This is a genomic window from Pseudoalteromonas sp. 1181_04, assembly GCF_052850545.1.
In genome coordinates, this window is sequence record NZ_VXCS01000015.1 from 1 (window position 1) to 115,343 (window position 115,343).

The 115,343-nt window shown below is 39.9% G+C and carries 91 protein-coding genes (1 of these 91 running past the window's edge); 36 read left to right on the plus strand and 55 right to left on the minus strand.

From position 1 onward, the window contains the following. Positions 1 to 90: 90 nt before the first annotated feature. The 3 genes from FW757_RS13580 to FW757_RS13590 form a co-directional block, all read right to left on the minus strand. Complete coding sequence (locus tag FW757_RS13580) at positions 91 to 366, minus strand: hypothetical protein (protein WP_446441331.1); 276 nt, start codon at positions 364 to 366, stop codon at positions 91 to 93. Positions 367 to 623: 257 nt separating this feature from the next. Next, positions 624 to 1,667 carry a hypothetical protein gene (locus tag FW757_RS13585; RefSeq protein ID WP_446441332.1) on the minus strand — a complete coding sequence of 348 codons (1,044 nt, stop codon included), beginning with the start codon at positions 1,665 to 1,667 and terminating at the stop codon, positions 624 to 626. Between the two features lie 3 nt (positions 1,668 to 1,670). Beyond that, a complete protein-coding gene (locus FW757_RS13590; RefSeq protein ID WP_446441333.1) occupies positions 1,671 to 2,303 on the minus strand; it encodes a transcriptional regulator in 633 nt (210 codons plus the stop codon). 263 nt (positions 2,304 to 2,566) lie between these two features. Here FW757_RS13590 and FW757_RS13595 point away from each other — a divergent pair, with 263 nt between their 5' ends. Beyond that, the gene (locus FW757_RS13595) at positions 2,567 to 3,544 is read left to right on the plus strand and encodes an integron integrase (protein ID WP_446441334.1); all 978 of its coding nucleotides are present in this window, start codon (positions 2,567 to 2,569) and stop codon (positions 3,542 to 3,544) included. 20 nt (positions 3,545 to 3,564) lie between these two features. On the opposite strand, the gene FW757_RS13600 is transcribed toward FW757_RS13595, so the two are convergent. The 8 genes from FW757_RS13600 to FW757_RS13635 form a co-directional block, all read right to left on the minus strand. Continuing rightward, positions 3,565 to 5,277, minus strand: coding sequence for an alpha-amylase family glycosyl hydrolase (locus FW757_RS13600; protein WP_446441335.1), 1,713 nt, complete (start codon positions 5,275 to 5,277; stop codon positions 3,565 to 3,567). Between the two features lie 86 nt (positions 5,278 to 5,363). Beyond that, the gene (locus FW757_RS13605; protein WP_446441336.1) at positions 5,364 to 7,769 is read right to left on the minus strand and encodes a glycoside hydrolase family 15 protein; all 2,406 of its coding nucleotides are present in this window, start codon (positions 7,767 to 7,769) and stop codon (positions 5,364 to 5,366) included. A gap of 14 nt (positions 7,770 to 7,783) precedes the next feature. After that, on the minus strand, positions 7,784 to 9,268 hold the full coding sequence (locus FW757_RS13610; protein ID WP_182719538.1) for an MFS transporter: 1,485 nt from the start codon (positions 9,266 to 9,268) through the stop codon (positions 7,784 to 7,786). Then, on the minus strand, positions 9,258 to 11,150 hold the full coding sequence (locus FW757_RS13615) for an alpha-amylase family protein (protein ID WP_182768238.1): 1,893 nt from the start codon (positions 11,148 to 11,150) through the stop codon (positions 9,258 to 9,260). Before FW757_RS13615 ends, FW757_RS13610 begins: the two co-directional genes overlap by 11 nt. 123 nt (positions 11,151 to 11,273) lie before the next feature. Then, complete coding sequence (locus tag FW757_RS13620) at positions 11,274 to 13,079, minus strand: glycoside hydrolase family 13 protein (RefSeq protein ID WP_259398579.1); 1,806 nt, start codon at positions 13,077 to 13,079, stop codon at positions 11,274 to 11,276. 52 nt (positions 13,080 to 13,131) lie between these two features. Then, the gene (locus FW757_RS13625; RefSeq protein WP_446441337.1) at positions 13,132 to 14,619 is read right to left on the minus strand and encodes a tryptophan halogenase family protein; all 1,488 of its coding nucleotides are present in this window, start codon (positions 14,617 to 14,619) and stop codon (positions 13,132 to 13,134) included. 1 nt (position 14,620) lies between these two features. Next, on the minus strand, positions 14,621 to 16,132 hold the full coding sequence (locus FW757_RS13630) for a tryptophan halogenase family protein (RefSeq protein ID WP_182740718.1): 1,512 nt from the start codon (positions 16,130 to 16,132) through the stop codon (positions 14,621 to 14,623). 104 nt (positions 16,133 to 16,236) lie between these two features. Further along, on the minus strand, positions 16,237 to 18,987 hold the full coding sequence (locus tag FW757_RS13635) for a TonB-dependent receptor (protein ID WP_446441338.1): 2,751 nt from the start codon (positions 18,985 to 18,987) through the stop codon (positions 16,237 to 16,239). Between the two features lie 722 nt (positions 18,988 to 19,709). Here FW757_RS13635 and FW757_RS13640 point away from each other — a divergent pair. Further along, positions 19,710 to 21,335, plus strand: a complete 1,626-nt coding sequence (locus FW757_RS13640; protein WP_182785287.1) for an alpha-glucosidase family protein — start codon at positions 19,710 to 19,712, stop codon at positions 21,333 to 21,335. Between the two features lie 644 nt (positions 21,336 to 21,979). On the opposite strand, the gene FW757_RS13645 is transcribed toward FW757_RS13640, so the two are convergent. The 3 genes from FW757_RS13645 to FW757_RS13655 form a co-directional block, all read right to left on the minus strand. Beyond that, a complete protein-coding gene (locus FW757_RS13645) occupies positions 21,980 to 24,802 on the minus strand; it encodes a TonB-dependent receptor domain-containing protein (protein ID WP_404699334.1) in 2,823 nt (940 codons plus the stop codon). Positions 24,803 to 25,301: 499 nt separating this feature from the next. Then, positions 25,302 to 28,175, minus strand: a complete 2,874-nt coding sequence (locus FW757_RS13650; protein ID WP_182718403.1) for a TonB-dependent receptor domain-containing protein — start codon at positions 28,173 to 28,175, stop codon at positions 25,302 to 25,304. Between the two features lie 276 nt (positions 28,176 to 28,451). After that, the gene (locus FW757_RS13655) at positions 28,452 to 30,842 is read right to left on the minus strand and encodes a DNA polymerase II (RefSeq protein WP_182767870.1); all 2,391 of its coding nucleotides are present in this window, start codon (positions 30,840 to 30,842) and stop codon (positions 28,452 to 28,454) included. 60 nt (positions 30,843 to 30,902) lie between these two features. Between FW757_RS13655 and dinG the strand changes: the two genes are divergently transcribed. From dinG to FW757_RS13685, 6 genes are read left to right on the plus strand one after another with little or no spacing between them, the layout of a single operon-like run. Then, positions 30,903 to 32,978 carry an ATP-dependent DNA helicase DinG gene (gene dinG, locus FW757_RS13660; RefSeq protein WP_182739955.1) on the plus strand — a complete coding sequence of 692 codons (2,076 nt, stop codon included), beginning with the start codon at positions 30,903 to 30,905 and terminating at the stop codon, positions 32,976 to 32,978. Continuing rightward, a complete protein-coding gene (locus tag FW757_RS13665) occupies positions 32,978 to 33,754 on the plus strand; it encodes a sulfite exporter TauE/SafE family protein (protein WP_182718406.1) in 777 nt (258 codons plus the stop codon). Before dinG ends, FW757_RS13665 begins: the two co-directional genes overlap by 1 nt. Position 33,755: 1 nt before the next feature. After that, on the plus strand, positions 33,756 to 34,376 hold the full coding sequence (locus tag FW757_RS13670; protein ID WP_446441339.1) for a primosomal replication protein: 621 nt from the start codon (positions 33,756 to 33,758) through the stop codon (positions 34,374 to 34,376). Between the two features lie 2 nt (positions 34,377 to 34,378). Further along, the gene (locus tag FW757_RS13675) at positions 34,379 to 35,281 is read left to right on the plus strand and encodes a histone deacetylase family protein (protein WP_446441340.1); all 903 of its coding nucleotides are present in this window, start codon (positions 34,379 to 34,381) and stop codon (positions 35,279 to 35,281) included. Between the two features lie 38 nt (positions 35,282 to 35,319). Further along, the gene (locus FW757_RS13680) at positions 35,320 to 35,592 is read left to right on the plus strand and encodes a late competence development ComFB family protein (RefSeq protein ID WP_182739954.1); all 273 of its coding nucleotides are present in this window, start codon (positions 35,320 to 35,322) and stop codon (positions 35,590 to 35,592) included. After that, positions 35,585 to 35,752 carry a DUF2496 domain-containing protein gene (locus FW757_RS13685; protein ID WP_182718410.1) on the plus strand — a complete coding sequence of 56 codons (168 nt, stop codon included), beginning with the start codon at positions 35,585 to 35,587 and terminating at the stop codon, positions 35,750 to 35,752. The genes FW757_RS13680 and FW757_RS13685 overlap by 8 nt, the downstream gene beginning before the upstream one ends. A 32-nt stretch (positions 35,753 to 35,784) precedes the next feature. Here FW757_RS13685 and FW757_RS13690 read toward each other — a convergent pair whose 3' ends face one another. Continuing rightward, the gene (locus tag FW757_RS13690) at positions 35,785 to 36,819 is read right to left on the minus strand and encodes an isoaspartyl peptidase/L-asparaginase family protein (RefSeq protein WP_182739953.1); all 1,035 of its coding nucleotides are present in this window, start codon (positions 36,817 to 36,819) and stop codon (positions 35,785 to 35,787) included. Between the two features lie 123 nt (positions 36,820 to 36,942). After that, positions 36,943 to 37,647, minus strand: coding sequence for a SapC family protein (locus FW757_RS13695; RefSeq protein ID WP_145240973.1), 705 nt, complete (start codon positions 37,645 to 37,647; stop codon positions 36,943 to 36,945). Positions 37,648 to 38,009: 362 nt separating this feature from the next. On the opposite strand from FW757_RS13695, the gene FW757_RS13700 reads away from it, so the two are divergent. Beyond that, positions 38,010 to 38,690 (plus strand): DUF6445 family protein, encoded by a 681-nt coding sequence (locus tag FW757_RS13700; protein WP_182739952.1) that lies wholly within the window; start codon positions 38,010 to 38,012, stop codon positions 38,688 to 38,690. Positions 38,691 to 38,692: 2 nt separating this feature from the next. Here the strand turns inward: FW757_RS13700 and FW757_RS13705 are convergent, their stop codons facing one another. The 5 genes from FW757_RS13705 to pgi form a co-directional block, all read right to left on the minus strand. After that, complete coding sequence (locus FW757_RS13705) at positions 38,693 to 40,249, minus strand: tryptophan halogenase family protein (RefSeq protein WP_182718413.1); 1,557 nt, start codon at positions 40,247 to 40,249, stop codon at positions 38,693 to 38,695. Between the two features lie 57 nt (positions 40,250 to 40,306). Next, a complete protein-coding gene (locus FW757_RS13710) occupies positions 40,307 to 42,928 on the minus strand; it encodes a TonB-dependent receptor (protein ID WP_182761277.1) in 2,622 nt (873 codons plus the stop codon). Between the two features lie 1,014 nt (positions 42,929 to 43,942). Beyond that, complete coding sequence (gene pgl / locus FW757_RS13715; RefSeq protein ID WP_149982816.1) at positions 43,943 to 44,653, minus strand: 6-phosphogluconolactonase; 711 nt, start codon at positions 44,651 to 44,653, stop codon at positions 43,943 to 43,945. Between the two features lie 2 nt (positions 44,654 to 44,655). Continuing rightward, a complete protein-coding gene (gene zwf, locus FW757_RS13720; protein WP_145240983.1) occupies positions 44,656 to 46,128 on the minus strand; it encodes a glucose-6-phosphate dehydrogenase in 1,473 nt (490 codons plus the stop codon). A gap of 302 nt (positions 46,129 to 46,430) precedes the next feature. Beyond that, positions 46,431 to 48,077: a glucose-6-phosphate isomerase gene (gene pgi, locus FW757_RS13725; protein ID WP_182718415.1), complete on the minus strand. Its 1,647-nt coding sequence runs from the start codon at positions 48,075 to 48,077 to the stop codon at positions 46,431 to 46,433. A gap of 349 nt (positions 48,078 to 48,426) precedes the next feature. Here pgi and FW757_RS13730 point away from each other — a divergent pair, with 349 nt between their 5' ends. Then, the gene (locus FW757_RS13730; RefSeq protein ID WP_182718416.1) at positions 48,427 to 49,455 is read left to right on the plus strand and encodes a LacI family DNA-binding transcriptional regulator; all 1,029 of its coding nucleotides are present in this window, start codon (positions 48,427 to 48,429) and stop codon (positions 49,453 to 49,455) included. Between the two features lie 81 nt (positions 49,456 to 49,536). Here FW757_RS13730 and FW757_RS13735 read toward each other — a convergent pair whose 3' ends face one another. The 3 genes from FW757_RS13735 to FW757_RS13745 all read right to left on the minus strand — a co-directional run bounded on the left by FW757_RS13735 (position 49,537) and on the right by FW757_RS13745 (position 53,249). Next, positions 49,537 to 51,786: an aminotransferase class V-fold PLP-dependent enzyme gene (locus FW757_RS13735; protein ID WP_182718417.1), complete on the minus strand. Its 2,250-nt coding sequence runs from the start codon at positions 51,784 to 51,786 to the stop codon at positions 49,537 to 49,539. A gap of 178 nt (positions 51,787 to 51,964) precedes the next feature. Then, the gene (locus tag FW757_RS13740) at positions 51,965 to 53,038 is read right to left on the minus strand and encodes an AI-2E family transporter (protein WP_182718418.1); all 1,074 of its coding nucleotides are present in this window, start codon (positions 53,036 to 53,038) and stop codon (positions 51,965 to 51,967) included. Beyond that, positions 53,031 to 53,249: a sulfurtransferase TusA family protein gene (locus tag FW757_RS13745; protein WP_149982821.1), complete on the minus strand. Its 219-nt coding sequence runs from the start codon at positions 53,247 to 53,249 to the stop codon at positions 53,031 to 53,033. Before FW757_RS13745 ends, FW757_RS13740 begins: the two co-directional genes overlap by 8 nt. Positions 53,250 to 53,382: 133 nt before the next feature. Between FW757_RS13745 and FW757_RS13750 the strand changes: the two genes are divergently transcribed. Genes FW757_RS13750 through FW757_RS13770 form a run of 5 tightly spaced genes read left to right on the plus strand, consistent with a single transcriptional unit; the run spans position 53,383 to position 56,927 of the window. Then, positions 53,383 to 54,048, plus strand: coding sequence for a hypothetical protein (locus tag FW757_RS13750; protein ID WP_149982822.1), 666 nt, complete (start codon positions 53,383 to 53,385; stop codon positions 54,046 to 54,048). Between the two features lies 1 nt (position 54,049). Continuing rightward, positions 54,050 to 55,510, plus strand: coding sequence for a beta-barrel assembly-enhancing protease (gene bepA, locus FW757_RS13755; RefSeq protein ID WP_182718419.1), 1,461 nt, complete (start codon positions 54,050 to 54,052; stop codon positions 55,508 to 55,510). Positions 55,511 to 55,564: 54 nt separating this feature from the next. Continuing rightward, entirely contained in the window at positions 55,565 to 55,912 is a 348-nt protein-coding gene (gene arsC / locus FW757_RS13760) for an arsenate reductase (glutaredoxin) (RefSeq protein ID WP_182739949.1), read from the plus strand. Beyond that, complete coding sequence (gene wrbA / locus FW757_RS13765; RefSeq protein ID WP_145241001.1) at positions 55,912 to 56,466, plus strand: NAD(P)H:quinone oxidoreductase; 555 nt, start codon at positions 55,912 to 55,914, stop codon at positions 56,464 to 56,466. The genes arsC and wrbA overlap by 1 nt, the downstream gene beginning before the upstream one ends. Next, entirely contained in the window at positions 56,463 to 56,927 is a 465-nt protein-coding gene (locus tag FW757_RS13770) for a DUF2069 domain-containing protein (RefSeq protein WP_145241003.1), read from the plus strand. The genes wrbA and FW757_RS13770 overlap by 4 nt, the downstream gene beginning before the upstream one ends. 131 nt (positions 56,928 to 57,058) lie before the next feature. On the opposite strand, the gene FW757_RS13775 is transcribed toward FW757_RS13770, so the two are convergent. After that, complete coding sequence (locus FW757_RS13775) at positions 57,059 to 58,396, minus strand: ankyrin repeat domain-containing protein (RefSeq protein WP_182718421.1); 1,338 nt, start codon at positions 58,394 to 58,396, stop codon at positions 57,059 to 57,061. Between the two features lie 260 nt (positions 58,397 to 58,656). Then, a complete protein-coding gene (locus tag FW757_RS13780; RefSeq protein ID WP_149982826.1) occupies positions 58,657 to 59,253 on the minus strand; it encodes an MlaC/ttg2D family ABC transporter substrate-binding protein in 597 nt (198 codons plus the stop codon). Positions 59,254 to 59,491: 238 nt separating this feature from the next. Between FW757_RS13780 and FW757_RS13785 the strand changes: the two genes are divergently transcribed. Continuing rightward, positions 59,492 to 60,034, plus strand: coding sequence for an acyloxyacyl hydrolase (locus FW757_RS13785; protein WP_182778740.1), 543 nt, complete (start codon positions 59,492 to 59,494; stop codon positions 60,032 to 60,034). A gap of 54 nt (positions 60,035 to 60,088) precedes the next feature. Beyond that, positions 60,089 to 60,235, plus strand: coding sequence for a DUF2897 family protein (locus tag FW757_RS13790; protein ID WP_145241011.1), 147 nt, complete (start codon positions 60,089 to 60,091; stop codon positions 60,233 to 60,235). A gap of 38 nt (positions 60,236 to 60,273) precedes the next feature. On the opposite strand, the gene metE is transcribed toward FW757_RS13790, so the two are convergent. Beyond that, the gene (metE, locus tag FW757_RS13795; RefSeq protein WP_446441341.1) at positions 60,274 to 62,547 is read right to left on the minus strand and encodes a 5-methyltetrahydropteroyltriglutamate--homocysteine S-methyltransferase; all 2,274 of its coding nucleotides are present in this window, start codon (positions 62,545 to 62,547) and stop codon (positions 60,274 to 60,276) included. A gap of 289 nt (positions 62,548 to 62,836) precedes the next feature. On the opposite strand from metE, the gene FW757_RS13800 reads away from it, so the two are divergent. Then, positions 62,837 to 63,724, plus strand: coding sequence for a LysR family transcriptional regulator (locus FW757_RS13800; protein ID WP_182718425.1), 888 nt, complete (start codon positions 62,837 to 62,839; stop codon positions 63,722 to 63,724). A 52-nt stretch (positions 63,725 to 63,776) separates the two neighbouring features. Continuing rightward, positions 63,777 to 64,541, plus strand: coding sequence for an ElyC/SanA/YdcF family protein (locus tag FW757_RS13805; RefSeq protein WP_182718426.1), 765 nt, complete (start codon positions 63,777 to 63,779; stop codon positions 64,539 to 64,541). Positions 64,542 to 64,575: 34 nt separating this feature from the next. Here FW757_RS13805 and FW757_RS13810 read toward each other — a convergent pair whose 3' ends face one another. Next, positions 64,576 to 65,328 (minus strand): Nif3-like dinuclear metal center hexameric protein, encoded by a 753-nt coding sequence (locus FW757_RS13810; protein ID WP_182718427.1) that lies wholly within the window; start codon positions 65,326 to 65,328, stop codon positions 64,576 to 64,578. Positions 65,329 to 65,478: 150 nt separating this feature from the next. On the opposite strand from FW757_RS13810, the gene FW757_RS13815 reads away from it, so the two are divergent. Beyond that, positions 65,479 to 65,844, plus strand: coding sequence for a hypothetical protein (locus FW757_RS13815; RefSeq protein WP_182739946.1), 366 nt, complete (start codon positions 65,479 to 65,481; stop codon positions 65,842 to 65,844). 33 nt (positions 65,845 to 65,877) lie between these two features. Here the strand turns inward: FW757_RS13815 and FW757_RS13820 are convergent, their stop codons facing one another. Then, on the minus strand, positions 65,878 to 66,351 hold the full coding sequence (locus FW757_RS13820; RefSeq protein WP_182739945.1) for an HPP family protein: 474 nt from the start codon (positions 66,349 to 66,351) through the stop codon (positions 65,878 to 65,880). A gap of 99 nt (positions 66,352 to 66,450) precedes the next feature. Here FW757_RS13820 and FW757_RS13825 point away from each other — a divergent pair, with 99 nt between their 5' ends. After that, complete coding sequence (locus tag FW757_RS13825) at positions 66,451 to 67,032, plus strand: TetR/AcrR family transcriptional regulator (protein ID WP_182739944.1); 582 nt, start codon at positions 66,451 to 66,453, stop codon at positions 67,030 to 67,032. A 46-nt stretch (positions 67,033 to 67,078) separates the two neighbouring features. On the opposite strand, the gene FW757_RS13830 is transcribed toward FW757_RS13825, so the two are convergent. The 9 genes from FW757_RS13830 to FW757_RS13870 form a co-directional block, all read right to left on the minus strand. Continuing rightward, a complete protein-coding gene (locus FW757_RS13830; protein WP_446441342.1) occupies positions 67,079 to 70,261 on the minus strand; it encodes an amidohydrolase family protein in 3,183 nt (1,060 codons plus the stop codon). Positions 70,262 to 70,367: 106 nt separating this feature from the next. Continuing rightward, positions 70,368 to 71,192, minus strand: a complete 825-nt coding sequence (locus FW757_RS13835; protein WP_149982835.1) for a M90 family metallopeptidase — start codon at positions 71,190 to 71,192, stop codon at positions 70,368 to 70,370. Between the two features lie 141 nt (positions 71,193 to 71,333). Continuing rightward, the gene (locus FW757_RS13840; protein WP_446441343.1) at positions 71,334 to 72,086 is read right to left on the minus strand and encodes a M23 family metallopeptidase; all 753 of its coding nucleotides are present in this window, start codon (positions 72,084 to 72,086) and stop codon (positions 71,334 to 71,336) included. Continuing rightward, the gene (locus tag FW757_RS13845; RefSeq protein WP_446441344.1) at positions 72,010 to 72,564 is read right to left on the minus strand and encodes a hypothetical protein; all 555 of its coding nucleotides are present in this window, start codon (positions 72,562 to 72,564) and stop codon (positions 72,010 to 72,012) included. The genes FW757_RS13840 and FW757_RS13845 overlap by 77 nt, the downstream gene beginning before the upstream one ends. A gap of 436 nt (positions 72,565 to 73,000) precedes the next feature. Further along, entirely contained in the window at positions 73,001 to 74,938 is a 1,938-nt protein-coding gene (locus FW757_RS13850) for a hypothetical protein (protein WP_446441345.1), read from the minus strand. Between the two features lie 324 nt (positions 74,939 to 75,262). Continuing rightward, positions 75,263 to 78,157, minus strand: a complete 2,895-nt coding sequence (locus FW757_RS13855; protein ID WP_446441346.1) for a two-component regulator propeller domain-containing protein — start codon at positions 78,155 to 78,157, stop codon at positions 75,263 to 75,265. Positions 78,158 to 78,331: 174 nt separating this feature from the next. Further along, on the minus strand, positions 78,332 to 78,967 hold the full coding sequence (locus tag FW757_RS13860) for a CatA-like O-acetyltransferase (protein ID WP_182739940.1): 636 nt from the start codon (positions 78,965 to 78,967) through the stop codon (positions 78,332 to 78,334). Between the two features lie 93 nt (positions 78,968 to 79,060). Continuing rightward, a complete protein-coding gene (locus FW757_RS13865; protein ID WP_182718436.1) occupies positions 79,061 to 80,101 on the minus strand; it encodes a Leu/Phe/Val dehydrogenase in 1,041 nt (346 codons plus the stop codon). A 401-nt stretch (positions 80,102 to 80,502) separates the two neighbouring features. Beyond that, a complete protein-coding gene (locus FW757_RS13870; RefSeq protein ID WP_145241038.1) occupies positions 80,503 to 82,029 on the minus strand; it encodes a fumarate hydratase in 1,527 nt (508 codons plus the stop codon). Between the two features lie 165 nt (positions 82,030 to 82,194). On the opposite strand from FW757_RS13870, the gene pabB reads away from it, so the two are divergent. The 3 genes from pabB to FW757_RS13885 all read left to right on the plus strand — a co-directional run bounded on the left by pabB (position 82,195) and on the right by FW757_RS13885 (position 85,616). Next, positions 82,195 to 83,541, plus strand: a complete 1,347-nt coding sequence (gene pabB / locus FW757_RS13875; protein ID WP_446441347.1) for an aminodeoxychorismate synthase component I — start codon at positions 82,195 to 82,197, stop codon at positions 83,539 to 83,541. Between the two features lie 5 nt (positions 83,542 to 83,546). Beyond that, on the plus strand, positions 83,547 to 84,140 hold the full coding sequence (locus FW757_RS13880; protein ID WP_246175607.1) for an NUDIX hydrolase: 594 nt from the start codon (positions 83,547 to 83,549) through the stop codon (positions 84,138 to 84,140). 99 nt (positions 84,141 to 84,239) lie between these two features. After that, positions 84,240 to 85,616 (plus strand): L-serine ammonia-lyase, encoded by a 1,377-nt coding sequence (locus FW757_RS13885; protein ID WP_145241045.1) that lies wholly within the window; start codon positions 84,240 to 84,242, stop codon positions 85,614 to 85,616. Positions 85,617 to 85,675: 59 nt separating this feature from the next. Here the strand turns inward: FW757_RS13885 and cysB are convergent, their stop codons facing one another. After that, a complete protein-coding gene (gene cysB, locus FW757_RS13890) occupies positions 85,676 to 86,653 on the minus strand; it encodes an HTH-type transcriptional regulator CysB (protein ID WP_145241047.1) in 978 nt (325 codons plus the stop codon). Positions 86,654 to 86,970: 317 nt separating this feature from the next. Between cysB and FW757_RS13895 the strand changes: the two genes are divergently transcribed. Further along, entirely contained in the window at positions 86,971 to 87,729 is a 759-nt protein-coding gene (locus FW757_RS13895; protein ID WP_149982843.1) for a hypothetical protein, read from the plus strand. A 22-nt stretch (positions 87,730 to 87,751) separates the two neighbouring features. On the opposite strand, the gene FW757_RS13900 is transcribed toward FW757_RS13895, so the two are convergent. Continuing rightward, positions 87,752 to 89,044, minus strand: a complete 1,293-nt coding sequence (locus FW757_RS13900; protein ID WP_182718438.1) for an NCS2 family permease — start codon at positions 89,042 to 89,044, stop codon at positions 87,752 to 87,754. A gap of 127 nt (positions 89,045 to 89,171) precedes the next feature. Between FW757_RS13900 and FW757_RS13905 the strand changes: the two genes are divergently transcribed. The 4 genes from FW757_RS13905 to FW757_RS13920 all read left to right on the plus strand — a co-directional run bounded on the left by FW757_RS13905 (position 89,172) and on the right by FW757_RS13920 (position 93,652). Further along, positions 89,172 to 89,627, plus strand: coding sequence for a sel1 repeat family protein (locus FW757_RS13905; protein ID WP_149982845.1), 456 nt, complete (start codon positions 89,172 to 89,174; stop codon positions 89,625 to 89,627). Between the two features lie 224 nt (positions 89,628 to 89,851). Further along, positions 89,852 to 90,286 (plus strand): SulA-like leucine-rich domain-containing protein, encoded by a 435-nt coding sequence (locus FW757_RS13910; RefSeq protein ID WP_149982846.1) that lies wholly within the window; start codon positions 89,852 to 89,854, stop codon positions 90,284 to 90,286. A 40-nt stretch (positions 90,287 to 90,326) separates the two neighbouring features. Beyond that, positions 90,327 to 90,806, plus strand: a complete 480-nt coding sequence (locus FW757_RS13915; RefSeq protein ID WP_149982847.1) for a YchJ family protein — start codon at positions 90,327 to 90,329, stop codon at positions 90,804 to 90,806. 875 nt (positions 90,807 to 91,681) lie between these two features. Beyond that, positions 91,682 to 93,652, plus strand: a complete 1,971-nt coding sequence (locus FW757_RS13920) for a pectate lyase family protein (protein WP_446441348.1) — start codon at positions 91,682 to 91,684, stop codon at positions 93,650 to 93,652. A gap of 40 nt (positions 93,653 to 93,692) precedes the next feature. Here the strand turns inward: FW757_RS13920 and FW757_RS13925 are convergent, their stop codons facing one another. The 6 genes from FW757_RS13925 to FW757_RS13950 all read right to left on the minus strand — a co-directional run bounded on the left by FW757_RS13925 (position 93,693) and on the right by FW757_RS13950 (position 96,560). Next, positions 93,693 to 94,214, minus strand: a complete 522-nt coding sequence (locus FW757_RS13925; RefSeq protein ID WP_446441349.1) for a YgjV family protein — start codon at positions 94,212 to 94,214, stop codon at positions 93,693 to 93,695. A 74-nt stretch (positions 94,215 to 94,288) separates the two neighbouring features. Next, on the minus strand, positions 94,289 to 94,507 hold the full coding sequence (locus FW757_RS13930) for a DUF6500 family protein (protein ID WP_182718441.1): 219 nt from the start codon (positions 94,505 to 94,507) through the stop codon (positions 94,289 to 94,291). A gap of 7 nt (positions 94,508 to 94,514) precedes the next feature. Then, complete coding sequence (locus tag FW757_RS13935) at positions 94,515 to 94,955, minus strand: GNAT family N-acetyltransferase (RefSeq protein WP_182740807.1); 441 nt, start codon at positions 94,953 to 94,955, stop codon at positions 94,515 to 94,517. Between the two features lie 37 nt (positions 94,956 to 94,992). Further along, positions 94,993 to 95,409 (minus strand): tetratricopeptide repeat protein, encoded by a 417-nt coding sequence (locus FW757_RS13940; protein WP_182734977.1) that lies wholly within the window; start codon positions 95,407 to 95,409, stop codon positions 94,993 to 94,995. Positions 95,410 to 95,654: 245 nt separating this feature from the next. Beyond that, positions 95,655 to 96,116 (minus strand): DMT family transporter, encoded by a 462-nt coding sequence (locus tag FW757_RS13945; RefSeq protein ID WP_145241067.1) that lies wholly within the window; start codon positions 96,114 to 96,116, stop codon positions 95,655 to 95,657. A 9-nt stretch (positions 96,117 to 96,125) separates the two neighbouring features. Beyond that, positions 96,126 to 96,560 carry a DMT family transporter gene (locus FW757_RS13950; RefSeq protein ID WP_145241069.1) on the minus strand — a complete coding sequence of 145 codons (435 nt, stop codon included), beginning with the start codon at positions 96,558 to 96,560 and terminating at the stop codon, positions 96,126 to 96,128. A gap of 94 nt (positions 96,561 to 96,654) precedes the next feature. On the opposite strand from FW757_RS13950, the gene FW757_RS13955 reads away from it, so the two are divergent. Both FW757_RS13955 and FW757_RS13960 read left to right on the plus strand, forming a co-directional pair. Then, a complete protein-coding gene (locus FW757_RS13955; RefSeq protein WP_182732202.1) occupies positions 96,655 to 97,590 on the plus strand; it encodes a LysR family transcriptional regulator in 936 nt (311 codons plus the stop codon). Positions 97,591 to 97,790: 200 nt separating this feature from the next. Then, the gene (locus FW757_RS13960) at positions 97,791 to 98,627 is read left to right on the plus strand and encodes an AraC family transcriptional regulator (RefSeq protein WP_182761290.1); all 837 of its coding nucleotides are present in this window, start codon (positions 97,791 to 97,793) and stop codon (positions 98,625 to 98,627) included. 10 nt (positions 98,628 to 98,637) lie between these two features. Here the strand turns inward: FW757_RS13960 and FW757_RS13965 are convergent, their stop codons facing one another. Then, positions 98,638 to 99,228 carry a LysE family translocator gene (locus FW757_RS13965; protein ID WP_145241075.1) on the minus strand — a complete coding sequence of 197 codons (591 nt, stop codon included), beginning with the start codon at positions 99,226 to 99,228 and terminating at the stop codon, positions 98,638 to 98,640. Between the two features lie 183 nt (positions 99,229 to 99,411). Between FW757_RS13965 and FW757_RS13970 the strand changes: the two genes are divergently transcribed. Beyond that, complete coding sequence (locus FW757_RS13970; RefSeq protein WP_145241077.1) at positions 99,412 to 99,816, plus strand: YkgJ family cysteine cluster protein; 405 nt, start codon at positions 99,412 to 99,414, stop codon at positions 99,814 to 99,816. Positions 99,817 to 100,146: 330 nt separating this feature from the next. Further along, a complete protein-coding gene (locus tag FW757_RS13975; RefSeq protein WP_145241079.1) occupies positions 100,147 to 101,664 on the plus strand; it encodes a DUF3360 family protein in 1,518 nt (505 codons plus the stop codon). A 62-nt stretch (positions 101,665 to 101,726) separates the two neighbouring features. On the opposite strand, the gene FW757_RS13980 is transcribed toward FW757_RS13975, so the two are convergent. Continuing rightward, positions 101,727 to 102,599 carry an MYG1 family protein gene (locus FW757_RS13980; protein WP_145241081.1) on the minus strand — a complete coding sequence of 291 codons (873 nt, stop codon included), beginning with the start codon at positions 102,597 to 102,599 and terminating at the stop codon, positions 101,727 to 101,729. 334 nt (positions 102,600 to 102,933) lie between these two features. Further along, positions 102,934 to 104,022, minus strand: coding sequence for a mechanosensitive ion channel family protein (locus tag FW757_RS13985; protein ID WP_182794592.1), 1,089 nt, complete (start codon positions 104,020 to 104,022; stop codon positions 102,934 to 102,936). A 136-nt stretch (positions 104,023 to 104,158) separates the two neighbouring features. On the opposite strand from FW757_RS13985, the gene FW757_RS13990 reads away from it, so the two are divergent. From FW757_RS13990 to FW757_RS14000, 3 genes are all read left to right on the plus strand, one after another. Further along, positions 104,159 to 105,139 carry a YihY/virulence factor BrkB family protein gene (locus FW757_RS13990; RefSeq protein WP_182718961.1) on the plus strand — a complete coding sequence of 327 codons (981 nt, stop codon included), beginning with the start codon at positions 104,159 to 104,161 and terminating at the stop codon, positions 105,137 to 105,139. Positions 105,140 to 105,210: 71 nt separating this feature from the next. After that, positions 105,211 to 106,053, plus strand: a complete 843-nt coding sequence (locus FW757_RS13995) for a pirin family protein (protein ID WP_182761291.1) — start codon at positions 105,211 to 105,213, stop codon at positions 106,051 to 106,053. A 21-nt stretch (positions 106,054 to 106,074) separates the two neighbouring features. Next, entirely contained in the window at positions 106,075 to 107,046 is a 972-nt protein-coding gene (locus FW757_RS14000; protein ID WP_149982858.1) for a glutathione S-transferase family protein, read from the plus strand. A 90-nt stretch (positions 107,047 to 107,136) separates the two neighbouring features. Here the strand turns inward: FW757_RS14000 and FW757_RS14005 are convergent, their stop codons facing one another. The 6 genes from FW757_RS14005 to FW757_RS14030 form a co-directional block, all read right to left on the minus strand. Further along, on the minus strand, positions 107,137 to 107,712 hold the full coding sequence (locus tag FW757_RS14005; protein WP_182718958.1) for a hypothetical protein: 576 nt from the start codon (positions 107,710 to 107,712) through the stop codon (positions 107,137 to 107,139). A gap of 97 nt (positions 107,713 to 107,809) precedes the next feature. After that, complete coding sequence (locus FW757_RS14010; RefSeq protein WP_182740493.1) at positions 107,810 to 108,601, minus strand: LytR/AlgR family response regulator transcription factor; 792 nt, start codon at positions 108,599 to 108,601, stop codon at positions 107,810 to 107,812. Further along, a complete protein-coding gene (locus FW757_RS14015) occupies positions 108,598 to 109,653 on the minus strand; it encodes a sensor histidine kinase (RefSeq protein WP_310736248.1) in 1,056 nt (351 codons plus the stop codon). Before FW757_RS14015 ends, FW757_RS14010 begins: the two co-directional genes overlap by 4 nt. Before the next feature lie 61 nt (positions 109,654 to 109,714). Beyond that, positions 109,715 to 112,237 (minus strand): glycoside hydrolase family 3 N-terminal domain-containing protein, encoded by a 2,523-nt coding sequence (locus tag FW757_RS14020; protein WP_446441350.1) that lies wholly within the window; start codon positions 112,235 to 112,237, stop codon positions 109,715 to 109,717. Between the two features lie 49 nt (positions 112,238 to 112,286). Further along, positions 112,287 to 113,063, minus strand: a complete 777-nt coding sequence (locus FW757_RS14025; RefSeq protein WP_446441351.1) for a family 16 glycosylhydrolase — start codon at positions 113,061 to 113,063, stop codon at positions 112,287 to 112,289. Positions 113,064 to 113,136: 73 nt separating this feature from the next. Continuing rightward, positions 113,137 to 115,343 carry the 3' portion of a TonB-dependent receptor gene (locus FW757_RS14030; protein WP_446441352.1) on the minus strand. It continues 496 nt past the right edge of the window, so only the last 2,207 of its 2,703 coding nucleotides appear in the window; the start codon falls outside the window, past its right edge; it ends in the stop codon at positions 113,137 to 113,139.

Consider the following 115,343-nt stretch of genomic DNA (forward strand, 5'->3'; position numbering starts at 1 on the left):
AATACCCACACTCAACTACAACATAGCCATATAAAAACAGTAGTTGATACTATGGATTTTGCAAAAAATTTGCAAAAAAATGCGCCTGTCCTATTTTTTTAGTTTAAAACGCATTAACCACCACTGTTGCGTATCCACGTCCCTTCTGGAGAAGTAGAACTCGGTTAAATCTGGCGTGAACGAGCCGCTAAAGTCGCGATGCCGGGTTGAAACATAACCCGGGGCAAATTTCTTCGGTGTTAAACCTGGCGGTACCTGGCCAAGATAAGGTCCTACTAACAAGGGTAAGCCTTGCTGAGCGTTATTATCTACTGCCAGAGCCGACGCAGACAGCAAAAGCGCCACAGATAGCCACACATACTTCATCCGATATTCCTTAAAAATTATCCAGTACCACCTTGTTTATTTTCGCTCTTTAGTTTGGGTGTGCTTCAAATTGCTGAGCGTTATAACCAATTTTCAACCAGGCTGGTTTATCCGCAACAAACTCGTGAAATTGGTTTTCAATGTCGATTTCACCGTCAATGCAATGGGCATTGATAGGAAAAAGAAATGTGCCTGTCCTATTTTTCCTGTGGACCCGCATGATGAGTGTGTGGGGGCTGGAGGTTAGAGACCTCCGGCTACCCGATTAGGCTTTGTTTACATTTTGGTAAATTTATAGCGAATACATTTCTTTGAAATTTAAATCCCAATGTTTCTTCTAAAGTTTTTGGATATGGGGTTACTGTAATAGAGCCTGAATTTAGCTCAATAATATTTTTGGCTCTATACATGCCGATACCTTCTCCTGCTTTTCCTATTTTAGAAGGAAGATCACCCGATACCCCCTCCAAAAATATTTTTTCTACTTCACTTTCTTTTATTTCTGTACTCATCATATCCATTGAAATTTGAGAGAAGTTACCATTACTGCATATATCAATATTTAAAGTAGAGTTTGGCTTAATATACTTAGCTGCATTTTCAATTATATGATACAAGGCAACATGGACCGATTCGTAATCAAAATAAGCCATATGCGTACTCTCGTCACCTACAATAACCTTGACATTCTTATCTGTAAAATCAGGAAAAAACAGATAAAACATATTCATTAATACTTTGTGAATATTATGCTTTCTTCTTTGAAGTTCCGGGTTACTATCAAATAGTTTTTTAAATACTGAAAACTCTACCTTCATCGATGCATTATTTTTAGCAATCCTTAGTAAGGTTACAGCAGTTTCTTTAGGGTCATCCTTTACAATATTTTCAGCAAATGATATTTGCTTTCTCATATTTCTACTAACTCCATCCTGAGGAATTAACGAGTATATTTCTTGTATATTATGGGCATTAAGAGTAGTTAGATTATGAATTAGCCTACTAGTGCTTTTATTCATTGATTTCTTGGCACTATCAATTATTTCATCGATTGAATCCGCAGTATTTAAAATTACATTTAACTGTGTTTTAAACTTTTGTGAACTCTTTAAAAAGTCCTTACCTGAAGTGAATCCATAAACTGTAAATGAGTTGTTTTTTAAAACACCAGCTCTTATAGTTCCACCATCAATTTTCTGAGATTGAGAGTTTATATATTTTATTAAAGTAACTTCATAAGGTAATAATCCACAAAAAATCACATTTCCTAGAGAGTTTTGAATTTGATAGCGAACAGTCATAAGTTAAGACACCCCACCAATAGTAAACTCTTCAACAAGTCGCTGAAATTCATAAGGATCTGCATTTTTTGCTAAGAAAGAGTCAGCTTCCCTTAAGGCTTTGTGAAATCTATCACCTTGAGTTTCAGCAGAATATATAACTACTTTTTTCTGAGGGTATTTTTGTTTTATTGCAAGAGCTAGGCCTAAGCCTTCATCATTAAAGCCCATCGCTAACCCAACGCCTTGAACATCAATAAATAATATTGAAGCATTAATAACATCCTGCTCATCTAACGTTTCGCAGTCCTTAATTAATTTTGTGTGCACCCACCCACTTCGAATTAATATTTTTGAAACCTTGAAGCGCATATCGTCATCGATAAATAGGATCCTAGTTTCATTTTTAAAATCATCTAATGTTTTTTTTATTACAGGCTCTACATTGACCTTCTCTTCATTAGCTTTTGATGGTTTATCCTTAGCAGAAGATTCATTTGTATTATCAATTTTTATATCAATATTATTATTAGTTGACTGTAATGGTGGGTTGTCATCGTTCTTAGTTCCTGAAAATAATTTAGTTAATATAAAACTTACAATAGCTAAACCGACTCCACTAAATAACCACTCTTTATTTGTTGCGATCCAATCCATATATCTTCCCCTTTGTAAAAACAGCCCCATTTAAGAAGCCTAACAATTTAGTCTACGACATTTGTCTTTTTACAAAGCGACAAATATCCGCATATTACAATGGGTTTATCTTATCTCTCAAATAAACACCTGTAAACAATTAGTTAACTTTGCTCATGTTTTATAAATGGAGAAATACACCAAAATGGTGGAGATCAGTAATATTAGACAAAAAGCAAAGCACTGTCTATATGCACAGCATCTTGCTTTTGGAGATTCACACTATGAAATCACCTTTTTTAACTATGATTTCTGAACAAATGTATTTAAAACGCTACGCTAAAAGTACCATTAAAGCTTACTTATACTGGATAGCTGCATTTATTCGCTTTAACTCTATGCGGCACCCAACAACAATGGGAAATAATGAAGTTGAGCTATTTTTAAACCATCTAGTTAACCAGCTAAATGTTGCACCCAATACGCAAACACAAGCCTTAAATGCGTTAAGCTTTTTATTTAAAGAGGTCATTAACAAGCCACTCTCATTATCATTAGATTGTGTTAAGAGCAAACGAGCAACTAAACTACCGGTAGTTTTAACACAGCAAGAAATAAATCATTTTTTTAAAGTGTGCTCTGCAAAGCACTATTTAGCTTGTGCGCTACTTTATGGCAGCGGTATGCGGCTAATGGAAGCACTACGTTTACGGGTACAAGATATTGACTTTGATTATAGCTGTGTTCGAATTTGGGATGGAAAAGGAGGCAAAAACCGTATTGTAACACTCGCGATAGAGCTAATTCCTCAATTGCGCGCACAAGTACAATTAGTAAATAGTTATTTACAGCTTGATCTTAAAAATCCTCTATACAGTGGCGTTTACATGCCCCACTTATTACGTAAAAAATACCCCAATCATAACAAGCAGCTGGGATGGCAATATTTATTTCCATCTTATAAGCTCAGTGTTGATCCTGAAAGTAAACAGTTGAGAAGGCATCATATAGATGAAAAGCAAGTACAGCGCGCGGTTAAAAAAGCAGCTAAGGATGCCAACATTAATAAACACGTTACCCCACATACTTTACGCCATTCTTTCGCTACGCACTTACTCCAAAGTGGCGCTGATATTCGAACGGTTCAGGTACAATTAGGTCACACTGATGTGAGAACAACCCAAATTTACACGCATGTTTTGCAGCAAGGCGCCAATGGCGTAATTAGCCCATTTTCACGAATTGGGGCTAACATATGTTAGCCCCAACGGATGAATTTTATTTAAAGTGTGTTATTCAATAACAACAAACCATAGCCAGCGAGTTGTTCGTCATTGAGGTCGTGTTGCCAGCTAGGCGTTAACCCCTGACATTTTATACCGCTGATGCTTTGCGGGTTAGCGGTTAAATTAAGAATAAACATACTTTTACTGCCGTTTAACTCGCGGGTTATTTCAACTAGGCCGTTGTCGTGTTGCGTTAATTCATAACTGCCTTTAATACCCAGCTCTGGGCGCTGTTTTTTCTGCGAAATTAAGTGCTGATATAAACGCCAAAGTGAATCAGAGTCTGCTTGTTGCGTTTTTACATTGCGATCGCCTGCGCTAAGCTGCTCGGCTAAAAATTCAGGCCACCAGCTGGTAAAGTCTTTACCAAATAATTCACTTTGTTCAACCCAACTGGTTTTAGCTTTGGTAAAACCGGCTTGACTGCTGTTGTCCCATTGCATTGGCGCGCGTTTATAAACGTCGTGACCTGTGCCACCTTGTGTTAAGCCAATTTCTTCGCCGTAATAAATATACGGTGTGCCAGGGGAGCTAAATAACATGGCGGCGGCAAGTTTTGCTTTATCGTCTTGCTCTGCTAGCTGATAAGCCACTCGCTCTTGGTCGTGATTGGTTAAAAACGGCGCAAAAAAGTCAAGTGGTGCGCTCGAGTCAATACGTTGCTGTATATTTTGTTTGAGCACATTGGCATCAACCGTATTTTTTTGCTGGTTAGACTGCATGGTGCCAAATTGCGCTTCGCCACTGGCGCCTGGCTTTAATAAGCCAAGGATTTTATAGCCCACTTCAAAATCAAAGCCCTGATCAAGCCCTTTACCTTCGCCGTAGTATTTTGCCGCCACAGGAATATCTGCCCAGGCTTCACCCACCAAATATGCCTCAGGGTTTACACTTTTTACATACTGATTAAAGTGCTGCCAGTAAGCTATGGTTTCGTCTGTGTCGGCCTGTGTATTGCCGCCGCTTTCCATGGCAAAGCGTACAGCGTCTAACCTAAAGCCAGCAACCCCTTTATCAAGCCAAAACTTGGCCATTTTTTCCATTTCGGCAATAACATCAGGGTGGCGTAAATTTAAATCAGGTTGGCTTGCTCCAAACGCACCATAGTAATACTGCTGACGTGTTTCATTCCAATGCCATACTGCGTCGGGTTGGTCGTTATTACTCCATGCGTGGCCCCAACCGCTACCGGCTTTTGGCATATCGTCGCGCCAAATAAAGTAATCAGCATAAGGGGCTTGTTGTTTTGCTGAACGCTGAAACCATTCATGGTTACTTGATATATGGTTTATAACTAAATCAAGTATGACTTTCATGCCTTTATCATCAGCGGCTTTTATAAAGGCTTCAAACTCGGCCATGCTGCCGTAGTCGTTTTCTACTTGGTAAAATTCAGTAAAATCATAGCCATGATACGACGGTGCTTCAAACATGGGGGTTAACCACAGTGCATTTACGCCGAGCTCTTGTAAATACGGGAGCTTTTGGGTCATACCGTTAAAGTCGCCATGGCCATCAGCATCGCTGTCGTAAAAACTGCGGGGCCAAATTTGGTAAAATACCGCATTTTGCCACCAAGGCGTTGCGTGTTGTTTAGTATTTAATTGCGATCTGGCGATATTGTTAGTGTTGGTATTTAATGATGGTGCGCTTTGGCAGCCTGTTAACATGATTGCTAATGCTAATGCGCTCAAGGTAAATGTTTTCATTTCAGCCTCGTTATTATTGTAATAATTAACATAGCCGTATTTTACTACGGCTATGTTAATTAACCTGAACTGCGGATAGTTTGCGGTTATCTTAGTGCTTTAGTTACCACTGGGTAATGATCCCATAGTTGCTTGTCACTTAATGAGCGCACTAGCTTCACGTATTCAGCATGCGTCCACGCCAGTGGTGTGGCCGAGTTTGTACCCTCGCCTAACGTGTATCCTGCTTTATTTACGCCTACGCCATCCCATACTTGTTCTGGTAGCATCATGCCTTCGTTAGCAAATTGCTCTAGCCCTTTTACATAGCTATTTTTAATAGCCTGCTGTTTTGTTGCATCTAAGGTATTATTAGCATTTGCGGCGGCAATTTCATAATGGCCCCGTTCACCGGTAAAAAATGGCCAAACTCGCCCACGTTGCCCTGGGCTATTTTTTCCGCCTTGCGCATAATTAGCGCCCGTTACTTCATCTTCACCGTATCCGTCGTTACCATAACGGCGGTAGCCTGCAAATGTGCCGCTGCCATCAGTAAACTCAAAGCTGTATTTAACTTGTAGATTATCTGTTAGGGTTTCGTCATCATATTCTGGGAGTGTTTTTACTATGCTCGGTGCTAGCGCATCACGTACACCATAGCGAACCAACTCTAAAAATCCACCATCAAGTATTTGTTTTTTGTTAAACCCGTCACGGCCATTATTAGCGTTAATTTTGGTATTTGAGTTGGCGTCTTTGTCTTGGCCAATACGTATAAAATACTCGCCGTCTGAAACGTTTGATTCTAAATTACCTGCGGTGGTAAACATCATACTTTCTATATCGGCGTTGTAACTTTTTGCTGTTGCAAGGTAGCGTTTAGCATTCACCTCATCTCCTGCCATTTTTGCAATATCAGCAGCGGTAATTAAACCGGCAACAACAGCAGCGGTGGTTGATGGTGAATACCCTGCTTGCTCTTCCCAACGCTCTTGTTGAGTCGCAGGTGGGGTTATTTGCATGTCGTTCCATAGGATTTTAGCGCGCCCACCGTCTACCAAAAAGTCAGCGGCCGGTTTTAACATGCGGGTATACCAATCAGTTAGCTCAGCATCACTTAACACATCTGCCTGATGAAGCTTCCACGCTAGCATAATAGGCATAGCGGTTTGGTCTAGCTGTACGCCTACCCATTCAAGTTCGCCATCTACGTGTGTTTTTTGTAAAAACCACCCTGTGTCGCCGTTGTTGCCCTGGGTTTTGCTGTTTACTTGTACTTTTTCAAGGTATTCAAATGCGGTTTTGGCTGTTGCGGTATCGCCTAGTGCCATAAATGCCATGGCAACTTGATAAAAGTCGCGCACCCATACCGCTTTGTAACCGGTAGAGCCGGTTTTAGCAGATACGGTTTCGCCCCATGGGTTAGATAAAGAGGCAATAAGTGCCCCTGCATGAGTTTTGTCTTCTTGGGCTTTTAACACCATAGCACTGGTATAAAGTAATTTGCCGTTATCAGCGGTTTGTTCGCTCATGTTATTTAGCGGTGCAAGGCTTTGCAGGTAGTCTTGCCAACCAAGGGCTTCGCCTTTACCGTTGTAATTATCAAGCACAGCTTGGTAACCTTTGGCTAGCGTAGCTTGCCCTTGTTTAAAGCTTGATTGCTGGTTGTTACCAAAGCTTAGGCTTAAATCGAACTGGCTGTTTTCACCAATTTCACCCAGCTCTGCTAATAAACTAACATTCCCCGATTGTTCACCGGTAGTTTTATAAACACGGGTAAGCTGCTGAGTTGTTTTAAGCTGGCTTAAACCATCACTCACGCCCGTAAAACCGACACTTGTTTGTTTAAATGGCTTTGCACCTTGCAATGACAAGTAATTTTCGCCCTGCCACGCTACCAACCCTTGCTCGGTGGTTTTTGCAAAGTCATCTAAGCCGTTGTTGTTTATATACGGGTTAACTGTTACAAATGCTTTTACACCGTCAAGCTGGGTATTAAAAATACTGCGTACAAATAAGCTTTGACCGTCTGGATCGGTAAATATATGTTTTTCGAGGCTAAAGCGACCTTGCTTATCTTTGCTTACTACTTTGTATGCTAATGATAACGGGCGGCCTTTATCGTCTTTGTATAAGTAATCAATGGTAACGTCTAAATCGTCAGCTTCGGTGACTGTAAAATCTTTCCCGACTACAACAAATTGCATGTCTTTAATTTGCGCTTGATGAATAAGCCCAAACATAGTTTCGGTGATCATCCCTTTAGCAATCGAAAACCATACTTTTGACACTTTAGCTGTTGGCGCGTCGTCACTGTAATGGCCATTTTGATATTGCTCAAAAGACGTGCCTATCCCAGTTTTGCCTGCGTATGCCCAAAATGGGGCTTCGCCTGGTGCGCCTGGGGCACTCACTGATGTTTGCGCTACTGCACTAGTTTGCGTATTTTGCACGCCACAACCGACAAGGCCTGCGGCCAATATTGTCGCGGTAATTAGGTTATATTTTTTCATTTTAGCCCCTTAAATTAAGACTGTTTAACACGCAGTACGGCAACCGCTGCAAGTACAAAAGACACAGCACCTAGCATCAATGCGTAAATAGGTTGATTTTGGAAAAAGTGACGAAGTATCAGGCCAAGGACACTGGCGGCTAATAATTGTGGGATCACAATAAAAAAGTTAAATATTCCCATATACACACCCATTTTATGACTCGGTACTGAGGTACTTAACATGGCGTAAGGCAACGACAAAATAGACGCCCACGCAAAACCAATACCTATCATTGGCCAAATAAGTAAGCTCGGTTCTTGTATAAACATAAAGCTCGCCAAACCTAACGCACCTAAAATAAGGTTAAGTGCATGCGCTAGTTTTAAACCAACACGCTTAACGATGATCGGGATACATAAAGCCGCCAATGCAGCAAAACCGTTGTAAGCCGCAAATAAAATACCCACCCAGTCTGCACCATTGTTATACGCCGCTGAACTTGTGTCGCTGCTACCATAATGAAAACTGGTTACCGCTGAGGTGGTGTAAATCCACATGGCAAATAATGCAAACCAGCTAAAAAACTGCACCCAAGCAAGTTGTTTCATCGCCTCTGGCATGGTGAATACATCGTTAACGACTTGGTAAAAGCCACCGCTGGTGTGGTTTTTTGCCTGTAGTGCGGCTGCAATAAATTGAATAACGCCAAAACTCACTAAGCCAGCTGCTAATAGGTACAGCTCTTTTTCTAGGTTTAATCCCATGACTAAACCAAGTACGGCAAGCCCTAAAACAGTAAATACACTGCCGCCTTTACTAAAGTTAATTTGTGCACAAACCGTCTGTTCAACTTGAGCTTGCTCTTGTTGATTAAATGCGGCCAATTCTTCAGGTGAATATTCTTTGGTGGTTATAATTGTCCAGCCTACTGCGACCAGCAATACAACTGCACCAAAGTAAAATGAGTACTTTACTGAATCAGGAATTTGCCCTGCTGCGGCAGTGTTGGCAATATCAAACCAGTTCGTCATCATCCAAGGGAGTGCAGAAGCAACCACGGCGCCTACGCCTATAAAAAAGCTTTGCATTGCATAGCCAGTAGCACGCTGTTTGTTTGGTAGATTATCGCCTACAAGGGCGCGAAATGGTTCCATGGTGACGTTAATCGATGCATCCATGATCCATAACATGCCCGCTGCAATCCAAAGTGTTGGTGAGTTTGGCATAATAAATAACGATAATGTGGTTAAAATAGCGCCGTATAAAAAAAACGGACGACGGCGGCCTAATTTGCCCCAGGTTTTATCGCTCCAGTAACCAATAATTGGCTGTACAATTAACCCTGTGAGTGGTGCTGCTACCCACAAAATAGGAATGTCATCTACATTAGCCCCAAGGGTTTGAAATATTCGGCTTACATTACCGTTTTGCAGTGCAAAGCCAAATTGAATGCCTAAAAAGCCAAAGCACATGTTCCATATTTGCCAAAAACTTAAATCTGGTTTGTTATTTTTCATTATGAGCTCCAGTGGTTAATACTGCACTGCTAAGCGCATTTAAAGTTAAACTAATGTGTGCCTGCTCAGCTGTAATAGTTAGCTCGGCGTTTTGATTCGCCTCTAGCAAATCAAGCAATTGTAATTTTTCGCTGGTATTTTGCGTCAGTGTGTTAAGTGGAATATCAATACTGATCTGACTGACTTGCTCAGCAAAATTACTCACCACCCAAATTTGTTGATTACCGATACTGCGGCTAAACGCAGCAACTTTTTCGCTGCCAGTAACCATCAGTGGTTGCATGTCACCAGCTACAACTGCTGGATGTTTACTCAACGCCATAACGGCTTTGTAATATTCACGTAATTGACCTTGTGCCGGTGTTAATAAAGCACCATCAAACTTGCCGTTGTTCATCCACGCTTGATGCGCTGGCACGCCAATGTAGTCAAAAATACTGGTGCGAGTTGGTTTGCCAAAGCCGGCATATTCAGAGCCATCTTCTCCCACATCTTGAGCAAAATATAATAGTGTTGGCGCACGGCTAATAAGGTTTGATACTACTAATGCGGGTTTGCCCTTTTCACTACTACCTGCGAAGTCAGGGCTGGCGATACGTTGTTCGTCATGGTTTTCTAAAAAGTGCAGCATATGCTGCTCTATGTCAGCCACTTTTTGCTGAGCATTAAAAATAGTGTCTGCCGGTTGCGTGCCTTGCATAACAGCTTTTAAGGTGTCGTAAAAGCCGACTTTATCGTACAAGTAATCCATTTTTCCTTGCTGGATATACGGGCGATATAGTGCGGGATTGTATACCTCGGCTAGTAAAAATGCCTCTGGGTTGTGCATCTTGATTGATGAGTTTAGAAAGCTCCAAAACTCTACTGGTACCATTTCGGCCATATCATAGCGAAAGCCATCTACGCCTTTATCGAGCCAATATAGCGCGATATCACGAAACTTATACCAGCTGTTTGGCAACTCTTTATCCTGCCAAAACTCAAAGTGCGCGCGTAAATCTTTAGTAGCATACTCATCGGGCAGAGTTGGAAAGTCATAACTACCGTCAGGTTTTACGCCATAATTTACTTTAACTGTTTCGTACCAGTCGTTTATATCAGGCTTAGCAGCACGGGCACCATTACCAGTCCATTTTGCAGGCGTTTCAGCAAATAAGTTATCAGCAAGTGGGTGGGCATTACCGCCTAGCACTTGGTAGTTTTCACTGGTTGGTACTTGAAATGACTGCCCAGTAACGTAATAAAAGTTATTATCGCGGGCATACTCTACGCTGGTGTCATCTTGCTCACCAAAATCTTTAACTCCAGCGGGTTTAGCGGTTGATTGATAATGACGCGCCACATGATTTGGCACAATATCAATGACCACTTTCATACCGTGTCGATGGGTGCGCTCAATTAATGCAGCAAACTCTTCGAGGCGGCGCTCTGGATTAATGGCTAAATCTGGGTTTACATCGTAATAATCTTTAATTGCATACGGCGAGCCGGCACGGCCTTTCACTACATCCGGGTCATCTTGGCTAATTCCATATTGGCTGTAATCGCCGACCAAAGCATGGTGTAACACGCCGGTATACCAAATATGGGTGGTACCAAGTTCTTTAATGCCACTTAAAGCAGTATCATTAAAGTCACTAAATGTGCCTACGCCATTTTGCTCTTTGGTTCCCCACGGAATATTGGCTGTTTGCGTATTACCAAATAAGCGCGTGAATACCTGATACACAACCGGCTTTGAATGCTCGTTAACTTGTTCAGCTACCTTTTTGTCAGTACTGGGGGTTGTGGGCTCATCTGAGCAGCTCGACAATAACAAGCTACTAGCTAATACCCATGAGCCATATTTGAATGTACTAATTGTGGTTTTATTTGTTGTCATAATGTTCTTACTTAGATCTGACGTTTTAATGGGTTGTCATTTAAACGTCATTTTTATTATAAATTTAATACTAAAGTGAACTGCCACTGACTGACAGCGGCTGCATACGTATTCACACAGGCTTTATTCAATTATTAATACCGTTGCACTCATAGGCGCTAAGGTCACTGTATCTGTTATATTTATTTGCTGTTCAGTAAAAAGACTCACAGCCTTTTTGTATTGCCCAATAACCTCTTGCAGATACGCTAATGACCAGTTTTTTGCTGCGGTATTTTTATTTAAAAACACCAACAAAGTTTGCTGTTCACTTATCCGCGCGTAACTGTATATACCTGATTTAGGACTAAAATGAACCAGTTTACCTTGCGCTATTGCTGGGCTTTGCTTTCTAAAATTAAGTAAGGTGGTGATGGTTTGCTGCATATCACGCTGCTCATCTGATAACCCTTGTCCTGTAAAAGCATTACTTGGCTGACCTTTAAAACCACCGGGGAAATCAATACGGATATCACCGTGATCATTACTGCCCGTATTATCAAGCAATACTTCGGTGCCATAATACATTTGTGCAATACCACGAGTGGTAAGCAACATAGTCATCGCCATTTTCGTTTTAGCAAGATCTTGCTTAAGCTGAGTGTAAACTCGGCTCATGTCGTGGTTATCGGCAAACACGAGCAAGTTGTCTGGATTTGGGTATAAAAAGTCATTGGCGATTGATTGATACACTTTTACCCAGCCAGTGTTCCAACTCTCCTCTTCATTAAGTGCTTGAATAAGTGACTCTTGTAATGAAAAATCCATCACGCTTGGTAAGCTTGAGGTATAGCCGTCGTTATTTACCTTTCCTGCTTGCCAATATGAAGCAATCGCAGGATTGGTGGTCCACTCTTCGCCAACAATATTAAAAGCGGGATACTCAGTCATTATGGCTTTAGTCCAGTCAGCTAAAAAGGCTTTGTCTGAATATGAATAGGTATCAACGCGAATACCGCTTAAGTCGGCGTATTCAATCCACCAAATAGCATTTTGGATAAGGTAGTTTGCTAATAACGGTTGCCGCTGGTTTAGATCCGGCATTGTGGCTACAAACCAGCCATCGCTAAACTGGCGTTTATCAAACTCACTTGCATGTGGGTCTTGAATGGTTTGACGAGCATGGCTGGTAGCATGTTTACCGTTTGCAAACTCGCCATTAAAATTGATCCAATCTGATGTGGGTTTATCTGTCATCCATTCATGCTCAGAGCCAAAGTGATTAAGCACTAGGTCCATCACTATACCAATACCGTGTTGTTTCGCTTTGGCTGATAACTCGCGATATAACTCATTTGAGCCCATGCGTGGGTCGATAGTGTAAAAATCGGTAATTGCATAACCGTGATAAGAGTAGCTGGGCATATCATTTTCAAGCGGTGGTGTTAACCAAAGCTGGGTTACGCCCAGTTTTTGCAAATACGGCAGTGCGTTAATTACACCTTGAATGTCGCCACCGTGACGCCCACCTCGCTCAATTGGATTTGCACCCTCAAGCACTCCTTTTACTGTGTCGTTGCTGCTATCGCCATTAGCAAAGCGATCCGGATTAATTAAGTAAATGGTATCACTGCTATCAAAACCGTTACGTTTACTGCTATTAGCTTTACGTGCATGCAATTGATACTCAAAACGCTCCCCTGATTTACTGCTAAACACTAAAACACCTGGCTTTGCTATTGGATTTATTTCAATATTTAAAAAAGCGTAATTTGGGTTATCTGTTTTAGTTACACTTTTTAAACTCACCCCTGAGTAAGATGCTAATTGCCATTGTTGCTTAGCAATACCTTGATCATGCAGCATAATTTGCAAGGTATTATTTTGCATACCAACCCACCAGTTTTGTGGCTCAACGCGCATTTTTGCGTGCAGCTGAAAACTCAGCATTACTGTTACTAACAGTAATGCGCTTTTTGATAGTCTCATATTAATATCCTGATTATTTTTGCTGCGGGATGATGGGCGTAAGCGCTCTAAAATGGCTTGCACACTGATGGTTAAAATTATAAAGCTCTTTAATTTGCTGTTGTTGCGTATAACTTGGCTTAGCAACGCTAGGAGGGAAGACGCCATAACCGCTCAATAAGGTATGCCACGACAGACTTGAATAGTAGTTTTCAATCCCTTGATGGGCAATTTCGCCGGTTAAATCATTACGCGATAGCCAGCACTGAAGAATATTTTTTAACGAGGCTGATAGCATTTCATTTTGACCATTTGCTTGCCAATACTCGGTATCTCGACGATTAGATGCGCGATAATGACACACAATATAATCGCGAATACCTTCTATACGGTTATTAATTTGCATATTGAACGGATCACGTTTTACTTCACTCGGTCGGTTATGCTCAAAACATGCGATAAACGATTCGATTGTTTGCTGCACTAAATGTAAAGCAGTTGCTTCAAGAAGTTCAATAAAGCCTTGCGATAAACCTACAGCTAAACAGTTTTTATACCAATGTTGCTTAACTCGTCCTACTTTCATTGTTAGCTTACGTGCAGGTACATCGCAATTGAGTAAGCCGAGTTTGGTTCTAAGTTCTGTTTCTGCTTCATCAGCACTGCAAAAGTCTTGGCTGTAAACATAACCATTGCCAATACGATTGGTAAGCGGAATAGCCCATTGCCATCCATATTTTAATGCGGTTGAAGTTGTTTGCGGGGCTTGTAATTGATTACTCATTGTCGGCAGTACAATAGCACTGTCGTTAAATAGATTTTCTTTAAAACTAAGCCAAGGTACGGCTAATGCTTGCTGAATAAGCAATCCTTTAAAACCACTACAATCGATAAAAAAATCAGCTGCAATACACTGCTGTCCATCACTGTTTTCATCAAGAACAAGCTGCTTGATGTTGCCTGCAGAATCAAGCTCAACCTGCGCTATGGTGCTTTTTAGGTGCTTAACACCTTTGCTTGTTGCTCTATTAGCTAAAAATAGCCCAAGCAGTCCCGAGTCAAAATGATAACCATAACTTTGCTGAAATGGAAAGTCCGCTTGAGTATGTGGCCCACGCCGTTGCTTAGCTAAGTAGGCTGCTAAAAAATAGCTGTCGGGATGTGCATCAATCGCTACACCTTGACGTTTTAACAAACAACTTTTTATAAATTGCTGCTGTGTATGTAAATCCGTCTGCCCATAAAATGAGTGAAAATACTGCTCATGACCTGGATGGGTAGACCAATTTTTAAATTCAATCCCCAGTTTGTAGGTTGCATTGCATTGAGGCATCCACTCACTTTCGCTAATATTTAATGTATCGAAGAATTGTTTTAACTGCGCAGTCGACCCTTCACCAACACCAATAGGCGCAATTGTTGGTGATTCAATTAAAGTGACATGGGTATCAGTGAGAGAATGATTTAATAAATTAGCAGCCATCCACCCTGCTGTACCGCCACCAACAATAATAATATTCATACTAAAGGTGACCTTTTGCTAACTCTGAGCCACTGCAAAATTGCTGTAAATATTGCTCATGTGTTGGTAAGTGAGTCACGTATTGTTGTTGGATTGTGGTTATATTTGATAAGAACTCATCCAGCTCAGAATCTGAAATTGCACGTGCGAGCGGATGATAACTTTGTGGTCTGATCCCTTGTCCAATTAAAACTTGTAGCCAAGCAACCTCTGAAAAAAGTTCATCTGCTTGTATTGATAGCGTACCTGTTCGTTTAAAGAGTGCAATACGTTGCTGTAATGAGTCAGGTAATGTCATAGCGCCACACCGTTGCCAAAATGGAGACTGCTTTTGATTAACAGCGTAATGCAAAATAATAAAATCACGAATTTTTTCAAATTCATTTTTGGCTTGTAAATTATAAGCATGCGCCGATAACTCACAATCAGGGTGCGCCGGAAATAACTTAATAAACCGAGCTATACTGGTTTGTATTAAATGTAAGCTGGTAGATTCCAAAGGTTCTAAAAAGCCACTAGATAAACCAATACTTAAACAGTTTTTAAACCACTGCTGTTCGCGTCTTCCTGGCGTGAACTTAATATGTTTTGGGGCCGTTATGGTCTCAGTTTCTAAACTATTAAATAACTGTTGTTCAGCTTGTTCAGCACTCATAAATTGGCTGCTATATACCAGCCCATTCCCCACTCTATTTTGCAGCGGAATTTGCCATTGCCACCCGGCATCTTTTGCAATCGAACGAGTAAATGGCGGCGTATTTTTCAGCGGTTTAGTTTGCACTGCAATTGCACGATCACAGAAAAGCCAATGCTGATAACTTTGGTATTTAACCCCCAACGCCTGTTCAATCAAGCGTGCACTGGAGCCGCTGCAATCAATAAAAAAATCACCTTTTATGGTTTGTTCATCACTGAGTTCAAGTGTTTTAATCAAGCCATTATCGTCTAATTTTACAGACTCCATCGTACCACTGAGATATTCTACACCTTGCGCAATTGCAAACTCTTGTAATAACTTTGCGTATTTGCCCGCATCAAAGTGATAAGCATAAGTAAGCCCAGCTAAAGGCGTTTTACCAATCTGTGGATTTGGGTGGAATTTATTATGGTTTGCCGCAATCGCATTAACACTGAAGTCCCATAAGGTTTGCGTTGTTTTGCTTTGGTTGCTTTTGAGCCAAAAGTGATGAAATGGGGTGATCCCAAGCCCTCTGCCAATATCACCAAATGCATGCTGGTAACTATCGCCTTGTTGGCCCCAATTTTCAAATTGAATACCAAGTTTATAAGTGCCTTGAGTGCGCTTTAAAAAAACGTGTTCATCAAGCCCCAAGACATTGTTGAAAGTCTGTATCGCAGGGATAGTTGCCTCCCCTACACCAACAGTTGGAATATCGGGTGATTCTATTAAAGTGATTGATAGCTGCTTAGAAAACACTTTTGCTAACATCGCAGCGGTCATCCAACCTGCACTGCCGCCGCCTAAGATAACAATTTTTTCTATCGCTTTCATTTATCACTCCTCACAAATAAAAAAGGGATCTCTATTGAGATCCCTAGTATCTTGTCTCAATCGCGTTTAATACAACTGAATCATACTGACTTGGGTATATTTAATTAAAATTTATAAGCAAAGCCTAATAAATAATTAGCCCCATAGCTTTGATAATCACGTACCGTTGCTTTATTGCCGTCATGATAAGTTACAAACGGCTCATCAGTTAAGTTTTGTGCTTGTAGCGATACAGTAAGACCTTGTAATGCTTCAATGCTAGACTCAGAGAAATCGTAACCAATTTGGGCATCCCAGATAGTCTCTTCTGCAACAACGACCGTTGTTCTTGCTAATGATAGACCATTTACTTCACCTAAGAAGTCAGAGCGGTAACGCATACTCACACGTGCTTGAAAACCGTAGTTTTCATAATAAAGTGTCCAGTTATAAACTTTATCTGATAGACCTGGAATTTCTTCTTTCTCACCATTGAGGTTATCAAGCGAAGAATCTAAAAAGGTAGCGCTAATAACTGTACCAAAGCCTTCAAGGCTATCGCTGAGTATATTACCTGGTAATGTCGCTGTTAACTCAAGGCCTGATACTTTTGCATCGCCTACGTTATCCCATGCGCTCACTAGACCTTGGTTAGTGATCGGCACTTCACCATTAGGTGTATCAACATCAGCAAAATCACCCACTATTTGCGTGTTGAACTGCCAATCTTCTATGTCTTTATGAAATAAAGCAGCTGCAAAATAACCTTCCGCACTAAAGTAATACTCATACGATAAGTCGATTTGATTAGCAATAACAGGACGCAAACTTGGGTTACCGCCACTTGCACTCCACGGTGAATTTTCTAGATTAGTCGGTGGTGTTGTAACGTTGTTTTTTGCCGCATCAAAGCTGTAGCTGTTACTTGCATTCATACGATCCATACGTGAACGCGACATTGTACGAGCTAAACCAAAGCGTAGCATTTGATCTTCAGTCAACGATAAGTTCAAGTTCAAGCTTGGTAAAAATTCAGTATACTTGTCGCCTGCTCTATTCGATTGTACACGGACAAGGCCTGTATCCGGATCTGAATCAACCGCATAACCGTCAGAGCTTTGATCTGTATTTACAATTTGCAAGCCCACGTTGCCGCGTGCAGGTAAACCAAACAATTCAGTATCTAAATCAGCTTTAACATAGGCAGTTAAAATATCCTCTTGTACAGTCCAAATATTTGCCCAACGGCCTGTATCAGTATCAGCTTGATTAAATGAATCGTACGCGCCGCTGTTGTATAGGGCTAACGAATCATACGCAATCATGTCACCCATACCAATAAAATCAAGTGATACTGAGCCTAGGTAGTATTCATCTGGGATACGCACCATTTCAGGATACTGCTTGAGGCGCAGGTACTCACCGGTATCTTGTTTATCTTTTTCACGGCTGCTGTAGTTAACACCAAATTCAACTTGGCTTATCGGGCTGTTTTCAATGTAAGTTTTTGCACTTAACTTTAATGATGCTAATTCATCTTCAACATGTGGTCTATTTAAAAAGCCATCTTGACCATCGCCACCAACAACACTATTTCCCCAAGTACGTGCTGCGCCCAGTTGAAATAAATCACGGTCTGAATAATCAAGTGTAGGGGTAAAAATGGCGCCAGCCATACCACTGTCAAGGCTGTATTGTAGGTTATCACCAAGGCCTTCGTTGTCACCACGTCCTGTCGCTGCATAGCTTTCAAGACCCCAGACATCACGTTCAACCTTTGAATAACTCACATCAGCAGCCACTTGCCAGCTGTCATTTATATCGTATTCAACGTTAAAACCAAGCGCGAGTAAATCAGCAGTCCTAAAGTTTACGTCATTACGAACTAAGGTTTTAATATTATTAACTTGGCCTTGAGTAACAACGCCACCATTGGTAGCTAACGTTTCATAATTTGTATCTGCACGACCTGAATTTAATGGCAGCTCTATGCCTCGTAATATTTGCTTATCTTCAAAATCAACATACATCGCATCGGCGGTAATATGCAGTTTATCTGATGGTGCAAACTCAAGCACACCTAAAAAGCTATCTCTTGTTAGCTCTGATGAACGTGCATAAGGCTTAGCGCCCGTCAAACGTAAATCGCCATCAGCACCACTTGGATCATAACCCCATGCATTCCAGCGTTGTTCTTGATTTGGTGATTCCATGTGGGCATAAGCAAATGCAACACCAATGGTATCGTCAGCAAATTGATCTACATAACCAAACGAACCACGATAACCTTTATTATCCATTTCTGGATTAACTGCATCCATTTCGTTTTGTTCAAAACGCACATTTGCAGTAATTGATTGTTCACCGGCTGATAGAGGACGCGTAGAGCGTAAATCAACGGTACCGCCAATCCCTTGGGTCGTTAAAGATGCGTCTGGCGTTTTGTATACAACAACTTCGCTGATCACTTCTGACGGGTATAAGTCGTATTCAACACCACGGTTATCACCAATCGATACTTGCTCACGACCATTAAATGTTGTGGTACTAAAGTCTTCGCCCATACCACGAATAGTAATTGAACTTGCACGGCCATCTAATCGTTGCGCGGCAAGACCAGGTAGACGCGCAATTGATTCTGCAATAGACGAATCTGGTAACTTACCAATATCTTCTGCTGAGATTGCCTCTACTACTGAGCTGCTGAAACGTTTAGTGTCGATAGCTTGAATTAAACTACGACGAAAACCTTTCACTTCAATGACTTCTAAATCTTCATTCGCAGTTGTTTGTTGCTCAGCTGCAAAACCTGACATGCTAGTTAAGCCTGCGGTTGCAAGTGCAATTGTTAATATACTTGGTTTGAACATAGACATGATGTGTTTCCCGTTACCCAATTTTATATTACTAACTTTTAGCGAGTTGCTTGTGATAGAAGCAAACCATTTGTTAGCTATTTTGTTGTCAGGATGAATATTAACGCCCGCCTTATTTTTTTAACAACTTTATGCATACGTATTCAGGCTAGTACAAAACCAACAAAGTTAACAAAAAATTCACACAAATAATGGCAACACCTTGTTTTTATAGGTATAAAGAGGGGATAATTGATCATTCTATTTTATAAAAGAAATATGTACTGCATCGAGCTCCTTCAGCGCGGCGATTTACAGTTTAATACCTTAATTATTAGTGCATTCACACTTTGCATTCGAGTCCCGATCGCCCCCCTCACAAAATGCCAATTGGTAAGACCATTAATGGCGCTGCACCATAACGCTACAGAACCCATATAATATGCACCAAGTTGGATTTGCTACTTTGTTAATGATACGAAAACGAGAATTGGTAAACATCTATTTGCCGCTCACATACCTTTGTTAATAGGTTTTTCAGAAGCTGTTTTCCTTATCAAAGCGATCTATTTAGCATGCATACGTATGCATCCTTTTTACAGTATCAAGCCCTTCACGTATGCTTTTTAAAAAATAACGTAGTTTGCTTTAATCGAACTGCTAACAAGATTACGAACACACCATTTCTAAACAGTAATAATTGCTAGGGTAAAATGGGGAGTGTTGTCACGATGGAGAAAAAAATGGCTCAACAGCAGTGGTATAAGGGTGCCGTGATTTATCAGGTTTATCCGCGCAGTTTTCAAGATACCAACGGTGACGGCATTGGTGATTTAAAAGGGATCATCAGCCGGATAGACTATATTAAAAGTCTGGGTGTTGATGCTATTTGGATCTCACCATTTTTTAAATCACCAATGAAAGACTTTGGCTATGATATCAGCGATTATCGTGACGTAGACCCTCTTTTTGGCGATCTTAATGACTTTGACGAGCTCATTGCACAAGCTCATCAACGCGATATTAAAATTATTATTGATCAAGTATTGAGCCACACATCAGACCAACATCAATGGTTTTTAGATAGCCGAGAAGACAAAACTAACGCCAGATCTGATTGGTATGTATGGGCTGATGCAAAACCAGATGGCACCCAGCCAAACAACTGGCTTTCAATTTTTGGTGGCCCTGCTTGGCAATGGGAGCCGCGTCGTGGCCAGTATTATTTACACAACTTTTTTACTGAACAACCGGATCTTAATTTTCATAATCCAGATGTACGTCAAGCAGTATTAGATAATGTTGAGTTTTGGCTTAAAAAAGGGGTAGATGGTTTTCGCCTAGATGCAATTAACTTTTGTTATCACGATGCACAGCTACGTGATAACCCAGCTAAACCGCCAGAAAAACGCCAAGGCCGTGGTTTTAGCGAAGATAATCCGTATGCTTTTCAGTATCACCATTATAATAATACCCAACCTGAAAATATTAGCTTTATGCAAGATATTCGTACCCTGTTAGACAAATATCCTGGTACCGTGTCTTTGGGTGAAATATCATCCGAGGATTCACTTGCTACTATGGCTGAATACACCGCCGGTGGCGATAAACTGCATATGGGTTACAGTTTTGAGCTACTAACCAATGATTATAGCAGTGAGTATATTCGTACAACGGTTAAGACATTGGAAGAACGAATGACAGAAGGCTGGCCTTGCTGGGCCTTTAGTAACCATGATGTAGAACGTGTTGCTAGTCGTTGGAGTAACAATGGTGAAGTAAACCCTGCGCAGTGTAAAATGCTTACCGCCCTACTCGCTTCATTGCGCGGTAGTGTATGTATGTACCAAGGTGAAGAGCTAGGTCTTGGTGAAGCAAGTGTGGCGTTTGAAGACTTACAAGACCCATATGGGATAACTTTTTGGCCAAACTTTAAAGGCCGAGATGGCTGTCGTACGCCTATGCCATGGCATAATGATGACGGTGAACAGGCCGGATTTTCTGCAACGAAACCTTGGTTACCTGTTGACGAAAACCACAAACACCAGACTGTAAGCAAACAAGATAGCGATAGTGATTCGATTCTAAATGCGTTCCGCCATTTTATGACATGGCGTAAGCAACAAGCTATCTTACTCGAAGGCGATATTGAATTTATTAATACCCCTGAGCCATTGTTAGCTTTTTACCGTCGTTTTGCAGGCCAGACTATGTTGTGCGTATTTAACCTAGCGCAAGAGCCTGCAAGCCTCAACATTGAACACACTGACATTGTGCAACATACAGAACTGAATCATCACAATGGCAGCTTAGATAAACAAACCCTTACCCTACCCGGTTTTGGTTGTTTTTACGCAGCAGTTAGTTAATCCTTTAGCTATAAATATTAGTAAGGGCTATAAAAGTCTTATTATACCAGTAGCGTTAAGTTAATTACCACTTATAGAAACAGACAAATAGAGTGTTAACAAGGCGGAATTTTTTATGTAGTTGTTCTACATAAAAAATCAATACCGTAGTTAACACTTTATTTAACCCGCTAGAATAGTTAAAATTTGGGCCAGCTGGAATTAATACAGGTCAAATTATTTCAAATTGTAATTCCACAATTGGAAAATATAATATTTTAATTATCGAAAAATATATTTACCTCAGTGAATAACTCAGGTCACTTACACAAATAAAACCTCTCTTTCTAGTGCGTAAAATCATTTTTCAGGCTTTTATTATTTAACCTTTACTTACCTAAAGCTGAGATAGTAAACACGCTCACACTCACGAAATAACGAATTTAATAACTTTATTCACGCTGGGTAAACCAAATAAACTAATTTCACTTACTCTAAAAAAAATTTAAAAATTATTTGATAATATTTAATCGCAACCAGCTTACTAAGTAATCCCGTATAAAAAAATATAAACTTCAATATAAAAATATATTTTATTTTAACCATAAATAAAAAACCCACCGAAAATCAGTGGGTTTTATTCTTTTTAATTTTATTAATTTAAATTAAAAGCTTTGTGAATAACGGAAGTACCATTGACGACCAATATCAAAACCACCGTAGTAAGAGTAGGTTGAGCTAGGGCCAGAATACATAATTGGGCCTTGCTTATCAAAAACGTTATTAGCGCCAATTGATAATTTTGATTCCCAAGGCGTATTGTAAGTTAACTGTAAATCATTAAACGTTGTAGAACCTACTTTGTTTTTCGGTGTTATGGCGCCATTAGTCCATTCACGTTTGAACTCTGGATCACTACATCTATCGTCAAAGTAACAATCTTCGCGCATTGATGAGAAATAACGGATGCCCCAGTTTGCACTAAAGTCACCATATGACCAATTAAGTCCCAAGCTTGAACGAACTCTGAAAGTGTCTTCATGACCAACATCAGACTCTACTTTAGTTTCTGGCTCATTTGTTGATTTTGAATCATATTTAAGTAAATAAGTACTATCCATAGTAGCTCTAAAATCACCAAACTCAGTTTCGAATGCATAAGCTAACGCAAGATCAATACCTGATGTTTCAGTAAAGCCTGCATTACGAGTACCATAAGTTAGGTCATTAACGATAGAGTTACTTGGATCACGCGAGAACATAGCACAACGTGATTCATCACCACCAATATAACAATCTTTTAATATTTCATTTGGTGAATCAGATACAACAGTATCAGTGATTTTAATACTCCACCAGTCAAGAATAATATCTAAATTTTCAACATAGCTTGGATTGTATACAAAACCAATTGTTTTGCTAGTTGATTCTTCAGGCTGTAAAAACTCATTTGAACCACTGTTAAATGGTACAGGTGTTTGCGCAGCAGGTCCGGTTGTTGGAACGAAACCTTGTTGCAACTGACGATAATTTGCAGGTACATCTTGTAAACAGCGCGCTGAACCAGCTGCAGAACCATATACAGAATCACAAGGATCTATAAATCCTGTTGTAAATGTTTGAGAACTACCGCCATACAAATCACTTATTGTAGGAGCTCTGAAGCCTTCAGACCAAGTACCACGAACTAATAAATCATCAATTGGTCGCCATTCAATACCCACTTTACTATTAGTTGTATCACCAAAAGTACTGTAATCAGAATAGCGTGTTGCCAGGTTAACACTTAATGACTTTGCACCAGCTACATCAGATAAAATAGGGATATTTAATTCACCATACACTTCTGTTACATCGTATTTACCACCAGTTGCACCAGACGCAAGAGTTGTACTTTCACCTAATTGAGCAAGTGCATCAGGGTTATACTGCCCTGTTTCTTTACGGTATTCACTACCAAGAGCGAAGGTTAAACCACCCGCAGGTAACTCAGCAATTAAACCACTGATATTTGCAAAATACATGGTTGTTTGTGTTTCACCACGATAATGAAGAGTCGGGTATAGAAAATCTTGTACATTTGGATCAGCTAAAGAATTTGTTACAGGGCCTGCACCAAAGCCAGCTAATGGATTCCATGCTGTACATTCAGCAGAAGAAATCGGGTCAGCTTCTGTCCCACATTGTACTTGGCCAGATGCATTTAAAAATGAAGGTCCTGTTGCAGCTGCAATTGCAGGCTTATAAAAATTACCATTATCAATTTGAAGTGTTGAACTTTTACTATAAACACCACCTACATCCCAATCGAAATAACGATCGGCTAATTCAAAAGAGCCTTCGAGTGCGGCCGTAAAGCGTAATGTATCTTGATTACTCTCAGTTGTACGGGGAACTTCCCAGCCACGACGGGTAAATGATACATCTTCACCAACAGGGTTAAAGTAGCTATCTGCACTTAGTACAATACCATCCGAAGCAGATTGATATGGGTAACCTGCAACTTGACGATTTGCTTTACGTTCACTGTAACCAATATCACTGGTAAAGTTAATGTCATCAGTTAGCGCATAATTTGAACTAATATAAAGTGAACGTGCACTAAGAGGTGTTTCTAAGTGCATTTGTTGTTGTGATATACTTGAACCATTTTCATAAGTTTGTGGTTCAAAATCATCAAATGAACTTGCATTGCCTGGACGCTTTGCAACGTACCATTGGTCATTATAGTTAAAACGACCATATTGACCAACTAAAGTACGGTTATTTGGGATATCGTACCCAGGGTATGAGACTTCCGAGAATGAACGGTCTTTAGCCCAAACATCACCTTCATCACGCCACTCAGCGCCTAAAGTTATAGAGCCACGATCACCTGAGATACCAGTAACCATACTAACATTTTTTTTCTCGCCATCGCCTTCATCGTATTCAGCACCATAAACAGTAAATTCAAGGCCTTCAAAGTTCTTGCGAGTTATAATATTTACAACACCAGCCATTGCATCTGAGCCATACATTGCTGACGCACCATCTTTTAATACATCAATACGTTCAACCATTCCCATTGGAATAGCTGATAAATCTTGGTATCCAGAGGTCGTAATACCTAAACGCTTACCATTAATGAGTACTAAAGTTCTGCCTGTTCCTAGATTACGAAGGTTAACATAGTTACCACCAACATTCTCACCAGAAACTAACGGCTCAGAACGGCTGATAGGTGGCGAACCTGCTGCTGACATATTTTCAAGAAGATCAATAACTGAAGTAAAACCTTGATTCGCGATATCTTCACGGCTGATCGTTTGAATTGGCTGCGCAGTTTCAAGATCTGTAGAACGAATACGTGAGCCAGTAACCTGAATACGCTCAACTTTTTCTACGCCTTCCTCAGCAGCAATCGAGCTTGCTGAAAACGCAGCGGTTGAAGCCGCACCAAAAGCGATCGCTAAGCGAACAGCCTTTGAAACTTTATTATTTAACATTTGATTCTCCCTGGGTCATATTTATATATGATTTTATTAGTTTTAATTGCTAGAAATTGAGTACTTAAGTGCCAATATATGACACTAAGTACCTAAATGAGCAATGTGATACTAATATTAGAGATGACCAAAGGTCAACAGTTATTTAACCTGAAAATCAATAGTTTTACAGATAAAGAACAAATAAATTCAAGAAAGTTACATTATAACCAATTGTTTTATCTAGAAATAAAGCTTTTATTTATGCTTATAAGGTGATTTCCTTTAAAAAAATAACCATGTAAAAAACCAGTTCTAACTCAATAATTTATAACAAAATCAATAAAAAGTTATGCAATAGGTTGCTTAGTAATGATATCAAAAGCGTTTATGGTGCCTCTAATACTTTCTGAGTTAGTGTTTTGTATCGCGAAAAATTAAATCTATCCTCTACATTACGTAAAAAAAGCCCTAATAGATCGGGCTTTTGTTAACTTTAATTTAATGATTTATAAACCCATTAAAACTTCAAATTTACACTCATGTGGATAAAGCGACCCAATGTATCGTAAAATCCAGCAACTGTGTTTGCATTTGAAGCAATAGTATTACCCACCATTGGAGGTTCTTTATCGAAGATATTATTCATACCACCAGTAAACGTTACATGTTCGTTAATAGAGTAACTACCAGATAAGTCGATAAAACTATAAGAACCTATACCACCGTTTTCAATTAATGAGGCATCTGCTGTTCCATCGTAGTCAATACCACCATAGTAACGCCATTTAGCTCCTACACGCCAGTCATCACGGATGTAATTAACGTTAGCAGTATGACGCCATTTAGGCGAAGCAAAACAGTCTGTATTAATATTACCGGCACAGTCATAAGCTAAGGTTGAATCACCTAAGATAGGTTCAACTTCTTTCTTCATGCTGTAGTAACCGTTAATGTCAAACTTCAAGCTTGCATTTTCTAGATCCATTGAGTAGGCAGCTGTAGCATCAATCCCTTCCCACGTTCTACCACCAATATTATCACTTAGGTTTGTTACAAAACCTGCTTGACCTAACCAAAGGCTACCAGATGGACTACGAGTAATGTTATTACAGAAAAATTCATCACCAGTTTCAGCACAGTTGTTTAATATACGCTCTGCGCCTACTGTACCAATAACCTTTTCGATTTCAATTTTGAAGTAATCAACAGAGAAGTTAAAGTTTTCAAAAGGAGAAGCAACTAAACCAATTGTAAGCGTTTCACCTTCTTCTGGTTGAAGTGCTGGGTTACCACCAGATAGCTGGTTATATTGTCCTGCAGGTGACTCACCAATACTTCCGTATTGTGAATCATTCACGCCAGCATTAGCACATTGGCTTGCTGAGTACGCTGGTCTGTCAGCTGCATCGGCTGCTGTAGGATCACCAGCACAACCGTCTGCACCACTCCAAAGGCCAATACTTTGAGCAGCAAATAACTCACCTACGTTAGGAGCACGTACAACTTTCGCAAAGCTAGTTCTAAATTTGTATGTGTCTGCAAGAGTATAGTCAACACCAATTGAGTAAGTAGTATCTGAACCAGTTGTTGAATAATCAGACCAACGAGCTGCTGCTGAAACATTTAATTCATCTAAGACTGGGATTTGTAACTCACCGTAAACTTCGTTCACGTCAATTGCACCGTATAGGCTTGGTGAAGGTCCACCTTGACCTAATAATTGACCTTCTTCGTAAACTGTGTCTGATACACGTTCGTAATCTTGTTCACGACGCTCAACACCGAATACAGCGCCTATAGGAAGAGATGCCGTAGGAAGAGTCCAATCAAACTCACCACTAATATAACCACTGTAAATAACTTGAGTTACTAGACCCGTTTGAGTACCTACACCTGCAAGTTGAGCTGCTTGCTCTGGTGTTACACCACCAAGTTCAAATACGTTGTAGTATAAACAACCATCTGCCTCATCACATTCAGTCCCTACAGCACCAACGCGAGGAGCTATTTTCGGTGAAAGCAAGTCATTTTTGTAAACAGAGCTTGAAGTCGTTGCAGAGTAGTTGTAGCTAACATCGTATGACCAGTTATCACTCAGTTCACCTTCCATACCCGTTAGTATTCTGTATGACGAATGCTCTAAGTTATCTGAACGAGGGCCACCTTCTACATTACGTTTACCAATGTATGCAACAAATTGATCAGTTCCATCTTGACTGAATAAGCCTTGAAGCTGCTGCTTTTGAGCATCAGATAATAAAGGGTTATTGTAATCAAATAAAATCTCTTCATTATAGAACGTACCTGATTCAGCAATCTGACCTGCTGTTCTATTATGCATGAAAGAGAACTCTAAATATGGACGGAAAGTTTCATTGATTTCATAATCAATGAAAGTACCTAGAGTAAAACGCTCATTTGGTCTTAAAAAGTGATTAACTGGAGCATAGTTGTAACGATAACCATCGTCCTCTCTAAAACCTGTACCATTTGGATCTAGGTAACCGTAAAAATTTTGTTTGTAATCAACTTCACCATCAACCACGGGGTAGATATCAAAAAATGGGTTTGGAGTTGTACCAGAACCACCACAAGATTGACCCGCGCCATTTAGTGCACAAGATGAATAATCTCGAGAGCCCTGTAACAGTTCAGTTTGACGGTTGTAAGTTACATAACCTACAGCGTGACCTTTGCTGCCATCGAATCCACCACCAACAGTAAAATCTATGCTGTAAGACTTACCATCGATACCTGTACTACCTGTATCGTATTCAAAGCCTTTCTCATCCATCAAACCTTGAATGTATTTGTTATCATTATTGTGTTGATAACCAGAAGTACCTACGTTAAGAGAAATACCTTCGAACTGATCATCCATTACAAAGTTAACAACACCAGCAACAGCATCAGCACCGTAAACAGCAGCTGCACCACCAGTTAAAACATCTACTCGCTTAATCAGTGATGAAGGAATTTGATTTATATCAGCAACTTGAGATGTGATACTACCAGCTTGCATTCTTCGGCCGTTAATCAAAACTAAAGTTCTGTTTGAACCTAGACCACGTAAATCTACTGTTGCAGTACCTGTTGCGCCATTCGCTAAAAATGAACTTTCTGCAGCTTCAATTTGTGGCAACTGATTCAAGATATCTTCAACACGAGTGAAACCGCTTAGTTTAATCTCTTCTGCAGTCATTACAGTAACTGGGCTAGATGTCTCTAAATCTGTCCGCTTAATGCGAGAACCTGTTACTTGAATACGTTCAACTTTTTCAACGCCATCTTTTTCTTCTGCAGCAAATGAGCTGGCAGAAAACGCAGCTGTTGACACTGCACCAAAAGCGATCGCTAAGCGAACTGCCTTTGAAACTTTATTATTTAACATTTGATTCTCCCTGGACCACTATATTGTGGATTATTTTTATTTAGCTTTTGTAAACTATCGCAACAATTATGTTGCAAACGCATCACGATACTAAACAAAAAAAACCAATATGCCAACATTTGTTCACATTAATTTAATTTAACCGGCATAAAAACCCAGACAATGCAATAAAACGGTACAAAAACGATTAAAATAGCAACAATATATTTTAATAACACTTTCAAAAGTACACTTTTTAGCAACAAAAAAATTAACAATACCGATATTTGGAACTATTTAAATAAGTTGTAATTGTGCTTTATTGGGCGAATTGAAATCTTTATTCAAGGGAAGAAGGATCATTTGTGCGATTGGTTTGAGTTGTTTTTCGACATAAATTGCATAGTCATATTTTTGACTTGTCTGGGTTTGCTGCACGTTTGCATAGAGCTCTGCACCAACATGAGTGTATACATATTCAACAATTTGGCCTTTATTAATAACAAATTCAGGGTGAGTTGCTTGGTGTTTTTTGACAGCTTGGACTTGAGGTGGGATATTTTTTTGATAATCAGCCAAGTGTTGGCCGAGTTTTTTTCTGTATACGAGTTTGTCGTCAAATTCCCCAGCATACAAACGGGTAATGTAACTTTCAATAATAGGGGTTAACATTTCAACAGTAAAACTGTCGCTGAATAAAGTTTCAAATAGTTCGGTTTGAAATTCATGCGCTAATTCTGTCCAGTCACTTCGCACGGTTTCCATACCTTTAAAAATTAATTCTTTTTTATCATCTCCTTGTACCTGGCCAACATAACGTTTTTTTGAACCAGTGGTTTTGCCACGGATAGTCGGCATAAAAAATGGGCTATAAAGTGTTTCGAATTCTATTTCTAAATAACTTTGTGTCGCAAAGCGCTGTTTTATTGTTTGCTGCCATTTTTCATTAATAGTATTAGCTAATTGCTTGCCAATTTCTTTGCAGTTATCTGAATCAAGTTCATCTGGTAGGCTCACAAATGTTGAATCGGTATCACCATAAATAACAGTATAGCCAAGCTCTTCGATCCACAGTCTGCTGGTTTGCATTATTTCATGACCACGCAAAGTAATAGAGCTTGATAAGCGTGGATCGTAAAAACGACACCCCTTTGAGCCTAACACGCCGTATAAACTGTTCATGATGATTTTTATAGCTTGCGACAGCATGGGCTGAGCAGTATTTTTTGCGTGTTGCCTTGATGAGGCTAACTTTTTTATTAAATTAGGAAGGTGATGCTCAGTGCGAGAAAAAAAAGCGTCTTTAAAACCTGCAATCGCGTTATCAGGCTCCTCTAAGCCGCGAATTAACCCAAGCGGATCAATACAAAACGTTTGCATAATCGATGGATACAAGCTTTTAAAATCCAACACGATAACATTTTTATAAAGCCCAGGAATTGACTCCATCACAAAACCGCCTGGGCTTTCAAACGATAAGCCATGATCGCCTAGATTCGGTGCAACATAACCGCTTCGATGCAATAACGGTAAATATAAGTTAGTAAAAGCAGCCACTGAGCCACCCATTCGTTCTAACTCTAATCCTGTTAACTGCGTGCGAACAATAGCAAATTCAATGAGTTTTAACTTTGCAAAGATACGATTAACTAACACACAATCTTGACGATTATACGCCGCTAGCGAGAGCTTATCTTCATTATATTGACGAATAATTTCACTCAAGCGGTTATCGCTTTGGATTAACTTTTTCTCGCCTAGTATTTTATGGCTCACATTAGCCAGTGAGAAACTATCAAAATGATAAGTAGCATTTTTTAGCGTATCTATGCCATCGATAACACAGCGCCCAGGCAGAGTTAAACGGGTAAAATGTCCTTCTCTGATCTGTAATTGACCATTACCTCGACCCAATAATAATTTAACGCCAAGGGCATCCGCGCGTCGATTAAGTACATTAAAATCAAATTCAATGACGTTCCAACCAATAATAATGTCAGGATCTGCTTGTTGTACCAGCTGTTGTAATTGAGTCAGCAAATCAATTTCATCATGGCACCAATGAATAGTCTGTTCACTCTGTTGTGGCTCGCCAACCATAATAACGCAATCAATCCCCTCACCTACTAAACCAACTGAAAACAACACGCCTTCACCACTGCACTCAATATCCAATGACAGCGTTTTAAAACGTGGTTTATACGAATCAGCTGCTTTTAGCTGGGCATTGTCGATTTGGATAAAGCCAGCTTGTTGAGTAACGTCGCCTGTCACCCACACCCCACCTCGAATAAAACGCTCCATTAAAAAGCGATCGCTGTGGCGTACATCACCTTCATATACTGTGATCTGGTTTTCTAGGGGTTGGTTTTCTAAAAGCTGCCTTGCTTGATATAACGCTTGTGAGCTTGAAAAATAGCAAGCGATGCATTGTTCGCCACTAAAGTGTTTAATCGCAACGTCTTTAAATTCGACATTGATATTGTGCTTTGATAACAACTGAGCAGCTAAAGCACGTTGTTTTATTAAAATAAAAAATATCGCTTGTTGATTTGGCACTAACACTTTTATCGGACCGTGATCAGAGCTTAGCCAATAGCACAGTGTGATCCCGCTATGGCGGCTATACTTATCAGCAGAATATTGTTGCCTAGAAAGTATAAAGCCTTGATAGATTGCTTGTGTCAATGTTCGATCCCAATTAATATACAGCACTGTGATTATATACATACTTTAGGTTATTAACCCATGCTTTCTGATGCATTAAAAACGACGATAAGAAAAATTCACAAGCATGTGGCCGATAACCTCAGTGATTATCGCCCTCGCAGTAGCCAAAATTACTTAGTAGCCGAAATTGCAAAAACACTGGCGGGCGAGTACCACAAAAAACAGCGGATCTGCGTTATTGAAGCAGGTACAGGTACGGGTAAATCGCTGGCTTATTGTTTAGGCGCATTACCGCTGGCGCTTGCACAAAAAAAGAAGTTAATTATTTCTACTGCAACGGTAGCCCTTCAAGAGCAATTAATAAGTAAAGAACTCCCCTTTTTTAAAAAACATTCAGGCCTTGATTTCAAGTTTGATTTAGTCAAAGGCCGCCAGCGCTACCTATGTGCTCACAAACTACATAACGCGGTCAACGGTGATAATCAAACGCAAATGGACTTTATGCCCACCCTTACTTCGCCACTGAGTGCGATGGAAACTAAATGTTTGCAGCAACTCTATGATACTTACACCAATAAAAAGTGGCAAGGCGATCGAGACAGCTGGGCAGATACTATCCCTGATCGCGTTTGGGGATTAATTGCTTGCGATAAACATGCTTGTCAACGACAAATGAAAGCACATCAAACCTGCCCTTTTCAACTTGCTCGTCAACGCTTGATGCAAATGGATGTATTAGTGATTAACCATTCATTATTATTAGCTGATCTTGATTTAGGTGGCGGGAAAATTTTGCCCGAGCCAGATAATAGTATTTACGTTATTGATGAAGCTCATCATCTTGCTCATATTACGCGTGACTTTTCATCTGCCGCAGCGACGATTAAAGGCACCATTGATTGGCTTGATAAACTCACTAAATTTAGTGGCAAAATGGCCAAAGTATTAGTAGGTCAAAAAGCCATTGGGCAAAATTTTAAGCTCTGTGACAGTATTAATGATGCCAATAAAGACTTAAAAGTTGTTCGCGATATTTTGGATAATGCCGATTTTAACTATTCAAAAGACGATACATACCGATTTGAACATGGTGAAATACCTGAATCGTTACACGCTAAAGCCAAAGATATCAGCGAGGCGACCCTCGATGCTCTGCGCTGCTTAAATAAAATGCACGATACCTTAGTACAAGATGTCAGTGATGGTGATATCAAACCCTATGTTGCCGATCCTATTTTAGGCGAAAGCGGTCATTACATTAATCGTTTAGAGCAACTAAACAAACTTTGGTATAGCTACGCCACCAAGGGTGAAGGCACACCACATGCGCGTTGGATAAAGCGTTTAGAATACAAAAACCATCACGACCATCTACTCAGCGATTGCCCTATTGAAGTTGGCTACTATTTAAAAGATAAACTGTGGCGACAATGTGCCGGTGCTGTTTTATGCTCAGCGACCCTGACTGCACTTGGTTCATTCGATCATTTTGCTTACGAAAGCGGTCTTACAAAAGAAGAAGGTGTAAAATACTTAAAAGTACCTTCTCCGTTTGATTATCCTAATCAGGCCACTTTGCACATACCAACATCACACATCGAGCCGACCGATAAAGAATTTAGTGATCATCTGGCCAAAGTATTGCCGGATCACTTAAATGCACAACATGCTAATTTAGTGTTGTTTGCGTCTTACTGGCAAATGGATCATGTAGTAAAAGCCTTGCGCGCTAAAAACCTCGACATTTTAGTACAAGGTGAAATGTCCCGTGAAGCACTATTAAAACAACACACAAAAAATATAGATGCAGGCAAAGGCAGTATTTTATTTGGCACCCAGAGTTTGTCGGAAGGGCTAGATTTACCCGGTAAATACCTTGAGAACTTAGTGATCACTAAAATTCCATTCGCGGTACCCACCTCCCCTATTGAAGAGGCACAAGCAGAGTTTGTACAAAGTAAAGGGGGTAATCCGTTTTTATCTATCACGGTGCCTGATGCGGCTAAGAAATTAGTGCAAAGCTGTGGTAGACTGCTGCGTAAAGAGAACGATCAAGGGCGCATTACAATCCTAGATCGCCGTTTAGTGACCAAGCGATATGGCAAAGCCATGCTTGACACATTACCACCCTTTAAAAGACAAATAGATTATTAATGTTTGAACTTGCACTAGACCCAACAACCTGGGCACTTCTTTGCGCAGTGGCACTTGCCGCAGGCTTTATAGACGCAATAGCCGGTGGTGGTGGCATGTTAACCGTGCCAGCACTTTTAACAGCAGGATTGCCGCCCCATTTAACACTTGGCACTAACAAATTAGCTGCTAGCTTTGGCTCACTCACCGCAAGTGTTACTTACTTCCGTAAGCAATTATTTAATCCTCAATTTTGGGCAGCGTCAATTATAGCAACCGCCATTGGCGCTTTACTTGGTACCCTTATTGTTGACTACCTGAGTATTGAATTTTTAAACAAACTACTGCCTATTGTTATCATTATGGTAGCCTGCTACAGCTTATTTGGCAGTTTAAGTACGGTAGAACATGATCAATTACCACCATTGAACAAAACAACAAAAATAAAACAATGGTTGCAAGGCTTAAGCTTAGGCTTTTTTGATGGCTTGGCAGGCCCTGGTACCGGCACTTTTTGGACTGCGTCAAATAGCTTACTGTATAAAATGAGTTTACTGCTAAACTGTGGTTTAGCCCGTTCAATGAATTTTGTGTCAAATTTTGTATCACTGATCACTTTTGTAGCGCTTGGTCATGTTAACTTTTTACTCGGCATCACAATGGGCTTCTTTTTGATGTTTGGAGCCTGGCTTGGAGCTCATTCAGCAATTCGGTTTGGCAGTAAGTTTATTCGTCCTGTTTTTAATACTGTGGTGATAATTTTAGCGTTAAAACTAATTTACGAGGCTTATTTATAAAATGCGAACAGCTTCTTTTGATAAGCTTTGCCAACAAGTTGCAACCTTAAAGCAGCATGCTGAGCAATTTGATAAAGCCAAGTTATTTGCTAAAAACCGCTATATGCAGGCACAACCCAGTTTATTTGACCGAGGTGTGTTTACTACTAAAAGCATGAAATTAGTTGATTATGTGTTAGAAATTGAAGATGAAGTTAATAGCCTTCCACCACTGGAGCGTCGCCATGCTCATAATTATGCTTTAGAGCGTATCGGTAATCAGGTGCAAGCCGTATTTAACGTCATTAAATCAACCCCTATTTGGGAAAAAGAAAACAAAAGCACTTACAAACCCCGTAGTAAAACCTATAATAAATCGGCACCTTACCAACCAGCTGTAAAACAAATTATGCAACCCGCCCATGAGCTATATGACGAACTCAAACAAAATCATGAGTTCGAGCGTCGCTTAGTGCTAATGGTTGAAGAATGTAAGCTAAGAATGCAAAATGTGGGTCCTGTAAAAGCAAAAGCCATTAATTTAGAGATCCTTGCTCTTCATGGCCGCCTTGGTCGCTGCCGTAAGGCAATATCTGCCACCGAAGAAAAAATTCAAATAGTTGAAAAACAACAATTACGCTAGCTATGACTGTTTTTTATCATCCACTATACTCTGCGCTTGAACTGCCTGTACGCCATCGTTTTCCAATCGCTAAATATAAATTGCTAAAACAAGAAATTGCAGAGCTTGGTTTTACTGACTTTATTAGCCCAAATAAAGCGACTAATGAACAGCTCCAGCTTTGCCACAGCCATGAGTATGTTGAACGCTTTATTAGCGGGCAGTTAACTGACAAAGAAATAAAGAAAATGGGTTTCCCATGGTCAAATCAACTGGTAGAGCGCACTTTATTTTCTGTTGGTGCAAGTATTCAAGCCGCTGAATACGCTTTAACAACGCAGCTGGCGGTAAATCTCAGCGGCGGATATCATCATGCTTATAATGCTTACGGCAGTGGTTTTTGTATTTTCAACGACCTCGTGGTTGCCGCCGCTCACCTCATTAACACTGAGCAAGCATCAACGGTGCTGATTTTTGATTGTGATGTACACCAAGGTGATGGCACAGCCGAAATTTGTGGCTCTCTTGATGGAGTGATTAGCTGTTCGATTCATTGTCAGCAAAACTTTCCACGTTTAAAGCAGCATTCTGATTATGATTTCTCACTCAACACTGGCTGCAGCGATAATGAATATTTAAAAACAGTCGCTAATGCCTTGGCTTTTTGTATCCGTCTTCATCAGCCTGATATTATTTTATATAACGCCGGAGCTGATATTTGTAGCCAAGACGAATTAGGCTATTTTGATGTTAGTTTAGTGGGTGTATATCAACGCGATTCGCTGGTTTTAGCAACCTGCAAACAGCACTCAATTCCTTTAATGTGCGCGCTCGGTGGCGGTTATCAGCGAGATACACAAAAGTTAGTTGAGGTTCATAAGCTGCTTTTTCAAGCGATTGTCGATTTATACCCGCACTTGGTATAAACTAAAAACAGCTTAATACTACTAAGGTAGATAACACAGTGCGATTACATGACGACATACACAATTACTATGAAAAAATTATGATTGAAGAAATCATTAAACGACAACTTGAAAAGCAATATAGTGAAGACGTAATGGCTGATTTTTGCTGTACTGTACTAAACCAACTACCTGCCCGATACATTCGCTATGATGTAGATATGGAGTTTTACTTACCACACGTTGAACGCTCTCATATGGAGGAACGAGTAAATATTGCCATTGATGTTGCAATCAGCCAAATAGCGAAAAAAAAGGCCGGACATGAGTAAAGAGTTAACCCAAGCACCTACACACGTAAAATTAGCCGTAGACTTAATAATGCTGCTTGAACAACATGACGTTGCCGCTGATGATGTGCTCAAAGCACTTGAAATAATCAAAAGCGATTATGAAAAAAAACGCCTCAATACTAACATACAGCCAGCATAGTTTACTGGCTGTAGTACATTTACATAATCGTATTATTCGTCTTTAAAAATTGCCACATAGGTCGCTTGCGTATTTGATTTGCTGGCCCGATACATACCACTGGTATTAAACGGTAAGCTGATATTACCTTTGCTATCAACTATGATCACTCCTCCAGTACCACCAATCGGCTTTAGCACACTATTAATCACTTCATCACCCGCTTGTGTAATAGTCTTACTTTGATATTTAACTCGTGCGCAAATATCAGCCGCGACATTATAACGAATGAAATACTCGCCGTGGCCAGTGGCAGATACCGCACATGACGCATTTTCAGCAAATGTACCAGCACCAATTACAGGGGCATCACCAATGCGACCAAAACGCTTTGCAGTCATCCCGCCCGTTGAAGTACCTGCCGCCAAGTTACCGTTTTTATCAAGTGCGACAGCACCCACAGTGCCCATTTTATAATTGAGGGGTAACGCCTGATGCGCAGCTTGATAATCTTTACTGGTAGCTTTGGCTTTATCTAGTTTTTCTTTTGCTTTTAATAACGCTTTATAACGGTTATCCGTATCGAATAAGTTATTTTCGACCAATGGAACGCCCTGCTCTTTGGCAAACTCTTCAGCACCTTGACCACTGAGCATCACATGAACCGATTCTTCCATCACCAAGCGCGCTAAATTAATCGGATTTTCAATATGTTTAACACCCGCAACAGCGCCCGCTTGACGATCACGACCATCCATAATTGACGCATCTAATTCATGGCCGCCGTCATAGGTATATACCGCACCTCGACCGGCATTAAAGTATGGCGAGTTTTCTAATACATTGATTGCAGCGGTTACTGCATCTAGGCTTTCGCCACCTTGCTCAAGTACTTTATAGCCAGTTTCTACCGCCTCTTTGAGTTTAGAGCGATAAGCTTGTTGTTGCTCTGGAGTAAAACGGCTTTTTTCAATCGTGCCCGCCCCACCGTGAATAGCGATAGCGAAAGGTGCACTAGCGCTTATGGCTAATGGGCTAAACGTTATAAAGCACGCACTAACTAAAGCGCTAAAAAGTGACTTGTTCATACAGGTAGCTTGTGTTGGAAATAAGTATAACCAATGTGAATAAATTGGCGCTAAATTACAACCCTAACCAGATAAAAGACATAAAAAAAGCGCCCAAAGGCGCTTTTTAATATTTCGTTTAAATTACGCTTGTTGCGCTTTCAAACGAGCTAAACGTGCTACTTGATGCGTAGACGTTAAGAAAGAGAAAATAGGCGCTAAATAACCACGCTTACGAAGCTCTAAAAAGTCTTCGTCGCTTAACTCGTTAAGTTTTTTCTCATCAATAAGGTAAATACCATTGATGTCTTTTTTCTCGCCTTTAATATCAACTGTTAGTGTTTGCGCTACTAAAAGCTCTTTATCAGCAAGATATTTTGTGAATGCTTCAGTTACATGAGAAAACTCAATAAATGATACAAGTGCTTCTTTACGACGTTTTAAGTAATCTGTCTCTTCACCGTTTTCAAATAATGCATTTCCTTCAGTTTCACCCACTAATGGGCTTGCTTCGTCAATCACAATACCGTATTGATCTTCTTGTGGGTGTTTAACTAGACCCAGTGGGTAGCGTGTTGTTGCCATAGGAGCAAACGCTGCAGTCCACTTACCGTCTTTTACAAAAAGGTTTTCGCCAGGCTCTAAACCAAACATAGCTACAGCTTGAAATTGACCAGTCTCGTTATTTTTTACGAAAGACATTGGAAACTCATTTGCTACACGCGCGAACTCATGTGCAACGACAGGCACTAAGTGTTGAGTTTTTAAAAATTCTACATTGATGCCGTTTTGAATTTTAGTGTTGGCATGCTTTTCATTGTGTAAAGGCTGTACTTGTTGCTCCGCCATGTTACTGCTCCGTTATTAATAAGTTTATATTTTTGCTGTTAGTACCCTAAGGCTAAAGGTTTTGCTACAAAAATGGAAGTGAAATGTTTGTTGCAATTTGCAGTTATCATATGATTTTAAACATAAGAAGCTTAATGTAGCTATCTTTAGGAAGCTGTCAGACAAGTTACTTTAAACTACAAGAAAAAAAATATAGAATTAGACGGCATCCAAATACTAATGCATATACCGAATTAAGTTTTTCTTAACTTATGGGTAGTAATTTGTAATCGAAGAAAAGTGCCTTTTAGTGGCCTAATCAAACTGAATCATATTTAACTTAAATATGGTGTGTTTCCATCAATTAATCGAGGCTTTACTTTTTGAATATCCGGCTTGAAAAGACTAAAGTAGGAAACAATCCATATGCTATTATTGACCTACCTGATGAAGACTGTGAACTCTGGAAAAAGAGTGCAAGCTTTTATAAAGGTGACTGGATCAAAGCACTAAATTATTATCCAGGAATTTGGTCAAGAGTAACACCTCAATATTTCACCTTCATTGAAAGTATATTACCAAAAATAGTCAATCACTTTAATTTAGAAGGTTCTAAAATTGAATCTTTAAATTCAAATTATGCGATTGCTCAAACACCCAGTGAAGAATTATCGCAATTACAAAAAATCCCTCATTATGATGGAACCAAGAACAACCAACTAGCTATAGTGCACTACTTATGTGGTGAAGAGTTTGGTGGCACAGGTTTGTTTTCACACAGAAAAACAAACCTTGAAAGAATTAATCTTGAAACAGAGGAAAGCTTTAATCAAACAGCAAAAGAAGAAGCTCTTCAAGCTAAGTTAAATGGCTATATTGATAAAGATAATGAGTATTATGAGCTAATAGCATATTGTAAAGCTAAGCCTTCTAGACTATTCATATACCCAGGTAATGTACTACACTCAGCGATTATTCCATCGCAATGTAAACTAAATAATGAAATAGCAAAAGGCCGCCTAACAATTACTTCCTTTATCTCGTTTGATAATAATATTACTTAGATTTATATTTTCCCTAAACCATGCAGTTTAATCTTAATGAGTAAATCTCTTTGCCCCTGTAAGCTCTTCATTGCTAATATACTTGCCTGTTGTATTTTACTGATATGAGCTGTCGCTGAGCTTAAACTTGGATACCTCTGCGAGATTGCATTTCTATCAATCTCAAAATCCATACCATACATTACGTATAAGTAATTCTCGAGCTTAAAAAGGTCTGTCGTACGTTCAAAATCAAACTGACTAGGAATATGGGTATGCCAATACTTTAGTTTTTGTAAAAGGCCATCAGGAATATTTGCTTCATCACGATTATCAAGCCAAAATTGCGTATCATCACGTTTTGAAATGCAATAATGTAGTTTTATAAAATCAATAATATTTTCCCAAATTGCACCTACTTGCTGGTTATAATCTTTGGCAATATTTTGCATCTCATTAAAATTAATTGGTAGCTTCGTTGCTAATATTTTTGCTGTCATATCAAAAACAAGTAGCCCGGTTGCCTCAAGCGGTTCAACAAACCCTTGAGATAAGCCAATTGAAACACAATTCTTCAACCACGGCTCTTTTTGATACCCAGTTTGCATAGGTATTTTGCGCGCATTAACAGGCTCTTTACCTAGGTACTTTGCTAGTTCTTTATAAGCGCTTTCTTCATTTATATGATTACTAGAATAAACTAAACCAACCCCTCTTCTTGTAGTTAAACCTATATCCCAAATCCACCCAGCCTTTTTCGCATGTGCGACAGTATAAGGTTTAATAATTTTTTCGTGTTCTCCATAAGGAACTTGTATTGCAAGTGCGGTATCGCATAATAAAACATCTGATTTATCTACAAATGAGCCATTAAGTGTTTTCTTTATTAACTTTCCTTCAAAGCCACTACAATCAACAAATAAGTCACCACTAACCACGCCCTCATTTAACAGCTCTAACTCACAAATATAACCATCAGATGAGAGCTTTACGTTAGACACATGGGCATGAGTATGTTTAACAGCTAAATTATTAATCGCATTTTCTTTTAGTAGCTCTGTAAATTTACTTGCATCTAAGTGATATGCATAATTAACAATACCACCATATTCTGGAATTTGAATATTTTTAGGGGCTAAATTTGCTTCACATATGTCATGCTGTATTGATACGCAGGAAGCATAATGATCAGGACATATATCTTTATTCTGCAGCCAAAATGCATTTATTGAATCATTCCCTAAATGTGGGTATTCAAATAGATGATGGTAGAAATTATTGGGTTTTTCTGAGGGATTATAAGTCCAATCGACAAACTTGATACTTTGTTTAAATGTTGCATCGCATTGCACTAATAGTTGAGTTTCTGAAATCCCAAAACTTTTGAGTGTTTCTCTTATTACTGGCACTGTACCTTCACCCACACCAATTGTCGCTACATCCGGTGAGTCAATTAATTTTACTGAAAGGTTACCTGCTGCTATGCTTTCTTTATAGTGAGATGCAATATGGTTTGCAGTAAGCCAACCTGCTGTCCCCCCACCTAAAATGACGATATCCCTTATGTTTTTTTTATTCATAGTATTCTCACAAAAAAGCCCCGAAAACGGGGCTTAATTATATATCTTAATCTTAATTTAGAAGCGGAAATCTACACCAATTGCATAAGTAGCTTCACCTTGGTAAGACCAAGCTGGATAGCCATCTTTAAGTGAAATTTTAGTTGCTTCGTTATCTGCATCTGCTGCAGCGTATTGAATGCTATCTTCTTCAAGTAAGTTTGTAGCAGCAAAACGCAATGTGAAGTTTTCAGTTAAATTATAACTTGCTGTTAAATCAAGTGTACCAAAATCATCGTGCCAGCGGTTTCCATAAAAGCCTGTTTCACGGATCATATACTCTGAACGCCAATTGTAAGCTAGACGTACAGAAACGTCATCATTCTCATAATAGCCGACTGCGTTAACTGTATGCTCTGAACTATCAGTGAAAACATCTATGCCATCAGAGAAATTATCCGGATCGGCAGAACTGTCAGCGAAGGTATAGTTAAACATGGTTCCGAAGCCACCTGCTAACGCATGTTGAATTTGGAACTCAACCCCTGCAATTTCGCCACCATCACCGTCTACTTGTGTGTTCACGGTCCAATCATCACATTTACAAACGGGGTCTGTAATGCCAATTTTTTGGTTACGTAATGTCTCAGACGTAGTGAAGTTACTAACATCTTTATAAAAAGCAGTAACTGCAACTAAGTTAGAGTCACCATAGTAATATTCAAAACCAATATCAGCCTGAGTTGCCTTAAACGGGCTAAGTGAAGGGCTTCCTTTTGTAACCGACTGATTACCTAACTGTGTATCGCCATAACCTGCTAACGATTGCGATGCAAACATATCTGAATAGTTTGGACGAGAGATAACTTGCGCAATAGAGAAACGTAAAATAGTATCTTGATTTATATCATATGCTAAGTTAAAACTTGGTAAAAGTTCACTATAATGACCTTGGTCTGTGTCGATTGTTGAGCTTAGGCCGTTATTTTGCGCAATCCCATTTGGGTCAACAAAAGTTGGATCTGGTGCATAAAAATCTGACTCCGCATATGTTGATACATAGCGCACACCAAAGTTACCGCGATAGGCTTCACCGGAAAAATTTGCCATTACATATACTGAAAGGTTTTCCTCTTCAACAGTACCAAAGCCAGAACGGTCTTCATACCAGTTTTGAACAGCCGCTAAGCCATTCGCTTTCATCGCGTTAATATTTGGTAGTGGAATTGTTAAATCTTGCATACCAGCAGTATCTGTACCACTCCAGTATTGCAAAGGATCAACGCTAACGTGTGCACCTTGTGCTGCTCGCAAAGATTCTCTTGTTACTTCATGGTTAGACCAACGAACACCTGTTTTAACGCTGGTAATGAAATCACTATCCAGCATCAAAGTTAAATCAGTTTGAAAGTATGTCTCTTTATCCTCATTTGGCGCAATTTGTGTTGCCCACTCTTGAAGACCTCTATCCGCCCATACTGTATCAATGTCATTTTCATTCCAACCATTCACAGCAATATCAATATCTGTATATTCACCAGTTGCATCAATTGTACCGTAAACATCTTCTGGAGAGCCGATAAAAGCAGCATGATTAAGAGTTAAATCAGTACCACCTTCAGCTTTAGTTGTGCCTATTTGTGTTTCAAGTTTAAAATTATCGCTAACGTAATCAAACGATAAATCGATTGTTTCTGAATTCATTGATGCAAAACGAGCGAATGTTTGCAAGAACGTTTGTCCAGCTGGATTAGCTGCATTTGTTTCACGGACTAAACATGCACCGGCATCGTTAAATTGTGAGCAACTATCAGTATTAGAGAAGACAAAAAGACTGTTGTTATTATTATCTGCACTTAAGTCTAAATTCATATAATGTAGAGCGAAGCTCATATTATCTGTAGGTGAATATTGAGCTGTAAAATCTACTGCAGTACGCTCACGATTTTGCTCAAAATAGTTAGCAGACTCTGCACCTGCCCATGCGTAAGATGCTTCATTACCACGGCGCACATATGTTGTATCTTCCCATGCAACAGCGGCAAGAACACCAAATGTTTCTTCATCATTTTTCCAGCTGTAGAGGCCTGAAATTGCAGGATCTGTTTCGCTAGAAGCCGTTGAATATGTGCCCTCAGCTGAAATAAATGCAGTGCCAGAATCTAGATCCAGTGGTTTACGAGTAATAACATCAACCGAACCACCAACACCACCTTCAAGTAAATCTGCTTGAGAAGATTTATATACTTTAATTTCAGAAATCATCTGTGGTGGTAAAAGTGTGTAATTAAAGCTACGGTCAATTGCTTGTTGGTCATACCAACCTGTAGAAGCAACATTTTGACCATTTAATGTAGTCAACGTTAGTTGATTAGATGCGCCACGGATAGAAACTTGCTGCCCTTGACCAAACTGGCGATTAACTGCAACACCAGGAATACGACCTAAAGCTTCACCTACATCACTATCTGGAAACTTGCCAATATCCTCTGCTGATACAGCATCTACAACGCCATCAGCAAACCGTTTAGTATTGATTGATGCCTCTAAAGAGCGACGAATACCACGTACTTCAATGACTTCTACGTCTTCTTGAACTTTTACTTCGTCAGCTGCATAAACAGCACCAGTGAATCCGGCACTCATTACAAGACCGATATTTACTGCTAATAAGCTTTTTTTAAAATTTTTAGCTAACACAGGATTCCCCTTGAATCATTTTGTTGGTTTTATTTATCACTTCTGCCCAGTGATGATGACAGCGTTGTCATCTAGTAACAAACCATACACTCTAAATTACATTTGTGCTACATCTTTTTAGCCGTTTTGTGCAAAAAAATAGCTATAAAAATAATAACCAATTGAATATTAATACATTAAAAAAATAGAGTTTATAAATTGTTACAGTTTTACGGCGGGAATATAGCATGGTTAAGTTCAAAAAGAGAAAACCAAATGGACTGTTTTAGGTAATTTTATGATTTTAGATAAGTCTTAGTGTAAAAAAAACGTTCCACTTTAACTATACAGAAATTACATTTCGCTTTTTTGCTGATAAGGATATAACTTTAGCTGGATGAACAAAAACACATCTTTTCACATTAATATTGCAGATAAATTAGGGCAAATAATTTATCAAGGGGAATTCATTAATAGTTATCAACATCAATGACAGCGTTGTCATTTTGTATTCTAAAGAGTTACGCTATTAATGTCTACCTTTATTTCCCCCCATAGCCTACCCTTTTCATTGAAAATTTTAGAGAGCTATAGGAACCGTGAAAATTACTCATATAATTGTTCTATATGGATAATTTTTAATGTAGTTAGTGAAGTTTTTTAAACCACTAAGATACTCATGTTTTTAATAAAGTAGGCATAAGTAGCCACATTTCAACAAACAACTAGTTAACTCACACTATTTGTGAGGCTTGTTATTTAGTGAAGATAAGTCACTGGCAGATAGATCACATTACGCTCCAAACTTAATAATTGCCGGGCGTTATATAATACCAATCGACTTAAATATTTAACTATTCTAGCGAAGCTATAAATGGTCAGTAACTTAACACGATTGTATAACTGTTGTTTTCGATAAAAATAAATAAGCGAAAATAATAAAGATCTTGCAAGTGCGATACAGATAAATTTAGAAGAGAAACAAAAATGCAGGCTTTATAGCCTGCATTTTAAAGTTTGGGTCGATTGGGGTCGTTACGGAGCCCAATAAACTTCAATATTTATTGTTGGGTGATTTAAAACTGCACGTAGTGGCATGTCGTTTTCATCTCCACCGGCTTTTGCTGCTTTATATACAGCAAGCTTTTCTTCTCCACTGATCAGTAACTTAACCACTTTAGACTGCGCAATCGCTGCTAAAGTTAACGTCATACGTTCGGTAATATTCCCTGTTACTTCACTTTCTATAGCATTAATTGCACATACCAATTGTGATGTTTCAAGCCCTTGCTGTAAACCGCCCGCATGTGGAAATAATGAAGCGGTATGACCATCCGGTCCCATGCCTAATATAGTTACATCAAATGGACGTTTCAGTTGTTGGTACGCAGCTTCACATTCTGCACTACCCTGTTGGGCAGTCTCGGCATTGTTTTTCATAGTAATGAAGTTAGCTGCCGCCCCATGATTTTGTAATAACGTGCTCTTAATAAACGCTTCATTACTTTTTTCATGTGCTGCATCAACCCAACGTTCATCAACCATAGCAACATCTATCTTTGCCCAATCTAATGCTAGATTAGATAAGTGCTTATAAGCGGGTGCAGGTGATGAACCACCTGATACCATCAGTACGGCACGGCCATCAGCTTCAATACCGTTGACTAAACTTTGTTCAAGTGTTGTAGATAACTCAGCGGTTAATGCATCTTTTGAATCAAAAAATTTCTCTACGATGGTTGCCATTGTTATGCCTTATCGCCAGTGTTAAACCAAACATGGTTATTTTCAGCTAATAGTTCATCAGCATCATCAGGCCCCCAGCTACCAGCACGGTATAAAGCAGGCTTACCTTTTTCTTGCCAGCGCTCGATAATTGGGTCAATCCATTTCCAAGCTTGACGTACTTCATCACGATGAATAAACAGGGATGGATTATTTGCAGCTGCATCTAACATCAAGCGCTTGTACGCATCTGAATGGAAACCATTGCTATAAGCTTGCGATAGCTCAATGTTCATGGTTACCGGCTCTAATTGCATCTCTAAATTATCAAGACGCTTTGACATCAAGGTTAATTGAATTGTCTCTTCAGGCTGAAGGCGTATAACCAAACGGTTTGGTTCAATATTGCCAACATTATCACCGTAAACATTGTGTGATACTTTTTTGTATTCAACGACAATTTCGGCACAACGTTTTGCCATACGTTTACCTGTACGAAGGTAAAATGGCACGCCCGCCCAACGCCAGTTATCAATATGAGCACGAATAGCAACAAATGTTTCTGTTTTACTTGAACCTTCATTTAACTCTTCTAAGTAACCAGGGACAATTTTGCCATCCAAATCACCGGGTACATATTGACCACGAATGATGTTGTCATCTACATCCGTTGCAACAAGTGGGCGCAATGATTCTAATACTTTCAGCTTTTCGGTGCGGATGCTGTTTGCATTAAGTTTATTTGGTGATTCCATCGCGACTAAACATAACAATTGTAATAAATGGTTTTGCACCATGTCACGTAAAGCACCGGCTTTATCATAAAAACCAGCACGGCTTTCAAGGCCAACAGTTTCAGATAAGCTGATTTGAATATTATCGATTGATTTAGCATCCCACATATTTTCAAATAATGAATTTGAAAAACGCAGTGCCATTAAGTTTTGTACCGTTTCTTTACCTAAGTAATGATCAATACGGAAGATTTGCTCTTCGCTAAAGTATTCAGCAATTTTTGCATTGATCTCTTCTGCTGAATTACCGCAATAACCAATTGGTTTTTCAACAACGACACGTGATGTAGCAGTGATCAGACCTTTGCTAGACAGTATTTCACAGCAGCTACCATATACCGCAGGTGGAAGTGATAAATAGAACACCCGAGATTTGTCTGCATCGTGCTCATCTAGTATTGTTTTTAGTTTATCCCAATCATCGTCTGCTTCGGTTACATTCGTGACTACTGGCACCAAACACGCTGAAAAAGCTTTCCAATCTTTGGCATTAAACTCACCTTTACCTAAAAATTCTTTTAGCGCTTGATGAGCTGTTTCTATGTATTCCGCACGTTTACTTTCTTCACGAACCGTCGGTAAAATACGCGAACCTTGTGGAAGGTTGCCTTCTTGATATGCGCGATACATTGCAGGTAATAATTTGCGTAATGCAAGATCACCACCGCCCCCAAAAATTACAATATCAAAAGGATTTAACATAATTTACTCTCTACGTTTGCTATGCCCAGTTGTCAACTATCCACTATTGATAGTGCGGGCATACATTCTTGTTGTTTAGTTGATGTCAGCTTTTTGGCATCGTACTCGAGAAAAAGCCTGTTGAATTCGCTTGTTTTTATCGCTGAATATTGATTCAGCTGTATTCATTTCAAACTGGTAATTAAATGAGTCTTAGGGGCTCTGTATATCCTCTCACAAATATACAGGCCCTAAGAACTCCAGCGCTACCCGTTCAAAGGTATTTGGTTACACAGTACAATTGATTGTGCTGTGCGAATTTTTTACTGCGCTCGACGTTGTTTATAATAGCTCATTAAGCCATTTGTCGAACTATCATGTGGATGGTTTATATTATCATCCAGTAACTCAGCTTCAATTTTTGAGGCTAAGCCTTTACCAAGTTCAACACCCCATTGATCGAAAGAACAGATCTCTAAAATGATGCCTTGGCAGAAAATTTTATGCTCATATAAGGCAATTAATCGCCCCACCGTTTTTGCATCAACCGTATCTAACAGCATTGATGTTGTAGGACGGTTACCACGGTGGATTTTATGATCAATTAGCGCGGCTATTTCAGCCTCTGATTTGCCTTTTGCGGTTAAATCAGCGCGAACTTGCTCGGCATCAACCCCCATCATCATCGCTTCTGTTTGTGCAAAAAAGTTCGATAATAAAATGTCGTGATGCTGACCAATATTAACCTGAGGTTTAATAGAGGCAATAAAATCAGCCGGTACAATCACATTGCCTTGGTGCAAACACTGATAAAAAGCATGTTGACCATTAATGCCGGTCATACCCCAAATAATTGGCACTGTAGTATACGGTACGGTATTACCCGCAAAATTAACGTGCTTACCATTACTTTCCATTTCACCTTGCTGCAAATAAGCTGGCAACATGTGTAATGCTTGATCGTAAGGTAAAATAACCTGTGAGTCGAAACCTAAAAAGCTGGTATTCCATAAGCTCAACAAAGCCATTAACAATGGTACATTTTCTGCAAATTCGGCCGTTTTAAAGTGTTCATCAACTTCAAAAGCGCCTTCAAGAATCGCTTCAAATGCATCAAAACCTAAATACAATGCAATTGGTAAGCCTATCGCACTCCATAATGAAAAGCGACCACCTACCCAATCCCACATTGTGAATACGTTTTCATCAGCAATACCAAACGCTGCCGTTTTTTCTAAATTAGTGCTCACTGCTACAAAGTGCTTAGCAATGGCTTGCTTGTCATCGGCTGACTCTAAAAACCATGCAACGGCGGTTTTTGCATTGGTCATGGTTTCAGATGTAGTAAAGGTTTTTGACGAAATCACAAACAAAGTTGTTTCAGGATCGATGTCTTTCAATACTGACGCAATTTGTACGCCATCAACATTTGAAACGTAATGTACTTTTAATGAGTCATCTGCATAGCTTTTCAGTGCTTCCGTGGCCATTTGTGGGCCTAAGTTTGAACCACCAACACCAATGCTCACAACATCTTTCACGGCTTTACCGGTATAACCTAACCATTGCCCGCTACGTACTTTTTCAACGAACAACTTAATTTTTTGTAACTCAGCGTTAACCACCGAACTTACATTCTCGCCATCTACAACTAATGATGATGCACTACGGTTACGAAGTGCAGTATGAAGCACGGCTCTATCTTCGGTGATATTAATTTTTTCACCGCTGAACATTTTATCTCGCCAGTTAGCGATATCGCACTCTTGTGCTAAAGACAGTAACTGTGTCATCACACTGTTATCAATCAATTGTTTTGAATAATCAAATAAAACACCTGGGATCTGAGTCGAAAATTGCTCGAATCGCGTGCTGTTATTGGCAAATAAATCTTTAAGATGAACTTCCTTCATCTTATTTGCACTTACTTGTAATGCTTGCCAACTAGCTAACTGTGAACGACAACTCATTTTTAACATCCCCTTAAACTCGCAACAAACTGATTTATAACTATCTTTAGATTAAAAAAGTGTACTAATAGCGTATTAACTTACAAATAAATTTAACGATAAGTTAGAATGACAACGCTATCAACAAGCTAATTTTATATTTTACAATCGAGATAATAACGTACTTTTACTCATTTGACACCGGTATCATAAAAATTATCTCAATTATTTTACTGCTAATTTTACTGAACATTAGATACACTAACTGGTCTTGATGAAGAAATAATGAATAACACGTTTGTTAAGTCTACTTAGGTGTATTCTTATCAGGAACATATCAACACTAAAACAATAACCTAAAAGTAACTCTATGAAAGTAACTATAAATGATGTAGCGAGGCTCGCCGGGGTTTCGATGAAAACGGTTTCACGGGTAATAAATAAAGAACCATCTGTTCGTAAAAAAACTTACGATACAGTCATGGATGCTGTAAAAGAGCTGAACTATCAGCCAAATCTTGCAGCACGAAACCTAGCTGGCACGTCATCATTTACGGTAGGCTTAGTTTATGACAATCCTAATGCGTATTATGTGATTGATATGCAAAATGGTGTGCTTTCTCGCTGTAAAGACGAAGGCTATGAATTGGTGATCCATCCATGCACTTATACAGATGCAAACATGAAAGATGAATTTATCACCATGATAAAGCGCTCTCGCTTAGCTGGGCTTGTGCTTACACCGCCATTATCAGAGCAAAGTAGCATCACCAATTTACTCGATGAGTTAAATATTCATTACGTTAGGGTGTTATCTGGGCGACCATCAGATGATGATCAAGACACCTGTATTTATGTTAACGATTATAAAGCCGCGTATGAGATCACCACTCACCTTTTAACTCATGGACATGAAAATATTGGCTTTATCTGTGGCGATAAAGAACATAAATCGACGTCTGAACGCCTTGAAGGTTATAAAGCAGCGCTGGCAGATAATCATAAAGAATTTGATAAACGCTTTATTTACGATGGTAAATATTCGTTTGAGTCGGGTGTTGAAGGTGCAAAGCACTTGTTAGCCGAGAATAACACCTTGGCTATAACCGCTATATTAGGTGGCAACGATGAAATGGCCGCTGGCGCCCTATTTGCATCACGCTTAATGGGTATTGCTATTCCTGAACAGTTATCTATTACTGGCTTTGAGGATTCTCCTTTCTCTCGTCAGACATGGCCAAAGTTAACTACCGCTCATCAAGCAAACGATGTTATCTCTCAACATGCAGCACGGTTATTATTTACCAAAACTCGCGGTGCTCGTAACCAAGATAAAGACATCATCACATCATTTACACCATCAATTGTGATCCGTGAAAGTTCAGGGCCTAAACAGTAGCTACAGCCTTGACTGATAATAAATAAGGCGCTAAAAGCGCCTTATTTATTATCAGTCAATTGCCAGTCTTCTGCCCTGTTATTATAACAGTGCCATTCCACCGCTGAGATTATACACGTCAGTAAAGCCAAGCTGAGATAAGTTAGTTGCCGCTTGTTTTGAACGATTACCACTGCGACAAAGTAAAATATATTTACCCTGTGGGTTCAATTGCCTGTCCACTAATGCATTTGCCATTCTACTTAGCGGAATATTCATCACTCGCGCAGGGCTAACTGCAAATAACTGAGGAATATTGTTTGCCCCATGTTCATATGGTTCACGGGTATCAATTAAATAGACATCGCTTGCAGTTAACATATCTTTTGCTTGCACGGCGTTCAGTTCGTAAGCTCTACTGTATTTTAAACTGTCAGCATAACCACACAAAGTTGCAAATTTACATAAATTGTCTTCATCGCTGCGCTGCTTGTTGTTAGCAAATTCAGTATCACTTAGTTCATTGTTCAATAATGCATGCAATAACGGCGTTTGCTGCTGTTGAACTTGCCAATTAATAGCAAAACATTGCTGGTAGTCATGACCAGAACAAATAACTGTCGACTCTGCTAAGCATGTTGATAGTTGACGTAATGAGTGTGCCATAGCTAACGCATCCCCACCGTCAATTGCAGTATTACCAAGCCCAGCAGGCAGCAGCAAATCACCGCAAAAGCAAAATAGCACTTGTTGAGAGTTGTTACACCGCAATAAATAACTAACACTATCTTGGCTGTGCCCGGGTGTTGCTAAACGCTCAATGGTGCATTCAGGTAATGCAATACTCGTTTGCTGCACTGGCCACCCTAATTCATGCTCGTCATGCAAACTGAATTTTAAGGCCTGAGCCAACAATGTAGTCGCACAGCATCGCTCTTGATGGGCATGTGTGTCTAAAATGGCTGCTACCGCTAAATTTTGTGTGTGTACTATTTTTTCAAGCCGCGGGATAAGCTCAATAATTGGGTCAATGATCACTGCTTGTTTATCTTGACTGACATACAACCAACAACACGCACCTTGATGTCTAAATTGTGTTAACCCTAATGCACACGCTTCTTGCTGTGGTGATGACGAATCTGAAACCACCAAACAATTAGCTTGTAATATTGGTTTAAGTGAACGAATACGCGCACAGGCAGTGGTTATTTCAGCCTGTGTTGTCGCCGGTCCAAATGATAAACGTATTGCATTTTCACTACGCCAATCACTCACGCCCATGGCATCTAACACAAAACTACGATTTGCGCCAGAGCTACAGGCTGAGCCACCACTGATACGAATACCTGCCGCATCGAACAAATCCATCACTTCTTTACTACTGAGTTCATCAACAGCAAAATTTAACGTTGTTGGTACTGACAATGCAAAAGTATGATTAAAGGTTATATTACCAAAGGTATCCACTAAAGCCTGATGTAATTGTTCACGATAGCCGTTTAACACATCGATTGATTTAAACGTATCGTTTGTTTTATCCAGCAATAAACAAAACAGTTTGTTAAGACCTGCGATGCCTGGCAGGTTTTCAGTACCGGAGCGCATGCCACTTTCTTGACCACCACCGGCAATAAATGGCGTATAGGCACTGCCTTGACGAATATACAACACGCCTATACCTTTCGGTGCGTAAAGTTTATGGCCTGAAAATGGCGCGTAGTCAATCGTTGTATCACTAAGGGCTAATGCGGTTTTCCCTAGCGCTTGTACGCAATCCACCATCCACGCAACTTCCGTGTTATGTGCTCGTATTACCTTTTCAATCGCTTTTAAATCTTGATAAACACCGGTTTCATTGTTAACTGCCATGGTACAAATCATCAGTGCATCACCAGCGTGTTGAGCAATAAAATCTAAATCTAAAAGGCCATCACTCGATACCGGGATCGCAAGCACGGTTGCGTTTATACCCAATACGGCATTCCAATGTATTAATGTATTAGGTACTGCTTTATGTTCAGTCGCGCCATACAGTAATACTGGGTTTGGTTTAGCATGCTCTTTAGCTGCTATGAGCGTAGACACGACAGCTGTTTGAATTCCTTCGGTAGCCCCAGAAGTGAATAAAATATCCCCCTGTTGTGCACCTATCACATCACGGGCTTTTTGACGTGTTTGCTCTAATAAGTGTTTAGCTTGAATACCGGTAATGTGTGAAGAAGAAGGGTTACCAAAGCAGATTTGCATAGTATGCGAAACAACCTCTGCAATACAAGGTAGCACCGGTGTTGTTGCGTTTGCATCAAGGTAAATTTGTGACGATGAGTCAGTAGGTAATATTAAATCAGACATTAAAAAACGCACCATATTACTAAAAGATATATCTTATAACCCATTCTACATAAAATTAATGGGTCGCGTAAGAATCAATTAGTCTCTCAAGTGCGTTTTCTATACCATTTGATACTATACCCAAAATACCTAAATCTTCAGGTGATTTAGGTATAAAGCTAATTAAACAAAGTTCGTGTTAGCTATGCTCAATCAGTTGTTCTTCTTGTTTCGTTGACCAAGCATTGAGTAAGGCTTTTACCAATGACGCTAGTGGAATTGCAAAAAACACGCCCCAAAAACCCCATAAGCCACCAAAAAACAGTACCGCAACAATAATAAATACCGGGTTCAGATCAACCGCTTCAGAAAATAGTAACGGCACCAGCACATTACCATCTAATGCTTGAATAATGCCGTAGATGATCAGTATGGTCCAAAACTGGGTTTCTAAACCAAATTGAAATAATGCCACGGCCGCAACCGGTATGGTAACAAGTGCCGCACCCACAAAAGGGATCAATACTGATAAACCCACTAATACGCCCAATAGCGCTGCATAACGTAAATCAAAAATAGTGAACGCGATAAACGATACTGAGCCTACAATCAAAATTTCAAACACCTTACCACGAATATAATTCATGATCTGTTGGTTCATTTCGTGCCATACCTGCAAGATTAAGCGTCTTTGTTTTGGAACGAGTTTTTCTGCACTTCTGATCAACTCCAGCTTATCTTTGAGCATAAAGAATACCAGTAATGGTACTAAAATAAGATAGATCAACCACGCCACTACATCTTTTAATGATGTCAACGAGACCGATAATAATACTTGGCCAAACTCAATTGCTTTGGCTTCAACACTGCTGACCACTGATTGTACTTGCTCTGCATTAATTAAACTGGGGTATTGCTCAGGCAAGTGCAGTAAAAAAGATTTTCCCTGCTCTATCATGTGCGGGCTTTCTTGCACTAAATTACTAGCTTGCTGCCACAGTATTGGGCCCATGCCGATCACTAAGGTCAGCATCAACCCTGAAAAAATCAACATCACTATAATAGTGGCAGTAAAGCGATGTAAGCCAAAACCCTCTAAATGCGCAACCGGCCAATCAAGCAGATAAGCAATCACTAAAGCAATCAGCACAGGTACAATAAGTGCACCAAAGAAATAAAACATCGCCATTAAAGCGAGTAATAAAAACAATAAGGTCACTGAATGCGGATCTGAAAACTTCCTTTCGTACCACATTTTTACATATTCAAACACGATTTAGCTCCACGATTAACAATCCACGTTGTTGCTCTAATTTGTACTGATAATGATTTTTTTGCAAAAAGCGCTCCATATCTTTGGTAGATTGGTCTGCCAAAAGTGTAAATCTTATCGATTGCGCCGCAGCTAAAGCTTGGCGCAAAGCCAACTTAAACTGGATAAATTGCTGCGGGCATTTAAATCCGCGCAAGTCTTGCTCTAGCATAACCAATTATCTACCCTATAAAAATGAATAATACGGTCTTTATCAGTACTATTAATAACAAATGTAACTTTTTCTTAAAACACGCATCGCAATAGTTTATCCTTGTAGCATAGTTTGTAGTAAGGATAAGTTAATGTCTGGCACGCATAATAAAGCGCAACTACCCAGTAATCCAACTCTTAAAGAAATTAACTGGTATAAAAAACAAATAAATTGGGGTGAACTCCCACCCTTCTATCACCTTGTCGCCTCTTCAGTGAGCGAGTCGGAGGGGATATTAGAACACGGTTTTGATAATGCCGTGAAAAAAATAATTGATAGGCGCAATTGGAATCTCGATTTACTAGGAGGTCATGAAGACACTCTTGGGGAGATCCACTGTGAAAATAAGCCAAGAATTGCGTTGCATCAAGTGTTCACCGACCGAGGCTTTGAATTATGGGCACAACCCTACGCAAAAGACGTTACAATAGATAAATACGTTAAAGATAACCGCTTTATGGAGTTTAACGAGTGGGATCCAGTGTCAATGAAAAGTTTGATCCGGATTAACCAATTACATAAGTTTATTGGTTTTTACTTTGAACGTGGTGACAAAGCAGATAAGGCGCTTATTCTCCATGCACACAAGGTAGTACATAAAATCATTAGTTTTTTACAGCGAGAATTGAACGTTGTAAAGCTAGATGGGGTCACAATCAAAGAATTGTATCAATTGTGCGAACGAGATAGCAGAGCATGCAGTGACGAAATCGACATTGCTAAACTCATGCTAGGTGAAAACCATAACAAGGAATAAAATGCAGCTTAAATCAGCCTTTATTACATTATTCAGTACACTTTTAACATTTAGTGTGCTGGTAAGTGAGCCATTAAAGGCACAAACCAATTTTACATTGCCAGATCTTGGTACTTCAGCATTACAAGCTTTGCCGCTTGAAAAAGAACAAGCTATCGGAAAGGTGATGATGATGCAAATTCGTGGCTCATCACCGGTTGTTAATGATCCTGTGCTTGATGAATATTTAACGACAATTGGCCGCAAGCTAGTTGCCAATGCCAATGATGTACGCTTTCCGTTTTCATTTTTTTGGATCAACAATCCGGAAATCAACGCATTTGCTTTTTATGGTGGCCATGTTGGGGTGCACACCGGTTTAATTGCGCAATCCGATAACGAAAGTCAGTTTGCCTCAGTACTTGGTCACGAAATTGCCCACGTTACCCAGCGCCACCTTGCACGTCGCATGCAACAACAACAAGATAACAGCGCACTCACTATCGCCGGTATGATTGCCGGTATTTTAGCAACCGTTGTGTCTCCTGATGCCGGTATCGCGATTATCTCAGCCAGTCAAACACAAAGCGCATTTAGTCAACTCACTCATAGCCGCTCAGCTGAGCAAGAAGCCGACCGCATTGGTATGCAAACACTCAATAATGCAGGATTTGATCCTTACGCATCCAGTGAATTCTTAACTAAACTTGCTGCGCAAATTCGTTATAAATACAAACCACCAGCCTTTTTGCTGACTCACCCATTACCTGAGAGCCGCGTGTCTGATGTGCGCTTACGTGCACAGCAATTTGAAAAACGTCAACTTCCGGATAGCTTAGAATTTAACCTTGCCAAAAGCCGCGTGATTGCTCGCTACCACCAAACACCAGAAGCGGCTGAAAATTTCTTTAGAAAGCTCATACGTGAAAACAGTTTTTATAATAAAACAGCGCTTAATTATGGCTTGGGTATTAGTTTATTGGATCAAAAAAAGCTCGATGAAGCGGCGCCTATTTTAGACGAACTTTTAAAGTCTGATCCTAAAAATTTATTCTATATTGATACGCATACTGATCTATTGATAGCTCAGAATAAAGCCGCCGAAGCAGTAAAGTTTTTAGCCGCGTTGCATGAAAACCGTCCTAACAATCAAGTTATTACCTTAAACTATGCCAATGCTGCACTTGAAGCTGAGCAATACGATGTTGCAGTGCAAATATTAAAATCATTTTTACTCGAAAAGCCTGAACATAATTTAGGCATGCAACTTCTTGCAGATGCCTATAAAAAGCAAGATAACTTAGCCGCTTATCATGAAGCAAATGCCGACGTTCTTGCACAATACGGCGCCTACTTAAAAGCCGCTGACGAAGTACAAAAAGCACTCAACTTTGTAGAACCACAAGAGCTAATTAAACAACAACGTCTCAAAGCATTGTTAACGCAATACCGCCAAATGCAAAAAGAGCTCGCAAGGCTTTAAGTCTGGTGCTGCTTGGCCTAAAATAGCCTTACTTTATCTAATTGGATTGTTACTATGTCTGTTACTATTTTTCATAATCCACGTTGTTCAAAATCGCGTGAAACATTAGCTCTACTTGAGCAAAAATCGATTCAGCCAGAGATAATCGAATACTTAAAAACCCCACTGAATCATGCGCAAATCAGCATCTTAGTTAAACAGCTAGGGTTTTCTTCAGTACGTGAACTAATGCGTACTAAAGAAGATATTTACAAAGAGTTAGACCTTAAAAATGAGCATGATGAAAACGCACTCATTACAGCCATGGTTAGCAATCCAAAATTAATTGAGCGCCCTATTGTTGTAAATAACAATAAAGCCGCACTGGGTCGCCCACCAGAAAACGTACTAAGCGTACTTTAATGAGCGTCACTATTGTTGTGTTGTATCATTCAAGTCACGGCTCTGTTGCAGCCATGGCACATGAAATTGCAGAGTCGATTGAATGCCAAGGCGGTACTGCACTGCTAAGAACCTTTGTAGCTAGAGAACCTCACGATATTGTGATCAGCAAAGATGACTTAATCCAGTGTGATGGGTTAGCATTTGGCACCCCTACTCGCTTTGGTATGATGGCCTCACAAGCCAAAGCTTTTTGGGAAACCACCAGCGACTTATGGTTAAAAGGGCAATTAATAGATAAACCAGCCTGTGTATTCTCATCATCAAGTAGCATGCATGGTGGCAATGAAGCAACGTTGCTTAATTTGTCACTGCCGTTATTACACCACGGTATGCTGTTAATGGGTGTGCCGTATGAAGTACCTGAGTTACTTGCCACACAAACCGGTGGCACTCCCTATGGTGCAAGCCATGTTGCTGGTGCACAAAATAGCGCGCAATTAAGTAAAGACGAAATTAAAATTTGCCAAAGCGTTGGCCAACGCTTAGTTAAAATCACGAGAAAATTACAATGACATCGCACAGCGATTTAAACCCACAACTCACACCGAAAAAGGCTATTACTATCCGTTTTCAACGTATTGCAATAATTGGCTATATTGGCTTGTTACTGCTGATGCCACTTTGGTTGTTTTTATTAGAGCCTAGAGAAGGTCATAGCAATGGATTTATTTTTGTTGTGTATATTTTACCGCTTTTACTGCCGCTAAAAGGCATCATTCAAGATAAACCTTATACGTATGCATGGGCAAACTTTATTGTTATGTTCTATTTTATTCACGGTTTTACCCTACTGTGGGTCGCACAAGAACAACTAATATGGGTCGTTTTAGAGCTGCTGTTCGCCAGTATGATGTTTATTGGCTGTACTTATTATGCACGTCACCGAGGTCAAGAGCTGGGGCTAAAAATTCAAAAACTAAAAGATGAGTTAGCAACAGAAAAAGCGGCTCATGAATTTAATAAAAAAGACTAAAGTTAATACCAAACGACTTAAATATTTAACCATTCTAGCGAGCTAAATGGTCAGTAACTTAACACGATTGGTATAACAACTAAAAAACGCGCTTAATTAGCGCGTTTTTGTCTACGGTACATGCAAGAAGCTTAAACAACTTCACTTAACGTTGCCAATGCAACAATACTTGCTAAGCCTAGCTGCCCAACTAAACTGATCAATGAGCAACAACGCAGTACAAATAACCCCCATGGGTGTTTAATATGAGGGTATAAAGCGCAGCGCTTCAAACTAATTGCAAAAAAGAAGCAGACAATTGCCAACATGGTTAAGCAAAGCGTCAGTTCACTTTTAATTGCAATCGAATCATCAAAAAAGAAAAACAACTGTAGCGGCAACAATAAAGTCACGATGGCATGTAAGGCGTGGACTTTTTTGATCCGCGAAAATTGTCCATCCGGCGATAATTCTTTAATACCAAAATCACGCTCTAAGCATTTCACTAACTGACTGGCTTTAACACTCACTGCTAAACGATAACAACTTAAGCCATCACAGTTACGAACACGAAAGTCATAGCCAGACTTCAATAATAGCACCATCAAAGGTTCATTTTTTGCTAGTACCGCATAATGTAAAGCACTGTTACCAAGGGCATCACGTTGTTTTTTATCTTGTTTATCTAATAAGGTTTGTACTAAATTAACAAACCCTTTTTCAACTGCCCACATAAAGGCCGTTTTACCATTTTCATCCGCCAACGTGCCTGTTGCACCTTGCTCTATAAAACGCATCGCCATCGTTTGTTTAGCTGTGTCAAAACGCAAATGCGCCAACAGTGCTTGTTCTAATAGCACCACTGAGTCAACATCTGGTGATACTTGGGTTAATAAGGTGAAATAATCCTTTCCGCCAGCAACTTTTTTCGCCGCTAATTCACTTAACGCATTAACGTCATCGATTGAGTCAGGTATAAAGGTGCTAAAACGTTCACGAAAATCAACTTCTTTCCACAGTGCCAAGGCATCTTCAGCACTCATTTTACTGCCCGCATTGAGCGCATACTCGATGATTGTAAAATAGCGTTTTGAGAATAACTGAGATAATAACGTAACGGGTGTTTCTATCGTTGTTTGTGACGCTACAGCTGCATATTTTTCAAGGCGTTGGCAAAGTAATAGCACTAAACTCTCTGGGCTATACTCGTTATCAAAATAGTAATCTTTAGCTGCCGAAATATACTGTTGAGCGGCTTCATCATATTCACAGATATGTTGGAAAAAACACTCTTCAAATGGCTCAAGGGGAGTTAACCAGGTTAAATAATAGATAGGCGGTAGCACAGTGGTACACACGCCATTGTCTTCTTCAGTCGAGCGACAAGCCGGCCATGCTTCTAAAGCGTCTAAAATAAATGCACCGTTTTGCTCAATAAGTCCTTTGACTAATAACGGGTATTCTTTAGGCCAAATAAGTACATTTTCCATTAAAAAAACACAACTCCAGTGTCTATCTTGCTCGGTACAAAGGTCAGTAAAAGAGTTTAACAACTACAAACTGACACTGCGCTTAATATAATTTTAAGTACCCCAGTAAATTAGTGATACCAGTGGGTATGTAAGCGCTTATTCTAGCATACCCAAAACCACACGCTATAGCCAAACCGTGTGATTTTAAAAGAAAATAACAAAGCACCATGCAGTTAACACTGCACGGTGCTTTAGGTTGGAGACTTACTTGGAAATGATTACTTACTGTTAAGCTCAGCTGTCACTTGGTCAAGGCCAACTTCTGAAATTCGTTGAATAACTTCTTTTTGCTTTGCACTGAGTAACGAAATACCTTCAGCGACAATATCATATACTTTCCAGCTACCATCTTTGCCTTGGCGAAGCTTAAAGTGTAAGTCAATCGTTGGCGCATTATCTGCAATAATTTGCGTCTTAACCGTGGCAAACTCGCTCTCTGCAGCATCGTTACTTTCTTCGAATTTTATTTCTTGCCCGGTATATTTCATTAATGCACTAGCATAGGTAGTGGTTAAGTAATGCTCCACTGCACTTATAAATGCAGTCGCTTGTTGGCGATCGATACCTTTAATGTGCTTACCTAATAATTTATAGGAAACAAATTTAACATCTATATTAGGCATTAAATACTGATCAACAATGTGTGCCATGTCACTTTTGCTCGCTGTGCCTTGGCTGTTTATTTTGCCAATTTCACTAAACAGCTGATCGCCTACCTGAGTTAATAACTGATTAGGTGACTGTTGTGTTTGCGCAAACAAGGAAGCACTAAAAACTAGCGCGATTAATAATAAATAACGACCAAGTGAAATCATTGTTGATAAGTCCTAAGTAAATCTTGTAGCGTAATTTACGCTGTTCATAAGAGATTAAAAAGCCTCAAAATAGCACCTTATTAGTGCCAACACGGCATCAATTGATTTAATCTTTTTATTTCATATTGTTAGCTAAGCTCATGTAATAACACACAGAGTCTGTGAATTTATGCCACTTGAATTAGCCTCCCCCACGCCCTTATTTTGTAAATAACGTTTTCATCTAAAGAGCTTTACCATGTTATTTAAAACATTAACTGTATTGATTTTATTATCTATTTCCATGTTCAGCAGACTATCTTATGGCGCGCCCTATACACTTTCTCCTCATGGCTATGCCATTGATTACATTCAGGGGGAAGGTGATGTTAAAGGTTTAAAACTGGCATACCAATACCATGCTCCAGCACTACAATCATTAATTGAAAATACCCATATTTACTTAGAATCAAGTATTAATATTTGGGAATACGGCGCAGATAATAGCCATCAGACAAATGTTGTCCTTGCAATGTCCCCGGTATTTCAACATCTGATCAGCTCAGTGCGCGGTATTCCTCTGTATTTCGAAGCCGGCATAGGAATTTCATTAGTAAATGACACTCACTTCGCCGGCAAAAATGTGAGTACCCACTACCAGTTTGAAGACCGACTAGGCTTTGTTGCTGATTTTGGAAAAACCAAAGCTGCGGTGCGTTATTTACACTATTCAAATGCAGGGTTTAAAAGACCAAACCCAGGTCTTGATTTTATTTCGCTGTCGTTTTCTAGACGTTTTTAACCCTAGAAATCTTTGCTACACTAAGTACTTATAAATGACTCATTAGAGATCACCATGCAAATTTGGCATATACTCATCATCATCTTAGTGTTGGCAATCATTATCGGTAATATTTTGCTGATCAAACACTCAGCAAAAATGGATTTTAAAAAACCAACCGATGAAGATGAACTCAAATCAGAGCAACAAAAAAAGCCCTAACTAAGTTTTGTTAGGGCTTTACATCGTAGGGGATGTTCTTACTTCAGCTCCTCACGCAGCTCTTTGGTTGCTTTAACCATATTATCAAGAGCTTGTCGCGTTTCTTGCCAACCACGGGTTTTCAAACCACAGTCCGGGTTTACCCATAAACGCGCAACCGGTATTTTTCGTGCGGCTTTATGGATCAACGTTTTCATCCATGCAATATCCGGTACATTCGGAGTGTGAATATCATATACACCTGGACCAATATCATTTGGATAATCAAAATTCTCAAATGCTTCAAGTAGTTCCATGTTAGAACGTGAGGTTTCAATGGTGATCACATCGGCATCCATATCTGCAATCGCGGCAATAATACCGTTAAATTCGGCGTAACACATGTGAGTATGAATTTGTGTTTCATCTTTCACACCGCTTGCTGAGACCCTAAATGCATACGCTGCCCATTCTAAATATGCTTGCCATTGGCTACATTTAAGCGGCATACCTTCACGAAATGCAGGTTCATCAATTTGAATAATATCAATACCGGCATTTTGTAAATCGACCACTTCATCACGTAACGCAAGTGCAATTTGATTAGCGATGGTGGGTTTGTCTAAATCATCACGAATGAATGACCAAAACAGAATAGTTACAGGACCTGTTAGCATGCCTTTCATTTTCTTACTCGTCAGCGACTGTGCGTATTTTGTCCACTGAACCGTCATCGCTTTTTCACGTGATACATCCCCCCAAATTACAGGTGGTTTTACACATCGCGAGCCGTAGCTTTGCACCCAACCAAACTGGGTAAAAGCAAAGCCTTCTAATAGTTCAGCAAAGTATTCAACCATGTCATTACGCTCCGCTTCGCCGTGCACTAACACATCTAAATCAAGCGCCTCTTGCTCTTCAACAGCGTAGCGAATTTCTGCTTTCATTTGCCTTTGATAATCATCCGCAGATAATTCACCGGCTTTATAATCACGGCGTGCTTGACGAATTACTTGAGTTTGTGGAAATGATCCTATCGTGGTGGTCGGCAGTAGCGGTAAATTAAGTGCTGCATGTTGTTTTTCAATACGTTGAGCAAATGCATGATTACGCTTACCGTCTTTTGCGGTGAGTGCAGTTACACGCTGTTGTACAGCTGTATTATTTACACGAGTAGAGGTTAAGCGTGCTTTAATAGGTGCTGAATAAGCAACGAGCTCACTGATATCATTGCTTTCAAGCGCGGCTTTTAATAATGACAGCTCTTGGCCTTTTTGTTTTGCAAATGCAAGCCATGAACAAAGTTCATCATCGAGCTTTTCTTCTTGCTCTAAATCAACCGGTGTATGCAGTAAAGAACAAGATGGGGCAAGCCATAGATTATCACCGCGCTTTAGCGCAATGTCTTTTATGCTATTAAATACAGCCTCTAAATCAGTACGCCAAATATTACGGCCATTTACTACGCCTAATGATAAAACTTGATCTGTACTTAATAATATATCTAGTTTTGCAACATCAACATTTGTTGCAACACAATCAAAATGTACGCCATCAACAGGGTAACCTGCAATATCATCAAAGTAGGCAGTGACTGAGTCAAAATAACTAGCAAGTAACAACTTCACGCCTTGACCTGCAAGTGCACGAAAGCTTGTTTTTAATGCCTCTTGATAATCTTCAGTCAGCTCTAAACCTAATATAGGCTCATCAACCTGTACCCATTCAATCCCTTGCTGCGCTAATTTAGCGAACACGTGTTGATAAACAGCTAATAGTTTTTCAAGTAAGCTAAGTTTATCAAACTCCTCACCAGCACATTTTGCTAAGTAAAGATAAGTGACGGGGCCGACCAATACTACTTTTGCATTGTGCCCCAATGCTTGTGCTTGAGTAACTTGCTCGAATAACTCAGTGCAAGTTAGTTGAAACTGCTGATCATGAGTTAGCTCTGGAACTATGTAATGATAATTAGTATTAAACCACTTTGTCATTTCGCTTGCTGCACATGAACAACCGCTTGGTGCACGACCACGCCCAATACGAAATAATGTATCAAGATCAATGCTACCATCCGCTTTTTGATGACGCTTGGGCACTGCGCCAATCAATAAAGAGGTAGATAACACATGGTCATACCAAGCAAAGTCACCTACCGGTAATAAATCAATCCCAGCATCTGCTTGAAGAGCCCAATTTTCTGCCCGGATCGTCTTACCTTGATCAAGCAACTGCTCTTGGCTGATTTTACCAGCCCAGTATGATTCTACTGCAAATTTTAGTTCACGCTTTCTACCTATGCGAGGAAAACCTAAGTTATGTAATTGTGCCATGTTGAAATTCCCTTCCAGCTGTTTAGATAGCTAAAACCATAAACCTATACCTGACATCAAACAATTGATGCTTCCTCAGTTTCAACTTGAGGTAAATTCATGGAAATGATTTTTTGCAAACTCAAAAAACACAATGACATCGCTGTCAAATATGATGCTATAGTAGACTTGTAAATTTCACGTAAAAAAACGGGGTTTATAGCCATCTAGACGTTGATGCATCTTAATTTAAGGCGTATTATGGCTGTAATCTGAGTTAAACTCACCTTTACCATGAGAATTATTAAAGATGATTGATGTAAAACACTTAAAGACCATCGCAACCTTGAAAGAAACCGGTTCTTTGGTAAATACTGCGCGCGAATTATTTTTGACTCAATCCGCTTTATCTCATCAAATCAAAGATTTAGAAAACAAGCTTGATTGCCAACTATTTGAACGTAAAACTCAACCGGTGCGCTTTACCCCACAAGGTATGCTATTACTTGAACTTGCCAGCGAAGTACTCCCGCGTGTTGAAGCAACCAAATGCCGTTTAAAAGAAAGTCTTAATCAACCAATTTCACAATTACGACTCAGTGTTGAATGCCATGCTTGTTTTCATTGGTTATTACCAACAATTAAAGAATTCAATAACTTTTGGCCTGATATCAAAGTTGATTATGAGCGCGGCTTTAGTTATGACGCTATTCCTGAGCTGCTCAGTGATGAATTAGATTTAGTACTCACTTCAGACATTCGTGAACCAGATAAACTTGAATACGCACATTTATTTGATTTTAAGCTTAAATTAATTGTTGCCCCAGATCATGAACTAGCGAAAAAAGCCTATGTAACGGCGCTTGATTTGAAAAACGAGACGATTATTTCATACCCTATTCCACGAGAGCGTCAGGATATCTTCAAACATTTTATTCAAAATGCACGTTTTGATGGCACCTTGAAAACCGTAGATCAGGGCTTGCTCATTTTTCAGCTTGTCAGTGCCGGAATGGGGGTTGCAGCATTACCGGATTGGTTAGTAACACCATATGAAAGCCAAGGACTCATTAAGTCGATTCCATTAGGCGCGCTGGGATTAACCCGTCCAATGTATTTAGCCATGAAAAAGAATATGAAAGATAACCCAGTGTATCGCCACTTTTTAAATACCTGTAAGTTAAATAACGGTCGATAAAATAGGTTTAACCCAGTAGCATACAGAAAACCCCTTTATGTGTGCTACTGTGATGTTTGAACTGAAAAAAATCCTCGGTGCAATGCTAATGCCATTGCCTCTGTTTGCTCTACTGTGCTTTGTTTGCTTATTAATCGCACTGCGTACCAAGAAAGTCAGCATATTTATTGGTTTAATCGCAATTACCAGTTTATTGCTGATCAGTACCCCTTTTATTGGTCAAAAAATAATTGCTCCAAATTCACAGTTAAAGTATGTTTTTGATACAAATAAACAGCCGATACTCGATAAAATAGTGGTACTTGGTTGTGATATAAATCCTAACCCAAAACTTAACGCCAATAGCCAACTTGGTAATTGTGCTAAAAGCCGCCTAATCGAAGGTATGCGCTTAGCATATGTGTACCCACAAGCTCAACTCATTGTTTCAGGTGGCGGTTACAATAAAGTGACCAACAGTAGTTTGATGCAACAAACCGCGATAAGTTTAGGTATTGATGCGCAGCGTATTAAACAAAATCCTACGGCTATGGATACCGCCGATGAAGCACGGCTTTTAGCACCTGCTCTAGTTGATTTTAAAGTTGCACTGGTAACTTCGGCAAGTCACATGGCACGAGCAAAAGATCTATTTAATAGCCAAGGCGTTGATGTTATTCCAGCCGCCACTGACTTTCATGACTTTAGCGAATGGCCTACCCATAAACAGTATATTCCAAGTGCTGATGTGCTATTAGCGGTGACCCGTGATTGGCATGAAAGAATAGGCATGTTTTTGATAAGTGTGCGCCGCTGGATTGATCCAGAAGCGCTTTAAGGTCTAACTCACTTAAAGTGAATTAGCTGGCAACTCAAACTGGGTTGTCTATATCAATGAAGGTTACATCAAAACCATGTTGCTCAGCCAATAACTCACCGAGCGCTTTTATGCCATAGCGTTCGGTGGCGTGATGGCCTGCGGCAAAAAAATCGATCTTTTGCTCACGCGAACTGTGAATGGTCTGCTCTGAAGCCTCGCCTGTTAAATAGGCATCAATCCCCTGGCTAGCAGCCAAATCAATATAACCTTGACCACCTCCAGTACACCAAGCGATGGTCTCAATTAGCTCATCACGCACTAGACTCACTAAAGGTTCACGAGCAAGCACTGTTAATATTTTTTGTGCAAATTGCTCACCACTCATTGGGATTTTTAAACGCCCTTTGACTGCGACACTATTTGCTACAGGCTCCAAACCATCGAGTATTTCTAAATCAAGTAGCTGTGCTAATTGCGCGTTATTACCGATTGATGGATGCACATCAAGAGGTAAATGATAGGCAAATAAATTGATATCATGATTAAGTAACGCAGCTATGCGACGCTTTTTCATACCGGTAATAGGTTGCGCTTCACCTTTCCAGAAATAACCATGATGAACTAATATTGTGTCTGCGCCATGCGCAATTGCAGCATCGATTAATGCTTGACTGGCAGTGACACCTGTAACAATTTTTTTTATCTGTTCACGTCCTTCGACTTGTAGCCCATTTGGGCAAAAGTCTTGAATAGAATCAGGTCTTAAAATGGTATTTAGTAATTGGTTAAATTCTCTGCGCTGCATTTTTTTATTCCAGATTAGCGTTAAATTTTGTGCAAATTTTGGCGTTTATAGGGCTAAAATGGAAGGAAAATCGCAAAAAATTGAAAAGTAAGTCAAAAATAGGTATAAATAAATATTCTCAATCTGTGTTTACAACGTATAGGGCCTCTGATGAGCAAACTAGACAAAACAGAAGTATTAAATGCCTTTGAAGCAGCATACCAAGCAGCCAATGGTAAGAAACCTGAAATCACCAGCAAACCTGGTTGGTACAGCATCGACGGCGGCAAAAACTTGCGCCTTGCAGAAGTTGCTGAATTAACAGAGCAGCTAACTTCAGGCGATACGTCTGCACAACCTGCAGCACCTGCTAAGAAAACTAAAACTAAATCAGCAGTGCCAGCTAAAGCAGCTGTTAAAAAAGCACCATTTACTATAACAACAGCTAATGAAGAAGGTTACACTGCCGAAGAGTTTTGGATTGTGTACCTAGCTAAAAAAGATCACGATTGCCGCTTACCTCGCGGTGTTGTGTAATAACTTTAGACTCGTAGCATAAAAAAACCGCTTTTAAGCGGTTTTTTTATGGCCAACAACGTTGAGTTTTGTATTCAACCACCCTGATATATACCCACAGATAACAATAAACACGGTACCAACAAGAACTGGCATAATCAAAAAGTCCCAACTTTGACCACTGACCATAATTAAAATAGGGTTGGCCCCTGCTGCAGGATGTATGGTGTTAGTCAACATCATTGCGGTCACAGCTAATCCAGTCGCAATAGCAATACTGATCGGATCCACGCCTATAAAACTAATAAAAGCCAAACCTATCACGGCAGTGATGAAATGCCCTACAATAACATTTTTTGCTTTTGCTAAAGGGCTTTTTGGTACACCAAACACCAGCACCGCAGTTGCGCCAAATGGTGCCATAAGCCATACACCATAATTCCCTAAACTTTCTAAATATGCTAATACCGAAAGTGTCAGTGCAGAAAAGATACCCGCGATAACGGCTTTGTAAAATACATCATTCATTAATATTACTTCCTTTAGAGGTAGACCGACTTGTCTACATTTAGATGATAGACAAGTCGGTCTACTTATGTCAAGCTTACTTTTTGACTAGGAGCAACCATGGATAAACGTACCCAGATAATTAATACCGCACTCAGTGCGTTCTATCAAAGAGGGATCCATGCGGTAGGCATTAATGAAATACTTAAAGAAGCAGGTGTTGCAAAAAAAACGCTTTATAATCATTTCGTCAGTAAAGATGAGTTGATCTGTGCGTGTTTAGAGCTCAGAGATCAGCGCTTTAATCAGTGGTTGTATGAACAATTAGAAAACTGCAATACCCCCTTCGAAGTGGCTAATGCACTTTTTAGCGCACTCTCCGCTTGGATAGATAATAAAGTCTCTGAGCTTGGACCTTTTAATGGCTGTTTTTTTATTAATACCGCAGCGGAGTTTCCACACAGCGAGCACCCTATCGCGATGCTTTGCAAAGCACACAAAGAATCAGTTTTACAATTATTGTTCGATAAACTCTCACACACAGAACAACTTAAAGGTCAGTTAGAAAAAACCATACAGTTAGCACAATTATTAATGACCTTAAAAGAAGGTATGATCTGTCAGGCTAGAGTGACGCACTCCAGTAATACACTATTGCAAGACCCAGTATTATTACGCCAACTTATAGCAAGTAGCATATAAAAAAAGCGGCTGTTCAGCCGCTTTTGATTGGTTATAACACTAATAATTACTTATCTTCAAAGTACAATTTGTCGCGTGCTTTTTTGCCAACTTCATTCATAGTCGCGGCATCAAATAACCGACCGTTGATCATCGTATAATCAACTTTATCTGTATCACGAATATTAGTCAGTGGATTACCATCAATCACCATTAGGTCAGCAAGTTTACCGACTTCCAATGAGCCGATATTCTGATCAAGGCCGATGTACTTGGCCGGATCAAGCGTCGCCGCACGAATAGCTTCCAGTGGACTCATACCACCTTGAGCAAACATCCAAATCTCCCAGTGCGCTGCAAGGCCTTCGCGCTGACCATGTGCACCTAGATTCACTAAAACACCTAAATCTTGTAGCTCTTTTGCTACCCGTGCATTGTTAAAGTGATTATAGTGGTGATCGGGTGCTTTAACACGGCGCATTGAACGTGGTAATAATTGGTTTTTTGGCACAAATTTACTTAAGCGCGGGTGATTCCACACATCAGTCTTATCATACCAATAGTTTTCTCCCCAGATGCCGCCATATGCCACACCAAGTGTTGGCGTGTAGCCTACATCACTTTGTGACCAAAGCTGCTTGATATCATCATAAATATTCGCCACGGGAATTGAGTGCTCAATGCCCGTATGACCATCAACCACCATCGTTAAATTATGCTGTAATAATGAACCACCTTCTGGCACCACCATCATTTCAAGCTCTCGGCCAGCTTCAATTACTTGTTGGCGTTGTTCACGTCGTGGTTGGTTGTATGATTTAACACTAAACGCGCCAACTTTCTTTAATCGCTCTAAGTGAAATTTAGCATCATCTAACGAATCAATGTGTGATGTATAACCTGGCATATTGGCACCATATAAAATAGTACCGGTTGAGAAAATACGTGGGCCTACAATAGTCCCCGCTTTTTGCATTTCGCTGGCTGTAAAAATCTCTGTTGTATCGTTTGATGGATCGTGAATTGTCGTGACGCCTAACGATAGGCCCGCTAAGTTTTTCCAATTTTGCTCAGGAATGATCTCATCGCTGCCTTGTGAACCATGCGCATGCGCATCAACAATTCCTGGCATAATTGTTTTGCCAGATACATCAATTACCTGTGCGCCTTTTGGAATGTTAATATCAACAGCTGTACCAACGGCTTTAATATGTTTACCATCGGTTAATAGTATACCATTTTCAATGACTTGCTCGCCTTTCATGGTAATAATACGTGCGCCCGTTAAAGCTATCATGCCTTTTGGTTCAGCCATTTTGCTACTAAAGCCAATGTTATCGCCACTTTTTACTTTAAAGTCAGCGTCATCCGCTTTATTGATATCAAATAAACCTGCCAAACTTGCATGATAAAGCTCTGGGCCTAGCGTCCAATACAGTTTATCGCTGCTGGCGCTCCAGCTGATATTCTCACCGGCACGAACAGATAACTGCTCAATCGGAAATTGGCTGTCTTTAGGACCAATATTAATGGTTTTACCACTTTGCACTAATGGCGTAACAAACACTTTAAAACGTTCAGCAAAAGCGAGGTACTTGCCATCAGGCGATACTCTAAACTCAGTAGCATGCTCTGACTCATAAAGCTTAGTGATTTTTTTCGAATCAAGTTCAACCACACTTAGCGTTGGCTTAGGCCATGGGCTCATCACAAAAACTCGATCATTAGCTGATGCAAACTGCGGCTGATAACCACTTTTAGAAATTAACTCAGCTTTCCCGCCTTTGCTACTCACTGCATAAATACCCGGATGCAGTGACCAATCAGGGTTTAAAATGCTGCCTCCTGAGGCTTTACGGTACACTACCGTTTTGCCATCAGGACTAAATGTTGGCTCAACATATTTACCTGGCTCTGTGGTAATATCATCACCGCGACCACTACGCGGAGAGACAACTCGAACAGCCCCCTGTTCGTTATCATCCCAGGTTACATAGACTATTTTTTTACCATCACGGGAAAACTGCGGGAACAACTCAAAGTGGTCATTTTGTTCAGTTAAACGCTTTATTTTTCCTGACTCTAAATCGCGTTTATAAATATGTCCTAGCGCTTCAAAAATTGCTGTTTCACCATCCGGCGAAATCTGTACATTACGCAACATTTTTACAGCAAATTCATCGCTATCAATATTTTGTGTAAAACGCACTGCTTGTTGAATTTTCTTACTGGTTTTAACTTCAAATGGTACGGTTTCTACATCGCCATCTTGCACATCAAGTTTATGAATAGTACCGCCAGCCCAAAATACCAGTTGGTTATTATCTGGTGTCCATGCAATGGTTGGATACACGCCATGAATAGCCCAAGTCTCTTGCATATCACGTTCAAGCTTGTCATATAGCTTAGTATGCTTACCGCTGGTTAAGTCATATAGGTAGAGGCTAGTTTGAAAATCATCTCGTTTAATATACGCAAGCTTCTTACCGTCTGGCGACGGGGTTGGTCTAATCGCGCCGCCCATACCATCAATAATCGTTTCTATCTCACCCGTTTCGCGATCGTAACGCTTGATTTTATAAATGCCAGCAACCGAATCTTTTGAATAATGAAAGGTTTTACCCGGCGTTGCATCATGTGAAAAATAAACATATCGGCCATCAGGTGAAAACATCGGCTCACCTAAATCTTTTTGATCATTCTCACGTTTAGTGAGTTGTACACCTTTGCCACCCGCTTTATGATAAAGCCATACTTCACCTGCGCCTAATGAACGGCTCGCTGTAAAATGCTTACGAGCAACAATATAGTCGCCGTCGGGACTCCATGCGGGGCTGTTCAATAAGCGAAACGTTTCATCGGTTACCGCGGTTTGATTCTCACCGTTTAAATCCATCAACCAGATATTATCGCCGCCACCTTGATCAGAGGTAAACGCAATATGTTTACCATCAGGACTAAAACGCGGTTGCATTTGCCATGCGATATCAGAGGTCAGTTGGGTGGCAGTGCCACCAGCCATCGGCATAGTGTAAATATCGCCCAGCAAATCAAACACAATGGTTTTGCCATCAGGACTGACATCGATATTCATCCAAGTGCCTTGAGAGACACTAATATTAGCATCAACAAATTGCCCTTGTGGCGCATCCACTTGCCATTTTTTGTCATCATTATCTTGTGCCTGAGCCTGACCATATAGCGCCAGTGACACAGCTACAGCCATTGCTGTATGAAGCATTTGTTTCATCGCCTTCTCGCTTATTTTTATTGCGGTTTTCATCTTATAAACATGATTGCAACAAAAACGGCAGCAAGTTACCAGCGATATCTGATAAAGCGTCGTTATTTGGCGGTTAATGCCATTTTATTGGATCAAACTGATAATAGCCGACCAATAAACTGTATATTTCAGGATCATAATGGCGCAGCTCACTGGGCTTTTCGAGAAAAGTTTCGGTGATCACGGCAAAAAATTCGGCTTCATTAGTTGCACCATAACTATGAATAACATGCGGCATATTATACGCAACATGAGTTTTTAACTGATTATAAGCGCGGCTAAAAACACGCCCCCACTGTTTATAATCTGCCTCTTTAGCTAATATAGGCGTGCCTGTGGTTTTACCTGTTTCTTGATCAAGTTGGTGAGCAAATTCATGAAACACTAAATTATGTCCGTCACTGGGTAAGCGATTCCCTTCAAGCACATCGTGCCAGCTTAGAACTAAAGTCCCTCCAGGCCATGACTCGCCTTGACGAACAGTATTATGATAGCTTACTAATCCGGCACTATCACGAGATGTCTGCGGCGCGTAATAGGCACTTGGGTACAGCAAAATTTCTTTCACATTTTGATAAAGTGGCCATGGTTTATTAAGCACCAACACACATGCATCCGCAGCAATTATTAACTTCATACTCTCGTTTAGAATTAAACCATCACAACCAATAAAGCGTTTTTCATTTAGAAACCAGACAATATGACGCTCTAATTTTTCCCGATCAGCATCCGTCATTTTTTGATAGATAGGCATATACCGTAACAATAATGTTTTTTGCTTTTCATCTAAACGATAATCTTGATACTTTTTTTGCCACAAGCGGTTTTGAATAACCGGCCAACGCCAATAAACAACTACAAACGCAATCAGCGCAAATATTAATAATCCATTTACCATTACGAGGTCCTATCAACAGGTGTAGCTTATTAATATGTCCTGTGAGGATAAAATTCAATCATCTAGCCTAGCAACAGCTAAAAAACCGCCCATAACTATGTTAAAGGCGGTCAACTATATTATTACGTAAAATCAATTATATTAACGATATAAACGGTCCCATGCACAAGTACGGTAACCATTACGCTCAAAGTAGAAACGATTACAATTGTCATCGTAGTTGCTATTGCCGACATCAATACGATGACCACTAATATATTGATTATGTAATGACACCTGCTGGCCGTTATACAACAAAGTAAAATGCACGTGAGGACCTGATGATTGTCCCCCTTCACATAGTGCTTGGTTATAATTGTTCGCATAACGACCGAGCCATGCACCTGGCTGCACAAAATCACCGCTACTATACTGCAGATTAGACATATGATAATAGTTGGTTGAATATCCACTCGAATGCGTTACGCGGATATTACATGACGAAAAACGTGTGATAGTACCGCCATGCGCCGCTTGAACATATGGTGTATTTGCGCCCCAACCACCAGAGCCATCATTAAAATCAAGCGATGAATATGGATAACCAGAGCCAGTATTAGAGTGAGCCCCACCGCTGTACCAATAATAACCTGATGACCATGGTAAGTTCATTGAAAAACTAGCCGCGGCAAACTGCTGATTGCTACTTTGTAGTGCACTTTTAGAGGATCTTTGTAACTGAGCGCGACTATCAGGGAATAGAAGCTCAAACGTCGCTAAAAAGCCGGTTAGATCGCTCTTAGCGTAATTAACATTATCTTTGCTTAATACTTGTTTTTTAAGAACACTGACCAATGCTTGTCGCTGCAGTACTGCTGTTGGTATTGACTCTATTGGTGATTTCCTCGCCCGCATACTTTGATGTTTCCGGGGTGGCTTGGCTATCTTGCCACTGTTTATATGCATAAAAACGTTGACTTAACATCATTACCACATCTTCTAGCTGGGCATCAAAACCGTGTTCGTCCGATAAACCTGCAAAAGCATTATTAATATCTGCGTCAGGATCAGAAAGTAAGCCACTTTGCAGCTCAATCAACGCTAAGATAACTTTAGGGTTGATACTTGTATAACCTGCCCAGTGCAAAACACGCTCTTTTTTATCTTCCAGTACAGGCGCATGCAGTGCAAAGAAATTATCCCAATCTTCACGCAACAAGTCATTATTGAACACAAACTGAGTATCGTCCACAGCCACCAAGGAGGTTAACTTAAGTGACTCAATGGACTGTGCAGTAAAGTTAAAATCATTATGCTTATGGCCTTGTGCAAACAACGCTGGCGACACACCTAAAACACCTGCTAAAGCTACATATATCATCTTACTTTTCATCTTTTGTTCCTTCTGTTCACATCAAAAAGACCCCAAAGTGGGAACAAAAGGTATAGCATCAAATTCAACTAAATGTTAATAAAATGTTTTAATATATGTATTAGTATATATTATATACTCGAAAAGCAATGGCCTGTAGCGTGTTTATCTACCAAAAAAACATACCCCCATATTGTCAACAAACCAAGCTTCTAGGCGATTTAAATATATAACCTCAAAATTGAATTTGGGATCATCTTAATTATCAATACACAAGTCCATCGTATAGCACTCTTTGTTAATGACACTTACGAGTTTATCTGACCCCAGAATAGTCAATATCTAATAACAGGAAATATATCTGTCGAATACATTATTAACTCAGTGAGACCCCACTTTTAAGGAAGATAAAAAAGGGAGAGAGTACAAAACTCCCCCCCGTAGAAACAGCTAACCTTTAAAGCACAGGTAAGGTAATTTTGCCTGTAACAATTTCAGAACTGCCTTTTACAGCATACTCATAACCAAAAGTAACATTATTTTTACTGCTTAATTGATTGTCATCAAGATTTTCTATTTGATAAGTATTATTTGATAACTTATACCACTGACGATCAGGAAGGCTTGTGTAGAAATCAACAGAGTAGTCATCAATTAAAATAGTTTCATTAACAGCAACTGAAACTGTATTAATCTCGCTAATATTTATGTTGCCATCAGATACAATTGTGCTCTCAATTAGTGCAGGATTTACTTTTCCATTGGCTGTATAGCCTAGCAAATTAACTTTAAAATGACTTAAGGTTGCTATTGATGCTGGTAAGTAAAGACTACCATTGTTTGATTTACGCTTAAAACCAACATCTTCATTAGCTGTATTCTTAAGTACTATAGTTTTGCCGTCAGTTAATCCGTTATTATTATCCCAACGCAATTGATTGATATCAAAAGGAGATTGATCTGCAATACGAAATGAGCTTGCGGCTGAGATATTCACGACTTCACCTGTAGACTTCACACTGACTTTTTCAATGTTATACTCATAATGGCCGCCGACAAGAGGAGCGGCTGGTGACAGAGTAACAAATGTATCGTTATATTTAAGCGATGAGGTAAAAGGAACAGAAACGTCATTAAACGAAATTTGCGTTACGCCTTGTGCAATAAAATCGTTTTCATCATCAGTACCTTTAACAACCGTTATTTGACGTTTCTTAATTAATGACGCAGCACTATCAACTAACTCAATAGGCGCTTCCATAAACATATAGAAGTTTTGAGATGTTTCATCTGCTATGGCACTAACAACTCCCGGCCTAGAGGAAAACGACGATACTCTTGGCTTTATTACTAGTGATAAAACACCATCGTCTAGTTCATAAAAACGATTTAAATTATTAAAGCTTGAGTTAGTAACTGACACCCCACCATTTGTAGCATAAAGATTTACTTCACCTGTATCATAGCGATTACCTGAACTATCTACGAAACTAGGTAAAAGTAGTTTCATCTTTGAACTACCATTATATTCAAAAATATACTCTTTACTATCAGCATCGAAAGTTGCTGGCGTTCCTTTAGTAAGATTTTTTAATGAAACAAAGTTCAAATTATCAAATGTATTACCAAGTTCATTAATTACTGAAACACGGACTTCAAACTTTGCGTTTTCAGCTGTTTTAGAAACATACAAAGTATTTCCGTTGGTTAACTCGCTTATATTAATTTGGCTAATACTGTCTGACTGATTGTTATAACTAAAATCATCAACAGCATCATTGTCAACATCAAGGTCCATTAATAGCAGATCAGTAAAACCGGCTACTTTAGCAATAGAGTACATACCAGTATCTGCATTATAGGTAGAACGAATAAAATGTTCATTACGATTCGAAAATTCATTGTACATATTAAATGCAGTGGAAATACTGTAACTAAATTCAAGCCCTGCTACAGGTGTATTTTCACCATTAAGCAGTACTTCAAACTGCACAGTTTCAGCACTTGAAACTTCTAAACTTCCCAATTGAGCTATACCGTAATTCGTTTTACCGTAAAAAGCACGCTCCTGAAAAGAACCATCAGCACTGGAGACAAGCAGAACAAAGTCAGAGTTTTTTGGTAGCTCATTTAATTCAAATAAACCGTTTGAAGCAGCGACAGGCTCGCTCCAGTCATTACCAATTTTAATTGATACTTGGGCATTATTAACAGACTCACCTGTTAATAAGTGTTTAACTGATCCAGTTAAAGTTACACTTTCTAGCTCAGCTTGAGCATCAGTATTATTTTCAATAGCAGCTACTATATCGTCATTATTATCTTCAACTTCTAGGCAACCAGAAAGGAAAAAACTAGATGAAATGGCAAGTGCAATAGCAGATTTTCTTAACATTTAAACTCCATGTATTTATTATTTTTACCCAGATTGGGCTCATGTGAAGTATACCGAAGTACTTGCTTATAACGCAACAATACAATCCCAGGACTTAAGTATCTGAACATAAGATAAATTGTCTATTTATCCCCCACAACTAACTGGGTTGTTTGTTTTTATAGCAATTTATATATAAAATCGACTGTCCACTTAATATAGAAAATAACATTAGCAATAAGTAAAGTTAAAGTTAAAGTTAAAGTATTCATAGTAAGTAATTCAACTACGAAGGATAACAGTCAAAAAATTTTTTAATAACCTTTTCACTTCACATTTTAATCTTTATATTTTATTTATTTCGACTCGATTTCGCCCATTACTTTTTGCTTGATAAAGCGCTTGGTCAGCTTGCGCCAGTAACCTGTCATAGTCATTAACTGCCAATGAATCTGCGACTCCAAAACTAACCGTTACCGATAACCCGCTAGCTATGTTTGAAAAATCGTAGTTTGCAATTTGCACACGTAATTCTTCACATAATTGAGCGGCTTGTTGCGCGGTTTTATGAGGGAATAGTAATGTAAATTCTTCACCTCCCCAGCGAGCAACTTGACTATCATCACTCTCATTGAGCTCTCCTAGTATATGAGCAACTACGCAAATTACTCGGTCGCCAACAATATGTGACCACCCGTCATTAATTCGCTTAAAATGATCAATATCCATGATCGCAATAGCGAGAGGTGAATCATGTTGCTTAAAGTCAGCAAAATTATCCGCGAGCCAACAATCAAAGGCACGACGATTTGGCAAATCAGTTAGTTGATCATGGGTTGCTTGATGAGCAAAGGCATCTGTTTGTTGTTGTAGATCATTAGTTTGTTGCTCAACCCGCTTGATCAGCTCGATTTCTATTTTTTTATAATGATAAAGTCGGTATCTATAAAGCCCGTAGACCAATGCTAATAAACCGATAAAAACCATGATTTTAAAAGTATTTTTTTGCCAGAAATAAGACTGGATCACAAACGTTAAGGTTTTATCATTATCTTGCCATTGCCCATTAGGGTAGCCAGAACGTACTTTGAACGTGTACTTGCCCGGTGGTAAGTTAGTATATTCTGTAATACTGAGTTGATTACGGTTAACCCACACATTGTTATAGCCAGCCAATTGGGTCTGATAATTCAATCGATGGGGCATAATAAAACTTAAGCCCGCATAATGAAAAGAGAGCCGCGAAACACCCACCGGTAAAATGATTTCTTCATCTTGCTGCACTAAGGGGGTCATTTTGCCATCTACATACATGGCCTCAATAATTGTCGGTAATGTCTTCTTAGTAGCTTGCTTTAATCGTTCAGGGACGATAGTACTTGCCCCTTGCGCTGTAGCAATCCAAATACTGCCATCTTTATGCAACACCGCAGCAGGATTAGACCCGCCATTAGCCTGGGCGCTAAGCATGCCGTCTCCTTCATCATATAGCTGATACTGGATTGGCAACGCATTATTTTGTGCTAACTGGGCGAGTCGCTGTTTGACTTGCTGTTGATTAACTTGGATCACACCGCGATTACTAGATAACCAAAACGAATCTCCCTGTGCCACAACTTGAAACAACTTATCAACTGGCAAGCCTTGTTCACGCCCAAGAATACTCATCTCTCCGGTTGGGATATGACACCGGACAAGACCACGGTCTGTCGCCATCCAGATATATTCAGACTCAGCATAAAAACCAAAAGCATATGCAGCATCAAAATGGGCTGGAAATACTTTAGCCGTAAACTTTTCTAAACTTGGGCTAAAAAATGCGACCCCAACGCCGGTTCCAATCCATACATTGCCATAATTGTCTTCGCTAAGGGCTATAATAAAATCACCAGGTAAACCATCTACACTTGAAAACTGCTTCAGTGATCCATCCACATCTATTCGTGTCAATCCTGCTGCGGTTCCTACCCATAAGCGCCCTGCACTATCAAATAATAACGCCCTGACCTCATTGCTGGCTAAGCCATTTTTACGATCTAGAACAGGATAAGCTTTACCATTGATAATCCTCATCAAACCTGAGGTATAAGTCCCTAGCCAAATATGTCCTTGCGCATCCTCAGCTAAACTTAAAACCGATAACGAATCATTCCCATAAGCAGCAGGGAATGTGTTTACTTTATTATCTTCAATACGGTTTAAACCTAGGCTGCCGCCTACCCATAAGCTACCATCTGAATGGGACAGCACGGTGCGAACATAGTCCCCTGTTAAACCGCGTTTTGTGGTCCAAGTTGAAAAAGCAGCTTCACGCAATCGGTACAAACCGCCATTTGTGCCAACCCAAATACTATTTTCACGATCTTGTAATAGCGATAAAATCCGATTGGCTGGTAAACCAGCGTCAGCATCAAGTTGTTCAAGTCCTAACGGGCTTAATCGAAACACCCCTTTATTGATCGTACCAAACCAAAGATCATCATGATCATCTTGTAAAATACTTGAGATAGCCTCATCTTTAAGCTGAGCATGAATACTGACAAAACGGTTGTTCACCTGCTTCCATGCGCCTTGTTCACTGCCTACAATGAGTTCACCTTGGCGGGTCAAATACAAGGTGTATATTGGACTTTGTGGTAAACCTGAATCGGGAGTAATTAATCGCGCTGTTTTATTATTAATTTGATACAAGCCTTTGCTGGTTGCAGCCCAAATCATACCGGCTTTGTCTTCTATTAGGCGATAAGCACTGAAGTTTTCTAAAATCGCCGTGTCCGGCGCACTATCAAACTCTCGATATACAACACCTTGGCCCTCAAGAGCTAACCAAGTTTCATCGGAAGGTGTTTTTAATACATGATTTACCATCGCAGTGGCATTAGGCTTAGCGTGCCATTGCCCTTGATATAAATGACTGATCCCACCTCGGGCACCCACGATATATAAACCGCCATCAGCTTGTGGGGCTAAACTACGTAAACCAGAATCTGGTAAACCAGTTATTTCCGTGCGTGTAAATAGTTTAAACTCACGGCCATTAAATCGGGCTAATCCTTCCCATGTGGCAATCCATATATAGCCATCATTTGTTTGCACCACACTATTGATACTATTGTGAGGCAAACCAGAACGGGTATTCCAAGTTTCGGCAAAGTAGTCATTAAGAGGTAAACGGGTTTGCTCAGCAGCAAAGCTGCTAAAAACAACAAAAAAGAAAAAGCAAAGACCTAAACGAATCATTATACTAAACGCCTTCGTAATTATGGCGAGCTAACAACTTAGCATTAACGCAAATTAAATAGATAATGATTTACTAGTAGTTAATTATCATTATATTTTTTGTATAGGAATTATACTAACATAGTCTGAGTTTTATTTTCATTAACTAAATAACACAATTCGTTTACGACTACGCTAAGCACACAGAGCGTCTATGCTTTGCTGCAGCTGGTCAATAAACTTCGCTACATGTAAACCATCCATCAATGCATGGTGCACATCTATTGAGATAGGCAATGTCCCCTTTTGCGCATCAAACTGTCCAAACACTAATTTAGGAATGCCGAAATGATTACCTTGTGTATGTGCGTGAGAGAAGCTTGTAAAGTTCAACCACGGTAAAACCGAAATATGGATCAAATCAGTCTGACCTTCGGTTTGCGCAAAAGCAGTTGAGAATAATGGCTGTTGCTTTGCAGCTAAGCTAACTTTATTTGCATGCACTTGAAAGTCGTTAAACGTAGCTTGTTGTGAAAAATAGCTAAACCTAAAGGTATCATCATCAGCAAGCTCTACAACACTGGCACGTTGAGCAGCTAGTTGCCAAGGTACACCGTCAATGATCCTCAGTAACATTGGTTGATAAGCATTGCTTGCCTGCAATGTCGCATAGATATAGGCATGAAAAAAAGAGCATTGCTGTGATTTACAATACTGATACAGCGCCCCCATATCTAATTGTACACATACATTAAAATAAGGTTGCGTAAACTCTTTAAACAGTGAGAAATGTTGTTGGCGTGGCCATGTGGCTAAATCGATGGGCGTCATATCTTTAGAAAACTATACAAGTCAGGATGACCGTATCGTGAGGGATTTACTGAATAATGTAAAGGCGTGCAATTGCACGCCTAAACGCGTTTATTATAAACCGTTTTCGATTATCTCTTGTGCGAGTTCGTCTGCGATCAAATGCGTTGATTTTTGCTCTTTCTCACTTCGCGAAAAAATTTCAGTTAAGGTTTTGAAAATCCCCTCAACATGTTTATTTGATGCCTCAGCACTGTAACCTTCTGGCGCTGTTTCATAATAAACATTAATAATACCACCTGCGTTAATCACATAATCTGGTGCGTATAAAATACCTTTTTCACGAATGATCTCACCGTGGCGAGACTCGGCTAATTGGTTATTTGCACAACCAGCAATAATTGTCGCTTTAATGCGTGGAATAGTCGCATCATTTACTGTTGCACCAAGTGCACACGGTGCATATACATCGACATCAAGGTCGTATATTTCATCAATGCCTACAGCAGTCGCAGTAAAATCATTCACGACTCGATCAATTGCCACTTGGTTGATATCAGTTACAAACAAGGTCGCACCCGCGTCATGCAAATGTTTACATAAGCCATAAGCAACAGCGCCTAAGCCTTGTACTGCCACTTTAATGCCACTCAAGTCTTGGTGACCACGTTGATGTTGTAACGCCGCTTTAATTCCTAAAAATGTGCCATACGCTGTAAATGGTGATGGGTTACCACTTTTACCTTCAAGGCCTAATACATAGTTAGTTTCTTTATTCATAATAGCCACATCATCACAGGTGATGTTTACATCTTCAGCAGAATAGTAACTACCATTTAAGCGCTCTAATTGGCGACCAAATGCACGGAATAACTGTTCAGACTTAATTTCTTTGGCATTACCAATGATCACAGATTTACCACCACCAAATGGTAAACGTGCTACCGCATTTTTGTAGGTCATACCCTTTGATAAACGAAGCGCATCGACAACAGCGTCGTCATCACTTGCGTAATCCCACATTCTGCAACCACCAACAGCAGGACCTAAATTAGTATTATGAACGGCAATAATTGCACGAAGGCCTGATTCTTTATCTGAACAAAAAACCACTTGTTCGTGGTTATCAAAATCAACTCGATTGAACACAGCCACTTTATCTTACTCCGAAATTTGTAACCCGTGAGAGGGTATGCACGCTGAAATTGCCGAGACTCTACCACTTCATATTACAGCTTGCCACTATATGAGATGATAAAACCTATCAATATCAGGCGCTGTAATAAATAAGCTAATTTATCGCAATTTTAAACATTTTAAATTCAAAAAAAGTTACTTTTTAGAATAGCTAATTAACTTAACTAAAAATATAGCATGATAACGTTTACGTGAACGTCAATTTGAATATTATTGTAAAGTTTAAATTACAAGGCAATAAACAGCAACAAGAGAGTAATGATGGGTGTTTGCGGGAGATTAGGTGGTTTACATCCAACTGGTCAGAGCTGATAAGCGGTATCTGAGAAGACTCAAATACCGCATAATAAAGCGAATACTTATTTTAACTTAGCGTCTAACTCTGCAATTTTAGCTTTCCAAATTGCTGGGCCTTGGGTATGCGCATTTGCGCCTTCACTATCCACTGCGACAGTGACTGGCATATCTTCTACTTCAAATTCATAGATAGCTTCCATACCTAAATCTTCAAATGCCACTACACGGGCTTTTTTGATTGCTTTAGATACTAAGTAAGCTGCTCCACCTACGGCCATCAAATACACAGATTTATTGTTTTTGATAGACTCAACTGTTGCAGGGCCACGTTCCGCTTTACCAATCATGCCAATTATGCCAGTTTTTTCTAGCATCATGTCAGTGAATTTATCCATCCGAGTTGCTGTTGTAGGACCTGCAGGGCCCACTGCTTCATCACGTACCGCGTCAACTGGGCCAACGTAGTAAATAAACTTATTGTCAAAATCAACACCTGCTGGTAACCCTTCACCAGAATTGATCATATCTTGCAGACGTTTATGCGCTGCATCACGACCAGTTAATATAGTCCCTGACAGTAATACTGTTTCGCCCATTTTCCATTCATGCGTATCTTCTTTAGTTAGCGTATTTAAGTCAACACGACGCGTACCCTCACCCACTTCAAATGTGACTTCTGGCCAATCTTCAAGTTTTGGCGCTTTTAAGTTTGCAGGACCTGAACCATCTAATGTGAAATGTACATGGCGAGTCGCCGCACAATTTGGGATCATAACCACAGGTTTTGAGGCCGCATGAGTCGGTGCGGTTTTTATTTTCACATCAACCACTGTTGTTAAACCGCCAAGGCCTTGTGCGCCAATACCGAGCTTATTTGCGCGCTCAAATATTTCTAAACGAAGTTTCTCTTCGGTGGTTTCTGCGCCACGTTCCATAAGCTCATGGATATCAACTGGATCCATAAGTGATTCTTTTGCCATTACTGCGGCTTTTTCTGCCGTTCCACCAATACCTATACCTAGCATGCCTGGTGGACACCAACCAGCGCCCATGGTCGGCAAGGTCTTTTCGACCCATTCAGCCACATCATCAGATGGATTTAGCATCACCATTTTACTTTTATTTTCAGAGCCGCCGCCTTTTGCTGCCACCATAACTTCAACATTGCCGCCTGCCACTAAATCAATGTGCACGACCGAAGGCGTATTATCTTTGGTGTTTTTACGGCTACCTGCAGGATCTGCAACAATAGATGCACGCAATGGATTATCTGGATTCAAATAAGCACGACGCGTCCCTTCGTCAACCATTTGCTGTACGGTTAAATCTGTTTTGTCCCACTTAACATCCATACCTACTTTCACAAAACAGGTAATAATACCTGTGTCTTGGCACAAAGGACGTTTGCCTTCTGCCGACATCCGCGAGTTAATTAAAATCTGCGCAATGGCATCTTTTGCCGCTTTACTTTGTTCTTTGTTATAGGCTTTTTCGAGCGCTTGAACAAAATCAAGTGGATGATAAAACGAAATATACTGCAATGCATCTTCAATGCTATCAATAAAGTCTTGCTGACGAATTGTACTCATAGGGGTTCCTTAAATTACCTTTACGTGAGAACACGTAAACTAGGCCAAACCAGTGACGGTGGTTTGTACAGCGCTTAGGCAACGTCACTAAACGCTGCCAAAAAATTATAACTTATGATACCCTCCTAGCCCGTTTCGAGCCAGTTCTTCAGGGTAAAAAAATAGATGATAAAGCAACAAAAAACCTGTATTCAATTAGACATTTCGCTCAACTGCCTAGAGGTTTTCGCCTATTTTGCCCATTTACCTTATGCCGTGCTGCTGGATTCAGCCAACAGCGACCATATAAATAGTCGTTACGATCTGATTGCTATTGCACCAAAAATGCGCCTCGAAGTTAAAAATAACCACACGTTTATTGATGACAAGGTAACTGAACAAGATTGTTTTAGCATCATTAAAGCACAGCTAAATACTCTAGATAGCAGTAAAACTAAGCCTAACCTACCTTTTAGTGGCGGCTGGCTCGGGTATTTTGGTTACGACCTTGGCCGAGTCATTGAAAAACTTCCCAGCCAAGCTATCGATGATATCGATATGCCACAACTAGCTATTGGTCTCTATCTGGATGCACTTATCTATGATAAAAAGCTGCACAGTTGGTTTTATGTCGCACAGCCTGATGTTGATAGATCAGCAATGTATCTACAGGAGTTAGCTCACGCCTCTCCAATTACCTCGCCATTTGAAATCACCCGAGGCTGGTCATCAAATATGAGCCGCGCACAATACAGCGCTAAGTTTGCAAGAATTCAGGGGTATTTAAAAAGTGGCGATTGTTATCAAATTAACTTAGCACAGCGTTTTACAGCACAGTATCAAGGCTCACCGTGGCATGCTTATTGTACTTTGCGCGAAGCTAACAAAGCACCATTTTCAAGTTTTATTAATCATCCTGATGGCGCTATTTTATCTATTTCTCCTGAGCGCTTTATTGCCATTAATGATAATCAGGTTGAAACCAAGCCAATCAAAGGAACGCTGCCACGGTGTCTTGATAAAAAAGAAGATGCGTTACAAGCAACTCGATTACAAAATTCAGCGAAAGATCGCGCTGAGAATGTGATGATTGTTGATTTACTGCGCAACGACTTAGGTAAAGTTGCCAAACCTGGTACCGTGCAAGTCCCGTCACTCTTTGCGATTGAAAGTTTTCCTGCAGTACACCACTTAGTCAGTACCGTGACAGCAAAGTTAGCTGACGATAAAACTGCGGTTGATCAGTTGTATGCTGCTTTTCCGGGAGGGTCAATAACCGGTGCACCCAAAATTCGTGCGATGGAAATCATTGAAGAATTAGAACCGCATCGGCGCAGTATTTACTGTGGTTCAATCGGTTATTTAAGCGCTTGTGGCAATATGGATACCAGTATTACCATCCGAACTTTAGTGTGTCACAAACAACATATTTATTGTTGGGCTGGCGGCGGCATTGTTGCTGATTCACAAGTGGATTTGGAATACCAAGAAACTTACGATAAAGTAAATAAAATCTTACCTTTATTGAAGTAACCTGTGTGAATAGCAAACAGCTTATGGCTCGTTTTCAGCTAACTGCGCCTGCCAATGAGTATATACAGCCAGCTGATAAGAGACATTTTAAACAACGTCCCCAACGAGCCAGTGCCGTTATGTTACCACTGATTGATATAGATAACAGCGCGCACATATTACTATGCAAACGCCCAATGTTCTTAAATCACCATCCTGGGGAAATTTGCTTACCAGGTGGTAAGCATGAGTTGAGCGATGCAAACTTACGCCATACTGCACTGCGTGAACTTAGTGAAGAGCTAAATATCGCCCCATCAAATGTCACTGTCATCGGTCAATTAGGCGATTACTCAACTCTTACCGGCTTTACGATTACACCGTTCGTTGGTGTATTAGCCCCAGATACACATTGGCATGCAGACCAAAATGAAGTGGCCGCCAGTTTTTTGCTGCCCGTCAGCGCACTCGCTGATGTAAACAATTGGCAACCCTTACCTTTTCATCGCTTTGGCAAAACTATTACTTTACAAGGTTTTTCAACTCCTTACGGACTACTTTGGGGAGCCACTGCTAGCATTATTAAAAACTTTACAAAACAGCTTGCCATACCAGTATAAATCTCAATTGCAAAGGGTTACAAGGGTACAATTACGCGTTATTATGTGCGACCGTTCAAAGGCAGCAATCGTGCTGAGTAAAAGTAGAGTAAAGTTATTATGATCAGTGCATTCGATATGTTTAGTATTGGCATTGGCCCGTCATCATCACACACCGTCGGCCCAATGCGCGCATCGCGTTTATTTGTTAACGAACTACAACAACAAAACTTGTTAACCGATGTCACCAGCATTAAAGTTGAGCTATATGGCTCATTGGGACAAACAGGTATCGGCCATGGTTCAGGCAAAGCAGTTATCCTCGGACTTGCGGGTTATGATCCGGAAACCATTGATGCCGATTTAGTAGACGATATTCTCGCTAAAATTGAAAATGAACAAGTGATCCACTTAAATCAAGTGCATCAAGCAAAGTTTCCAAAACAAGGAGCGATTGTATTCCACCGTCGTAAAACTTTGCCAAAACACTCAAATGCAATGGAGATCATTGCTTTTAAAGGCGACGAAAAACTCCATAGTAAAGTTTACTATTCAATTGGTGGCGGTTTTATTGTTACCGATGAAGAATTTGAAAACGAAAAACAAGCTGCGCTCACTGTCCGTGAAGAAAATCCAGCCCCCTTTCCATTTGGCAGTGCCAAAGAATTATTAGAAATGTGTAAGGAGTCAGGCTATAGCGTATCAAGCTTGATGATGAAAAATGAAAAAACCTTACGCACAGAAGATGAAATAAAAGATGAACTATTCAATATTTGGCAAGTAATGAAAGCCTGTATTGAACGCGGTATGCGCACCGAAGGAATTTTACCTGGTGGTTTGAAAGTTAAACGTCGCGCCCCTAGCCTGTACTTAAAGCTCAATATTGAAGTCAGCAATGACCCCCTACGCGCAATGGACTGGGTGGATTTGTTTGCCCTTGCTGTTAATGAAGAAAACGCTGCAGGTGGCCGTGTAGTTACAGCCCCAACTAATGGCGCAGCAGGTATTTTACCTGCGGTATTAATGTACTACCACACATTCATTAAAGAAATAGACCGCGATATTGCAACTCGTTATTTATTAACTGCCGCTGCAATTGGCATCCTGTATAAAAAGAATGCCTCAATTTCAGGTGCTGAAGTTGGTTGCCAAGGCGAAGTTGGCGTCGCATGTTCAATGGCTGCTGGTGCACTGACTGAAATTGTCGGTGGCAGTGTATTACAAGTAGAAAATGCCGCTGAAATTGGCATGGAGCATAACTTAGGGTTAACCTGCGACCCTGTCGGTGGATTAGTACAAGTGCCGTGTATTGAACGTAATGCGATGGGAGCTATCAAAGCAATTAATGCATCGCGTTTGGCTATTCGTGGCAGTGGCGAGCAAAAAGTATCATTGGATAAAGTTATTAAAACCATGCTTGATACTGGTAACGATATGAAAACTAAATATAAAGAAACCGCTCGCGGTGGCTTAGCTGTAAATATAATTGAGTGTTAAGTTTTATAGTCATTAAAAAAGCCGCAATATGCGGCTTTTTTGTTTTCAAAAGATTAAAGTCACTTAACCGGTAACTCTATATCTTCAAACAGCTTATCTACGTCATCTTGATTACGTAGTAAACTCGCTCGCTCAACCCGCTCTTTGGTCAAATGTGGTGCAAAACGCTCTATAAAATCATACATATATGTACGTAAAAAGCTGCCTTTTCTAAAGCCAATTTTAGTGGTGCTGGCTTCAAATAAATGGCTGGCATCAATACACACTAAATCGGTATCTGCAATTTGATCAATCGCCATTGATGCTACAACACCCACACCTAAACCTAAGCGTACATAGGTTTTAATCACATCGGCGTCAGTTGCAGTAAATACAATGTGTGGTTCAAGTCCCTGCGCATTAAATGCTTTATCAAGTTCTGAACGGCCAGTAAAACCAAATACATAAGTAATAAGTGGATACTGGGCAATATCGGCAACGGTCAGCGACTCTGCTTTTTTAGCTAGTGGATGGTCTTTTGCAACCACAATACTGCGATTCCAGTGATAGCAAGGTAACATTACTAAATCAGAGTATAAATGCAGTGCTTCAGTGGCAATTGCAAAATCAGCATCGCCTCGAGCAGCAGCATCAGAAATTTGCTGCGGCGTACCTTGGTGCATGTGCAATGACACCGCAGGGTACTTTTTCATAAATCCTTGGATCACACTTGGCAGTGCATACCGTGCTTGGGTATGTGTGGTGGCAATATTCAACTTACCTTGATCAGGTAATGTATGCTCATTTGCAACCGCCTTAATACCCTCTACTTTAGAAAGGATCTCACGGGAAATATTAATTATTTCAGTGCCCGCGCTGGTAACGTGGGTTAAGTGTTTTCCACTTCGCCCAAAAATCTGCACGCCCAACTCATCTTCCAACATACGTACTTGCTTAGAAATACCTGGCTGTGAGGTAAACAAACTTTCAGCGGTTGCTGAAACATTAAGTTTATGATTTTGGACTTCGACGATGTATCTGAGTTGTTGTAATTTCATGGCTGCATTTTTTAGTGTAGTTATACTGCTTATTTATAAATGCTACATCGCGTCAAGCCAAGTTTTTTCTGATTAACAATAGAAAAAGGCTGTCTGGAATCGTATTTATAAGGTTATTTGCTTAGGCTAGCATAATCCCTCGTCTTGAGGTAGCCATCTTTTGAGCTGACGCGCAAAATGAAAAAATATCATACGCAGATAGTAATAAATGATGAGAAAGTGAATTCTTTTTTACATAAGCCGCGCAAAACTATCCCGTTAGCATATATTTAATGTAAGATTAAAATTATTAGCTTGTGAAATTTGAGACCTAAACCATGATCGTTTCTATTATTATTATGTTGATTGTTGCACTGATTGTCATTGCCCTCTGGGTCAGTGCGGTACAACAGCATAAAGAGAAACAAGAAACAGAACGCCGTAAAGACTTAACCAAACAAAAAAAAATCATTGAAGAATCAGAAGATGTTCTAGTAAATAGCGCCAACATACCTATGTCAGAACATATTTTACGTATTCTGCAACGGCGTATTCATGATGCGTTAGCAGCAATGGTGCAGCTATCTCCTAATTCAAAAGAGTTAAAGAATCGCTTAAAAGAAGCCAATGAACGTTTAGGGAACTCAATCGACACCGCTAACTCAGAAAACTTAGTGTTACCCGATAACGACAAGCAATTAATAGCACTTATTCAAGGTATCAAGAAAGTACGTGCAGTGCTTCGCTCAGAGCATGGTAAAGGAAAAGTAGACAGCCAAATTTTTATTGCTGAAGACAAGCGCTTAGAAAAGCTCCAATTACGAATTAATATTGAAAGCCAGATTAAACGAGGTATCTCAGCGCGCTCTGCGAATATGGTCGGTTCTGCACGCCAATACTTTGAAAAAGCGTACGCAACTGTATCAGCAGTAGCTTATAGCGACGATTATATAACTACAAAACGCCAAGAACTCGAAGGTTATTTAGAAGCAATAAGCACCGACCTTAAAGCCTCCAATGCAACTGCACTGAAGAAAAAAGCAGAGCAAGAACAAGATGATTTAGACGTGCTTTTTGCACCAAAGAAAAAGTGGTAAACCACTTTTTCTTTGTATTAACTTAGGATAAAAACGCAAATTTTATCACAAACATCGCTGTCAATATCCACACACTGATGCTTACTTGTTCTCGTTTACCACACAATACTTTAACAGCTGTATAAGAAATAAAGCCCAGTGCAATGCCATGAGCAATGGAGAATGTTAGCGGCGTCATCAGTAATACCACACTCACTGGAATGGCATCTGTCATATCATCCCAATTTACAAACTTGAGGTTTTGTAGCATTAGCACCGACACGTATAAAATAGCTCCCGCAGTTGCATAAGCTGGCACCATTTTCGCCAAAGGTGCAAAAAACATCATCAATAAAAAGCACATTCCTACAACCACAGCTGTAAGTCCTGTTCTGCCACCCACAGACACCCCTGCAACTGACTCTATATATGAGGTTGTGGTCGAAGTGCCCAATACTGAACCGGCAATGGTTGCGGCACTATCAGCACTTAATGCTCGTCCTAAACGTGGCATATTACCTTTTTCGTCCGCTAAGCCTGCTTTTTGAGTTACCGCAACTAAAGTGCCTGATGTATCAAATAAATCAACGAACAACAATGCAAAAATGACGCTAAGCATTGACAACTCAAATGCCGCTGAAAAATCAAGTTGCATAAAAGTAGGCGCAATTGAAGGTGGCATAGATATCACGCCTTGATACTCTACCAAACCCAGACTTAGCGCGATCACAGTTACTAATAAAATACTGATCAAAACACCGCTTTTAAAATCACGATAAAGTAGCGCTGCAATAACAAAAAAGCTAAAAATAGCCAACAATGGACCGGCAGCCGTTATATCACCCAGCTGCACTAATGTTGCAGGGCTGGCCACAATGATCCCGGCATTTTTAAGCGCAATTAACGCTAAGAACGCTCCAATTCCTGTTGCAATGGCTTGCTTTAACACCAATGGAATAGCATTAATTATCCACTCCCTGACTTTGAACAAACTCAGGAACAAGAAAATACAGCCCGACATAAACACAGCCCCTAATGCTGCTTGCCAGGTATAGCCCATACCTAATACAACACCATAAGTAAAGAAGGCATTAAGCCCCATACCAGGAGCCAAAGCTAACGGATAATTTGCCCAAAAGCCCATGATAAAGCAGCCAATAGCGGCAGCAATACAAGTTGCCACAAACGCAGCACCTTGATCCATACCAGCTTCAGCCAACATAGCAGGGTTGACAAACACAATATAAACCATAGTAATAAAGGTAGTGAGACCAGCAATACATTCGCGGCGCACAGTCGAGTTGTGGTCGCTAATTTTAAATAACGCGTCGAGCATAAGTGAGTTTCATTTTAGATGACAATAATTGCGTGATTTTATCATATATTTCAAGAATAACAGGACAATTAACCTGATATTAGACTAAACTGAGCAGGTAAATGACAACAATAATATGTGTGGCACTATGACAGATACCTCGCCAATTGGCTTAGATTTAGAACAACAGTTAGAAAACGTATTATCGTTTATCACCCAACCGAGCAAAGCCCCACACAGTGCGGTTAAAGCTGATACTCCTGATAACACTGTTAATAAAGCCCTGTATTATTTAAAAAATGATCAACCTCCTCTCGCAGCTAAATGGATGCGCTTAGCTGCAATGTCAGGTAATCAGCGAGCCCAATTTTATCTCGGATTATTTTTTATCAAAGGCCAAGGCGTACCTACTAGTGTTTTTCATGGCGCGGTATGGCTAAGTTTAGCCAGTAGCCAAGGCTATGAGCCTGCAGCAACTGCCTTAACTGATTTACGTAAACATCTAACCACCCGCCGCTTTAAAGATGCCCAGTGTTATGCAGCAACACTGTATGAGCAAATACACCAACAGCAGTTTGCTCACCTGATCCCCAACTCACCTTGAAAAGGGACTAATCTACCCTTTTCATTAAAATCAATTGCCACCTCAATGTAACTAAGTAATATATTGTTTTATAGTAAATTATTTTATTTTATGCACATTTCCAAAGCTGATGGTATCAAATAAATATAAAAATCGTTCAAAAAGATAGCAAAAAACACTTGCACACAAACACTGTATAAACTACTGTATATGAGTACTGTATAAACAACCAGTGAGTGAAACTTATGTTACAGCCAATTACCGTCAGAACAGTTAAAAGCTATCAACAAGATAATTTAAGCGCATCAGTAAATTTGATTCAGATAGAAGATGAGATCTCTGCAACTTTTGAACTTCTAAAGGTGTTACACCATTACAATAATAAAAACGCATGGACGTTACTGATTGCACCGGATCACGTACCAAGTAAAGCTTTACTCGATTCATGTTCTATTGATACCAGTAAACTATTAGTGATCAGGCAAAAGCATCTGGTTAATTTAGAGTATGTACTAAATTCTGCACTACATAACGGTAACTTTGCAGCGGTGATCACCTGGACAGACATTGTGAGAGACAATCAAATAGCTAACCTGTCATTAAAGTTAGATCAAGCCAGTGCAAAACTATACTGTTTTACTAAAACCCAACAAGCTACAGAGATAGCATTAGCACAATAAGCTGTTAAAATGCCGTTTTTTAATAAAGCGTATTTTAATTATGACCTCACTCACTGACAGTCTTTGCTTATGTGGCAGCGAACAAAGCTATAGCGATTGCTGTGAAAAATTGCATTTAGGCAATATACAAGCAACAAGCCCAGAGCAACTAATGCGCTCTCGCTTTGTTGCTTATGCCTTAAAAAATGCTAAGTATATTTACCAAACTTATGCACAAGAAAAACAAGCAGCAAACCCACTCAGAGAAATTGCCGATTTTGCTAATAGTTGCCGCTTTATAAAATTAGCCGTGATCAGTGCAGATCAGCAAGAGTACACTGGTTGTGTTGAATTTTGTGTTAGCTATTTTTATCAAAACTTGTTTTGCCAACTGCATGAAAAATCAAGCTTCATAAAAGAAGATGGCCAGTGGCGTTATCTCGATGGTGAGATCTTCCCTGTTGCAGATATAAAAATTAGCCGCAATGATGAATGCCCGTGTGGTAGTGGTAAAAAATATAAAAAATGCCACAGCGTGTAACACTTTCTTAGAGTATAGTTTTTACCGTAAGTATTTATAAATAATCATAAATTCAAAAAACTCGCAAGCCAATGTGGTCTGTCTAAGTGCGATTAACTCTTTGTTGCTTAACCTAAATTTTGGTTCATGTGTTTTCTAACGCATTGATTTAAAGCACTAATATTACTTTTACTCTCCAGCCAAAATTTTCAGGGAAAATAAGGCGAATTTACGCGTCAATAGCATGCCTATTACAAATAAATTCAACGCAGTTAACATTGAAAAATAGCCGCTGGAGATAGATTTATTATCCGAAGCTCAGATTACTTCCGCCAGTAGAATAACGCGGTAGCAGTAGCGAGCCCACTAGGTTAAAAACCTCTTGTCACGATTAAATCACTCCTAGATTAAACAAATTTTAATTCTGAAAGGTCAACATACTCTAGTACTTCACAACAACACCTATAAACAACTAACTCATCCATAAAGCATATCAATATTGCGTTAGAACCAGCCCCGTAACATGCAAATATCTAGTCATATCAAAAAACAATAAAGGAACAAATGTTAACTAAATTTCAAGTATCAAAAAACACTATAATAAAAACTAGAAAATAAATCGTTATTATTTTTATATTTTTTTAAATAATTAAAACAAAACCTAACCCATTAATTTTAATTAAATATATTTATTTAAAACGCATAAAAACAAAACTAAATGATGAAATTAAAACTAATCAATCAGTAATTAGCATTGCATAAAGTCATTTTTAGCGCAATAATGCCACCGGTAGCACTGCAGTACAAGCATAAACAGGACTTGATTGTGTTAACATTTTTAACAATTAATTTATTTGATTGTTTTGATCTGAACATACAGTAATTAGGAACAACCAATGAATAAACGTACGTTATTTAAATATTCTTTGCATGCTTTGGCCATAACAACTGCTATATATGGAAACAGTGCACTTGCTAATGCGTCAGGCTTTGCCGCAACGAATGGTGGTACAACAGGTGGTGCTGGTGGCGATGTTGTTTATGCAACAACTGGAACCCAAATTCATCAGGCTTTATGTAACCGAGCATCAAGTGACACACCAATTATCATCCACGTTGAAGGCACCATAAATCATGGCAACACCAGTAAAGTATCTGGAGATAGTTGCAATACTGGGCCAGATCTAATTGAACTAAAAGAAATTAGTAATGTTTCTATTATCGGTGTTGGTAGCGGTGCTCTTTTTGACCAATTAGGCATCCATATTCGTTCATCTTCAAATATCATTATTCAAAATGTTCACGTTAGAAACGTCAAAAAATCAGGCTCCCCCACCTCCAACGGCGGTGATGCAATTGGCATGGAGTCAAACGTCAGAAATATTTGGGTCGATCACGTTACACTTGAGGCCAGTGGTGGCGAAAGTTCAGGATATGATGCTTTGTTCGATATGAAGAGTAATACCAAATACGTGACATTATCTTACAGTATTTTGCGCAACTCTGGACGCGGTGGTCTCGTTGGCTCAAGTGATAGTGACGATACTAACGGCCCTGTTACTTTTCATCACAATTACTATGAAAATATTAATTCTCGCACGCCTTTACTAAGACACGCGACAGCGCATGCTTACAACAACTACTACTATGGACTCGTGTCATCGGGCATGAATCCACGAATTGGCGGTAAAATGCGCGCCGAAAACAACTACTTTAAAAATTCCAAAGATCCACTCGGCACTTTTTATACAAATGACATGGGTTACTGGCAAGTCAGCGGCAACATTTGGGATAATATCGATTGGTCTGAACAAGAAAACAAGCTTCACCCAGCAGGCCCTAATCCAACCTCAACCACAACAATCAACATCCCTTATAACTATCAACTTGATAATGCACAGTGTATACCCAACATCATTGCAGCAACGGCTGGCGCGAACAAAGGCTTACAAACATCAAATGGTCAATGTGGAACAACCACACCCACCGATCCAACACCGGATCCAGATCCAACACCTGAGCCAACACCAGCAGGGGAAAATCTAGCTATTAGTGCCGGTGTTGATGGCAGTTCTAAAGCCAGTGGCTCGAGTTATGGCAATGTGAACGACGGCGATATGTCAACTTACTGGTCACCGTCAGCTACCACGGGCACGATCAATATTAAAAACCTTAACACCACCATAAATGCGATTAAAATAATTGAAACCCCAGCCAGTAAAGGAAGCATTACAGCTTGGTCTTTAGTGAACTACGATACAGGTGTAACACTTACTAACGGTGGTGCTGTGCCAAATGTAATCACTTTTTCTAACACTAACTTATCCAAAGTAAGTTTTGTGATTCATTCCGCCAATGGCGTACCGCAAATTGCAGAGTTTGAAGTCTACAATGGTTATACCGACGGCAATAATGGCAACCCAACCAATACACAAGTCAATGGTACTTACCGCATTACCCCAAAACACAGTGGTGCATCATTAGATATTGCTAACTGTCAAAGTGAAGATGGGGCAAATGTTAGGCAGTGGTCTTGGCTTAATAATGATTGCCAAAAATTTAATATTTCAACAGTCGATGGGGTGTGGCATCGTATTTCACCAGTCAATGCTCCTTCTAAAGGGTTAGAGGTCTATACGCATTCAACTACAGCGGGTGAAAATATCAATATCTGGACATACACAGGGAGCTATAACCAGCAGTTTCGTTTGCAAAGTGCCGGCTCTGGTAAGTGGCGTATCATCAACCGAAATAGTGAGTTGTGCTTAGACGTCGCAGGCAGCAAAACTGCCGATGATGCTAATATTCTGCAATGGACATGTACCTCAGGAGCAGAAAATCAAATGTTTGAGTTAACCAGACAATAACTAACATTTACTGTGAAGGGCTTTGTTAAGCTCTTCATTATTAACCGTGTTCAGTCAGCGCCTCACGGGTAAAGCGTTGTTTATGTAGTCTATAGATAGTCGATATATTAATAACAATTACAGTCGCTTCCAATAACACGCCGCCAATAGATCCAACAATTATATTATTTGCCAACCATAGGCACGATCCTGCAAACAGCAAAACACGCATTTTGATGCCCGTTAAGCAAAATAGTGCAAAACAACCCAAACAAGCGGCAACAATCGCAAGGTAATCCGTCCATTGCTGGGCTGTTAGATAACCGATAACCACGGTTAAAATAATAAAAATGGCTGCTATCCACACCGATTTTACCCGCATTGATACGGCTGTACGCCCCGCTGAAAATAAACAGCACAATGATGAAGTGATAGCATTGAGTAAATAAAAGTGCAGTGCATGATTTAGATTCATCACCACCATCATTATTTTTAAACGACGATCATCCTTTTGATAAAAGCACACCAATGCTAAAACAAAGCTCAGTAAACCAAACCCTTGGGCAATCCAACTACCAACCACCAGCCCTATTCCCCACTAAAATAAATATCTCAACCGCTATTGTGGTTAATATACAATCAAATATCTACACGCTATTACAGATTATTTTCAATCATGGTTTTAATGATCTGCGCTTTAACAAAGTGATCTAATTGGTGGGTTTGTATCCACCATGTCGCAGCTTCCATAAGTAATTCTGGATCATCATTTTTGTTGGCAAAAAAAGCATAAAATGACAGCCCAACATTACCTCCCTTCGCCGCTATTTTTTTGTCACAAACTTGAATGATCTTAGTCCTTAATTCGTCGCGCATTACGGCGTTACCTCACTTCACTTTTTAAACTGCATTGCATTTCAATAAGTTGGTGTTCGCCAACTATTTCAACATCTTTAATATATTTAAAACCATAACTTTCGTAATAGCCTTGCAAATAGGCATGTGCATGAATTTCAATGATCTCAAGGCCAATTTTACCAGCATGTGATAACAAGGCATTAATAACCAATTTAGCAATGCCGGATCCTCGGTATTGCTTTAACACTGCAATCCTTGCCATAACGCCACACCGTGGGTTACGTTTCACTAACCGCGCAGTAGCGACTAAAGCACCGCCATCTGTTACCACCACATGCACAGCTCGTTCGTCGCAACCGTCTAAATCTAACTGCTTAGGAATACTTTGTTCGATCACAAATACCTGGTGGCGAATAGCATGCGCTTGCGCAATCAGTTCAGGGCTAGTGCCTAGCGTAACATCCATTTATTGTGACCTCTTAAACATAATCAACGAGCTAATTTTACTGTAATTGTTGTAGTAGCTGAGCTATTTCAGCCTTCAGCGCTTTATCAGGAATTTTATTTGCGCTAACCTGCGCAGCTTGTAAACTTACGATAGCAGCTTCGGTTTGCCCTAGTTCAACATGCATAGTTGCCATCGCATAACCAATTGACGACATATAATCTTTCGCATTGATGGCGTTAGCTTTAGCTAATGCTTTTTCATAGATCAACAACGCATCGGCAAACTCATCGGTAAAATCAGCGAGCGTTTCCCACTGTACAGGATGATCTTTCTCAGTATTTTCATGCTCAATACACAGTGCTTTTAGCTGCCCATAGAGTGAATCGAACGTAACTTGATCTTGCTGCTGTGCAGCATTCATTAGCTCACCGGCTAAGTTCAATACTGATTTATACAGTTTTGTATTCATTATTCTTTCATTACCTTTTGTTAGAAATTATAGCCAAATTAACTATCTTGCATGGCTAAGAACAACAACTCAAAGCGAAACGAAAGAAAATACAAGGCCGAGAGCGTACTATTCTAATACACTCGAGACTAAAATGATTCATTCTAAAGCGTATCAAGCCTAAGGCGGGGAAAAAATCTCAGCTCAAATCAGGTGATAACCCCCCTGTTACAAGTTATCACCTCAGCCAAATTTTTATTGTTTCAAGGCTAACTCTCAGTTTTTGCTGTATCTTTACCACTTGCATGAATAAAATACAGCGCAATACCCAAACATATTACAGCGCCAATACGACTTGGCGAAAAAGCAATCACATCGTTACCAAGCCAACCAAAATTATCAATTAACATACTCATAAATAATTGACCGAATATTACCGCAACCGTTGCGACTGCGGTGCCAATTCGCTGCACAGCAAACACCATTATCACGATATAGGGTACTCCACACATTGCCCCTAATAATTGCCACTTTGGCACATCCAACAGGGTTAGCGCATGCCTAGGTTCAAAATAAAAGATAAGTAACCCGGTGATCAACGCACCCACCGAAAAGGTTAAAAATGCGCAGCGAAAAACACCTACTTTACTTCCTAATTGACCATTAATGGCAGCCTGAATACTCAAGGTTGCACCACCAATCACCGCCAGAATTATCATAATTATAGTCATTAGCGTCCCCTAACCTTGTGCCATCAGAATTAATGCAATGACAATAAAAAATAGTGCCATAAGCCGTTTACGGTCAATCTGGCGATGTTGACTACCAAATAAACCATAATGATCTATCAGCAAACTTTTCGCTATTTGTCCCATCAAGATACTGATCATCGTCATAGCAATACCTATCACAGGTGCTGTGAACGTCAATATAACGACATAAACAGGCCCCAACACGCCACCTAACAATGTCCATGATGGTTGTTTGAAAAAAGATGGGCTATTGCGAGGACTAAAAAATAGCATCAACATAAAGGTAAGAGCAGCACCAACACCAAACACACTAAATGTGGCCCATAATTCTCCAACCTCACCACCTAAAGGGCCCAATAAGCCTGCTTCTACAGACAGCCCCATTCCTCCCATAACGACAATTAAAATCAAAATAAACTGCATGCAAATCTCCTATTAATAAGGAATAAATAATAACCTAGAGCTTTAACGCGAAAAATGGGATTATATAAGAAACACTTTTGCAGGATTTGCACAAATGAATGATTTCAGTTCGATCAATATCAGAGCGTTAAAATTTTTTATCGCCGTGTATAAATGTAAAAGCTTTTCTGTTGTTGCTCGACATGAAAATGTATCGCCTTCTATGGTCTCTAGAGTAATTTTGCAACTTGAAGATGCCCTTGGTCAGCAACTTTTTTACCGTAACACAAGAGCAATAATGCCAACCGAAGCGGGCCGAATTTTTCATGATTATGCGCGCTCAATGACCGAGCAACTCAACGAAGTACGAAACGAGCTGCAGGATAGAGCAACTCAACCCAAAGGGTTAATAAGAATTAATGCGCCGGTTTTTTTCGGACAAAAACACATAGCGCCTTGGCTTGGTGAGTTTTTAAATCGCTATCCGAAAATTCAAGTAGAGTTGACTCAAACCGATGATTTTATCGATCCGCATATTGATGCCGCTGACGTGATTTTTCGTATCGGATCTCTTGCAGATTCATCGTTACATGCTAAAACATTAGGACTGCAAACTTATCATTTAGCCGCATCCCCTGCTTATCTGAAAAAATATGGCACACCAAAAGTACCGGCTGATCTTAGTCAGCATCAGGGCTTAATTTATCGCGGTTCATCGGGGCAAAATCGTTGGTTATTCAAAATTAATTCGTCATGGCAGCAGCAAAGTGTAATACCGACTTTAGTATCTAACAACGCTGAAACACTGTTTATCGGGGCTTTGAACGACATGGGAATTGTATTATTCCCTGATTGGTTAATTGGTGAAAGCTTAAAAACAGGCACTCTTGTTTCACTCTTAAGTGAATTTGCGCCAACAATCAAAACGGGACCACAAAACATTACTGCAATTTACCCTAATACACGACAGCCACCATTAAATGTTCGAGTATGTATTGATTACTTTAGTGAAGTTTATGGCAACCCGCCGTACTGGAAATACCAAAATTAAGTATCTGCGTTATGCTCTAACGGGTGCATACAGACCAATAGTGATACCTAAAAAAACACACCCGCTCAGCACACAATTGCATGCAGCTAAGTGACGCAGTTACTCACTGATTTTTTTGGTGAATAATTTAGTCTGAGGGTAGATTTATACACTACAACTAGGGGTATACTGGAAATAGGTTTTCAATTGTGGAAAATAGTATGCTCCCAACAACACACCCTATTTTTTGGCGCGACCCCGAGTTACCATTTGTCGAGCTGCGCCAAGTATTAGATGGCCGCAAAGTCACTTATGCTCCCCACTCCCACCAGCAATGGTCAATTGGCGCAATTTTAGCGGGGCAAAGTGAATTCATTTGTGAAGATCGTCTACATCAAGTAACACATGGTAATTTAGTATTAATGAACCCTGATGAAGTCCACGCCTGTAATCCAAAGCAAAACTCAGTGTGGGCTTATTACATGATGCATATAGATAAAAATTGGTTAGCAGCGTTATTGTTCGAGTCTGGCGTCACAAAGCAACAAAACTGGCAAGGAAGTCGCTTGGATACAGTGCTACTACCACAGCTTTATCAGGACTTTGTTATCTTGTGCCAAAACCTAATGACAAATACGTTTACCGCAGCACAAAAGCGCACGTTGCTAAGTAGTTACTTCGTGCAATTATTTACGTACCTTGATTGCGTTGAGCCATTACACGAGCAAACGTTATTACCTGAAAATAAGCTATATCAAGTAGCGAACTACCTGAATGAGCACTGTTTTGAAGACCAATCAATTAACACAATCAGTAAACTTTTTGGCTTTAGCAGCAGTTATTTAGTGCGCGCTTTTAAACGTCATTTTAATATGACTCCGCACGCTTATCGGTTAAATCGTCGTATTCAATTAGGTCAGCAAGCACTAAAACAAGGCCAGCCAATAGCAAGTATCGCTCACAGTGCAGGTTTTAGTGATCAAGCGCATTTTCAGCGGGTCTTTAAACAACGCGTAGCGGCAACTCCCGAGCAATATCGCCGTACTTTATCACTGTAAATTAAAACCACTAAATCAATAATAAAAAGCAGCTGCCAGCCAGTAATAGTGCAAGAATTTTATTCATCACTCGCATTTTAGCTGGGCTTTGAAAATGCTGCCCGAGCCGTATACCTAGCCAAACCCAACAGCCAAGTGATAACCAACAAATAGGTAAATATAAACTTGCAAAAGTAACCAGTTCAAATCCTTGCGCCCCTGGACTATATGCTGCAATGCCTGATAAAGAAGCCAACCACGCTTTAGGGTTAAGCCATTGCATGATCACACCTGTCATAAAGGTAGGGGCATTTTGCTTAGCGTCAGCTGTGAGGCCGCCATCATCGATAAATAATTGATAACTGAGATAAAGTAAAAAAGCGATACCGAGCCATTGTAATACACCAGTGATCCAGGCTAATTGCGCAATGAGATAATGCAAACTAAAACCAATAAACAAAAATAATGCAATGAAACCAAAGGTAGCACCAGTCACAAATATTAAGCCTTTTTTTGCCCCATATCGCGCACTACTACTTAACGAAACAAGGTTAACTGGCCCGGGTGATATAGACGCCGCCAAGGCAAATAGTGCCATTGAGATGATCACTGATAAAGTCATAACGTATACTTAGGTTATTTAAAGTGGCGTTTATTATCTGTTGTTGCAATAAGCCATGTATTGAACAAAATTGACCTTGTTGTAAATAAAATAGCATCTGACAAATTACCCCTGCAAAAACACAGCTGCACTAAAAAAATCGGTGTTACACTAGAATTAGTCCATCTTACAAATTAGCGAACCATGAAAGAATGTAATCAATGTGGTAAATGCTGTATTAAATACGGTGGTGGCGATCTGAGCGCCACGCAAGAAGAGATTGATCTATGGGAGATATTTAACCCCGAAATCTTTGAGTTCGTTAAAAATAACCAAATATGGCACGACCCACAATCGGGAGTAAAACTAAGCCAATGCCCTTTTCTTGAAATAGCCCCAAAAATAAATCCCCTCGCCGCAAATAAATATACCTGCAGTATTTATTTAGACCGCCCTGAAGATTGCCGCCACTATCCTAGCCTTATCACCGAAATGGTAAGAGACGAATGCGAAATGATTGAAGTAATCGATTTAGATAACTATAAAAAAGCACAAAGAAAACTAGATCTATTAATGCAAGACAGTCGCCCTGGCGGCTATACAGAATAAAACAGAGCTTAGCTTTGAGTGAGCTCCTAGCCATTAGACTAAAGACTTAGCACCCAGTAATTCATTAATGCATGCCGTATAACTGGCTTTTTCAAAGCAATAAACAACAAATATGAAAATAAGGTATTGATTATTAACAATAGAAATTAACTTTTGAATATTTTCTTCTCTGCTGGCTATACCTGCGCCAAGCTACTTTAATCCGTCATGCTCGACCTTTGCCTAATCGTAATTGATAAACCTCTACTTTATTCTATCGATTCAATATTCATTGCTTTATACAAGCTGTTTTTTTTATTTTGAGTTAGCAACAATGTTGCAGGAGAATTCATGACAACCACGCCAAAAGATGACACGTCATCCCAAGCTGAGCAGGTAAGCGATACTCAAACCGTTTCCGATAGCTATAAAAATCTTCATAAACCAAGCTCTGAGTTTGCCAGTCGAGACGATTATCTCGAGCATGAACTGCAAATTATGCAGCCAAAGCGCTGGCGTCCTAACTTGCCTTTTCGGGATTACCGCTTCGAATTTGAAGACACGATTCCCGCTATGGCAGGGACAATTGGTAAAGTTGTTATGGTAGGCGCTATTGCCGCCACCTTTGCCGCACCGCTTGGTTTAAGTGACGCCTTTGTGTTAGAAAACGTACGCTATGAGTTACTCATAGTGGCTATTTTTATCATCTTGTTTTCAGGTTTTATTTTACCCACTGCTAACTTAGCGGGAACCCACGGACCACTCATTCCATTAATTCCCATTGTTGTTGCAGCAGGCGGACACCCAATGGCATTCGGGCTACTAATTGGCGCCTTAGGGTTACTGCTTGCCATCAGTAAAGGCGGCAGTTTGTTGGCACGACTAACCAGTAAAGGGGTGTGCGGCGGATTATTACTTTACTTAGGATTCATAGGCACTATATCGCAAGTAAAGAAACTGTTTGCATGGGCTGAACAAATTCAAATGACCCACATTGCCTTCATCGTTATTTTGGCCACTATTTTACTGTACGCGCTACTCGAACATTTTAAAAAACGTTGGTTAGCTGTGCCGCTCAGCTGCCTTATTGGTGGTTTAACGGCCTTTGCCTTAGGTGCGCCGTTTGAATTTAAAACCGCCCCTGGGTTACCAAATATGAACCCTATGTATTGGTGGGGTGAAAACACCGGTTGGATGTTAGGTTTGCCGACTCTTGAAAGCTTTGTAGTCGTATTGCCCTTTGCCATACTGGCAGTGGCCATGTGGTCGCCAGACTTTTTAGGCCATCAAGTATTCCAAAAGATCAGCTACCCAAAACGCACTGAAAAAGTGCAAATGAACATTGACGATACTATGCTCAGTGCATCAGTTAGGCAAACCTTTGGCTCTATTTTAGGTGGGTCTAACTTCACCTCATCATGGGGCACGTATATTGTGCCTGCCGCGATTGCTAAGCGCCCTATTCCAGCTGGTGCAATTTTAACCGCACTTTTTTGTGTAATTGCAGGTATATGGGGTTATCCAATGGATCTCGCCATTTGGCAACCGGTACTGTGTGTGGCGTTAATAGTGGGTGTATTTATCCCACTGCTTGAGGCAGGTATGGAAATGACTCGCGAAGGTAAAACCACGCAATCAGCAGCTATTGTGGTATTTGCTTCAACGTTAGTAAACCCAGCGTTTGGCTGGTCACTGACCATGCTGCTCGATAACTTAGGCTTAATTGGCTGTAAAGAGCGCAGCTCTGAGCTGACCCATATGAGTCGCTGGATCATTCCGCTGTTTATGTTTGTATTATTGACCAGTGTTATGGCCATGGTGGGCATGCTGCCAGGTATTCCAGCGTTGCTAGAAAACTTTAGGCACTAATACAAAAAGGGGGGAAGCCAGTACAGCGCTTACCCCCCCTTTTTAATAACCGTGACTTCGTTTTATTCGTCTTGCAACGCCATAGCAGCAAGTTTCATGGTACTTGCAAATGATTCTGCGCCAGCGATAAACAAGCCATTGTGGCAAAACATTGCGTCATCAATGCCCGTTTGCGCTTGAAATGCAGCATCTGATAAACCAGCCCATGCTTTTGGTAGTGACTTTCTGTCTTCAAATGAACCCGGTTCAACAGGCACCGTTTGCAAAATCCATTTGCCTGAATGCGATGGATAAACCATGTATAACGCTTCTTGCGATAAAGCATGCACGGTTTTTTTCCACGGCGTATATTGCTCTAATACAATCACTCTTGCATCATCTGCGTTATCAATCGCTTTAGCGACGATTGCTTTAGCATTAATGCCGCCACTGGCTGCTGCAATAAAACGTGTTAAAACACGCGATGCAAATTCAACCGCCTCATCAAAACAACGATCAAAGTCACTTTCCTCTTGCCATGTTGGGTTAAACATTGAAATTGTTTGGCTAAGACTGATCCCTTTCGATACACCTTCAACATGACCGCAATCAATCGCATCAATGGTCGATACCAAACCGGCATCAACTGCATGCGCAACATCTTGGTCACCCTGACACAGCTCTAAACCATATTTTTGCCAAATTAAACCAAATGATGAGTATGGGATGCCATTTTCACGCTCGCCGGCACCGCCACGTTGGTGATGATCAAAACGTCCAGCAGCTGGGTCATATTCGCCGCCAACATCAATCACTATGTCAGCTTGCGCGATTAATTCTAAATCACGGGTACGTATAAGTTTAAAAGTAGGAAGAATATGCCTAAGTGCGGCGATACTAAACACATCATCCGCATGAAAATTACCGTTATGAGTTGCTACTGTTATATCATTCATTTATTTAATATCATTTTAGAAAGGAGTAAGAAGACGGTGAAATTTAAACTGATCCGTTAGCACAAAATAGATAAGTCAAAATTACAAGCACAACAGTATACGCTATCGGCGAGCAGCCCACAAAAACAGTGAACCACTTTGTGGTAATTAATCGTCTAGAGGAAGATAAGCGACAGTAATAACAAAGCAACAGTAGATTGATGGTAAAAACATAACCAATCCATACATGAACTATCTTCAGTAAAACTTTCTCCTCGAGCGATACCTCAGTCTTTGCTAAATAAAATTGCCGAACCCACAGCCATTAAACTAAGTATATTATTTAAAGAGCAAGTTAAATAATATTGTTACCCTGCTCGGGATCGCGAGAGCGCTCAGCTTGTTCACGAATTTCATCAGCATCACTGCTCACATCATCAATACCAGCATCCAGATGCGCAATCGGTTTGACTTTTTGATCTTGCGTAGTGGGTTGTTCCGGAGTCTTTTGTGCTTGCTCACTTGGTGCATTTAAAATAATCCGTTCACGAGCATCATCAGGCATACTAATACCATGCGCGTTAAAGCTATTAACCATTTCACGCATCAATTGCGACGCTACCTTAACCGGGCTGTTTTGCTCACTATTAACCCAAAAGTAAATACTGAGATTGATAGTGGCTGAGCCTAATTCATCAAGTAACACCTGTGGGGCCGGATCTTTTAGCACAGCAGCTTGTTTATCCATTAAACTCAGCGCTAACTGCTGAGTGTTACGTATATCGTTATCGTAACCTATGCCTATTTTATAGTGACCGCGCATTTTCGGATTAGCAGTAAGGTTTTTAATCACATTTTTATAAACAGTCGCATTAGGTATTTGAATATGATTACCATCAAAATCAACTAATGTGGTCGCCCGCGCAGTGACCTTTTTTACTACCCCTAAGCAGCCATCGACTTCAATAACATCATCAATACGAAAAGGACGTTGCACACTTAATAGCATGCTCGATATAAAGTTCTCTGCAATATCACGAAATGCAAAACCTAAGATTAGCCCGACTAATCCAGTACCGCTCATTATCGCCACGGCAAATTCACTTAAGCCTGCTAAGCGTAAAAATAAATAAACTCCAAACAAAATGATCACAGTACTAATAAAGCGACGAGCAACAACATGCAATAACCGCCTATCACTTACATAGCCAATAGGTTTCACTAATAAATAAGACACAGGCTTTGCTAAAAAATAGCACACGATTATTGCTGCTATACCTAAAGTGAGAGCGGGTAACATTTGCCAAGCACTTTGTAAAAAATGCGCAATTTGTGAGTTTATACCTTGCCAAGATACTGGCGCTAAAGGATCCGCATTGGTACTCGTTGTTTGTATTTTTAATGCGCTAATAATTTGATTATTAATACTATTCATTATTTCCATATGTAACTCATGCGCTCTTTATTGATGAAACCATTAATTCTGTAGAAGCAAATTAAACGCCAACTTAAGCTGGCAAGCACCTTGCACCCTAACTTCTAATAAATAGTGACTAATAACCACCAGCAAGGAATAAAATATGGCACATAAACCACGTGGCTACACAGCAGATAAACCAACCGAGATCCCCTTGCTGGGCTGGTGGGATATCAGCAAGCGGGTATATCAAAGTATGTCGCAAGATAACTTATCCTTTGTTGCCGCTGGTGTCGCCTTTTACGCATTACTCGCTATTTTTCCAGCACTGGCAGCCTGTGTTTCGCTGTATGCTTATTTCGCCTCTACGGCGGATGTTAGTGAACAGATTAGTAAGTTTATTACTTTATTGCCACCAAGCAGCCGAGAAATCGTTCTACAACAGGTATCTGAAGTTACCCAACAATCACAAAAAGTGTTAAGTGTTAGTGCAATAAGCACGTTGTTATTAACCACATGGAGTAGCAGTAAGGGCTGCCAAGCACTGATCACAGCCTGCAATATTACCTACCATGAGCAAACCAAAAGGCAGTTTTTCAAAGCGCTTTTAGTGCGCTTTCTATTCTCTATTGGCGCTATATTGGTCGCCGTAATCGCATTATTAATCATTGGTATATTGCCTATCGCACTTAATATTGTTGGTCTAGAAAACAGTATCGATACGGTGATCAAATTACTCACTTGGCTGTTACTAGCAGCGACTTTTCATTTTGCTTTAGCTTTTGTATATCGTTATGCACCCCATAGAAAAGCGGCAAAGTGGCGTTGGGTTACAACTGGTTCAGTAATGGCTACTGGGCTTTGGATCATCGCATCATTAGGGTTTTCATATTATGTGTCACAGTTTGCTTCATACAATGAGACCTATGGTTCTTTAGCCGGGGTCGTGATCATGTTGATGTGGTTGTATATCAGCGCCTATATTATTATTTTTGGCGCTGCAATTAATGCCAGCACCGAACAGCAAACCATGGTTGATAGCACCGTGGGACCTGCACATCAGTCTGGCAATCGCGGGGCTTTTGTAGCGGATAACCTAACGAAAAAACAAAAATCAGAACGTTCTGTTAAAACGAATGAATAGTGCTATTTATACCCATGGTTGTTTAATTTTATTGTGTTTAAATAATACCATACAAGATTCGGAGCAAAGCAATGAAAGTAATAAAGCAACTCAATAGCCATGCAACCCAAGATGGTGATGGCGTAAATATTAGCCGGATACCAGGCTTTGATGGTAAGCATTTAGATCCTTTTTTAATGATCGACGAATTAAAATCCGACGATCACAGTGACTTTATGGGTGGGTTTCCTGCCCACCCGCATCGTGGTATCGAAACCTTTACCTACATTATTAAAGGCGGCTTTGAACACCAAGATCAAATGGGCAATAAAAAAGCTATTCGCGCAGGTGACGTGCAATGGATGAGTACCGGCTTTGGCGTTATCCATAGCGAAATGCCACTTGCCGATGCGATTGAGGGGATGCATGGCTTTCAAATTTGGCTCAATATGCCAAGCACTGAAAAGCTCAGAGCACCGAAATATCAAGATACTACTGAGCACCCTGCACCTGAACATAAAAATAGTCAAGGTGTTGAACTAAAAGCACTGGCTGGCAGTTGGCAATTTGACCAGCAAACTCAGGTTTCAAGCCTACAAGAACTAGCAGCCAATGGCATGCTAGCAGATGTAACATTACCTGTAGGCACTGAGTTTGCCCACCCACCTCTGATACAAAGCAAGGTGATGATTTATATTCATACCGGCTCTATCAACACCGAACAAGGTGGTCCAGTAATGGCTGGCAGCCTACTTATTTTAGAGTCCGGTAGTGATATTAAATTTAGCTCGCAAAGCGGCGCTGGGGTACTTATTTTAGCCGGTGATCCGCTTAATGAACCTATTGCTCACATGGGCCCGTTTGTGATGAATACGCAAGCTCAATTACGAGAAGCAATTAGTGATTACCAAAGCGGTAAATTTGGTAGCTTTTAAAACACGATATAGGAGTCAATTATGGGATTACTAGTCAACGGTAAATGGCAAGATAAATGGTACGACACCGATAAAAGCGATGGTGAGTTTAAACGCGAGTCTGCACAATTACGTAACTGGATAACCAAAGATGGCAGCGCAGGCCCAACTGGTGAGGCGGGCTTTAAGGCACAGAAAGGCCGTTATCATTTATATGTTTCATTAGCCTGCCCATGGGCGCACCGCACCTTGATTTTTAGAAAATTAAAAGGCCTTGAAGACTATATTGATGTCTCTGTGGTTAGCCCAGATATGTTAGATAACGGTTGGACGTTTGATAAAAACAACCACAGCACTGGAGATGCACTTTTTGATAAGCAATTTATGCATCAAATATACACCGAAAATAAAGCAGATTATTCCGGAAGAGTAACTGTGCCTGTGCTTTGGGATAAACAGCAAAATAAAATAGTCAGTAATGAATCTGCTGAAATCATTCGCATGTTTAACAGCGCCTTTAATGATTTAACTGGCAATAAACTAGACTTTTACCCAAATAACTTGCACGCTGAAATCGATGCAATTAATGAGCTGGTGTACAACAACATTAATAATGGCGTGTATCGTACTGGGTTTGCGACCACTCAAAAAGCCTATGAAGAGGCATTTAATGACTTATTCACTGCATTAGACAAAGTCGAAAGTATTTTACTCAAGCAGCGCTATTTGGTGGGCAACACCCTAACAGAAGCAGATTGGCGATTATTTACCACTCTAATACGCTTTGACAGTGTGTATGTTGGGCATTTTAAATGTAATCTGCGTACTATCGAAAATTACCCGGCACTGAGTGAATACTTACGTGAGCTTTATCAGGTTGCTGGCGTTAAAGAAACCGTTGATTTTTATCATATCAAACGACATTATTATTTTAGTCATACCATGATCAACCCAACGCAAATCGTCCCTAAAGGGCCCAATATTGATTACGCTCGCGAGCATAATCGCGGTTAACCAATTTATACTACCCCTGCAAAATGGCAGGGGTAGTTTAGGCCTTTTTATAACCACCACAAATCACAATAATGCCTTTTAAAGCTTTGATCACCACTGTATTGTATTGATAATATAACCAAAATAACTTTTTTCACCGACCAGATTTACTCTTTTATTCTTGAGCGTTAATAATTCAGCTTTATCTAAATACCATCTTATTGAATGTGTTTCTTCACTTGCTAAATCGGAAAACTTTAATTCTACGCAGTGCGGCTCATAGTCACTACTACATGTTGTTGCCTCAACTAATAAATATTCTTGCGACCAATACTCAGCCAATTGATAATTTGCCCATAACTGTATTGGGATATTAATGAATGTCCAAAAGTAAAAGTAAATAAACACGGGACTAAAAAGCAGCGTAAAATACTTAACTAAACGTCCCTCAGCAATAAAATGCTCATCTAAGCTTTCCTTCACTTGAGCAAAATTCTTATACTGACTAAAAAGGTAACCAATCGTCAGCACTGTCAGCGAGGGTAAAACCCATTGTAAAATAAAATTGTAATTAGCATTAGGGATAAATGCGGGATCCACACTTTCATACCAGATGAAAAAACCGCAAGGCATAAAACAGGTAATCAATAATATTAAAATAATCCAAAAAAGCTGAGGTTTTGCCATAGAAATTTAAAGTCCTTATAATTTATGACCTGAGATAGCATAACAAATGCCTATTATACAAACTGTTGCAGCTATAGTTTACTACTCTCAATATTTATTATTTGAACAAACTCTTTAAATTTTTACTATAGGTACGACTGACTTTAAGTGTTTTACCACTTTGTAATACAGCCGTGTATTCAGAGTTTCTAAGTGGATTAAGTTGCTTTATATGGCTTAAATTTACAATCGTTGATTTATGTATTCGCAGGAAATCTTCAGGCAAGGTGTTTTTTTCAAGCTCTTTTAAACGCGCACGCATTACGTGTGTTTCAGCAGGTGTGTGTACACACATATAATCCCCCGCCGCATCAATCCATAAAATATCTTTAAACGGAATAATTTGAATTGGGTTTTTAGCATCTTGAATAACTAAATTCTCAGCTTCAAACTTATAGTCAGAATTACCCGCCACTTCTAGTGGTTGGGATTCATTGATCACCAGCGATTGGTGCACTTCAATAAGTTCGGTTTTTCTGTTTAGCTTTTGGGTTTTAATAACTCTTTCAATGGCTTCTGCAAGGCGAGCTAACTTAACGGGCTTAAGTAAATAATCCAGCGCCCTCACCTCAAAAGCTTTAACAGCATGTTGATGAAATGCCGTAACAAAGATAACCGCAGGGCAGCTCTCTGGTTGAAAATGTTTAATTAATTCAAAACCTGACTTTGTTGGCATTTCTATATCTAGAAACACTAAATCTACATCATATTCGTTAAGTACTTTAATTGCTTCATCAACACTTTGTGCACTGCCAATCACTTCAATTTCAGCAAAGGCTTCTAAGCGAATACGCAAACCTTCAATAGCACTGTATTCGTCATCAACGAGTAACGTTTTTAATTGAATCATGATTGCAAACCATTAATTGGAAGAGAGATACAAAACCACGCACCACCGGTAGTCGCATTGCCTTTTTCAATTCGGTGACTATTACCATATATTAATTTTAAGCGTTGCTCACAATTAGCCAAGCCGATGCCTCTTTTGGTTTTTTTATTATCATCAAAGCCTTTACCAGTATCAGCAACTTTAATGAGCAATGCGGATTTTGTTTTTTCAACATTAATTGTGATCACCATTTTTTGATCTGCTCGCATACCATGTTTTAACGCGTTTTCTACCAATGGTTGAATTAATAAAGAAGGTATTAATAAATCGTTGCATGGTTCATCAACGCTAATATTAACCTCTAGCTTGTCAGCAAATCGGCATTGCTCTATATCTAAGTAGGTTCTTAACATTGCGATTTCTTCTTTGATAGCTACTTTTTCAAGTGGGTCGGTATATAAACTATGGCGCAATAAGTCACATAGTTTTTCAAGCATGTTTACTGCCTGCAAGCTTTCTTTTTTCAATATTAACGTGCAAATGGCGTTAATACTATTGAACATAAAATGCGGGTTAAGCTGATATCGAAGCATTTTTAGCTGTGACTCTTTCGCTAAATGGGTAGCTTCTGCGGCCTTTTGAGTTTGCTCAAGATTATCTAAATAAATTTTGATCCCGTAATAAAAGGCAGTCCATGTTGAAAGCATGGTTAACGAGGCTGACGTCCATGTACCAAAGTCAAACCATGACATTGAAAGCCACCAGTTACCATATAACCACTGCAAGGAAATCCATTTAATTTGCGTCCAGAGTAATGTTGCAATTAGAAGCAGCATAATACGTAACGCGACTTTAACTTTGAGCTCTTGCTGACTAAAAAAGTTGTAAAATCGTCTTAACGTTAAAGTGATCAAAAAGCCACACACTACATCAATAATTAAATGCGGTATATGTATTGTCCATGGCTCTTCGCTTGGTATTTTTATCATTAATTCGGTCAGCATTGCATAGACAATCCAACCACAACTTTGGAATAACCAGAACAACTGACTTCTAGGGTTATTACTATTCACATTATTAAATCCAATGTTATAGGCTGTTGATTAATAAACGTTAATCAACAGCCATAGGGTATTACTTTGCACACGTTAATGATAATGAGTCATTACTCGGTTTTATAGTCAACACCACATCAGCAATTGCTAAACTTAAATTTTGACTGGTAATGCGCAGCGCGTCTGTTATTTTTTGCTCAGCAAGTCCGCTATCACCACAGTGCAAAGGGATTGCTAGAGTATGCCAACTTTTGTCTGTCATTAATTGTGAAAACGATGAAAAATCAATATTCCTTAAGCAATGATTTTCGCTACACATGACTTGCAAGTTTGCTCCTTGTTCTGGAGCTTTATCTATGCGCATTTTTAATTCAAGGTAACCTGCACTAAATTTACTATCTAGCTGTTCAGGCTTTAAAAAACTCAAGCTAACAGCGGCTTGTGCGCGCCAATTAAAGCCACGGCCATCTTCTTGATAAGATAAATTGACTGATTGCATAAGTAAACTCTGTTTATCGCCACTGGTTGCAGATGCACCGCTGGCTAACACCTTTTCTGTGCTTGTATCTGCCAGTTGCCAAGTCATATTTTTGGCTAAGTTTCTTACAAACAGCGGATGTGAGTCACTATTAACAATTTTTTTAGGGCTGGTTTTCTCACTCAAAACAGGCACATTTATGTTGTCCTGATAAGTTAAGCCATAGCCATAAGCAAATAATGGGTCATAGTCAGCATCGTTTAAGTTTAACGTAAATTGGTCATCATATTTAGGCCATGAAAAACTCAACTTACCGCTGAAATCAAACTGGGCTTTACCTTCGCTATTAGTTAATAGTACATCTGCAACGCCCTCACCTTCAGAGCCTGGTAGCCAAGCAGCAACAAAGGCATCCGATGCATTGAGCTCTTTATTAACCCACAACGGGCGGCCGCTTAAAAATATCGTTACTACAGGAATATTATCAGCTTTAAGCTGCTTTAATAACGCAAGTGCATGTTTAGTTTCATGCTGAAACTCAAGCATCTCGATGTCACCAAACCATTCTGCATAAGGTTCTTCACCAATAACAACAATGGCTACATCTGGCTTGCTAGTATACTCACCAGACTCGCTCAAAGTGATCTCACCACCCGCTTTTGTTACTTGCGACTGTAAACCCGCATAAATAGAGGTCGCATTTGGAAAGTCACTATTGGTATTGTCTGTGCCCTGCCAAGAAACGCTCCAGCCACCCGCTTGCATATTAATTGCATTCGCGCCTTTGCCGGCAACTAAGATGCGGCTACTCGCTTTGATTGGCAGCACGTTTTCGTTGTTTTTTAATAGAACGAGTGACTTACGAACCGCTTCTCTTGCCAAAGTACGATGCTCATTAGCACCTAACCACTGCGGGTGTTGTGATTCAGGTCGCGCTGATGGTTTGCTCTTCGAAAATACCCCCCAACGGATTTTAGCCCTTAAAAAGCGCCTAACGGCATCGTTAATTCTTGATTCTGCGATTACACCGTCTTTCACTTGCTTAACAGTATTATGATAAAACGCTTCAAAATGCTCTGGCACCATGATCACATCAACGCCCGCGTTAATTGCTTGCGCACATTGCTCTAAATCGCAGCCTTCTACAAACTTGTGAGCATTCCAATCACTGACTATAAACCCATCAAAACCAAGTTGGTTTTTAAGTACATCCGTTAATAAATGTTTATCGCCATGTACACGTTTGCCATTCCAACTATTAAATGATGCCATCACTGATTGCACACCTTCATTAATAGCGGAAAAATAACCTGCGCTGTGAATATCTCTTAATCCTTTTTCATCGATAAGCGTATTTCCGCGATCAACGCCTCGCTCTGTACCACCATCGCCCACAAAATGTTTTGCGGTTGCAATACGGTTACTGCCTTTTAAAAAGTCAGCCCCTATATCACCTTGAATACCTGTCACCATACTACCCGCATATAGCCTAACTAATTCAGGGTCTTCTGAGTAACTTTCATAGGTTCTGCCCCAGCGATCATCTCTGACTACAGCGACAGTAGGAGCAAAACTCCATTCAATCCCAGTGGCAGACACTTCTTTTGCTGTTGCTTGGCCTATGCGCTTAATTAAGTCGGCATCGTGCGCAGCTCCTAAGCCAATATTGTGCGGAAATAATGTAGCGCCATACACATTGCTATGTCCATGCATGGCATCAGTACCCCAAATAGTCGGTATTGCAATACCGTCTTTCGTTGAGTCCATTGATGCTAGGTACATTTCATCGGCATATTTTAACCATGTGGCCTGATCAGCGCGTTTGTCGCCATAGGGCGCTGTATTACCGCCATTTAGGTATGAACCAAACCCATATTTGCGCATTTGTTCAACACTTAGATAACCAATTTCGGGCTGAATCATTTGCGCCACTTTTTGCTCTATGGTCATCTTTGCCAGTAGTTGTTCAATTTGCGCTTCTACAGCGGGATCGCGTTTGAGCTTAGTGTTCACATTCGGCCAGTTGACTTGCTCACGCTCTGCACTGAATGAATATTGACAAGTAAGCGCCCCAACTACGGGCAATAAGCAAAATAATAATTTAGAATATTTGATTTGAGACATTAAAAACCTTCGAGATTAAATTCTATTTATAGATACAAACTTCTTAATTTTATTGGGGAATGTACTCAATAAAATCATAGTACGCCCACGAAGGGCTGCCATAGTATTGACCAGGGAAGTAATAGCCTTCGGTTGAGTTATCACCATTCCATTGGTTAATCATTATTTTTGTATTATCCATCGGCCATGCATACGCGGGAATTTCATTATCGGCTATTACGCCATCCCCATTGTCTTTGTACATCACTCTAATTGTTTTCTCGTTTCCTTGTGAGTCGTACAGATACCAACGAATTGATGAGCTTGACCAATCAAAGCCAATGGTTAATAAGTTTTCTCTGTAATCAAGCCCAAACTGGCTTAAATCGATATCCTTTTCCCAACTTTGATATGTACCTCCTTGGGGCTGGTAAATCACATTGGTATGAACAACATTGCCTAAAGAAGGTAATAGTTCGATATCTATTTCTTGCCAAGCGCGTCCTGGCGAATCCCACCATGAGGTATAAGTAAAAATAGAAGACACGGTACCGGCGATATTGCCCGACTTAACACTGCCTTGTACCTTACCAAAACTATAAAAGTGATTACTTTGCAGCTCAGCACATGCACCTTGTGACAGAGAAAGGGTGATGCCGTGTTGACTTGGGTTAATCATTCTTGGGACAAATTCGCAGCCAAAAGGTGAGCCATTATCGCCACTACGTGCACTCCAAAGAGTCGTGTCAAATCCCCACGAAAAATCGTCTTTAAAATAGTTAGCGTATGTGGCGGGTGAAATAACTATAAGGCCAGCAACTAAGGTTGAAATTAACTTCGTTTTCATTATTAAATCCTTATTTAATCAAGCATCTCCTACAGTACTTTAGCCTGTAGGAGGGTAACTTTTACTCGGTTATTTAGAATGAAAAACCCGCTCTCATACCGTAATATCTCGGCATACCAAAGCTGCCTTTTGGAATTCCTTTGCTAGTATTATTCCAATATTGAATAGTTTCATCAGAGGCATTATTAACGAATACTTCTGCGTACCAGCTTTGTCCTTGCGGCTCATATTTAATTGACGCGTTATAGACTGCAAATGCATCTCGGCTATCGTCAATGTATTTTGTCGCCTCGTCCGACACGCTAAAGTCCATATCATCTAAGTGTTTATCAACATTCCATACTGTTGAGTACGATTCATCTTTCCAGCTCGCATTAAGCCAGCTATGAATAAAACCATATTCACCTAAATCAAATGTATGTGTGTAGCTGATGTTCGCCGTGAACTTAGGCGTCATCGCTAGGTTATTGCCTTTAAGGTTAGTTGATAGCAGTGTATTTTCAGGATTTTTTGATTCCTCATAAGAAATATCAAAAAGATACTCAGCATCATAATCCCACTTAGTATTCCAATCGTCCGTCACTTTGGCATCGGTCCAGGTTACATAACCGGTGATACGCCCGCTTGGGTATGGCTTCCAATCAAACTCAAGCTCAATACCTTTGATTGTTGAACTAGGAACATTTTGTGTGTAATAAGCAATCACAGGCTTGTTTTGAAAATCAAGTACCGGCTCGCCATTGCTATCTAAAACGGGAGAGCCATCTTCATCTTCTACCACAGATAAACGTTCTACATTACCGATTGAGCCCACTGATGCGTATTGCATGTCGGTGTAATCTGTGTAGAAAAACGCGGCTTTTAAGTTTAATGAATTATCAAAAAAGCTCGATTTAGCGCCAAGCTCCCATGTAAGTACTTCTTCTGGATCGAACTTAGTTTCAAAGCGTGTTACGTCGCCCGTTCTATCATTTACGACTTCATATACATCACCAATTCCACCAGCTTTAAAACCACTGGCAAGGTAGGTATAAACCATCGTTTCAGGTGAAATGTCGTAGTCTAAACCAACACGAAAGTCATGATGCTGCCAACTTCCTTTATTATCGTTTGCAAAGTATGACGCATAAATTGAAGGATCTTGGTAGTAATCAACTGGTAAATTATTTAGATCCGTTCTATTTAACCAACCTACGGCGCAGCCATCAGCATTAGAACAGCGATAGGTTTTTCCGCCTTTATCTTCTTTCGTTTCATCACTAAAACGATAGCCAAGTGTTAGGTGTAACTTTTCAGTTAAGTTGTATGTACCTTGACCAAATAATGCGAGGGCGTCGGTAGAACGATCGGGTTGATCCCAAAACGCTTTGTCATCCATAGGATTATCGTAATAACCTAAGGTTTTTGTTCTTTCATGAAAGTAATTAATACCTGCAATCCAGATAAAGTCGCCATATTCATCAGATTGTATTTGCAGCTCAGTTGAAAAAGACTCTGCGCCAGTGCCGTCTAAAAAGTAAGTTGCGCCATCCCAAGGGTCTAAACCTACTTCACTATCTTGTGCTGAAGAGCGTTCCATATCTTCATAGCCCAATAACCAGACAAGTGAATATTCATCGTTTATATCGTAGTTAAGGGTATTTCTAAGATAGGTGATATCTAAATTAAGCTTACCGGGCACATTTACAACCGCCTGATAAGTATTATCGCTGGGTAAAAAGTTAGTGCAGTCTCCCCCTAGTTCAGCACTTCTGCCGCGAATTTTATCGCAGTTAACTAAATCTAGGTTGTTATTGCTGTCATTTACATACTTTTGAAAAACAGTGTGGTTTGAAAAATTGCCGTCCAAAGGCTCCCACAAGGTGCTAATTCTAAATGAATATTCATCAGCATTATTGTAAAAATTGCTTTTATCAGCCGGTGTTAGCGCGCGAACTTTTTGCGCTTCTGGATCTGTGCCAGCGCCATCTATCCACCAGTTTTCTCGTTGGGTAATTGTTTGACCCACGCCTTGATAAGAATCTTCAGAGGTTACTGGCGCATTAAGAATATCGTCGCTTAAGCGTCTTGAGTCATATTGGTTAGGATCGTAATAACCTTCTAAATAAGAATCCCGTTTCAAGCCTTTTCCTGAAAACCTAACGGCAAATTCATCATTAATAGGAATATTTAAGACTGCATCAATATTTTTACTATTAAAGTTTCCCGCTTCAATACTGACGTTGCCATATAAACCGGTAAAATCTGGTTTTGCTGAAATAACATTAATACTACCCACCG

Coding starts and splice junctions, on each gene's coding strand:
- FW757_RS13580 (WP_446441331.1), bottom strand. CDS start 366: ATGAAGTATGTGTGGCTATCTGTGGCGCTTTTGCTGTCTGCGTCGGCT.
- FW757_RS13585 (WP_446441332.1), bottom strand. CDS start 1,667: ATGACTGTTCGCTATCAAATTCAAAACTCTCTAGGAAATGTGATTTTT.
- FW757_RS13590 (WP_446441333.1), bottom strand. CDS start 2,303: ATGGATTGGATCGCAACAAATAAAGAGTGGTTATTTAGTGGAGTCGGT.
- FW757_RS13595 (WP_446441334.1), top strand. CDS start 2,567: ATGAAATCACCTTTTTTAACTATGATTTCTGAACAAATGTATTTAAAA.
- FW757_RS13600 (WP_446441335.1), bottom strand. CDS start 5,277: ATGAAAACATTTACCTTGAGCGCATTAGCATTAGCAATCATGTTAACA.
- FW757_RS13605 (WP_446441336.1), bottom strand. CDS start 7,769: ATGAAAAAATATAACCTAATTACCGCGACAATATTGGCCGCAGGCCTT.
- FW757_RS13610 (WP_182719538.1), bottom strand. CDS start 9,268: ATGAAAAATAACAAACCAGATTTAAGTTTTTGGCAAATATGGAACATG.
- FW757_RS13615 (WP_182768238.1), bottom strand. CDS start 11,150: ATGACAACAAATAAAACCACAATTAGTACATTCAAATATGGCTCATGG.
- FW757_RS13620 (WP_259398579.1), bottom strand. CDS start 13,079: ATGCTGAGTTTTCAGCTGCACGCAAAAATGCGCGTTGAGCCACAAAAC.
- FW757_RS13625 (WP_446441337.1), bottom strand. CDS start 14,619: ATGAATATTATTATTGTTGGTGGCGGTACAGCAGGGTGGATGGCTGCT.
- FW757_RS13630 (WP_182740718.1), bottom strand. CDS start 16,132: ATGAAAGCGATAGAAAAAATTGTTATCTTAGGCGGCGGCAGTGCAGGT.
- FW757_RS13635 (WP_446441338.1), bottom strand. CDS start 18,987: ATGTCTATGTTCAAACCAAGTATATTAACAATTGCACTTGCAACCGCA.
- FW757_RS13640 (WP_182785287.1), top strand. CDS start 19,710: ATGGCTCAACAGCAGTGGTATAAGGGTGCCGTGATTTATCAGGTTTAT.
- FW757_RS13645 (WP_404699334.1), bottom strand. CDS start 24,802: ATGTTAAATAATAAAGTTTCAAAGGCTGTTCGCTTAGCGATCGCTTTT.
- FW757_RS13650 (WP_182718403.1), bottom strand. CDS start 28,175: ATGTTAAATAATAAAGTTTCAAAGGCAGTTCGCTTAGCGATCGCTTTT.
- dinG (WP_182739955.1), top strand. CDS start 30,903: ATGCTTTCTGATGCATTAAAAACGACGATAAGAAAAATTCACAAGCAT.
- FW757_RS13665 (WP_182718406.1), top strand. CDS start 32,978: ATGTTTGAACTTGCACTAGACCCAACAACCTGGGCACTTCTTTGCGCA.
- FW757_RS13670 (WP_446441339.1), top strand. CDS start 33,756: ATGCGAACAGCTTCTTTTGATAAGCTTTGCCAACAAGTTGCAACCTTA.
- FW757_RS13675 (WP_446441340.1), top strand. CDS start 34,379: ATGACTGTTTTTTATCATCCACTATACTCTGCGCTTGAACTGCCTGTA.
- FW757_RS13685 (WP_182718410.1), top strand. CDS start 35,585: ATGAGTAAAGAGTTAACCCAAGCACCTACACACGTAAAATTAGCCGTA.
- FW757_RS13690 (WP_182739953.1), bottom strand. CDS start 36,819: ATGAACAAGTCACTTTTTAGCGCTTTAGTTAGTGCGTGCTTTATAACG.
- FW757_RS13695 (WP_145240973.1), bottom strand. CDS start 37,647: ATGGCGGAGCAACAAGTACAGCCTTTACACAATGAAAAGCATGCCAAC.
- FW757_RS13705 (WP_182718413.1), bottom strand. CDS start 40,249: ATGAATAAAAAAAACATAAGGGATATCGTCATTTTAGGTGGGGGGACA.
- pgl (WP_149982816.1), bottom strand. CDS start 44,653: ATGGCAACCATCGTAGAGAAATTTTTTGATTCAAAAGATGCATTAACC.
- zwf (WP_145240983.1), bottom strand. CDS start 46,128: ATGTTAAATCCTTTTGATATTGTAATTTTTGGGGGCGGTGGTGATCTT.
- pgi (WP_182718415.1), bottom strand. CDS start 48,077: ATGAGTTGTCGTTCACAGTTAGCTAGTTGGCAAGCATTACAAGTAAGT.
- FW757_RS13730 (WP_182718416.1), top strand. CDS start 48,427: ATGAAAGTAACTATAAATGATGTAGCGAGGCTCGCCGGGGTTTCGATG.
- FW757_RS13735 (WP_182718417.1), bottom strand. CDS start 51,786: ATGTCTGATTTAATATTACCTACTGACTCATCGTCACAAATTTACCTT.
- FW757_RS13745 (WP_149982821.1), bottom strand. CDS start 53,249: ATGCTAGAGCAAGACTTGCGCGGATTTAAATGCCCGCAGCAATTTATC.
- FW757_RS13750 (WP_149982822.1), top strand. CDS start 53,383: ATGTCTGGCACGCATAATAAAGCGCAACTACCCAGTAATCCAACTCTT.
- bepA (WP_182718419.1), top strand. CDS start 54,050: ATGCAGCTTAAATCAGCCTTTATTACATTATTCAGTACACTTTTAACA.
- arsC (WP_182739949.1), top strand. CDS start 55,565: ATGTCTGTTACTATTTTTCATAATCCACGTTGTTCAAAATCGCGTGAA.
- wrbA (WP_145241001.1), top strand. CDS start 55,912: ATGAGCGTCACTATTGTTGTGTTGTATCATTCAAGTCACGGCTCTGTT.
- FW757_RS13770 (WP_145241003.1), top strand. CDS start 56,463: ATGACATCGCACAGCGATTTAAACCCACAACTCACACCGAAAAAGGCT.
- FW757_RS13775 (WP_182718421.1), bottom strand. CDS start 58,396: ATGGAAAATGTACTTATTTGGCCTAAAGAATACCCGTTATTAGTCAAA.
- FW757_RS13780 (WP_149982826.1), bottom strand. CDS start 59,253: ATGATTTCACTTGGTCGTTATTTATTATTAATCGCGCTAGTTTTTAGT.
- FW757_RS13785 (WP_182778740.1), top strand. CDS start 59,492: ATGTTATTTAAAACATTAACTGTATTGATTTTATTATCTATTTCCATG.
- FW757_RS13790 (WP_145241011.1), top strand. CDS start 60,089: ATGCAAATTTGGCATATACTCATCATCATCTTAGTGTTGGCAATCATT.
- metE (WP_446441341.1), bottom strand. CDS start 62,547: ATGGCACAATTACATAACTTAGGTTTTCCTCGCATAGGTAGAAAGCGT.
- FW757_RS13800 (WP_182718425.1), top strand. CDS start 62,837: ATGATTGATGTAAAACACTTAAAGACCATCGCAACCTTGAAAGAAACC.
- FW757_RS13805 (WP_182718426.1), top strand. CDS start 63,777: ATGTTTGAACTGAAAAAAATCCTCGGTGCAATGCTAATGCCATTGCCT.
- FW757_RS13810 (WP_182718427.1), bottom strand. CDS start 65,328: ATGCAGCGCAGAGAATTTAACCAATTACTAAATACCATTTTAAGACCT.
- FW757_RS13815 (WP_182739946.1), top strand. CDS start 65,479: ATGAGCAAACTAGACAAAACAGAAGTATTAAATGCCTTTGAAGCAGCA.
- FW757_RS13820 (WP_182739945.1), bottom strand. CDS start 66,351: ATGAATGATGTATTTTACAAAGCCGTTATCGCGGGTATCTTTTCTGCA.
- FW757_RS13825 (WP_182739944.1), top strand. CDS start 66,451: ATGGATAAACGTACCCAGATAATTAATACCGCACTCAGTGCGTTCTAT.
- FW757_RS13830 (WP_446441342.1), bottom strand. CDS start 70,261: ATGAAACAAATGCTTCATACAGCAATGGCTGTAGCTGTGTCACTGGCG.
- FW757_RS13835 (WP_149982835.1), bottom strand. CDS start 71,192: ATGGTAAATGGATTATTAATATTTGCGCTGATTGCGTTTGTAGTTGTT.
- FW757_RS13840 (WP_446441343.1), bottom strand. CDS start 72,086: ATGCGGGCGAGGAAATCACCAATAGAGTCAATACCAACAGCAGTACTG.
- FW757_RS13845 (WP_446441344.1), bottom strand. CDS start 72,564: ATGAAAAGTAAGATGATATATGTAGCTTTAGCAGGTGTTTTAGGTGTG.
- FW757_RS13850 (WP_446441345.1), bottom strand. CDS start 74,938: ATGTTAAGAAAATCTGCTATTGCACTTGCCATTTCATCTAGTTTTTTC.
- FW757_RS13855 (WP_446441346.1), bottom strand. CDS start 78,157: ATGATTCGTTTAGGTCTTTGCTTTTTCTTTTTTGTTGTTTTTAGCAGC.
- FW757_RS13860 (WP_182739940.1), bottom strand. CDS start 78,967: ATGACGCCCATCGATTTAGCCACATGGCCACGCCAACAACATTTCTCA.
- FW757_RS13870 (WP_145241038.1), bottom strand. CDS start 82,029: ATGAGTACAATTCGTCAGCAAGACTTTATTGATAGCATTGAAGATGCA.
- pabB (WP_446441347.1), top strand. CDS start 82,195: ATGATAAAGCAACAAAAAACCTGTATTCAATTAGACATTTCGCTCAAC.
- FW757_RS13885 (WP_145241045.1), top strand. CDS start 84,240: ATGATCAGTGCATTCGATATGTTTAGTATTGGCATTGGCCCGTCATCA.
- cysB (WP_145241047.1), bottom strand. CDS start 86,653: ATGAAATTACAACAACTCAGATACATCGTCGAAGTCCAAAATCATAAA.
- FW757_RS13895 (WP_149982843.1), top strand. CDS start 86,971: ATGATCGTTTCTATTATTATTATGTTGATTGTTGCACTGATTGTCATT.
- FW757_RS13900 (WP_182718438.1), bottom strand. CDS start 89,044: ATGCTCGACGCGTTATTTAAAATTAGCGACCACAACTCGACTGTGCGC.
- FW757_RS13905 (WP_149982845.1), top strand. CDS start 89,172: ATGACAGATACCTCGCCAATTGGCTTAGATTTAGAACAACAGTTAGAA.
- FW757_RS13910 (WP_149982846.1), top strand. CDS start 89,852: ATGTTACAGCCAATTACCGTCAGAACAGTTAAAAGCTATCAACAAGAT.
- FW757_RS13915 (WP_149982847.1), top strand. CDS start 90,327: ATGACCTCACTCACTGACAGTCTTTGCTTATGTGGCAGCGAACAAAGC.
- FW757_RS13920 (WP_446441348.1), top strand. CDS start 91,682: ATGAATAAACGTACGTTATTTAAATATTCTTTGCATGCTTTGGCCATA.
- FW757_RS13930 (WP_182718441.1), bottom strand. CDS start 94,507: ATGCGCGACGAATTAAGGACTAAGATCATTCAAGTTTGTGACAAAAAA.
- FW757_RS13935 (WP_182740807.1), bottom strand. CDS start 94,955: ATGGATGTTACGCTAGGCACTAGCCCTGAACTGATTGCGCAAGCGCAT.
- FW757_RS13945 (WP_145241067.1), bottom strand. CDS start 96,116: ATGACTATAATTATGATAATTCTGGCGGTGATTGGTGGTGCAACCTTG.
- FW757_RS13950 (WP_145241069.1), bottom strand. CDS start 96,560: ATGCAGTTTATTTTGATTTTAATTGTCGTTATGGGAGGAATGGGGCTG.
- FW757_RS13955 (WP_182732202.1), top strand. CDS start 96,655: ATGAATGATTTCAGTTCGATCAATATCAGAGCGTTAAAATTTTTTATC.
- FW757_RS13960 (WP_182761290.1), top strand. CDS start 97,791: ATGCTCCCAACAACACACCCTATTTTTTGGCGCGACCCCGAGTTACCA.
- FW757_RS13965 (WP_145241075.1), bottom strand. CDS start 99,228: ATGACTTTATCAGTGATCATCTCAATGGCACTATTTGCCTTGGCGGCG.
- FW757_RS13970 (WP_145241077.1), top strand. CDS start 99,412: ATGAAAGAATGTAATCAATGTGGTAAATGCTGTATTAAATACGGTGGT.
- FW757_RS13975 (WP_145241079.1), top strand. CDS start 100,147: ATGACAACCACGCCAAAAGATGACACGTCATCCCAAGCTGAGCAGGTA.
- FW757_RS13980 (WP_145241081.1), bottom strand. CDS start 102,599: ATGAATGATATAACAGTAGCAACTCATAACGGTAATTTTCATGCGGAT.
- FW757_RS13985 (WP_182794592.1), bottom strand. CDS start 104,022: ATGGAAATAATGAATAGTATTAATAATCAAATTATTAGCGCATTAAAA.
- FW757_RS13990 (WP_182718961.1), top strand. CDS start 104,159: ATGGCACATAAACCACGTGGCTACACAGCAGATAAACCAACCGAGATC.
- FW757_RS13995 (WP_182761291.1), top strand. CDS start 105,211: ATGAAAGTAATAAAGCAACTCAATAGCCATGCAACCCAAGATGGTGAT.
- FW757_RS14000 (WP_149982858.1), top strand. CDS start 106,075: ATGGGATTACTAGTCAACGGTAAATGGCAAGATAAATGGTACGACACC.
- FW757_RS14005 (WP_182718958.1), bottom strand. CDS start 107,712: ATGGCAAAACCTCAGCTTTTTTGGATTATTTTAATATTATTGATTACC.
- FW757_RS14010 (WP_182740493.1), bottom strand. CDS start 108,601: ATGATTCAATTAAAAACGTTACTCGTTGATGACGAATACAGTGCTATT.
- FW757_RS14020 (WP_446441350.1), bottom strand. CDS start 112,237: ATGTCTCAAATCAAATATTCTAAATTATTATTTTGCTTATTGCCCGTA.
- FW757_RS14025 (WP_446441351.1), bottom strand. CDS start 113,063: ATGAAAACGAAGTTAATTTCAACCTTAGTTGCTGGCCTTATAGTTATT.